This is a genomic window from Limnobaculum allomyrinae, assembly GCF_016649425.1.
Classification (GTDB): Bacteria; Pseudomonadota; Gammaproteobacteria; order Enterobacterales; family Enterobacteriaceae; genus Limnobaculum; species Limnobaculum allomyrinae.
In genome coordinates this window covers 254,246-369,588 of sequence record NZ_JADRCR010000002.1, presented here as the reverse complement: position 1 = coordinate 369,588, position 115,343 = coordinate 254,246, and the positions used below count along the sequence as shown (strand labels likewise).

103 protein-coding genes, 1 tRNA gene, 2 pseudogenes and 1 other annotated feature (2 of these 107 running past the window's edge) are annotated in these 115,343 nt (G+C 46.0%); of the genes and pseudogenes, 50 read left to right on the top strand and 56 right to left on the bottom strand.

All coding sequences use genetic code 11. The features are described 5' to 3' along the window. The 7 genes from carB to ribF form a co-directional block, all read right to left on the bottom strand. Positions 1 to 825, bottom strand: the start of a protein-coding gene (carB, locus tag I2494_RS05895) for a carbamoyl-phosphate synthase large subunit (protein ID WP_218466174.1). Its footprint begins 2,397 nt before the window's first position; the window shows 825 of its 3,222 coding nt (coding positions 1–825); the start codon lies at positions 823 to 825; its stop codon lies beyond the left edge, outside the window. Between the two features lie 17 nt (positions 826 to 842). Then, complete coding sequence (gene carA / locus I2494_RS05890; protein ID WP_218466173.1) at positions 843 to 1,991, bottom strand: glutamine-hydrolyzing carbamoyl-phosphate synthase small subunit; 1,149 nt, start codon at positions 1,989 to 1,991, stop codon at positions 843 to 845. A 484-nt stretch (positions 1,992 to 2,475) separates the two neighbouring features. Beyond that, the gene (gene dapB / locus I2494_RS05885) at positions 2,476 to 3,294 is read right to left on the bottom strand and encodes a 4-hydroxy-tetrahydrodipicolinate reductase (RefSeq protein ID WP_218466172.1); all 819 of its coding nucleotides are present in this window, start codon (positions 3,292 to 3,294) and stop codon (positions 2,476 to 2,478) included. Positions 3,295 to 3,494: 200 nt separating this feature from the next. Beyond that, a complete protein-coding gene (gene ispH, locus I2494_RS05880; protein ID WP_218466171.1) occupies positions 3,495 to 4,439 on the bottom strand; it encodes a 4-hydroxy-3-methylbut-2-enyl diphosphate reductase in 945 nt (314 codons plus the stop codon). An 86-nt stretch (positions 4,440 to 4,525) separates the two neighbouring features. Beyond that, positions 4,526 to 5,014, bottom strand: coding sequence for a signal peptidase II (gene lspA, locus I2494_RS05875; RefSeq protein ID WP_218466170.1), 489 nt, complete (start codon positions 5,012 to 5,014; stop codon positions 4,526 to 4,528). Continuing rightward, on the bottom strand, positions 5,014 to 7,830 hold the full coding sequence (gene ileS, locus I2494_RS05870; protein ID WP_218466169.1) for an isoleucine--tRNA ligase: 2,817 nt from the start codon (positions 7,828 to 7,830) through the stop codon (positions 5,014 to 5,016). The genes lspA and ileS overlap by 1 nt, the downstream gene beginning before the upstream one ends. A 34-nt stretch (positions 7,831 to 7,864) precedes the next feature. Next, entirely contained in the window at positions 7,865 to 8,803 is a 939-nt protein-coding gene (gene ribF, locus I2494_RS05865) for a bifunctional riboflavin kinase/FAD synthetase (RefSeq protein ID WP_218466168.1), read from the bottom strand. Between the two features lie 373 nt (positions 8,804 to 9,176). On the opposite strand from ribF, the gene rpsT reads away from it, so the two are divergent. After that, on the top strand, positions 9,177 to 9,437 hold the full coding sequence (gene rpsT, locus I2494_RS05860) for a 30S ribosomal protein S20 (RefSeq protein WP_130592380.1): 261 nt from the start codon (positions 9,177 to 9,179) through the stop codon (positions 9,435 to 9,437). A gap of 93 nt (positions 9,438 to 9,530) precedes the next feature. Here the strand turns inward: rpsT and csgC are convergent, their stop codons facing one another. From csgC to I2494_RS05845, 3 genes are all read right to left on the bottom strand, one after another. Beyond that, positions 9,531 to 9,857, bottom strand: coding sequence for a curli assembly chaperone CsgC (gene csgC, locus I2494_RS05855; protein ID WP_218466167.1), 327 nt, complete (start codon positions 9,855 to 9,857; stop codon positions 9,531 to 9,533). Between the two features lie 72 nt (positions 9,858 to 9,929). Next, positions 9,930 to 10,385: a curlin gene (locus tag I2494_RS05850; protein ID WP_218466166.1), complete on the bottom strand. Its 456-nt coding sequence runs from the start codon at positions 10,383 to 10,385 to the stop codon at positions 9,930 to 9,932. Positions 10,386 to 10,438: 53 nt separating this feature from the next. Then, positions 10,439 to 10,927: a curlin gene (locus I2494_RS05845; RefSeq protein ID WP_218466165.1), complete on the bottom strand. Its 489-nt coding sequence runs from the start codon at positions 10,925 to 10,927 to the stop codon at positions 10,439 to 10,441. Positions 10,928 to 11,730: 803 nt separating this feature from the next. Between I2494_RS05845 and csgD the strand changes: the two genes are divergently transcribed. The 4 genes from csgD to csgG are packed head-to-tail and all read left to right on the top strand — an operon-like array spanning position 11,731 to position 14,039. Continuing rightward, the gene (gene csgD / locus I2494_RS05840) at positions 11,731 to 12,378 is read left to right on the top strand and encodes a biofilm master transcriptional regulator CsgD (protein WP_218466164.1); all 648 of its coding nucleotides are present in this window, start codon (positions 11,731 to 11,733) and stop codon (positions 12,376 to 12,378) included. Positions 12,379 to 12,381: 3 nt separating this feature from the next. Further along, complete coding sequence (gene csgE, locus I2494_RS05835) at positions 12,382 to 12,771, top strand: curli production assembly/transport protein CsgE (RefSeq protein WP_218466163.1); 390 nt, start codon at positions 12,382 to 12,384, stop codon at positions 12,769 to 12,771. Between the two features lie 10 nt (positions 12,772 to 12,781). Further along, positions 12,782 to 13,192, top strand: coding sequence for a curli production assembly/transport protein CsgF (csgF, locus tag I2494_RS05830; protein ID WP_218466162.1), 411 nt, complete (start codon positions 12,782 to 12,784; stop codon positions 13,190 to 13,192). Between the two features lie 16 nt (positions 13,193 to 13,208). Further along, positions 13,209 to 14,039, top strand: coding sequence for a curli production assembly/transport protein CsgG (gene csgG / locus I2494_RS05825; protein ID WP_218466161.1), 831 nt, complete (start codon positions 13,209 to 13,211; stop codon positions 14,037 to 14,039). 60 nt (positions 14,040 to 14,099) lie between these two features. On the opposite strand, the gene nhaA is transcribed toward csgG, so the two are convergent. The 3 genes from nhaA to dnaK all read right to left on the bottom strand — a co-directional run bounded on the left by nhaA (position 14,100) and on the right by dnaK (position 18,796). Continuing rightward, positions 14,100 to 15,278, bottom strand: coding sequence for a Na+/H+ antiporter NhaA (gene nhaA, locus I2494_RS05820; protein WP_218466160.1), 1,179 nt, complete (start codon positions 15,276 to 15,278; stop codon positions 14,100 to 14,102). 354 nt (positions 15,279 to 15,632) lie between these two features. Continuing rightward, complete coding sequence (gene dnaJ / locus I2494_RS05815; protein ID WP_218466159.1) at positions 15,633 to 16,769, bottom strand: molecular chaperone DnaJ; 1,137 nt, start codon at positions 16,767 to 16,769, stop codon at positions 15,633 to 15,635. A 116-nt stretch (positions 16,770 to 16,885) separates the two neighbouring features. Beyond that, positions 16,886 to 18,796, bottom strand: a complete 1,911-nt coding sequence (gene dnaK / locus I2494_RS05810; RefSeq protein WP_218466158.1) for a molecular chaperone DnaK — start codon at positions 18,794 to 18,796, stop codon at positions 16,886 to 16,888. Positions 18,797 to 19,133: 337 nt separating this feature from the next. Between dnaK and satP the strand changes: the two genes are divergently transcribed. Further along, positions 19,134 to 19,706 carry an acetate uptake transporter gene (gene satP, locus I2494_RS05805; protein WP_218466157.1) on the top strand — a complete coding sequence of 191 codons (573 nt, stop codon included), beginning with the start codon at positions 19,134 to 19,136 and terminating at the stop codon, positions 19,704 to 19,706. A gap of 91 nt (positions 19,707 to 19,797) precedes the next feature. Further along, a complete protein-coding gene (locus I2494_RS05800) occupies positions 19,798 to 20,235 on the top strand; it encodes a GNAT family N-acetyltransferase (protein WP_218466156.1) in 438 nt (145 codons plus the stop codon). 394 nt (positions 20,236 to 20,629) lie between these two features. Here I2494_RS05800 and I2494_RS05795 read toward each other — a convergent pair whose 3' ends face one another. From I2494_RS05795 to tal, 3 genes are all read right to left on the bottom strand, one after another. Continuing rightward, complete coding sequence (locus tag I2494_RS05795) at positions 20,630 to 21,961, bottom strand: MFS transporter (RefSeq protein WP_218466155.1); 1,332 nt, start codon at positions 21,959 to 21,961, stop codon at positions 20,630 to 20,632. Between the two features lie 126 nt (positions 21,962 to 22,087). Next, a complete protein-coding gene (gene mog / locus I2494_RS05790) occupies positions 22,088 to 22,675 on the bottom strand; it encodes a molybdopterin adenylyltransferase (protein WP_218466154.1) in 588 nt (195 codons plus the stop codon). 166 nt (positions 22,676 to 22,841) lie between these two features. Continuing rightward, positions 22,842 to 23,795, bottom strand: a complete 954-nt coding sequence (tal, locus tag I2494_RS05785) for a transaldolase (protein WP_218466153.1) — start codon at positions 23,793 to 23,795, stop codon at positions 22,842 to 22,844. A gap of 279 nt (positions 23,796 to 24,074) precedes the next feature. Here tal and yaaA point away from each other — a divergent pair, with 279 nt between their 5' ends. Next, positions 24,075 to 24,848: a peroxide stress protein YaaA gene (gene yaaA, locus I2494_RS05780; protein ID WP_218466152.1), complete on the top strand. Its 774-nt coding sequence runs from the start codon at positions 24,075 to 24,077 to the stop codon at positions 24,846 to 24,848. A 74-nt stretch (positions 24,849 to 24,922) separates the two neighbouring features. Here yaaA and thrC read toward each other — a convergent pair whose 3' ends face one another. From thrC to thrA, 3 genes are read right to left on the bottom strand one after another with little or no spacing between them, the layout of a single operon-like run. Further along, positions 24,923 to 26,212 (bottom strand): threonine synthase, encoded by a 1,290-nt coding sequence (thrC, locus tag I2494_RS05775; protein WP_218466151.1) that lies wholly within the window; start codon positions 26,210 to 26,212, stop codon positions 24,923 to 24,925. Between the two features lie 17 nt (positions 26,213 to 26,229). Further along, positions 26,230 to 27,159 carry a homoserine kinase gene (gene thrB / locus I2494_RS05770; RefSeq protein ID WP_218466150.1) on the bottom strand — a complete coding sequence of 310 codons (930 nt, stop codon included), beginning with the start codon at positions 27,157 to 27,159 and terminating at the stop codon, positions 26,230 to 26,232. A 1-nt stretch (position 27,160) separates the two neighbouring features. Then, the gene (thrA, locus tag I2494_RS05765; protein ID WP_218466149.1) at positions 27,161 to 29,620 is read right to left on the bottom strand and encodes a bifunctional aspartate kinase/homoserine dehydrogenase I; all 2,460 of its coding nucleotides are present in this window, start codon (positions 29,618 to 29,620) and stop codon (positions 27,161 to 27,163) included. 46 nt (positions 29,621 to 29,666) lie between these two features. Continuing rightward, positions 29,667 to 29,786, bottom strand: a sequence feature (Thr leader region). Between the two features lie 899 nt (positions 29,787 to 30,685). On the opposite strand from thrA, the gene arcA reads away from it, so the two are divergent. Beyond that, positions 30,686 to 31,405, top strand: coding sequence for a two-component system response regulator ArcA (gene arcA, locus I2494_RS05760; protein WP_130592399.1), 720 nt, complete (start codon positions 30,686 to 30,688; stop codon positions 31,403 to 31,405). Between the two features lie 81 nt (positions 31,406 to 31,486). On the opposite strand, the gene creA is transcribed toward arcA, so the two are convergent. Next, positions 31,487 to 31,966: a protein CreA gene (gene creA, locus I2494_RS05755; RefSeq protein ID WP_218466148.1), complete on the bottom strand. Its 480-nt coding sequence runs from the start codon at positions 31,964 to 31,966 to the stop codon at positions 31,487 to 31,489. Between the two features lie 337 nt (positions 31,967 to 32,303). On the opposite strand from creA, the gene robA reads away from it, so the two are divergent. Further along, entirely contained in the window at positions 32,304 to 33,173 is an 870-nt protein-coding gene (gene robA / locus I2494_RS05750) for an MDR efflux pump AcrAB transcriptional activator RobA (protein WP_218466147.1), read from the top strand. Here the strand turns inward: robA and gpmB are convergent. Further along, positions 33,170 to 33,817: a 2,3-diphosphoglycerate-dependent phosphoglycerate mutase GpmB gene (gpmB, locus tag I2494_RS05745; protein WP_218466146.1), complete on the bottom strand. Its 648-nt coding sequence runs from the start codon at positions 33,815 to 33,817 to the stop codon at positions 33,170 to 33,172. The two genes, robA and gpmB, sit on opposite strands and share 4 nt — an antisense overlap. A gap of 55 nt (positions 33,818 to 33,872) precedes the next feature. Between gpmB and yjjX the strand changes: the two genes are divergently transcribed. Next, the gene (gene yjjX, locus I2494_RS05740; RefSeq protein ID WP_218466145.1) at positions 33,873 to 34,400 is read left to right on the top strand and encodes an inosine/xanthosine triphosphatase; all 528 of its coding nucleotides are present in this window, start codon (positions 33,873 to 33,875) and stop codon (positions 34,398 to 34,400) included. An 18-nt stretch (positions 34,401 to 34,418) separates the two neighbouring features. Here the strand turns inward: yjjX and trpR are convergent, their stop codons facing one another. The 3 genes from trpR to I2494_RS05725 form a co-directional block, all read right to left on the bottom strand. Beyond that, the gene (gene trpR, locus I2494_RS05735; RefSeq protein WP_218466144.1) at positions 34,419 to 34,724 is read right to left on the bottom strand and encodes a trp operon repressor; all 306 of its coding nucleotides are present in this window, start codon (positions 34,722 to 34,724) and stop codon (positions 34,419 to 34,421) included. Positions 34,725 to 34,802: 78 nt separating this feature from the next. Continuing rightward, positions 34,803 to 36,719, bottom strand: a complete 1,917-nt coding sequence (gene sltY / locus I2494_RS05730; protein ID WP_228350875.1) for a murein transglycosylase — start codon at positions 36,717 to 36,719, stop codon at positions 34,803 to 34,805. Between the two features lie 375 nt (positions 36,720 to 37,094). Beyond that, the gene (locus I2494_RS05725) at positions 37,095 to 37,907 is read right to left on the bottom strand and encodes an FkbM family methyltransferase (protein ID WP_218466142.1); all 813 of its coding nucleotides are present in this window, start codon (positions 37,905 to 37,907) and stop codon (positions 37,095 to 37,097) included. Between the two features lie 533 nt (positions 37,908 to 38,440). On the opposite strand from I2494_RS05725, the gene ettA reads away from it, so the two are divergent. Next, complete coding sequence (gene ettA, locus I2494_RS05720) at positions 38,441 to 40,108, top strand: energy-dependent translational throttle protein EttA (RefSeq protein WP_218466141.1); 1,668 nt, start codon at positions 38,441 to 38,443, stop codon at positions 40,106 to 40,108. A 155-nt stretch (positions 40,109 to 40,263) separates the two neighbouring features. Further along, positions 40,264 to 40,917: a Rossmann-fold NAD(P)-binding domain-containing protein gene (locus tag I2494_RS05715; protein WP_218466140.1), complete on the top strand. Its 654-nt coding sequence runs from the start codon at positions 40,264 to 40,266 to the stop codon at positions 40,915 to 40,917. Here the strand turns inward: I2494_RS05715 and I2494_RS05710 are convergent. Further along, entirely contained in the window at positions 40,914 to 41,828 is a 915-nt protein-coding gene (locus I2494_RS05710; RefSeq protein ID WP_218466489.1) for a LysR family transcriptional regulator, read from the bottom strand. The two genes, I2494_RS05715 and I2494_RS05710, sit on opposite strands and share 4 nt — an antisense overlap. A 103-nt stretch (positions 41,829 to 41,931) precedes the next feature. On the opposite strand from I2494_RS05710, the gene I2494_RS05705 reads away from it, so the two are divergent. From I2494_RS05705 to I2494_RS05690, 4 genes are all read left to right on the top strand, one after another. Then, positions 41,932 to 42,933, top strand: a complete 1,002-nt coding sequence (locus I2494_RS05705) for a zinc-binding alcohol dehydrogenase family protein (protein WP_218466139.1) — start codon at positions 41,932 to 41,934, stop codon at positions 42,931 to 42,933. A 482-nt stretch (positions 42,934 to 43,415) separates the two neighbouring features. Continuing rightward, the gene (locus I2494_RS05700; RefSeq protein ID WP_218466138.1) at positions 43,416 to 44,702 is read left to right on the top strand and encodes an FAD-dependent oxidoreductase; all 1,287 of its coding nucleotides are present in this window, start codon (positions 43,416 to 43,418) and stop codon (positions 44,700 to 44,702) included. Continuing rightward, on the top strand, positions 44,699 to 44,974 hold the full coding sequence (locus tag I2494_RS05695; RefSeq protein ID WP_407657865.1) for a ferredoxin family protein: 276 nt from the start codon (positions 44,699 to 44,701) through the stop codon (positions 44,972 to 44,974). The genes I2494_RS05700 and I2494_RS05695 overlap by 4 nt, the downstream gene beginning before the upstream one ends. Positions 44,975 to 45,093: 119 nt before the next feature. Continuing rightward, a complete protein-coding gene (locus I2494_RS05690; RefSeq protein ID WP_130592410.1) occupies positions 45,094 to 45,660 on the top strand; it encodes a glycerol-3-phosphate responsive antiterminator in 567 nt (188 codons plus the stop codon). 45 nt (positions 45,661 to 45,705) lie between these two features. Here I2494_RS05690 and I2494_RS05685 read toward each other — a convergent pair whose 3' ends face one another. From I2494_RS05685 to I2494_RS05665, 5 genes are all read right to left on the bottom strand, one after another. Beyond that, positions 45,706 to 46,695, bottom strand: coding sequence for an electron transfer flavoprotein subunit alpha/FixB family protein (locus I2494_RS05685; protein WP_218466137.1), 990 nt, complete (start codon positions 46,693 to 46,695; stop codon positions 45,706 to 45,708). Next, the gene (locus I2494_RS05680; RefSeq protein ID WP_218466136.1) at positions 46,695 to 47,522 is read right to left on the bottom strand and encodes an electron transfer flavoprotein subunit beta/FixA family protein; all 828 of its coding nucleotides are present in this window, start codon (positions 47,520 to 47,522) and stop codon (positions 46,695 to 46,697) included. Before I2494_RS05680 ends, I2494_RS05685 begins: the two co-directional genes overlap by 1 nt. Next, complete coding sequence (locus I2494_RS05675) at positions 47,500 to 48,876, bottom strand: MFS transporter (RefSeq protein ID WP_407657878.1); 1,377 nt, start codon at positions 48,874 to 48,876, stop codon at positions 47,500 to 47,502. The genes I2494_RS05680 and I2494_RS05675 overlap by 23 nt, the downstream gene beginning before the upstream one ends. Before the next feature lie 109 nt (positions 48,877 to 48,985). Beyond that, a complete protein-coding gene (locus I2494_RS05670; RefSeq protein ID WP_218466135.1) occupies positions 48,986 to 50,440 on the bottom strand; it encodes an FAD-binding oxidoreductase in 1,455 nt (484 codons plus the stop codon). Between the two features lie 90 nt (positions 50,441 to 50,530). Beyond that, a complete protein-coding gene (locus I2494_RS05665) occupies positions 50,531 to 51,316 on the bottom strand; it encodes an SDR family oxidoreductase (protein ID WP_218466134.1) in 786 nt (261 codons plus the stop codon). Positions 51,317 to 51,781: 465 nt separating this feature from the next. Between I2494_RS05665 and I2494_RS05660 the strand changes: the two genes are divergently transcribed. Together I2494_RS05660 and I2494_RS05655 are read left to right on the top strand one after the other, a co-directional pair. Beyond that, a complete protein-coding gene (locus tag I2494_RS05660; RefSeq protein ID WP_218466133.1) occupies positions 51,782 to 53,074 on the top strand; it encodes an MFS transporter in 1,293 nt (430 codons plus the stop codon). Between the two features lie 40 nt (positions 53,075 to 53,114). Beyond that, positions 53,115 to 54,569, top strand: a complete 1,455-nt coding sequence (locus I2494_RS05655) for an FGGY-family carbohydrate kinase (RefSeq protein ID WP_218466132.1) — start codon at positions 53,115 to 53,117, stop codon at positions 54,567 to 54,569. A gap of 260 nt (positions 54,570 to 54,829) precedes the next feature. Here the strand turns inward: I2494_RS05655 and radA are convergent, their stop codons facing one another. Together radA and serB are read right to left on the bottom strand one after the other, a co-directional pair. Further along, positions 54,830 to 56,209, bottom strand: coding sequence for a DNA repair protein RadA (gene radA, locus I2494_RS05650; RefSeq protein WP_218466131.1), 1,380 nt, complete (start codon positions 56,207 to 56,209; stop codon positions 54,830 to 54,832). A gap of 409 nt (positions 56,210 to 56,618) precedes the next feature. Beyond that, positions 56,619 to 57,596: a phosphoserine phosphatase gene (serB, locus tag I2494_RS05645; RefSeq protein WP_218466130.1), complete on the bottom strand. Its 978-nt coding sequence runs from the start codon at positions 57,594 to 57,596 to the stop codon at positions 56,619 to 56,621. 129 nt (positions 57,597 to 57,725) lie between these two features. On the opposite strand from serB, the gene I2494_RS05640 reads away from it, so the two are divergent. Next, entirely contained in the window at positions 57,726 to 58,442 is a 717-nt protein-coding gene (locus I2494_RS05640; RefSeq protein ID WP_218466129.1) for a YtjB family periplasmic protein, read from the top strand. On the opposite strand, the gene I2494_RS05635 is transcribed toward I2494_RS05640, so the two are convergent. The 5 genes and pseudogenes from I2494_RS05635 to prfC all read right to left on the bottom strand — a co-directional run bounded on the left by I2494_RS05635 (position 58,439) and on the right by prfC (position 63,282). Further along, positions 58,439 to 59,218 (bottom strand): TatD family hydrolase, encoded by a 780-nt coding sequence (locus tag I2494_RS05635; RefSeq protein ID WP_218466128.1) that lies wholly within the window; start codon positions 59,216 to 59,218, stop codon positions 58,439 to 58,441. The two genes, I2494_RS05640 and I2494_RS05635, sit on opposite strands and share 4 nt — an antisense overlap. Before the next feature lie 86 nt (positions 59,219 to 59,304). Beyond that, positions 59,305 to 60,246: pseudogene (locus I2494_RS05630) on the bottom strand (patatin-like phospholipase family protein); the annotation flags it as partial. 18 nt (positions 60,247 to 60,264) lie between these two features. Then, on the bottom strand, positions 60,265 to 60,456 hold the full coding sequence (locus I2494_RS05625) for a CsbD family protein (RefSeq protein ID WP_407657864.1): 192 nt from the start codon (positions 60,454 to 60,456) through the stop codon (positions 60,265 to 60,267). Positions 60,457 to 60,518: 62 nt separating this feature from the next. Further along, on the bottom strand, positions 60,519 to 61,166 hold the full coding sequence (gene osmY, locus I2494_RS05620) for a molecular chaperone OsmY (protein WP_218466126.1): 648 nt from the start codon (positions 61,164 to 61,166) through the stop codon (positions 60,519 to 60,521). Positions 61,167 to 61,692: 526 nt separating this feature from the next. Beyond that, positions 61,693 to 63,282, bottom strand: coding sequence for a peptide chain release factor 3 (gene prfC, locus I2494_RS05615; protein WP_218466125.1), 1,590 nt, complete (start codon positions 63,280 to 63,282; stop codon positions 61,693 to 61,695). 270 nt (positions 63,283 to 63,552) lie between these two features. Here prfC and I2494_RS05610 point away from each other — a divergent pair, with 270 nt between their 5' ends. Both I2494_RS05610 and I2494_RS05605 read left to right on the top strand, forming a co-directional pair. Further along, a complete protein-coding gene (locus tag I2494_RS05610) occupies positions 63,553 to 64,278 on the top strand; it encodes a DUF7424 family protein (RefSeq protein ID WP_218466124.1) in 726 nt (241 codons plus the stop codon). Between the two features lie 291 nt (positions 64,279 to 64,569). Continuing rightward, positions 64,570 to 64,884 carry a BON domain-containing protein gene (locus I2494_RS05605; protein WP_218466123.1) on the top strand — a complete coding sequence of 105 codons (315 nt, stop codon included), beginning with the start codon at positions 64,570 to 64,572 and terminating at the stop codon, positions 64,882 to 64,884. 79 nt (positions 64,885 to 64,963) lie between these two features. On the opposite strand, the gene rimI is transcribed toward I2494_RS05605, so the two are convergent. Further along, positions 64,964 to 65,404: a ribosomal protein S18-alanine N-acetyltransferase gene (gene rimI / locus I2494_RS05600; protein WP_218466122.1), complete on the bottom strand. Its 441-nt coding sequence runs from the start codon at positions 65,402 to 65,404 to the stop codon at positions 64,964 to 64,966. Next, positions 65,373 to 65,804: a DNA polymerase III subunit psi gene (locus I2494_RS05595; protein ID WP_218466121.1), complete on the bottom strand. Its 432-nt coding sequence runs from the start codon at positions 65,802 to 65,804 to the stop codon at positions 65,373 to 65,375. Before I2494_RS05595 ends, rimI begins: the two co-directional genes overlap by 32 nt. 153 nt (positions 65,805 to 65,957) lie before the next feature. Between I2494_RS05595 and rsmC the strand changes: the two genes are divergently transcribed. Next, complete coding sequence (gene rsmC, locus I2494_RS05590) at positions 65,958 to 67,013, top strand: 16S rRNA (guanine(1207)-N(2))-methyltransferase RsmC (RefSeq protein WP_218466120.1); 1,056 nt, start codon at positions 65,958 to 65,960, stop codon at positions 67,011 to 67,013. A gap of 154 nt (positions 67,014 to 67,167) precedes the next feature. Next, a complete protein-coding gene (locus tag I2494_RS05585; RefSeq protein WP_218466119.1) occupies positions 67,168 to 68,163 on the top strand; it encodes a Gfo/Idh/MocA family protein in 996 nt (331 codons plus the stop codon). Between the two features lie 80 nt (positions 68,164 to 68,243). On the opposite strand, the gene ridA is transcribed toward I2494_RS05585, so the two are convergent. Next, positions 68,244 to 68,633: a 2-iminobutanoate/2-iminopropanoate deaminase gene (gene ridA / locus I2494_RS05580; RefSeq protein ID WP_140919089.1), complete on the bottom strand. Its 390-nt coding sequence runs from the start codon at positions 68,631 to 68,633 to the stop codon at positions 68,244 to 68,246. Positions 68,634 to 68,878: 245 nt separating this feature from the next. Between ridA and I2494_RS05575 the strand changes: the two genes are divergently transcribed. Then, positions 68,879 to 69,343 (top strand): YhcH/YjgK/YiaL family protein, encoded by a 465-nt coding sequence (locus I2494_RS05575; RefSeq protein ID WP_218466118.1) that lies wholly within the window; start codon positions 68,879 to 68,881, stop codon positions 69,341 to 69,343. A 464-nt stretch (positions 69,344 to 69,807) separates the two neighbouring features. Here I2494_RS05575 and argF read toward each other — a convergent pair whose 3' ends face one another. Beyond that, positions 69,808 to 70,818 carry an ornithine carbamoyltransferase gene (gene argF / locus I2494_RS05570; protein WP_218466117.1) on the bottom strand — a complete coding sequence of 337 codons (1,011 nt, stop codon included), beginning with the start codon at positions 70,816 to 70,818 and terminating at the stop codon, positions 69,808 to 69,810. 179 nt (positions 70,819 to 70,997) lie between these two features. On the opposite strand from argF, the gene rraB reads away from it, so the two are divergent. Together rraB and I2494_RS05560 are read left to right on the top strand one after the other, a co-directional pair. Next, on the top strand, positions 70,998 to 71,432 hold the full coding sequence (gene rraB, locus I2494_RS05565) for a ribonuclease E inhibitor RraB (protein ID WP_218466116.1): 435 nt from the start codon (positions 70,998 to 71,000) through the stop codon (positions 71,430 to 71,432). Between the two features lie 25 nt (positions 71,433 to 71,457). Further along, the gene (locus I2494_RS05560) at positions 71,458 to 72,306 is read left to right on the top strand and encodes an aldo/keto reductase (protein WP_218466115.1); all 849 of its coding nucleotides are present in this window, start codon (positions 71,458 to 71,460) and stop codon (positions 72,304 to 72,306) included. A gap of 67 nt (positions 72,307 to 72,373) precedes the next feature. Here the strand turns inward: I2494_RS05560 and I2494_RS05555 are convergent, their stop codons facing one another. Further along, positions 72,374 to 73,414 carry a TerC/Alx family metal homeostasis membrane protein gene (locus I2494_RS05555; RefSeq protein ID WP_218466114.1) on the bottom strand — a complete coding sequence of 347 codons (1,041 nt, stop codon included), beginning with the start codon at positions 73,412 to 73,414 and terminating at the stop codon, positions 72,374 to 72,376. 415 nt (positions 73,415 to 73,829) lie between these two features. Here I2494_RS05555 and I2494_RS05550 point away from each other — a divergent pair, with 415 nt between their 5' ends. Beyond that, on the top strand, positions 73,830 to 74,318 hold the full coding sequence (locus I2494_RS05550) for a phosphatidylglycerophosphatase A family protein (RefSeq protein WP_267081221.1): 489 nt from the start codon (positions 73,830 to 73,832) through the stop codon (positions 74,316 to 74,318). Here the strand turns inward: I2494_RS05550 and pdxR are convergent. After that, entirely contained in the window at positions 74,290 to 75,801 is a 1,512-nt protein-coding gene (gene pdxR, locus I2494_RS05545; RefSeq protein ID WP_218466113.1) for a MocR-like pyridoxine biosynthesis transcription factor PdxR, read from the bottom strand. The genes I2494_RS05550 and pdxR overlap by 29 nt on opposite strands. Positions 75,802 to 75,990: 189 nt before the next feature. Between pdxR and I2494_RS05540 the strand changes: the two genes are divergently transcribed. The 4 genes and pseudogenes from I2494_RS05540 (at position 75,991) to I2494_RS05525 (ending at position 80,995) form a co-directional block, all read left to right on the top strand. Further along, on the top strand, positions 75,991 to 77,112 hold the full coding sequence (locus I2494_RS05540) for a NapC/NirT family cytochrome c (RefSeq protein ID WP_218466112.1): 1,122 nt from the start codon (positions 75,991 to 75,993) through the stop codon (positions 77,110 to 77,112). Between the two features lie 21 nt (positions 77,113 to 77,133). Next, positions 77,134 to 79,625 (top strand): annotated as a pseudogene (gene torA, locus I2494_RS05535) (trimethylamine-N-oxide reductase TorA). Beyond that, the gene (torD, locus tag I2494_RS05530) at positions 79,622 to 80,269 is read left to right on the top strand and encodes a molecular chaperone TorD (protein ID WP_218466111.1); all 648 of its coding nucleotides are present in this window, start codon (positions 79,622 to 79,624) and stop codon (positions 80,267 to 80,269) included. The pseudogene torA and the gene torD overlap by 4 nt, the downstream one beginning before the upstream one ends. 270 nt (positions 80,270 to 80,539) lie before the next feature. Then, the gene (locus I2494_RS05525; protein WP_228350874.1) at positions 80,540 to 80,995 is read left to right on the top strand and encodes a type II secretion system protein N; all 456 of its coding nucleotides are present in this window, start codon (positions 80,540 to 80,542) and stop codon (positions 80,993 to 80,995) included. A gap of 350 nt (positions 80,996 to 81,345) precedes the next feature. Here the strand turns inward: I2494_RS05525 and I2494_RS05520 are convergent, their stop codons facing one another. The 3 genes from I2494_RS05520 to pepA all read right to left on the bottom strand — a co-directional run bounded on the left by I2494_RS05520 (position 81,346) and on the right by pepA (position 86,537). After that, on the bottom strand, positions 81,346 to 84,201 hold the full coding sequence (locus tag I2494_RS05520) for a valine--tRNA ligase (RefSeq protein WP_218466109.1): 2,856 nt from the start codon (positions 84,199 to 84,201) through the stop codon (positions 81,346 to 81,348). A gap of 16 nt (positions 84,202 to 84,217) precedes the next feature. Further along, entirely contained in the window at positions 84,218 to 84,667 is a 450-nt protein-coding gene (locus I2494_RS05515; protein ID WP_218466108.1) for a DNA polymerase III subunit chi, read from the bottom strand. 358 nt (positions 84,668 to 85,025) lie between these two features. Next, positions 85,026 to 86,537, bottom strand: coding sequence for a leucyl aminopeptidase (gene pepA, locus I2494_RS05510; RefSeq protein ID WP_218466107.1), 1,512 nt, complete (start codon positions 86,535 to 86,537; stop codon positions 85,026 to 85,028). Positions 86,538 to 86,774: 237 nt separating this feature from the next. Here pepA and lptF point away from each other — a divergent pair, with 237 nt between their 5' ends. The 4 genes from lptF (at position 86,775) to I2494_RS05490 (ending at position 91,094) form a co-directional block, all read left to right on the top strand. Beyond that, positions 86,775 to 87,869: an LPS export ABC transporter permease LptF gene (gene lptF / locus I2494_RS05505; RefSeq protein ID WP_218466106.1), complete on the top strand. Its 1,095-nt coding sequence runs from the start codon at positions 86,775 to 86,777 to the stop codon at positions 87,867 to 87,869. 3 nt (positions 87,870 to 87,872) lie between these two features. After that, positions 87,873 to 88,949 carry an LPS export ABC transporter permease LptG gene (gene lptG, locus I2494_RS05500; RefSeq protein WP_218466105.1) on the top strand — a complete coding sequence of 359 codons (1,077 nt, stop codon included), beginning with the start codon at positions 87,873 to 87,875 and terminating at the stop codon, positions 88,947 to 88,949. A 156-nt stretch (positions 88,950 to 89,105) separates the two neighbouring features. After that, positions 89,106 to 89,429, top strand: coding sequence for a hypothetical protein (locus I2494_RS05495; RefSeq protein ID WP_218466104.1), 324 nt, complete (start codon positions 89,106 to 89,108; stop codon positions 89,427 to 89,429). Between the two features lie 144 nt (positions 89,430 to 89,573). Then, the gene (locus I2494_RS05490; protein ID WP_228350853.1) at positions 89,574 to 91,094 is read left to right on the top strand and encodes a multicopper oxidase family protein; all 1,521 of its coding nucleotides are present in this window, start codon (positions 89,574 to 89,576) and stop codon (positions 91,092 to 91,094) included. Positions 91,095 to 91,194: 100 nt separating this feature from the next. On the opposite strand, the gene ompL is transcribed toward I2494_RS05490, so the two are convergent. From ompL to yihU, 8 genes are all read right to left on the bottom strand, one after another. Then, complete coding sequence (ompL, locus tag I2494_RS05485) at positions 91,195 to 91,884, bottom strand: porin OmpL (protein WP_218466103.1); 690 nt, start codon at positions 91,882 to 91,884, stop codon at positions 91,195 to 91,197. Positions 91,885 to 91,951: 67 nt separating this feature from the next. Next, positions 91,952 to 93,391: an MFS transporter gene (locus tag I2494_RS05480; RefSeq protein ID WP_218466102.1), complete on the bottom strand. Its 1,440-nt coding sequence runs from the start codon at positions 93,389 to 93,391 to the stop codon at positions 91,952 to 91,954. A gap of 47 nt (positions 93,392 to 93,438) precedes the next feature. Next, the gene (locus tag I2494_RS05475; protein WP_218466101.1) at positions 93,439 to 94,821 is read right to left on the bottom strand and encodes an MFS transporter; all 1,383 of its coding nucleotides are present in this window, start codon (positions 94,819 to 94,821) and stop codon (positions 93,439 to 93,441) included. A gap of 47 nt (positions 94,822 to 94,868) precedes the next feature. Beyond that, positions 94,869 to 96,884 (bottom strand): alpha-glucosidase, encoded by a 2,016-nt coding sequence (locus I2494_RS05470; protein WP_407657877.1) that lies wholly within the window; start codon positions 96,882 to 96,884, stop codon positions 94,869 to 94,871. 59 nt (positions 96,885 to 96,943) lie between these two features. Continuing rightward, positions 96,944 to 97,876, bottom strand: coding sequence for an aldose-1-epimerase (locus tag I2494_RS05465; protein ID WP_218466099.1), 933 nt, complete (start codon positions 97,874 to 97,876; stop codon positions 96,944 to 96,946). A gap of 27 nt (positions 97,877 to 97,903) precedes the next feature. Further along, the gene (yihS, locus tag I2494_RS05460; RefSeq protein ID WP_218466098.1) at positions 97,904 to 99,145 is read right to left on the bottom strand and encodes a sulfoquinovose isomerase; all 1,242 of its coding nucleotides are present in this window, start codon (positions 99,143 to 99,145) and stop codon (positions 97,904 to 97,906) included. A 16-nt stretch (positions 99,146 to 99,161) separates the two neighbouring features. After that, complete coding sequence (gene yihT / locus I2494_RS05455; RefSeq protein WP_218466097.1) at positions 99,162 to 100,040, bottom strand: sulfofructosephosphate aldolase; 879 nt, start codon at positions 100,038 to 100,040, stop codon at positions 99,162 to 99,164. Positions 100,041 to 100,062: 22 nt separating this feature from the next. Then, positions 100,063 to 100,959: a sulfolactaldehyde 3-reductase gene (gene yihU / locus I2494_RS05450; RefSeq protein ID WP_218466096.1), complete on the bottom strand. Its 897-nt coding sequence runs from the start codon at positions 100,957 to 100,959 to the stop codon at positions 100,063 to 100,065. 181 nt (positions 100,960 to 101,140) lie between these two features. On the opposite strand from yihU, the gene I2494_RS05445 reads away from it, so the two are divergent. From I2494_RS05445 to I2494_RS05385, 13 genes are all read left to right on the top strand, one after another. Continuing rightward, positions 101,141 to 102,037 carry a sugar kinase gene (locus I2494_RS05445; RefSeq protein ID WP_218466095.1) on the top strand — a complete coding sequence of 299 codons (897 nt, stop codon included), beginning with the start codon at positions 101,141 to 101,143 and terminating at the stop codon, positions 102,035 to 102,037. 48 nt (positions 102,038 to 102,085) lie between these two features. Further along, entirely contained in the window at positions 102,086 to 102,871 is a 786-nt protein-coding gene (locus tag I2494_RS05440) for a DeoR/GlpR family DNA-binding transcription regulator (RefSeq protein ID WP_218466094.1), read from the top strand. A gap of 317 nt (positions 102,872 to 103,188) precedes the next feature. Then, on the top strand, positions 103,189 to 104,226 hold the full coding sequence (locus I2494_RS05435; RefSeq protein WP_218466093.1) for a TRAP transporter substrate-binding protein: 1,038 nt from the start codon (positions 103,189 to 103,191) through the stop codon (positions 104,224 to 104,226). Positions 104,227 to 104,339: 113 nt separating this feature from the next. After that, positions 104,340 to 106,244 (top strand): TRAP transporter large permease, encoded by a 1,905-nt coding sequence (locus I2494_RS05430; protein ID WP_218466092.1) that lies wholly within the window; start codon positions 104,340 to 104,342, stop codon positions 106,242 to 106,244. 77 nt (positions 106,245 to 106,321) lie between these two features. Next, positions 106,322 to 107,095: an SDR family NAD(P)-dependent oxidoreductase gene (locus tag I2494_RS05425; protein WP_218466091.1), complete on the top strand. Its 774-nt coding sequence runs from the start codon at positions 106,322 to 106,324 to the stop codon at positions 107,093 to 107,095. A gap of 115 nt (positions 107,096 to 107,210) precedes the next feature. Beyond that, complete coding sequence (locus I2494_RS05420) at positions 107,211 to 108,260, top strand: LacI family DNA-binding transcriptional regulator (RefSeq protein WP_218466090.1); 1,050 nt, start codon at positions 107,211 to 107,213, stop codon at positions 108,258 to 108,260. A 114-nt stretch (positions 108,261 to 108,374) separates the two neighbouring features. Next, complete coding sequence (locus I2494_RS05415) at positions 108,375 to 108,791, top strand: HIT family protein (protein ID WP_218466089.1); 417 nt, start codon at positions 108,375 to 108,377, stop codon at positions 108,789 to 108,791. An 83-nt stretch (positions 108,792 to 108,874) separates the two neighbouring features. Next, positions 108,875 to 109,042: a hypothetical protein gene (locus I2494_RS05410; protein WP_218466088.1), complete on the top strand. Its 168-nt coding sequence runs from the start codon at positions 108,875 to 108,877 to the stop codon at positions 109,040 to 109,042. A 76-nt stretch (positions 109,043 to 109,118) separates the two neighbouring features. Next, positions 109,119 to 109,203, top strand: a tRNA-Leu gene (locus tag I2494_RS05405). Between the two features lie 198 nt (positions 109,204 to 109,401). Continuing rightward, complete coding sequence (locus I2494_RS05400; protein WP_218466087.1) at positions 109,402 to 110,652, top strand: tyrosine-type recombinase/integrase; 1,251 nt, start codon at positions 109,402 to 109,404, stop codon at positions 110,650 to 110,652. A 91-nt stretch (positions 110,653 to 110,743) separates the two neighbouring features. Beyond that, a complete protein-coding gene (locus tag I2494_RS05395) occupies positions 110,744 to 111,193 on the top strand; it encodes a DUF2787 family protein (RefSeq protein ID WP_218466086.1) in 450 nt (149 codons plus the stop codon). Positions 111,194 to 111,517: 324 nt separating this feature from the next. After that, on the top strand, positions 111,518 to 112,405 hold the full coding sequence (locus I2494_RS05390; protein ID WP_218466085.1) for a GTPase family protein: 888 nt from the start codon (positions 111,518 to 111,520) through the stop codon (positions 112,403 to 112,405). Between the two features lie 60 nt (positions 112,406 to 112,465). Beyond that, positions 112,466 to 112,924 carry a hypothetical protein gene (locus tag I2494_RS05385; protein ID WP_218466084.1) on the top strand — a complete coding sequence of 153 codons (459 nt, stop codon included), beginning with the start codon at positions 112,466 to 112,468 and terminating at the stop codon, positions 112,922 to 112,924. Here I2494_RS05385 and I2494_RS05380 read toward each other — a convergent pair. Both I2494_RS05380 and I2494_RS05375 read right to left on the bottom strand, forming a co-directional pair. Then, positions 112,849 to 114,504, bottom strand: a complete 1,656-nt coding sequence (locus tag I2494_RS05380) for a carbamoyltransferase C-terminal domain-containing protein (RefSeq protein WP_218466083.1) — start codon at positions 114,502 to 114,504, stop codon at positions 112,849 to 112,851. The genes I2494_RS05385 and I2494_RS05380 overlap by 76 nt on opposite strands. Next, positions 114,501 to 114,749 (bottom strand): hypothetical protein, encoded by a 249-nt coding sequence (locus tag I2494_RS05375; RefSeq protein ID WP_218466082.1) that lies wholly within the window; start codon positions 114,747 to 114,749, stop codon positions 114,501 to 114,503. Before I2494_RS05375 ends, I2494_RS05380 begins: the two co-directional genes overlap by 4 nt. Positions 114,750 to 115,123: 374 nt before the next feature. On the opposite strand from I2494_RS05375, the gene I2494_RS05370 reads away from it, so the two are divergent. Continuing rightward, positions 115,124 to 115,343, top strand: partial view of a hypothetical protein gene (locus I2494_RS05370; RefSeq protein ID WP_218466081.1) — the 5' portion only. It continues 59 nt past the right edge of the window; only the first 220 of its 279 coding nucleotides appear in the window; its start codon is at positions 115,124 to 115,126; the stop codon falls past the right edge of the window.

Here is a 115,343-nt window from a genome sequence, read left to right as displayed (position 1 = left end):
GATTTCACGCAGCACCGCCATCGAGGCATTACGCATGATCTGATACTCTTTATCGGTCAGCGTCTGTGCTGGCGCTACGGTAATCGAGTCACCGGTGTGAATACCCATGGCATCAAAGTTTTCGATAGAACAGACGATAATACAGTTATCGTTTTTGTCCCGAACCACTTCCATCTCATACTCTTTCCAGCCAATCAGCGACTCATCAATCAGCAACTCTTTGGTCGGAGAAAGATCCAGACCGCGTTCGCAAATCTCTTCAAACTCTTCACGGTTATAGGCGATACCACCACCGGTTCCACCCATGGTGAAAGACGGGCGGATAATACAAGGGAAGCCCACATCGGCAGCAACCGCGTATGCTTCTTCCATATTATGAGCGATACCGGAACGCGCGGTATCAAGACCAATCTTTTTCATCGCTTTATCAAAGCGCTGACGATCTTCCGCTTTATCGATGGCATCCGCAGTGGCGCCAATCATGGTTACACCAAATTCAGCCAGAACCCCTTTGCGCTCCAGCTCCAGCGCGCAGTTCAGAGCAGTTTGTCCGCCCATGGTAGGCAGCACCGCATCCGGGCGCTCTTTCTCAATAATTTTGCGTACGACTTCCCACTGAATAGGCTCAATATAGGTTGCATCAGCCATTTCCGGATCGGTCATGATGGTCGCCGGATTGGAGTTCACCAGAATAACCCGGTACCCCTCTTCGCGCAGGGCTTTACAGGCCTGTGCTCCGGAATAGTCAAACTCACAAGCCTGGCCGATAACAATCGGGCCGGCTCCAAGAATCAGGATACTTTTTATGTCAGTACGTTTTGGCATGGTTCAAGGCTCCTGATTTATTTAGCAGTAGAACGATAAGATTCAATCAGTTCGATGAAATGGTCGAACAGTGGTGCAGCATCATGTGGGCCTGGGCTGGCTTCCGGATGCCCCTGAAAACTAAACGCGGCTTTATCGGTACGATGAATACCCTGCAATGTACCATCAAACAACGATTTATGGGTGATGCGCAAATTGGCTGGCAATGAAGACTCATCTACCGCGAAACCATGATTTTGTGCCGTGATCATGACGCTATTGGCATCGAGATCTTTCACTGGGTGGTTACCCCCATGGTGACCAAATTTCATCTTGATAGTTTGCGCTCCGGAAGCCAGAGCCAGTAGTTGATGTCCTAAACAGATACCGAATACCGGGATATCGGTTTCCAGCAGTTGGCAAATAGCCTTTATTGCGTAGTCACAGGGTGCCGGATCTCCCGGCCCGTTTGACAAGAAAATACCATCCGGATTAAGTTTCAAGACCTCTTCTGCGGAAGTTTGTGCCGGAACCACCGTCAGACGGCAGCCGCGATCCACCAGCATTCTCAGGATATTGCGTTTTACACCATAGTCATAAGCGACGACGTGGTAAGGCAGCTCACTGTCATTTTTTATAGCAGGTAAATCATTTTCCAGCGTCCAACTGCCCTGCGCCCAGCGGTAAGACTCTTGAGTCGTTACTTCTTTGGCTAAATCCATCCCTTTCAAACCCGGGAAGGCACGCGCTTTTTCCAAAGCCAACTGAGCATCCGGCTGATCACCAACAATAATGCAGCCGTTTTGTGCCCCTTTTTCTCTGAGCAAACGGGTTAATTTACGAGTATCAATATCAGCGATAGCAACTATATTGTGGCGTTTCAGGTATTCTGACAGCCCCTCCTGATTGCGGTAGTTACTGGCAATCAGCGGCAAATCACGAATAATTAATCCCTGTGCATGAACTGAAGCGGATTCTTCATCTGAAGAGTTCGTGCCGACATTTCCAATATGGGGATAAGTAAGAGTAACAATTTGGCGGGAATAAGATGGGTCAGTAAGGATTTCTTGATAGCCTGTCATTGAGGTATTAAAAACGACTTCCCCAATTGCCATCCCTTTGGCCCCGATGGCCCGACCATGAAATTGGGTTCCGTCTTCGAGAACCAGTAGCGCTGTCTTACTCAAAACACCCTCCTAGAATAAACAGTCACAAAATATGCATATTAATTCACAACTATACCTTTTAAAAAGGCACAAAAAAAGCCTTACTGGCAAATTTTGGGCAAATTGGGCGCATTCTAATGATCGAACCGCCTCTTGTCTACCGAAACACATATTTTTTGTTATATTTTTAGCACTTCAACATAAAAATTGAGATGTAATGGCAATAAACATCAATAAACCATGCTTAGAAAACGATTGCTAAAGTACATGATAGAATAAATTGATATTTGAATACAAAAAAGAAAAATACAGATGAAAAAATGAGACTTAAGGATAAAAAACGAAGGATAAGATAATAAAATGAATAGAATTATCTTAAAATAACCACAATCAGTCATAATATAAACTATTTAACTTAACATTATGATTATAAATAAATTAAAAATAAAATATCGAGATTAACCCAACGAAAAAACCGACTAATCTCGATATAAGCTAAATAAAACTAATCATTAAGCGATAAAACATCACGCATACTATAAAGACCAGTGTCATGTTGACTTAACCAGGCGGCAGCCCTTACGGCACCATTGGCAAAGGTCATACGACTGGAGGCTTTATGAGTAATTTCAACTCTCTCACCAATATCCGCAAACATCGCCGTATGTTCTCCAACAATATCGCCAGCTCTCAGGGTAGCAAATCCGATAGTTTCCCGAGCTCGCTCGCCAGTATGTCCTTCTCGCCCATACACTGCACAGGTTTTTAGATCCCGACCTAGTGTATCGGCAATAACTTCTCCCATTGCCAGCGCAGTACCTGAAGGGGCATCAACTTTATGGCGGTGGTGAGCTTCAATGATTTCAATATCAGTATAATCTCCCATTACCTTTGCCGCCTGCTCCAGCAATTTAAGCACCAGATTAACCCCAACGCTAAAGTTTGCAGCGAATACGATAGGAATTTCTGCTGAAGCCTGCTGAATAGTCGCTTTACCAGCCTCATCAAATCCGGTGGTACCAATAACCATTGCTTTATGATGATGGCGACAAAAAGAGATATGTTCCAGCGTGCCTTCAGGGCGAGTGAAATCAATAAACACATCAAAATCTTTCGCTACTGCTTCCAGATTATCGCTAACCCGAATACCAATCTGACCAATCGCAGCCAGCTCACCGGCATCAACGCCAACCAGTGAAGAGCCACGACGTTCCAGCGCGGCGCCTAACGTTACGTTTTCTGCCTGATGAACAGCCTGTATAAGCTGACGCCCCATTCGCCCGCCGGCACCAGCAATCGCAATCCTAACCTGCTTATTGGTCATAATGTTCCTCTGAATTTTTATTCTGTAACTAACTTAACTACCAGATTAACGTTCACCCTGAACGGTGACAAATAAATTTACTAATTATGCAGAACTAATTAAAAGCTAAGCTTATATTGATGAAATACAAAACGATGGAAATAAAAACGGGCTGAATATATCAGCCCGCAAATATTTTGCTCAAAAATAGCTATTCAGGTTTACTCCACCTGCTTAACTCTCAGCTCTTTTGGCACTTCAAATACAATACTCTCTTCGCGCCCTTCCATTTCTACTGCCGGCTCCCCACCCAGAGAACGCAAGCGAGTGATGACAGCCTGAACCAAAACGTCAGGTGCGGAAGCGCCAGCGGTTACACCAACAGAATTCAGGTTTTTCACCCATTCTTCCTGAATGTCTTCTGCAGTATCAATCAAATAGGCCGGTTTACCGATACGTTGTGCCAGTTCCGCTAAACGATTTGAGTTAGATGAGTTTTTTGAACCAACCACCAATACCATATCCGATTGCAGGGCCAAATTACGCACCGCTTCCTGACGGTTGGTAGTGGCATAGCAGATATCATCTTTACGCGGGCCAATAATATCCGGAAAACGCTCACGCAATGCATCAATGACATCGGAAGTATCGTCAACAGACAGGGTCGTTTGCGTCATAAAACAGAGATTCTTCTCATTTTTGACTTTTAATTGCCATACATCTTCTGGTGACTCCACCAAATACATTCCGCCATCCTGATTGCTGTACTGCCCCATGGTGCCTTCCACTTCAGGATGCCCTGCATGCCCAATCAAAATTGCCTCACGGCCTTTACGGCTGGCGCGAGCCACTTCCATATGAACTTTAGTTACCAATGGGCAAGTGGCATCGAATACTGTCAAATCACGGGCTTTGGCCTCGGCACGAACCGCCTGAGACACACCATGTGCAGAAAATATTAAAATTGCACCATCAGGAACTTCATTAAGCTGTTCAATAAATACCGCACCGCGATCGCGCAGGCTGTCGACGACATAACGGTTATGCACCACTTCATGGCGTACATAAATTGGAGCGCCATAAATTTCCAGCGCACGCTCAACAATACTGATAGCCCGGTCGACTCCTGCACAGAAACCTCGCGGATTGGCTAACAATATCTGCATTTTTACTCTCCAAATATATATACGGTGTAGTCAGCAACCATGCTGGCTACACCGCCAATAAAACCGTTACATTACTGTGACTTGCGTTATGCTGTTTTTTTCTCTTTTTTAGAGAAAATGAAACCTTCCAATACGACCATCACTGCACCGATGCATATTGCACAGTCAGCCACGTTAAACGTTGGGTAGTGCCAGTCACCAATGAAAAAATCAAAAAAATCGACGACAAAACCATGGTACAGGCGATCAAACAGATTGCCCAACGCACCACCGATAATCAGTGCAAAAGCAATGTTACTCCATTTAGCCGTTGCCGCGGTGCGGTACATCATCACCATTAATACGATGGTAATTGTTATCGCTACGGCTGCCAGCGCCCAACGCTGCCCCATAAAGGAACTAAACGCTGCACCATAATTTCTCACATAGTAGAAATTAAAGAACGGCAGCCAATCCACCGATTCGCCCAGGCGGAAATTTTTTACCACCCAAAACTTACTGGCCAGATCGACAATCAGCACGGCAACCGCCAGCCATAGCCAGCGGAGTCCGGTAGAACCAATAGATTTGCTCATCAGGCGAACTTACGCTCTTCACCATTGCCGGCAACGTTAGTTACACAGCGACCACAAAGATCCGGATGTTCAGCATTCTGCCCAACATCCAGCGTATAGTGCCAGCAACGAGGACATTTAGTACCCTGTGCTTTAGCCAGCCCAACTTTCAAACCTTTCATCATTTCGCTTTGCTGTGCATCTGCTGTTGCCTGAGCAATCGGTTCAACTTTCGCACCAGACGTCAGCAGTACAAAACGCAGCTCATTTTTAAGTGCATTTAACTTATCAGCTAAATCAGGCTCGGCGAATAAAGTCACTGATGCTTCCAGAGAGCCACCCAACTGCTTATCGTTACGCGCCTGCTCCAGCACCTTGTTCACTTCACCACGCACTTTCAGCAATTCTTCCCAATAGCTGTCATTCATACTTTCGCCATCAGCCAAACCGAATAGCCCTTGATACCATTCACCGGTAAACACAAACTTCTCACGTTCCCCTGGCAGATAGTTCCAGATTTCATCCGCAGTAAACGACATTACCGGCGCCATCCAGCGTACCAATGCTTCGGCAATATGATACAGCGCAGTCTGGCAGCTACGACGCGCCAGGCTATCGCCTTTTGCGGTGTACTGACGATCTTTGATGATATCCAGATAGAACGAGCCCATTTCAACAGAGCAGAACTGCATCAGGCGTTGAATAACCACATGGAAGTCGTAATTATCATAACTGGCAGCTATTTCATTTTGCGCAGCCAGAGCACGACCCACGGCCCAGCGATCCAGAACCACCATCTCTTCTGGTTTCACCATATCTTTTGCCGGATCAAAACCGTTCAGGTTAGCCAGCAGGAAACGCGCGGTGTTACGAATACGACGATAAGCATCAGCTGAACGTTTTAAGATTTCATCAGATACGGCAATTTCACCGGTGTAATCCGTTGAGGCTACCCATAAGCGCAGGATGTCGCCACCCAGTTTATTCATTACGTCTTGTGGGCTAATGGTGTTACCGATAGATTTTGACATCTTACGGCCCTGACCATCCACGGTGAAACCGTGAGTCAGAACCTGACGATAAGGTGCTTTACCTTTCATCGCGGTTGAAATCATCAGGGAAGACATAAACCAACCGCGATGCTGGTCAGAACCTTCCAGATACATATCCGCGCTGTGTCCGTGGAACTCAGGACGTACATCAACGACGGAGGAGTGAGTCGAACCCGAGTCAAACCAAACGTCCAGCGTATCCGGCACTTTCACATAATTTTCGGCATCTTCACCTAATACATCTTTAGGATCCAGATCCCACCATGCCTGAATACCATGCTGTTCAACGCGCTGAGCTACCTGCTCCATGATTTCTAATGCACGCGGATGCAGTTCATCGGTATCTTTGTGAACGAACAGTGACATAGGCATACCCCAGGTACGCTGACGTGAGATACACCAGTCCGGGCGATTTGCTACCATGTTTTCGATACGTGCCTGACCCCAATCAGGGATCCAGCGAACGCTTTTGATCTCTTCCAGTGACTGCTTACGCAATCCATTTTGATCCATGCTGATAAACCACTGAGGAGTTGCACGGAAGATGATCGGTGACTTATGGCGCCAGCAACATGGATAACTGTGCAGCACTTTTTCAACGTGCAATAAAGCACCCTGCTCACGCAGCATCTCAACAATCACATCATTGGCTTTAAATACGTTTAAGCCATCAAGGCCAGCACCGGTTCCTGGCAGATAGCAACCATCCGGACCAACCGGGTTAGCCACTTCTAACTGATACTTCTGACCAATCACATAGTCATCAGGACCGTGACCAGGAGCAGTATGTACCGCACCCGTCCCCGCATCCAACGTAACGTGTTCACCCAATACAACAGGCACATCAAAATTCAGGAATGGGTGTTTAAAGCGCATCAGCTCTAAGTCAGCGCCTTTTGCACTGCCCATAACTTTCCAGCTATCAATGCCAGCACGTTTCATCACGCTTTCGACCAAATCCGCTGCCAGAATCAGGTTGTCACTTCCGGCCTGAACTAACTGATATTCAAACTCAGGGTGCAAAGAGATCGCGCGGTTTGCCGGTAAAGTCCACGGCGTAGTCGTCCAGATAACGGCATTAACTGAACCATTCAGCTGGTTTACACCAAACTGAGCAGCTACTGCCGCCGGATCAACAGCAGCAAAACGCACATCGATAGAAGGAGAGGTTTTGTCATAATATTCAACTTCTGCTTCCGCCAGAGATGAACGGCAATCAATACACCAGTGCACAGGCTTAGCGCCTTTATGCAGGTGCCCATTACCGATAATTTTTGACAGAGAACGGATGATGTTGGCTTCAGTTTTATATTCCATCGTCAGGTATGGATGATCCCAGTCACCCAGCACACCTAAACGGATAAAATCTTTTTTCTGGCCTTCAACCTGCTCCGCCGCATAGTCACGACAAGCTTTACGGAATTCAGCTGCGCTGATTTTCTCACCTGGTTTACCCACCAGTTGTTCTACTTTCAGCTCAATAGGTAACCCATGACAGTCCCAGCCCGGTACATATGGCGCATCGTATCCGGACATGCTTTTTGACTTGATAATAATGTCTTTGAGAATTTTATTTACCGCATGACCAATATGAAGGCTGCCGTTTGCATAAGGAGGGCCATCGTGAAGAATAAACGTTTTCTTCCCTTTTTTGGCCTGGCGAATCGCACCATAAAGGTCTGATTCATACCAATGTTTTAGCATATCCGGTTCACGCTTGGCTAAATCGCCGCGCATTGGAAAACCGGTTTCCGGCAAATTCAACGTGTTCTTATAGTCAGTCATTCGATTCTCGGTTCCCTATCTCTCGGCTAGATATTTAAGTCCGTACCGCTTGCCCAAAATATTCACGGGCGGTCACGACATCATTTTCAATCTGCTGTTTTAAAGCATCCAGCGAGGCAAAACGCTGCTCGCTACGTAATTTTTCTCTGATTACTACATCAATATGGCGGCCGTACAAGTCCATATCAACATCTAATAAATGTACTTCAAGCTGCTGACGTACGCCGAAAACCGTAGGACGGGTGCCAATATTAGCAACACCAGGCAATGGCTTATCTGCCAGCCCCTGCACTTCTACGGCATACACACCTTTAATTGGAGCCACCAGTCGCTTCATAGGGAGATTTGCCGTGGGAAAACCAATCGTTCTCCCCAGTTCATCACCATGAACTACCCTTCCACACATACTGTATGGTCGACCAAGTAAAGATTCCGCCAGAGCCAGATTATCGTCCCGCAGCGCCTGACGAATGATGGTACTACTGATTCGTGTACCCGACTCGCAAAAACTTTCGCTATCGGCGACAGAAAAACCAAAGGTTTCTCCGGCAGTTTTCAGCAAAGAGAAATCTCCCTGCCGCTTCGCCCCAAAGCGAAAATCATCGCCAACCATTAAAAACTTAACACCCAACAAATCTACCAGCAATTGAGAAATAAATTGTTCTGCGCTGTTGGCTGCAAAAACAGAATCAAACTTCACGCACAGCAAATAATCGATACTGGCCTGCGCCAGATACTTACACTTATCACGCAGGCGTGTCAGCCTTGCGGGTGCCTGCTGCGGGGCAAATAACTCCAACGGCTGGGGTTCAAAAATCATCACCATGGTTGGCAGGCCCAGACGTTCACCTTCTCGCTTTAACTGACGTAATAACGCCTGATGTCCAAGATGAACGCCGTCAAAATTACCAATCGTCAAAACACACCCGTGGTGGCGAGGTCGGATATTGTGTATACCGCGAATCAGCTCCATAATCAGTTTTGGGCTCTGTACAGTTGGAAACCATCGATTATAGCAATAGCCGCGCCTAAGGTTAACCCGCGATTACGCGATAAACGAAAATCTTCTGTGGTTTATGATCTTCAGGCGTTAATCTACCGATAAATATACAGTAATGCTTATATCTTCAACATCTACATAAAGAAAACGCGTTAATTACTGTATTCTGTTGTACAAAGCTGTTAGAATTCTGCGCCATCGATAACCGCGGTGTCGCCCCTTCTTTTTTTAGTAAAAAGAGAAAATGGCGGCGCTAATTTGCACAAATCCGTTGACAAAAGAAGGTCGAAAGGGCATATTCCTTCGCCTTTAGAATGTCCTCAAGAAACTATTTGGGAGTTGGACCTTGGCTAATATCAAATCAGCTAAGAAACGCGCCATCCAATCTGAGAAGCGCCGCAAGCATAACGCTAGCCGTCGCTCCATGATGCGTACTTTCATCAAGAAAGTACAAATGGCGATTACAGCAGGTGACAAAGCTGCTGCTCAGGCAGCATTTAATGACATGCAACCAATTGTTGACCGTCAGGCAGCAAAAGGCTTAATTCATAAGAATAAAGCTGCGCGTCATAAGTCAAACCTGACTGCACAAATCAACGCTATGTAATTAATGTTGAGCGTTTCTTAAAAAAACCGGCGATGCCGGTTTTTTTATGTCTGCAATTTAATCACGTCCAGAAAAACCTCTGCAATCTGAAAATCAAACCTCAGGTGATGAACTCCACTGCTTCTTTATTTCTATATTGCTACCATTGCTTAGCGTAACGGTAATATCCACCCGGTCGCCCTGAGCAACATTGAACTTCATTTGTCCTAATGCATGCTCTTTTTGGGCTTTCAGAGAGATGTGGCTTTGTTGCAGGCTTCGGCTCTCTCCCTGACTGCCTTTACGTTGAACCTCTATTGAAATAGTGCATTCACAGCTACTATCAAGATTTACCATGGGGGTAACCGTGTAGTAATGGGCATCCTGCTGCATACTAAACCAGAGCTGGTTACTGAGGGCGGCAGCGAGTAAAAAAGACATAAGAACTCCTCAGGAAAAACCAAAAAACAAAACAGGGCAAATAGCCCTGTTTTTACATAGAAAGAACTGAAATTAGTGTTGGTTAGAGTATGCGACGTTACCCGCACCATTTTGGTTAACGGTGATTAAGCCACCATCATAGCTCTGAGCAGCGCCAGATACGTTGCCGCTACCACTTTGAGAAACATAGATCGCTGCTTTATTGGCAGTTTGTGCCGCTACGCTAAGGTTATCATTACCAAATTGGTCAACGTTGATTAAACTGTTGTCTCCACTCTGGTTACTGAAAGACTTGTTGCGATCGCCACGTTGCTCAATATCCGTTAAAGATTTATACGCCTGAGTTTGACTGGCATCAGCAAAGTTGCTGGTGCCTGCCTGATAGATACGAATTTCAGCAGATGCTGAAGTGTACTGAGGTACCGCTGGAGGTGTCGTTGTTGGCGGATTAGTATGACCAGGATGACCGGCCATAGCACTGCCAGAAAGAACTAATGATGTTAACGCAATAATTTTCCACAGTTTCATGATACTACCCCGTCGTATATAGGCTTTCTATGATTATCAAAAAACAGTCATTCTTAGTGTTGAATCACTCGAATGGCCATTCCTGACGAATTTTGTATAACACCGGCTGACCGGTTTACACCGTTTTGAATAATTTGCGTTACGTTCCCTTTACCCTTTTGGATAATATAAGCTTCATTATCAAAATCTGATTGCTCAATAGACGCTGAATTCGCCACGCCAGATTGCGCGATATAAGCCACATTGTTAGCGTCGACTTGAATAATTTCAGCGTTATTTGCGATACCTCTCTGGGACATAACGGCCGTGTTATTGCTCCCCGATTGCTTGACCTGTGCCTGGTTGCCTCCCCCTTTTTGTACAACAACAGCCAGGTTAGAAGTGCCATTTTGTTCAATATTCATACGACTCCCTTGCCCTGAAACGGTACCTTTATTCATCTGATAATCTGATGAAACAAATTCAGAACCCGCCATGTCATATTGAGCAATCGATGCGCCAGAAACAGAAAGCAACGCTAATGCACATATCAACTTTTTCATTTTGTCACCCTGATTAAATCTAGTGGGCTGACTTAGTCATAAACATGAAGAATAAAATCAATGATTTTCTTTCAGATAATTACAATCATGATTATTCTCTTCGCTACATAATGACTTGAGTATGCAATCGCTCAAAAATAAAAAACTCACCCGCCTTTCGTATTTTTTAAAAATAGTATTGATACAAAAGTTTTAGAACTAACGCCAAAGTAAACCCTTTCATTAAAATTTAATTTTAAAAAGCAAAATTGATCATTTAGTCCATATAAAAAGTCCATATTAGAAAATAAAACAACCTCATTACCATACTACCCAACCCTTTAACTCTAAAATAAATAAAATTAATTATTCAATTATCAAAAAATTGAAAATTTAACTAACCCATTCATCATTAAGAAATAATTAGTAGCTATTAGATATATCTCAAATGCGCCATATAGCGTGGAAAAAAATTACGTTTCACAATGCAAATTGCTTTATTAAATAGCACCACCGCATGATTTTATTGATTTTTTAAATCATACCCATCATTAGTTAGTTGAATTAATTGACAATGTTATAAACTAAAAGAAACATTTTGCAACAAAAATAGACCTTGCTTTAGAAATCGTTAATACTAGACTGAGTATGTGTAAAAACACACAATTGAAGGAATTAATAAAACCAAAAAACATTAATCTAATTGTCATATATATTTCAGATGACATCTTTTTATGAAAATAAAAAGTCATTAACCAATTATTTTTACTGCAGTATCAAAGATTCTGCGCGGATGGGTTTGTCTATTATTTCGGAGTTTCATTATGAGTAATGAAGCAAACAGAAGCCTGTTGCTGTTAATAACACAACCGTCGTTATTAGCCACAGCACTATTACATCAATTAAATACAGCCTTACCCATTAATGTTAAGTTGCAAAATATTCATAAGCCTTTTGATGAACCACCAACAGAAAAGGTGTTAATTTTATTCGATTTAATGAGTGTGGACAGAAAATTAATTACTTTTTGGCAAGGGGTTCTCAACCAAAATCGCGATCGTATTAAATTACTATTGCTAAATACTCCCGAAGATTATCACTTTGAAGAAATTGAAAAATGGCCACAAATTAGCGCTGTTTTTTACCTCTCTGCCGATCAGGAGAAGTTAATCGAAGGAATCAGTAGTGTCTTGGGCGGCGAGTATTACTTTTCTCAACGATTAGCCAGTCACCTGCTTAATCAGTCACGGTTTTACCATTATCACCATAGTGATAATACAGCCGACCTGACTCATAGAGAGAAAGAGATTCTGCATAAGTTAAGTATGGGTGCTTCTAACTTAGAGATTGCCAGACTGCTGTTCATTAGTGAAAACACGGTTAAAACTCACTTGTATAACCTGTTTAAGAAGATCTCCGTGAAGAATCGCACTCAGGCAGCAACCTGGGCTAATGAACATCTTAGGCGCTGAATCATGAACGGTTATCTGTCGGCTGCTGTCATTTCACTCTTTTTAACGTTTAGCCCGATCGCATCGGCTGTTGAAGTTGAAGTGCCTGGTTTGATTACCGATCACACGGTAACCGCCACCGGACACGATTTTTACCGCGCCTTTAGTGATAAATGGGATAAAGATTTTAAAGGAAATATCACCATCAGCGAAAAGCCCAGCGCACGCTGGGGAAGCTGGATAACCATAAAAATCGATCAGGACGTGTTACATCAGGCGTTTCTGTTTCCAACCAAACGCGACTTTAATCGCAACATAGAATTAGCCATTGACCAAGTGGCAGAAAAGCTGGCCAGAAGGCAGATAGATCAAAGCCTTCTGAATACCGGTGACTTAACCCGAGATGAGTTTTAAGGAGAGTGTTATGCGCATCAAAAACATTGTTCTATCTTTGCTTCTGTTCTCTCCCCTCTCCTGGGGAGGAAACATGGTATTTCAGTTTGTTAATCCTAATTTTGGTGGTAACCCCAATAATGGCTCTTATCTGCTATCTGAAGCCAATGCTCAGAACTCGTATAAAGATCCTGATGGATACGATTTTGAGTCTTCCACGCCTTCGGCGCTGGATAATTTTACCTCAGCCATTCAGTCCCAACTTTTGGGTAGCCTGATGGGCAACATCAATCAGGGAAAACCAGGCCGGCTGGTGACAAAAGACTTTATTGTTGATGTTACTAATACCGACGGCAACCTGACCATGAATATTCTCGATCGTGCCAGTGGTAAAAGCTCGACCATTCAAGTCGATGGCTTGACCAGTATCAGCGCTAACTAAGACAAGGTAACGACCTATGCGCCATCTCTTATTACTTGCCAGCCTGTTTCTACTAAATGGTTGTCTCACCAACCCACCAAGACAAGCCGCTGAACCAACGCTATTACCGCGTAGCCCCAGCTATCAGGACTTAACACAGTTACCGACACCAAAAGGTAAAATTTTTGTCTCGGTATACAATATTCAGGATGAAACCGGACAGTTTAAACCTTATCCGGCCAGTAACTTCTCTACCTCTGTGCCACAAAGTGCGACGGCTATGCTGATATCTGCATTAAAAGATTCAAACTGGTTTATTCCGCTGGAGCGGCAAGGTCTGCAAAATCTGTTAAATGAACGAAAAATTATTCGGGCAGCTCAAGAGAATGGTAAAGCGGCAGTTAATAATATGCAGCCACTTTCCTCACTGGTCGCAGCAAACGTACTGATTGAAGGTTCCATTATCGGTTACGAAAGCAATGTAAAATCAGGGGGAATCGGTGCACGGTATTTTGGTATCGGGGGAAGTACCCAATATCAACTCGATCAGATTGCCGTTAATTTAAGGGTCGTTAATGTTAGCACCGGGGAGATTCTTTCATCGGTGAATACCAGTAAAACCATACTTTCTTATGAAGTACAGGCCGGAGTATTCCGCTTTATCGATTATCAGCGCTTGCTGGAAGGTGAAGTGGGTTATACCTCAAATGAACCCGTCATGATGTGCCTGATGTCCGCCATTGAAACCGGCGTTATTTATCTGATTAATGATGGTATAACGCGTAACTTATGGCAGCTACAGAACCCACAAGAGATTAATACGCCGGTTTTCCAGCGCTATAAAAATCTTAAAGTTCCGGTAGCCTGATATCATTTTTATCAGAATAAAGGTTCTGCCAAATGGCAGAACCTTTATTCTTTTACTGCATCACACTTTGTGTGGCGATAATTTCGATAATGATATTTTTAGTAGGAAATATCCCAATACAGCAGCCACCGTTGAACCAATCAGAATACCTAAACGTGAATAGGTAATGTATTCAGCGGATAAACCCTCAAATGCCAGAGAAGAGATAAAAATAGACATAGTAAAGCCAATACCACAGAGCACAGAAACAGAGAAAATATGTTTTAACTGAATAGATTCCGGCATTTTTACTAAACCAGTTTTTAACGCAACCCAGCAGAAACCGAAGATTCCAAGCGGTTTACCAACAACCAAGCCCAACATAATTCCTAATGGTAAAATACCACCCAGTGAGTTTAGCGTAACGCCTGTCAAAGCAACACCGGCATTGGCAAATGCAAACAGCGGTAAAATAAAGTAGGTGACCCAGGGGTGCAACTGATGAATCAAGCTATCCAGCGGCTTACTGCCTTCTGAGCCATTAAGTGGAATAAAGAAGCCGGTAATGACGCCCGCTAACGTAGCATGTACACCTGACTTAAGCATAAATACCCAGAGTATTGCGCCAACAATGATATAGGCCAGTTTGTTACCTACTCCACGCCAGTTCATCACTGCCATGATAGCAATCGTCACGGCGGCTCCTGCCAAAGCAACCATTGACAACTCTTTGGTATAAAACAGAGCAATAATAATTATCGCCCCCAAGTCATCAATAATCGCTAACGCCATTAAAAAAGCTTTCAGACTGGTTGGTACCCGACTTCCTAACAATGCCATTACCCCAAGCGCAAAAGCAATATCAGTTGCCGCGGGAATCGCCCAACCGGTACGGGTTACCACATCATCCATATTAAATATCAGATAAACTAACGCCGGAAGAACCATTCCCCCTATCGCTGCTACTACCGGGAACATGGCCTTGTCCCTTCCCGCCAGCGATCCTTCTATCAGCTCTTTTTTGACTTCCAGTCCAATGACCAAAAAGAAGATCGCCATCAAACCATCGTTGATCCAGTGAGCCAAGGAATTACTTAAGTCCAGAGCCGCTATCTTGATGATTATCGGTAAATGCAAAAAGCCTTCATAGGCAGTCTGTAAAGGGGAATTCGCCATAACCATGGCAATGAATGCTGCAATAATCAGTAAAATCCCGCCTGACGCTTCTAACTTTAGAAACTGGCGCAAGTAGTGAGTCATGATAAGAACGGCTCCTTTAATACCTTATAACAAGATACCTTAATGTTATTATTCAATTTTGCACTATCGGATAATACTATAAAATTTCACCTATAGCCTTAAAAATAGACTAAGAATCCATAATTTTACAAAAAGTAGTTTTAAATGATACCTATATCCAGAGTTACTTATAGCAGACAAACTAAAATATTATTATTAATCATGATATAACATTGATAATCTTTCAAAATGAAACGCTTAGTTGTTATTAACTATTAAACAAGAAAACTAACCCGTTACGCGTTTTATTTCAGGCAAAAAAAAGTCCCCAAACACATTCGGGGACTTTTATCCTGACAATAAGATGCTAAATGATTAGCCAGCCAAATCATCAAAAAACTTCTTCACGCCGTCAAAGAATGACTTAGAACGTGGGCTATTTTTAGCCCCCTTTTCACCACCTAAGGATTCTTCAAGTTCGCGTAATAGCTCTTTTTGCTTCTCATTAAGCTTAACCGGCGTCTCAACAACAACGCGGCACAGCAGGTCGCCCTGACTTCCACCGCGAACCGATTTCACGCCTTTTCCGCGCATGCGGAACAGCTTACCGGTTTGGGTTTCTGCCGGAACCTTCAGATTTACCCGGCCATCCAGCGTAGGGACTTCAATTTCGCCACCTAAAGCGGCCATTGCAAAGTTAATCGGCACTTCACAATAGAGGTTATTACCATCACGTTCAAAGATTGGATGCTGTTTCACCTGAACCTGAACGTATAGATCGCCTGCCGGTGCTCCGTTCTCTCCGGCTTCACCTTCGCCAGACAGACGAATACGATCTCCGGTATCAACGCCAGCCGGGATCTTAACCGACAGCGTTTTAGTCTTCTCTACCCGACCCTGACCATGACATTTATTGCATGGATCTTTAATGATCTTGCCGCGACCATGACAGGTTGGACAGGTTTGCTGTACCGCAAAGAAGCCCTGACGCATCTGAACCTGACCGGCACCATGGCAGGTTGAGCAGGTGGTTGAACTGGTTCCGGCTTTCGCACCGCTACCGTGGCAAACATCACACTCAGCCAGCGTTGGAATACGGATCTCTTTAGCGACACCACGAACCGCTTCTTCCAGCGTTAATGTCATGGTGTATTGCAGGTCAGAACCCCGGCTTGCGCGTTGACGACGACCACCAAAGATATCGCCAAATACATCACCAAAGATATCGTTAAAGTCACCGCCGCCGCTGAAGCCGCCACCAAAACCACCACCGCCCATGCCGCCTTGTTCAAAAGCGGCATGACCGTACTGATCGTAAGCGGCTTTCTTCTGCGCATCGGTCAGAATTTCATACGCTTCTTTGATCTCTTTAAACTTCTCTTCAGAGTCTTTATCACCCTGGTTTCTGTCTGGGTGATGTTTCATCGCTAAGCGTTTATAAGCCTTCTTTATCTCACGCTCATCAGCGTCACGGCCTACGCCCAGGACTTCGTAATAGTCTTTCTTCGCCATCTGTGGACTTTACCCTATATATGCGTACACGGGCGTAGAGTTACCTCAACGCCCGTGCCAAGTTCCGTTAACGATACCACAATTTAAGCATCATTACCGTGCCCGCTTAAGGGCGATTACTTCTTGTCTTTAACTTCTTCGAATTCAGCGTCAACGGCGTCGTCATCTTTACCTGGCGCGCTTTGTGCGCCTTCTGATGCGGTTTCAGCATGTTGCTGTTGAGCCATTTCCATCAGCTTGCCAGAGACTTCAACCAGCGCCTGGATTTTCGCTTCGATATCTGCTTTATCTTCACCTTTCAGTGAAGTTTCCAGCGCGCTTAACGCAGCTTCAATGGCAGTCTTATCATCCGCTGGTAACTTGTCGCCCGCTTCCGTAATTTGCTTACGAGTACTGTGCAACAGGTGGTCACCCTGGTTACGCGTTTGAACCAGCTCTTCGAATTTACGGTCAGCGTCCGCGTTAGCTTCTGCTTCACGTACCATTTTTTGGATTTCTTCTTCGTTCAAACCAGAAGAAGCCTTAATGGTAATGTTTTGCTCACGACCGCTGTTTTTATCTTTTGCCGATACGTGCAGAATACCATCAGCATCGATATCAAACGTGACTTCGATTTGCGGCATACCGCGTGGTGCTGCCTGAATCCCGTCCAGATTGAACTGACCCAGTGATTTGTTATCTGCCGCACGCTTACGCTCACCCTGGATAACATGGATAGTTACCGCAGACTGGTTGTCTTCAGCCGTTGAGAACACCTGACTATGTTTAGTCGGGATAGTGGTGTTCTTGGTAATCAGTGAAGTCATCACGCCGCCCATGGTTTCAATACCCAGAGACAGAGGCGTCACGTCTAACAGCAATACGTCAGTTACATCACCCGCTAACACACCACCCTGAACCGCAGCACCGATAGCTACTGCTTCGTCCGGGTTAACATCTTTACGCGGCTCTTTACCAAAGAAATCTGATACTTTCTTCTGTACTAATGGCATACGGATTTGACCACCGACCAGAATAACATCGTCGATTTCATTTACTGACAGGCCAGCATCCTTTAATGCTACTTTTAACGGCTCTAAAGAGCGGTTAACTAAGTCTTCAACCAGTGACTCAAGTTTTGCACGAGTCACTTTAATATTCATATGTTTAGGGCCGGTTGCATCTGCAGTAATGTACGGCAGGTTAACATCCGTTTGTTGAGCAGAAGAGAGTTCGATTTTCGCTTTTTCTGCCGCTTCTTTCAGGCGTTGCATCGCCAGTGGGTCATTACGTAAATCAAAGCCTTGCTCTTTTTTGAACTCATCAACCAGATAGTTGATCAGACGGGTATCAAAGTCTTCACCACCTAAGTGAGTATCACCGTTGGTTGCCAATACTTCGAAGGTTTTTTCGCCGTCAACTTCATCAATTTCAATAATAGAGATATCGAATGTACCACCACCTAAGTCATACACGGCGATAGTGCGGTTGCCCATCTCTTTATCCAGACCATAGGCCAGAGCCGCTGCGGTTGGTTCGTTGATGATACGTTTTACATCTAAACCAGCGATACGACCGGCATCTTTAGTTGCCTGACGTTGAGAATCGTTAAAGTAAGCCGGAACGGTAATTACCGCTTCGGTTACTGGCTCACCTAAAAAGTCTTCTGCTGTTTTCTTCATTTTTTTCAAAACTTCAGCAGAAATCTGAGGTGGTGCAATTTTCTGACCTTTTACTTCAACCCATGCATCACCGTTGTCTGCCCCAATGATTTTAAAAGGCATAATGTCACGGTCACGCTGAACTTCTTCGTCACCAAAACGACGACCAATCAGACGCTTAATTGCGAAAAGTGTATTTTGTGGGTTAGTCACCGCCTGACGTTTAGCAGGCTGACCAACCAGAATTTCGCCGTCCTGGGTATACGCGATAATTGACGGAGTTGTACGATCCCCTTCCGCGTTCTCAATTACGCGAACCTGTGTGCCGTCCATTACAGCAACACATGAGTTCGTTGTACCCAGGTCAATACCAATAATTTTACCCATTACATGTTCTCCACTTAAAAACTATATTCGTTCACATACTCACCTATATGGGGGTGTAAAATGACTTTTCAACTACCAATAAAAGTCTTACATCCATAGGCTTGCTTCACCGTTGTTCATAAGATGGGGGCGGCAAATCTCGCATCAAGGGGGGCAAATAAAAAAAATTTCGCATTAATCCTGATCAAAACCATTGTTTCGTGACTCATGCCTCATTATTATGCGCGCTCACGTGTAATACGCGGTGTTATTTACCCGTGGTCGTTGTTAGTTAATTCCGCCTCTATGCGGATAAAAATCCACTTATTAAATCAGCATTCGTGAGTACAGAGGAAATATGCACTCGAATAAATTAGCAAACCCAGGTCCACTAGGATTAATGGGATTTGGGATGACCACTATTTTATTAAATATCCATAACGCCGGTTTCTTTCCGGTAACCACAGCGATTATTGCTATGGGTATTTTTTATGGTGGTATGGCACAGGTTATTGCCGGTATTTTAGAATTCAAAAAAGGTAATACCTTTGGCGTTACCGCATTCACTTCTTATGGTTTTTTCTGGATGACCTTAGTGGGTATCTGGTTGCTCCCGGAAGTCGGACATGCACATGCTACTGATGCTACCTTCCTGGGTATCTATTTAGCGCTATGGGGCATCTTCACTCTGTTTATGTTCTTCGGTACCCTGCGCGCTAACCGTGGCTTACAGTTTGTCTTTGCCAGCCTGACGGTACTGTTCTTTATGTTATCTATCGGTAACATTACCGCTAATACTGGTCTGTTGAACGTCGCCGGTTATGTTGGTATCGTTTGTGGCGCCAGCGCAATTTATCTGGCAATGGCAGAAGTGCTGAACGAACAGTATGGTCGTACTGTTCTGCCAATTGGTGAACGTAAAGCAGGTTAATCCTCGTTTTATTCGTCACTAAAAAACGCCTGCTTAATGCAGGCGTTTTCGTTTGTATTCTTCTCATCACTCAAGAAACAGGAAATAACCGATGCAAATAAGAATCGCACTTCCTGATGACGTAACAGAGATGTTCCGCGTACGACTCAGCGTTAATGACAATAAAATGACGCAGGAAGCGCTGAGCGCCCATGGAATCACTCATCAATCACTTCCTGCTATGTTAATCGATCAGGGACGTGGTTGGGTTGCAGAGAATGAACAGAAAATCGTGGCTTTTGCCATGGCTAATGCTACTGAATCGACTATTTTTGCACTTTTCGTTGAGCCCGATTTTGAAGGCCGGGGAATCGGTCGACAGCTGATGATTGCAGCGGAACAATGGCTGGCAGAGATGGGATGCTCCCAAATATGGCTGGAAACGGATAGTAATCTTGATGTGAGAGCCAATGGATTCTATCACTATTTAGGATGGATTGAGGAAGGCATACAGGCCGATGGGCAAACTAAATTTATTAAATGTCTTTAATATTAAAGCCACTTGTATAACCGATAGTTTCAGAGTGCTGACAAACCTAATAAATCAGCATTTGAGAATATTCCGGTCGTAAAATTCAAAATGCTTATATTGACTTGGTGCTCGACCGGAAGACCATCTGTACTTAGCCGCAGAGTGCGTTGGGCCTGGCTGGGTTAGGGGCGGTTATGAAACACCTTGCGGTGTTTCACCCTTCGGGCCAGCGCAAGCGCTGTTCAAACAGGCTTTGCCTGTTTGTCTGGCAGCTAAAACTGCTACGACCCCAACACCCATCCCTCCCAACGATTGGTTATCTTTAGGGACAAAGTGGAACTATCAGACTTTGTCATCAATCTAAAGCCACCTGCATAACAGATGGCTTTTAACTGAACACCATAAGCTTCGCTTATATCGCCGTTACTGGCGCCTTCTCTAACTCTGAATCACTGTGTTGCGCAATGCTATCCGTCGCTCTCAAATCGTTACGCAGATAAATTCCCAACAATATTCCCATCACCGATAGCGCCAGAACATAATATGCAGGAGCCATTGGTGTGAACTTCATCAAATAAGTGACACATATCGGCGTTAAACCACCAAAAATGGCATAGGACACGTTATAAGAGAAAGAAATACCCGAGAAGCGAACCTCTGCCGGAAATGCTCGTACCATGACATAAGGAACCGCGCCTACCACACCCACACACAACCCGGCGATACTGTAAGTAATAAACAGTAGATCAACATTGGTTGCCGAATGGTAAAACGTCCAACTGGCAACGGCCAGCAGCGAACCACCACCAATAAAGGTTTTGCTGGCACCAAAACGGTCAGCCGCCATACCTGCAATGACACAGCCCACGCACAGTGAAATAATCGCCATGCTGTTAGCTTTCAGCGCAATGACTCGCTCAATACCAAATTGAGTTTGCAGGTAGTTTGGCGTCATCAGAATAACCACCACAATACCGGCAGAAAGTAACCAGGTAAGTAGCATAGAAACCGTTACCGCTCGGGTGTGGTTCACTACCACTGATTTTAATGGCAGTTCTGCTGCTAACGCTTTACGTTGTTGCATCTCGATAAATATTGGCGTTTCTTTTAACCAACGGCGCAAATACATAGCGATCAGACCAAAAATACCGCCCAGGAAGAAAGGTATTCTCCATCCGCCATTATGAATCGTTTCCACACTCATCATAGAGTTGATCATGGTGGCAACAAAAGAACCCAGCAAGATCCCAACCGTCAGACCCGCGGTCAGTACACCACAGGCAATACCGATACGTTTATAAGGTACATGTTCCGCCACAAACACCCAGGCACCCGGAACTTCACCACCAATAGCTGCGCCCTGGAAAATACGCATCAATAACAGTAAAAGTGGAGCCGCAATACCAATAGATTGATAGGTTGGTAGCATCCCCATGGCCAGTGTAGGCAACGCCATCAGCAAAATGCTCAAAGAGAACATACGCTTGCGCCCTACCAAATCACCAAAGTGAGCCATGATGATTCCCCCCAACGGGCGAGCCAGATAGCCTGCGGCAAAAATACCGTAGGTCTGCATCAGCACCAGCCATTGGGGCATATCAGCAGGAAAGAAAAGTTGACCGATAACCACAGCGAAGAATACAAAGATAATAAAGTCGTAAAACTCCAGCGCACCGCCTAATGCTGCCAGAGTCAGCGTTTTATAATCCTGTTTGTTTAACCGGCGATTTTGTTGCTGAATCATAAAATTCCATCTTTTTCTATAGGTTGATAAAAAAATTAACTTTCGGTCTGTAAATTAATTTTTACTATATCGTACTCATTACGATACACCAGTAGATGGAAATCTTATTTTGCAAAAAGTCTTAATTTAACCTTTTATATCGCGGATTGCGCTCTTAGGCCTAAAGGATTCTACCACTTGCGAATCCGTCTCTACATAAGGGCCATCCAGCAGTTGAATACAATAGGGGACACTGGCAAAAATACCGGATACCACGGTTTTTCCATCTTTATCTTTCACCCCTTCCAGCGTCTCTTTAATTGATTTTGGCTGTCCCGGAAGATTGATAATCAGTGCCTGTTTACGGATCACTCCAACCTGACGAGAAAGAATCGCCGTAGGTACATAGTACAAACTGATCTGGCGCATCTGCTCACCAAATCCCGGCATAATACGATCGGCAATGGCGACTGTGGCATCAGGTGTAACATCTCGGCGAGCCGGGCCGGTTCCTCCGGTGGTAAGAACCAGATGGCACCCCCTCTCATCAACCAGTTCACACAGCGCTTCTTCTATCAATGACTGCTCATCAGGAATTAACCGACTTTGAGTTTCAAATTCACTACTCAATGCGGTTTTTAGCCACGATTCCAATGCAGGAATCCCCTGATCCTGATAAACCCCATTGGATGCACGATCGGAAATAGAAACCAAACCAATGCGTAACTTATTCATATCTAATCCTCTGTCACTAAACTGTGCTCTTACCCGCGCGCTATCATACTATTTTTGGCGCTATTTTTGCAGCACGGCACGCACAGTGGATGCCATTATCCGCAGTGAATCACAGATAAAAAAATACCGGCCTGATGACCGGTATTCATATCTTTATCAAAAACAATTACAGCAAATCTGCAATCATCTTTTCCAGTTTTTCCTGGTCGATAGCGAACTTACGGATACCGTCTGCCAGTTTATCAACGGCCATTGGGTCCTGATTATGCTCCCAGTAGAACTGAGCTTCATTCAGCGGTGCCGGACGATCTTTTACTGCGCCGCTATAGGCCAGTTTACGTTCAACTTCACCCTGGCTTTCAGACAGTTCTTTTAATAATGCAGGTGCAATGGTCAGGCGATCGCAACCGGCAAGCTCCAGAATTTCGCCGGCATTACGGAAGCTGGCTCCCATAACTACAGTTTTGTAACCATGCTGTTTGTAGTATTCGTAGATACTGGTTACAGAAACAACGCCTGGATCTTCGTTAGGTGCGAACTCTTTCTTATCTCCATTAGCTTTGTACCAGTCAAGAATACGGCCAACAAACGGAGAAATCAGGAACACGCCTGCTTCAGCACAAGCTCGAGCCTGAGCAAAGGAGAACAGCAGAGTCAGGTTACAGTTAATGCCTTCTTTCTCAAGCTGAGCCGCTGCACAAATACCCTGCCATGTAGAGGCCAGTTTAATCAGAATACGATCGTTGCTGATACCTGCATCGTTATAAAGTTTGATTAAGCGTTTAGCTTTAACAATACTGGCCTGAGTGTCATAAGAGAGACGAGCATCAACTTCAGTAGAAATACGGCCAGGGATCAGTTTTAGAATCTCCAGGCCAATGTTTACCGCCAGCTTATCGGATGCATCCACAATTTGTTGTGCGCGATCGCTGCTTTGGCTTTTTGCCCAGGCAATCGCATCATCAATCAACTTACGATATTCAGGTAACTGAGCAGCATTCAGAATCAGAGAAGGGTTAGTTGTCGCGTCCTGAGGCTTATACAGCTTCATCGCTGCAATATCGCCGGTATCAGCCACAACGGTAGTAATTTTACGTAGAGAGGAAAGTTTATCTGTCATGATAGATCTCTTGTTAAGCTTGTGAGGCATCGAAGTATTATCGGACTAACCTGATAATAACATGACTTAACAAGGGTGCAACGATGGAACGTAGGGGTCATAGATTTTAGTCATCAAATTTATCTTCCCGCTGCTAATAAAAAGACCGTTACCCAATGATAAATAATACAAAAGTCACATTGTGATAAGGAATTCTTAAGCCCCCTATTAAATCCATCGCTTTTTCCATTGCCAGTTTCTGCTAGAGTAGCAAAAAACGATTTATCACAGGATATGATTATGCTGATTACTATATCTCCGGCAAAAACTCTCGATTATACAAGCCCTCTGGTGACTGAACGTTACACACAACCCGAAATGCTGGACCAGTCGAAAATTTTAATTAAAGCGTGTCGTAAATTAACTCCGGCACAAATCGCCAGTTTGATGAGTATCAGTGATAAGTTAGCCGGCCTGAATGCCGCTCGTTTTGCGGAATGGCAACCGGATTTCACACCGGAAAATGCCCGTCAGGCACTGTTAGCATTTAAAGGTGATGTTTACACCGGCCTGCACGTTGATGATTTTAACGAAGGTGATTTCGATTTCGCCCAGCAGCATTTGCGTATGCTATCCGGACTGTATGGTGTTTTACGTCCGCTCGATCTGATGCAGGCCTATCGTCTTGAGATGGGCACCAAGCTGGAAAACCAACGGGGTAAAGATCTGTACGAGTTTTGGGGCAAACGAATTACCGATAAGTTAAATCAGGCACTGAAAGATCAGGGTGACGATATTCTGGTTAATCTGGCTTCAGATGAATACTTCAAATCAGTCCAAACCAAATCATTAGACGGTACCATTATTAAACCGGTATTTTTGGATCAGAAAAGCGGCAAATACAAAATCATCAGCTTCTACGCCAAAAAAGCCCGCGGATTGATGAGTCGTTTTATTATTAAAAACCGACTGACACGCCCGGAACAGCTGGTGGACTTCGATCTGGAAGGCTATCAGTTTGATGAAACCGCATCTCAGGGTAACGAATTGGTATTTAAACGTCCTGAACAATAGCCATCAATAGAACAACAGACAAAAAAATGGCCTCCATGCATGTGCATCAGGAGGCCATTTTTATTCAATAATTATTACGCAGGTAACGCCATCAGGAATGCTCGTAGCGGTGCGAAATCTGCCGGTAAATAGTGAGAAAGTAACGGCAACTCAGCCCTGTCGGCCAAAGCTTTTGGCAACGGCAAGGTGGTACCGAGAATTTGTTCTACACACTCTTTAAATTTAGCCGGATGAGCGGTACCCAGGAATAACCCGAACTCCCCCGCTTTCAGCTCATCACGCAATAAACGATAAGCAATGGCGCCGTGTGGCTCAGAGGTGTATCCCAATGCCGCCAGTTCGCGCAATGTTTTAGCCGTAGTCTCATCGCTAACAGCACCATAACCTAATGAACTGATAGGCCACTCTTTGCGACGAAATAACTCTTCAATGCGCGGCCAATTATTTGGCTGGCTGACATCCATAGCATTAGACAGAGTGGCAACAGTTTTGTGCGGCTGCCACTGACCATTAGCCAAATAACGTGGAACGGTGTCATTGGCATTAGTGGCAGCAATAAAGCGCTTAACAGGCAGACCTAATGACTTCGCCAACAAACCTGCCGTCAGATCGCCAAAGTTACCGCTTGGAACTGAAATCACCAACTGGTTACGCTGTTCCTGAGTCAGTTGTGCTACTGCCTCAAAGTAATAACAAATTTGCGCCAATAGTCGGCTGATATTAATAGAGTTGGCGGAGTTAAGGCCCAACTCTTTCTTCAGCGTTTCATCATCAAATGCCTGCTTAACCAGTGCCTGACAGGCATCAAAATCCCCATCAACTGCCACAGTATGAATATTGCCACCCAGGGTACAGAACAATTTCTCCTGCAATGGACTGATCTTGCCTTCCGGATAAAGGATCACTACCCGCACATTCTTTAAACCATAGAATGCATGGGCAACAGCAGCACCAGTATCACCGGAGGTAGCCGTCAGAATGGTCACCGGCGTGTCACCAGCCACTTCGGCCAGCATTTGCGCCATGATACGACCACCAAAATCTTTAAACGCCAATGTCGGGCCGTGAAATAGCTCTAAGGTCGCAATATCTTTTTCAACGGCCACTACCGGAGCAGGGAACTGAAAAGCATTAGCCACTCGTTTAGCCACGGCATCCGCTGATATTTCATCACCAATATAGGCCGACAAAATACGGGCACTGCGGGTTACGAAATCCAGCGAGAGTAGATTATCGATTTCTGAACTATCAAAAGCAGGCAACTCAGCCGGAAAGAAGAGTCCCTGTTGTTTACCTAATCCCTGACGTACTGCCTGAGCAAAACTAACCTGTTCGTTATGATCTTTTAAATTATACAGTTTCATTGTGTCGCTATTTTCCATTAATCCAATTTACGGGCACCGGCAGTATCAAGACGGCAGACGTGAACAAAGCCTTCATCATTTTGTACATAGTGTTTTGTTAACCAGTCGGCAAGTCGCTGTGCCGTTTCCAGACGATCGCTCACCGCAAACAGTGTTGGGCCCGATCCAGAAATACCGCATGCCAGCGCACCAATATCCTGTGAGGCTTTACGCGCTTCGGCAAATCCCGGCAGCAAACGAGTTCGGTACGGTTCAGCAATCACATCCTGCATTAACTTAGCCGCCAGTTCTGGTTGCTGGGTATGACAGGCATGAATAAACCCGGCCAGATAGCGACCATGGCGAATACAATCCTGACGCAAATACTGTGCCGGTAAAATCGCACGTGCTTCAGCGGTCGAAACCTTAATGCCCGGATAAGCCATCACCCAATACCAGTTATCAAAACCGGGTACCGATTGACTGATAATGCCATTCTCTTCCAGCATCAATTGCATGCCCCCCAAATAGCAAGGAGCTACGTTATCGTAATGCACGCTGCCGGAAATGCGACCTTCCAGCTCACCCATCATGCCAAGCAGTTCAGTCTGATTAAACGGCCGGTCGCAGAATTCATTCAGCGCCATTAAACCCGCAACCACAGAACAGGCACTGGAACCCAGTCCGGAACCAATTGGCATATTCTTTTCTAATACCATTGCCACAGGCAGTTCACGTCCCAGACGCTGACAGAACAGCTCCCAGCACTGATAAACGATGTTTTCTTTAGGCTCTGTCGGTAACTTGCTAACAAAACGCCCTTTATTGCTCAGGCTAAAGCTGTCTGCGGATTGAATACTAACGCAATCCCCCAGCAGTGCTCCATCAATGGGCGATACTGCTGCGCCCAATACGTCAAACCCCACGCTGACGTTGCCTATCGAGGCCGGCGCATAAATTTTTATCATGTTAAACTCCCAGCTTTCCTGACAGAGTACGTAGCATATCGGCAAAAACGCCGGCGGCGGTAACATCGTTACCCGCACCATAACCGCGTAATACCAGTGGTAGTGGCTGATAATATTGGGTGTAGAATGCCAGTGCGTTCTCGCCATTTTTCACTTTGAATAGCGGATCGTTATCATCCACCGCATCAATCTTCACCCGACATTCACCCTCTTCAATCATACCTACATAGCGTAACACTTTGCCCTGGCTGGCCGCCAAGGCTACACGCTCGGCAAACTCAGCATCCAGCTGTGGCAAACGCGCCATAAAGGTTGCTACATCACCACCAGCATCAAAAGATGGCGGTAATACAGATTCAACTTTAATTTGGTCTAACTCCAGCGAGTGACCGGCTTCACGTGCCAAAATCAGTAATTTTCGTGCCACATCCATACCGGATAAATCATCGCGCGGATCCGGCTCGGTGTAGCCTTTTTCTTTTGCCAGGCGGGTCGCTTCTGACAGGCTTAATCCTTCATCCAGCTTGCCAAAAATGAACGACAGCGAGCCCGAAAGAATACCAGAGAAGCGCATCAGTTCATCACCAGCATTCAGCAAGTTCTGTAAGTTCTCAATAACCGGTAATCCGGCACCTACGTTAGTATCATAAAGGAATTTGCGATTACCGTTGCTGGCCGCTTGCCGTAACTGATGATAGTAGTTCATCGTGTCGGTATTGGCTTTCTTGTTTGGCGTCACTACATGGAAGCCGTCGGCAAGGAAGTCCGCATATTGAGAAGCGACTTCCTGACTGGATGTGCAATCCACAATGACCGGGTTGAGCAAGTGATACTCTTTTACCAGACGAATTAATCGTCCCAGATTAAATGGCTCTTCTGCCGCGGCCAGCGCCTCACGCCAGTTAGTTAAGTCGATTCCCAGCGTATTAGTAACCATACCGCGAGAGTTGGCAATGCCACATACCCGTAGTTCGATATTCTTACGTTTCAGCCATGGCTGCTGACGATAGATTTGATCCAGTAATGCGCCGCCGACACCACCAACGCCGATTAAGAACACATCTAACACCTGATTAGTATCAAACAGCACCTGATGGCTGGCACGCACCGCAGTCGTCGCCGAGTCATTACTGACTACCGCAGAAATCGAACGCTCTGAAGAACCTTGAGCTATCGCCACAATATTGATATTTGCACGGGCTAATGCACTGAAGAAACGTGCAGACATACCGCGCAGCGTACGCATATTGTCACCAATCACTGAAATTATCGCCAGTTTGTCGACCACATCCAACGGATCTAACAATCCGTCCTTTAACTCAAGATAGAACTCATCTTCCAGTGCCCGGCTGGCACGAGCCAATTCACTCTGTGGTACACAAAAGCTGATGCTGTATTCAGAAGAAGATTGAGTAATCAGAACCACAGAAATGCCGGCGCGGGACATCACTGAGAAGACTCGGGCCGCCATCCCCACCATTCCTTTCATGCCTGGGCCAGAGACGTTAATCATCGCCATATTGTTCAGGTTGGTTATACCTTTAACCGGATAACGATCGTCCCCACTTTCTCGGCTGATTAGCGTACCCGGGGCTTGTGGGTTGGCAGTATTTTTTATCAGGCAAGGAATTTGGAACTGGGCAATAGGAGCGATAGTGCGAGGATGGAGAACTTTAGCGCCAAAATAGGATAACTCCATCGCCTCCTGATAGGACATCGATTTAAGCAACTTGGCGCCCGGTACTGAACGCGGATCGCAGGTATATACGCCATCAACATCAGTCCATATTTCACAGCTATCGGCGCGCAAGCAGGCTGCTAAAACCGCTGCCGAATAGTCGGAGCCATTACGCCCTAATACCACCAGTTCACCTTTTTCGTTACCAGCAGTAAAACCGGCCATCAGAACAACGTGATTATCAGGAATACCCAGTTCAACTAAACGGCGGGTTGATTCCGTAACATCAACGGTAGATTCCAGGTAATGTCCATGAGCCAACAACATCGCAACTGGATTAATCACGGTTACGCCATATCCCCGAGCCTGAAAAACGGACTCCATAATAGCGATAGAAAGCTTTTCACCACGACTAATAATGGAAGCGTTAACGCTATCGGGGCACTGGCCCAACAGAGAAATACCATGCAAAACATGTTTCAGTTGAGCAAATTCCTGCTCCACAACGCTCTTTAATCGATCATATTCAAACCCAGGCTGATCTTTGGCCAATCCGGAAAGCAATTCAGCAAAGATCTGTTCGGCATCCATCATATTGGTCATGACTTCCTGACCGGCTACCGTTTTTTCAATCATGGCAACCAAATGGTTAGTAATTTTTGCCGGAGCAGACAGTACCGTAGCAACCTGGCCCTGACGCGCATTATTTTCAATGATATCCGCCACGCGCATAAAGCGTTCGGAATTTGCTACTGATGTACCGCCAAATTTCAGAACTCGCATCTCTTGGCCTCTCCTGCCTTAATCCAGTTATGATGTAAATTATCAGCAAAAAAAAACCCGCACTCGATTCTACGGTGCGGGCTTTTTTTCATTTCTTGTAAGCGTCAGCCCGCCCCGCTACTGGTTGTACCGGTGGTGGTAATGATTGTAATCATCAGGCTAACGTTTTGCATGTTTGGTGTTTGTCTCTGGTTTATTTTATTAACGCTATATACTGGTTAAAGCAATTGCCGTTCAGAGTCAATTTATTTTTCATATTTCATCAAAATAATTTTCCTGTACTGACTATATACCGCTATTTTAAATAAGATTTTTTTAAAATAAATTCAATGAGTTAAAACCATTCGTTGTCATGAACCATGAATATCTGATTTTTTATTCATATCAGGCTTATTTTGAGAGTAACCAGAATCAGCGTGACTAAACGCAACAAAAAGCCAGTATTAGATTAAAAGTGGAAAAAAGACTCAATATTGATGATTTTAACTGTAAATTTAGTGTATTACATTTTACTACTCTCTATTTATCCTAAATGAGTTTTTGTACTCGCAAAAGTTGCAATTGAAAAATATTTGTTAAAATATATTTCTTTTTAAGATAAAAAGAAGGAAAATCCCCCCGCTGCCACACACGCCTTGGTTTTGGTGAAAAGTACAACGGCACAAATGTTTCAAGTTAAGGTTTTTATTGAGGTTGAATTGTGAAAAAAAGGTCAAAAACTGGCATGTGATATGCATTGTTTTTGTAGATTTTTCTCACAAATCAGCTAATGTGCTATAACTATTATTGATATATATCAACAAGCCACAAGTTTGTTGATCGGCAAAAGAAAGACTCCTGTTATATTGCTGCTACAATAAAGAGTAATAAGTGATCGGTTTTAACAAATCACAGGTATGTAGGTAGTTTGCCTTGGCCGAACCAGCGATTGTGTTGAAATTTGAAATAGCACGGGGATTCGTCCCTTATACTGCAGTAGTCTGTTTTAGCTATAGATGGTTTTAGAAACAGAACCAGACCACTGTAATATTAAATTTGATTTTGTTGGCAAATTAGGTAACAGACATGCAAACCCCGCATATCCTGATCGTTGAAGACGAACTAGTAACTCGTAACACATTAAAAAGCATTTTCGAGGCGGAAGGATACGTTGTCTTTGAAGCCAATGATGGTGCAGAAATGCATCGGATTTTGTCCGACCATAATATCAATCTGGTCATCATGGATATCAATCTGCCTGGAAAAAATGGACTACTGCTGGCTCGAGAATTACGCGAGCAAGCTGCGGTTGCATTGATGTTCTTAACCGGCAGAGATAACGAAGTAGATAAAATCCTTGGCCTGGAAATTGGTGCTGACGATTACATCACGAAACCGTTTAATCCACGGGAACTGACAATCCGTGCACGTAACCTGCTGTCCCGGACGATGAATCTTGGGGCGGTGAGTGGTGAAGAGCGTAAGCTGGTTGAAAACTACAAGTTCAATGGCTGGACGTTGGATATCAATAGTCGTTCGCTGATTAATCCTAACGGAGAAATGTTCAAATTGCCTCGTAGCGAATTCCGCGCGATGCTGCATTTCTGCGAAAATCCAGGCAAAATTCAGTCTCGTGAAGAGTTACTGAAGAAAATGACAGGACGTGAGTTAAAACCTCACGATCGTACGGTTGATGTGACTATTCGTCGCATCCGTAAGCACTTTGAATCAACACCGGATACACCGGAAATCATTGCTACGATTCATGGTGAAGGTTACCGCTTTTGTGGCGATCTCGAAGAATAATCAGCAATAATGAACAAAAAAAACCAGCATAGATATGCTGGTTTTTTTATCATCTGAATTTAACCATTGCACATATTTAACCTAGTTACTACTGCCCCAGGGAATGATAGGCACGGTACTGATAGCATTTTTAGGCGAACCATCAACAACTTTGTCCGAATAGACCAGATAAACCAGTGTATTGCGCTTATTATCGTAAAAGCGAACCACTTGCATACTCTTAAAAATTATCGAAGTCCGTTTGCGAAATACCTCTTCGCCATCCGCCTTACGATTTTTAATTCGATCGGTCAGCGTAATGGGTCCCACTTGAATACAGGAAAGTGCCCCATCAGCCGTATCTTCGGCTAATCCCAGCCCTCCTTTTATTCCGCCCGTTTTTGCCCGGCTCAGATAACAAGTCACATTTTGAACATCAGGATCGTCAAAAGCCTCAATGACAATTTTATGGTCAGGCCCCAACAGTTTAAATACGGTATCAACAGAACCAATCTCTTCCGATTGAGCGCAGGCAGACCAAAACAGTGTGGCAGAGCAAAGTGCTAAAATGGCCTTCTTCATTACCTATCTCCAGTGAACATCAATTAATTACTATATTAATGCAATTATAGCCCGTCGGTACACAACTAACGCCCGGTTGCAACCCGCTGAACCATAGCTATAAACTTATGTCAAATAGACGTAGAACAGTGCGTTTAAAAATTGCTATGATGCGTGGGGAATGTTGCGATATAGCACAGTAATACCTTGTTTCAAGCTAAGGATTGCGCCAGTATCCTTCACCTGCTAAAAAACATTTTTTGCGATGTAGTGTTTAAAAATAACCATAAAGTGTTATAAGTCAGTATAGCTACGCCAATTCTGTAGATAATGCGCCCAATTAATGAGGAAGTTTTTTATGGATCAAGCCAGTATTATCCACGATCTTCTAGACTGGCTAGAAAATCATTTAGATCAACCATTATCTCTGGATAATGTTGCCGCCAAGTCAGGCTATTCTAAATGGCACCTACAGAGAATGTTCAAAGAAATTACCGGGCAAGCTATTGGTTCTTATATTCGCGCTCGTCGTTTGTCTAAAGCTGCCGTGGCCTTAAGACTAACGGCTCGCCCCATATTGGATGTGGCGTTACAGTACCGTTTTGATTCCCAACAGACTTTTACCCGGGCATTTAAAAAGCAATTTGCTCAAACGCCGGCATTCTATCGTCGCTCAGATTCATGGAGCGCTATTGGTATGTGTCCGCCGATCAAATTATCCGGCAACAATTTAGTACCAGTAGAATATGTGATTCAGGAAGAAAAACAGCTGGTGGGAATGACCCAGAGTTATACCTGTACTCTGGAAGAACTATCTCGTTCCAAAACGGCAATTCGTACCCAGTTCTGGACCCAATATTTGGGTAATGCCCTGACTGAAGTTCCACCAATTCTGTATGGCCTTAACCACACCCGCCCAAGTCAGGAGAAAGACGATGAGCAGGAAGTGTTCTACACCACTGCCATTGAGCCGGAACATGTGCCGCCAGGCGTTGAAGGCCATGAAATTATACTTCAGGGTGGCGAATATGCCCTGTTCCGCTACAACGGGCCGCCGGATGGATTACAGCAATTTGTCATGACGCTTTACGGAACCTGCCTGCCGCTTCTGAAGCTGACACGCCGTAAAGGCTATGATATTGAAATATTCCATCCTAAAGGCGTGAAAGTTGGTGACAGCGCTCCCGCAGTAATTTCCGGTGAATATATGATTCCGATCCAGCGCTAGCGCTGGATCTCATCAAGTGCATCTGCCGTGAGGTGCTGTGTATCTCCGGCAAATTCCACTATCCACCCCGGAGCAAGCCATGGGCTGTTTTGGCTTTCCACTAAAGAAAGGGAACAATTACGCAAGCGTAAACGACGCTCCGCATAAGGGGGAAGCCCCAACACATTCCCCAACAGGCTACCTAAAGCGATACCGTGACTAACCAGAATTGGGCGGCTACCTTCAGGTAACATTTTACAGTCATCTAATGCTGCACGCATACGCGTTGAAAGCTCGGTTAACGACTCCCCTTGAGGAATGCGACCATTTGGCGTACCGTCAAGAATCAACATGCGTTGCTGTTCTTCTTCTGGCGTAAGTGAATCGACACGGCGTTGTTCCAGAATCCCCATATTCAACTCCCGCAGGCGGGAATCAAAAGTCGGTTCAATACGGCAATATTCAGCCAGTAGTTGAGCCGTTTGGCGAGTTCGCCCCAAATCGCTGGCGATAATATGAGTGATGCCCATATTCTTTAAGCGTTTACCCGCCTGGCGGGCCTGTAACTCACCCAAAGAGGTTAATTTACTGTCCGTTTGCCCTTGAATTCTGCGAGCAACATTCCATTCTGTTTCACCATGTCGAATTAAGTATACCTGTGTCATGCCTGTTATCCGTTATACTGTGGAAATTGTTTTCTTACTGCCTTGATTTAATTCTATGTATCACGTAATTGCTGCAACTACTAATCCCGCCAAGATCAACGCCATTAGTCAGGCGTTTACCGAATTGTTTGGCCCTGACAGCTGTCGAATCGAGAGCGTTGAAGTCAACAGCGGAGTTCCTAACCAGCCAATGGGTGATAAAGAAACCCGTACCGGTGCCCGACATCGAGTCATGTCCGCACGTCAGGTCAGACCGGAAGCTGACTTCTGGATCGGTATTGAAGCTGGAATTGATGATGATATGACATTTGCCTGGATTGTCATTGAAAATAATCAGTGTCGTGGTGAAGCTCGTTCAGCCAGTCTGACTTTACCTCCAGTGATCCTGAAAAGCCTGTATGAAGGTAAAGAGCTGGGTGATGAAATGGCTCAACTAACCGGAATCAGCAATATTAAGCAACAGGGTGGAGCAATTGGTCTGTTTACTGAAGGTAGACTTTCCCGAACCAGTGTTTATCAACAAGCACTTTTGCTGGCTTTTGTACCCTTCCATAACGATATTTATCAGGTATATGATAAATAAACCAAATCAAAAATCAGTTTATTTATCGGAATCTTTAAGCAATGTCTCTTCCAGCCAGATTCTGAATTCAGGTCTGGCCATTTTTAAACTGTTTGAACCTCGGGTAATGGTTGCAATACCGGCACCCAGTTCGCTCTTCAGCTCTCTCTGACTCATTTCACCACGCATCAGTTCCTGAATGATCCTTACACGAGTACCTAATGCCTCTCTCTCATCTGGCGTCATTAATAGCTGTAGCAGGTCAAGCTGATATTCATCGGCAAAAGATTTGTGTAACAGAGTGACGAAATCTTGCCACTCCTGCTGTTGATTAGATGCTGACATGGGGCTTTCTCCGGCTAATGAACTATCTGGCTAGTACAATAGCATAAGCCGGAGAAAAATGCAGAGATAAACGTCTTATCAGTAGCTACGTTTCCACTCAGTGTCGGTCATGACTACCGTTGGCTGACTCATAAAGCTGCGGTAGAACAAATCGTAAGCCAATACGTTTTTCACATAACCACGAGTTTCGTTAAATGGAATACTTTCCACAAACGCCACCGCATCCAAACGCCCTGCACTATTATTTAGCCAACTATTAACCCGACTTGGCCCCGCATTGTATGCCGCTGCAGCCAGAATACGGTTTTTACCGAACATCTGATAGGTATGCTCCAGATAGGTGGTTCCCAGCTGGATATTGGTTTCAGGATCGAGCAGTTGGCTGACATTGTTATAGCTAATGGCACTATTACGCTGTGCGGTTTGTTTCGCTGTTGCTGGCATGAGCTGCATTAAGCCACGAGCCCCAACTGGTGACTGAGCCTGTGGATTCCAGGCACTTTCCTGGCGGGCTATCGCCATAGCAAAAGAAACCGTAATATCCTTGTCATTGGTTGAGGTTTTAAACATGGTTGGATAAGCCAGCGGGAAGCGCTCCTCAATATGATCCCATAACTTAGCCACAATGGTTGCCTGAACGCTGAGATCCGCCCAGCCCTGCTCAAAAGCGTATCGAGCTAAAGCTTCCTGCTGCTGTTTTGGCAAACTCTCCACCAGATTACGCCATTCAGAGCGGGCCAGATTATCCTGATTCCAGTACATCAACTCACGCACCCGATTGACTTCAGCACGTTGGATCAACGACTGGGTTGGTTTTACCGCATTTTCAACCCTGACCGGATAATGTACATTCAAACGTTGGGCTGCAACCATCGGATAGAAACCGCGATTGCTCATCAAATCACGCAGAATTGTCTGACCTTCACTCTTCTTACCTTTACTAATCAAACTATCAGCAAGCCAGTAACGCCATTCATCTTTTGCCGCATACTCAGCGGGCAAGCGAGTAATCCACTGTGCCACGCCATTTTGGTCACCATTACTCAATGCCAAACGAATACGGCGTTCAATTAAGTCACCGTCCGTACTACGTGCTACTGCGGCATCACGCCAACTGGCCTGTTCGCTGGTAACATTATTATTCATCAGACGAATAGCAATGCTGCTTTCCAGTGCCTGCTTGTCCTGCTGGCTCATTTTTTGCGCGCTGGCGATTTGAGGTAACATCGCCCGAGCCCTTTCCACATCTTTACGAGCCGCTTTAGCAAAGGCTAAACGCGTCTCTTCGCGGGTAAAATCTGTTGGTGAAAACTCACGAGCAAAAGCATCAACACTTAACGGATCTTTTTGTAACCGGCTTAGGCCATCGCCAATGCTTTTATAACTGGCTGGTAGCTGTGAAATCAGTGCGTTCACTAATGATGTGTTATCTTCTTCACTGGCTAAACGAATACGTTCCAGCGTAACTAATGCCGTTTGATGACCAGCATTACGCCACTCGCCAAACAATTTGTCACAGGAAGAAGGTAATGATTTACCGGTTAGCCAGATAGTTTTCGCCTCATCAAAGGCCTGCTGACGATTACCGGTTGCCCACTGGGCATAATGGAAATTACAGCGAGCGGCCACCGAAGACGGCGCTTCGGCGGTAAAACTAACAATACCGCTCCAGTCCTGACGTCGAGCTAGTTCATTAATAAAGTTATTTTTCAGATTGCGTGAAAGCGGCAATGTAGGATAACGCGTTACAAACTGCCCGGCTTGTTTAACGCTTAAAGCGGTTAAATCCTGAGTCAGTTGGCGATATTCCAGATAAGGATAAAGTGGATAGCTACTTAGCGTAGGCATCAGGCGAGCAACCTCATCCATCTGGTTACTGTCCCACGCCATTTTCACTTGCTGATAGCGCTCACGTTGGGCGCCGAGAGAATCAGCCCATGCACTTTGAGCCGTTACGGCTACCATCAGCCCCGCTATAAATGTACTTTTCTTGATTAAGCTGCGCCAATTTTCCGTCACAAACATCCTCACTTTTCCTGTCATTAAGCTATAAATATTAGCCTGCTTCAGAGACAACTTATTTAGCGTCACTCTCGATATCTACACCACTATCATCACACCAATAATAGTATAGCGTTATCTTAACTAACGCTGAAAAAACCAACGCTCTGAAAAAATTGATAATATTAAAAAACATCATATCAATGATGAACAATGAAACTTTACCATTGCTGGCGATAGCCTCTCTTTTAAATTGCCAGAGAGCGTAATTTTACTCAGACAATAAATTGCCTATTTGATTCCCTAAAAAAGGTCAAATAACAAAAAACCCTCCGAAGAGGGTTTATATTGAGCGGCCGATTAAAGGTCTTATAACCGTTGGATAGTTAATTGGTTTTCACCGATTGTCAGCGCCAAACGTTTATTAGAATGATGCTGGGCAATACACAACTCACCAAACAGATCGACATGGTATCCCAGCCCTTCAACCAGACTCATCAACTCATTTCTTTTAGCGATCATACCCTGCATATAATCCCCCCATACTTCGAACAAAATAGGAGGATAACCCGATTCTGATAGCCAGTTTTTTGCCCCGGAAATAACTTCGAGTTCCAGACCTTCTACATCTATTTTAATTAAATGAGCTTTGGGTAAATTAAGACTATCTAAAGTGGCGATACGTACTTTCTCAGAACGCGTTTCCGGAGAAATAACAAATTGCTGTTCTATCCGAATTTCCGGATTTAAAGACAGTGCTCCCAGATTATGTGAACGATGAGGATCTAACTGAGGAACGTCTATTTCACCGTTATAATCACCAACCGCCATATTATTTGCATAGCAATTATATAAATCATTAATCAGGTAATTAGCACACAGTTGATAAAACACCTGACGCTGCGGCTCAAAAGAATAAATTCGACCACCAACTTTCTTGACATGATGCCCCATTGGTACAGACCATGCACCTAAATTAGCACCAACATCAACCAAAACCGGATTTTGAATTCTTTCAATTAATAGCTGTGCAATATCAAGACAAGCCTGCTCCCATACCTTTCCTTTGCGCAGATGAGCACTAATCATGTCCGGCCCATTGGATAGTAAATAATTTGATTCACCGACTTTATATAATCCGTGAGTTATTTTCTTTTCCTGGGTCAATTTCTTTTTATTCATGGGACATCCTTGTAACGTGACACTGCAAACGTTAGATAATTAATGCACATATAATGCCAACAAGCGAATCTAAGTCAATGTATTATATCTAATCACATCAAATCAAAACCCTTTGATATATTTAAAAACAACCGGTTAGAGTAAAATAATAAAAATGACATTATTTATTATTAAATAACTTAACTAACTCGTTGGAATAACGCGAAAACAAATAATGATGTGTTATAAACACGCCAGAAAACTTCGAAAAATCAGAACAGATATCCTCAATCTATCGCCAGATTTCGGATGAAATCGTGTCAAACCTCACTTTGTTGCAACATTACGCGCAGATAACTGGGATAGCGCGATGAAAAGGGCTAAACTACGCCATCATTAATCTCTGTCTGCTGAAATACTGTTATGCCAGCGGATGGTTATCAACTGGGCTGATCCAACAGATATCGCGGCACCAAGGGATATAGCTCGGTGATTATGTTGTATAGCGTTTACGGATAATCAAAAAACCCAGTAATTAAGAGGCTTATAATACAGTGGCACAATACGTCTACACCATGCATCGGGTTGGGAAAGTTGTTCCCCCGAAAAGGCATATTCTGAAAAATATTTCTCTCAGTTTCTTTCCCGGCGCCAAGATTGGTGTACTGGGTTTAAACGGCGCCGGTAAATCAACTCTATTACGCATTATGGCGGGTATTGATACCGACATTGAGGGTGAAGCACGTCCACAGCCGGGTATCAAGATTGGCTATTTACCGCAGGAACCTAAGCTAAATCCAGAGCAAACCGTGCGCGAAGCGGTAGAAGAAGCGGTTAGCGAAGTGAAGAATGCGTTAACCCGTTTAGATGAAATCTATGCTGCTTATGCTGAACCGGATGCTGATTTTGATAAGCTGGCTAAACAGCAGGGTGAGATGGAAGCAATTATTCAATCTCACGACGGCCATAACCTCGATAATCAGTTGGAACGTGCGGCTGATGCTCTGCGTTTACCGCCCTGGGATGCCAAAGTGGAGCACCTGTCCGGGGGTGAACGTCGCCGTGTAGCACTGTGTCGTCTGCTGCTGGAAAAACCAGATATGCTGCTGCTCGACGAACCAACTAACCACCTTGATGCCGAATCTGTTGCCTGGCTGGAACGCTTCCTCCACGACTATGAAGGTACTGTGGTTGCCATTACCCATGACCGTTACTTCCTTGATAACGTTGCCGGTTGGATCCTTGAACTTGACCGTGGTGAAGGTATTCCATGGGAAGGTAACTACTCTTCATGGCTGGAACAAAAAGATAAGCGACTGGAACAAGAAGCCTCTTCTGAAGCCGCTCGTCGTAAGTCGATTGAAAAAGAGCTGGAGTGGGTTCGTCAGAATCCTAAAGGCCGTCAGGCCAAGAGCAAGGCGCGTCTTGCCCGCTTTGATGAGCTAAACAACGTTGAGTATCAAAAACGTAACGAAACCAGCGAACTGTTTATTCCACCGGGCCCTCGCATCGGTGATAAAGTGCTGGAAGTCAGTAATCTGACCAAATCCTATGGCGACCGTATGCTGATTGACGATTTGTCTTTCTCTATTCCGAAGGGCGCTATCGTCGGTATTATCGGCCCTAACGGTGCCGGTAAATCCACCCTGTTCCGTATGATTTCACAGCAAGAGCAGCCTGACAGCGGCACCATTATCTTAGGTGAAACCGTGAAGCTGGCTTCTGTAGATCAGTTCCGCGATAGTATGGACAACAGCAAAACCGTATGGGAAGAGGTTTCCGGTGGTCTGGATATCATGAAGATTGGTAACTTTGAATTACCAAGCCGCGCTTATGTAGGCCGCTTCAATTTCAAAGGTACCGATCAGGGCAAGCGCGTTGGCGAGCTATCCGGTGGTGAACGTGGTCGTTTGCATCTGGCTAAGCTATTACAGGTTGGCGGTAATATGTTACTGCTCGATGAACCGACCAACGATCTGGATATTGAAACCCTGCGTGCGCTGGAAAACGCCCTGTTGGAATTCCCTGGTTGTGCGATGGTTATTTCCCATGACCGTTGGTTCCTTGACCGTATTGCCACCCACATTCTGGACTACGGCGATGAAGGTAAAGTTGAGTTCTTCGAAGGTAACTTTACGGAGTACGAAGAGTGGAAGAAACGCACGATGGGGGCTGAAGCTCTGGAACCTCACCGTATTAAGTATAAGAAGATTGCCAAGTAGTTCTGGTCTATTCTTATTGTAAGCGTTGTTGATAAAGCCCCGGAATGGGGCTTTATCATTAGAATTTTTGGATATTCCGACCGTAAGAGCAAAATAGCTATATATTGTCATTGTGCTCGACCGGGAAACCATCTGTACCAGAATCCGGAGCCACTATGTCAAAAACCGCCTTAATACTTGGAGCCAGTGGGCTCATCGGTAACCAGTTATTGGGTATGCTGGAGTCCGACTCCCGTATTACCCGCATTTATGCCCCAAGCCGCCGTCCGTTATCGGGTATTAGTTCAACGGTGGTGAATCCGGTAGGTGATGATTTACAGGCACTATTGGATGGGCTGACAGAACCGGTTGATATGGCTTTTTGTTGCCTTGGCAGCACGATAAAAACAGCTGGCAGTCGTGAGGCTTTTCACTTTAGTGATGTAACTTTACCGGTACATGGCGGTAAAACCGCTCTGCGGTTGGGAGCCACTCACTATCTGGTGGTCAGCGCAATAGGCGCCAATGCTAAATCATGGTTCTTCTATAACCGAACCAAAGGTGAAATGGAACAGAGTTTGATGGATCAACACTGGCCTCATTTAACCATTGCCCGTCCCTCAATGCTACTTGGCGATCGACCAACTCCGCGAGCAAATGAGCTGGTTGCAGCCCCAATATTTAAACTATTTCCCGGCAAGTGGAAATCAATTCAGGCAAGGGATGTTGCTAAAGTTCTCTGGATGCGGGCTTTTGCTCCTGCTTCAACAGCTATTGAAATCATTCAATCCGACAAACTACGAGAAAAAGCAGCGAAAAATCAGGTTTAGCGTTTGGTTTTTGGCCCTGCGGCATACTCAATGACCAAAGGGTGAGTCATCACTGCTTCAACAAAGCGTTCCAGCGCAGGCATGTTTAATGTACGGTTAGGATAGACCAGATAAAGCTCGTTTCCTTCCGCACGCCACTCTTCCAGCACCGGTTGTAATAATCCCTGTTTAACCACCTCTGTTGCCAAAAATGATGGCAAAAATGTGATGCCAGCACCCGCTATCGCACACTGACGGGCATACAGTAAATTGTCAGTCACATGATGCGCTGTCTGCAGCCACCGATAGGTTTCATCCCCCTTACGCAATAAACACTCCGACCAGGCGCGGTGAGTAATACAACGATGATGTTGTAACTGGTTTGGATGCGTGACCGGCTCGGTCTGAGATAAATATTGCGGCGAGGCAAGCAAATAACGGGGATAAAGGCCAAGAAAGCGCCCAATGAGTGTAGAGTCCTGCGGCTTTCCGGTGCGGATACCCAAGTCAAATCCCGCTCCCACCAGGTCGGTCACCGTATCTGAAACATAAACTTCTATCGACACCTCAGGATAACGCAACTGAAAATCGGTCACGATAGGTGCTAACAACGTTACCGCCAGCCCTGCTGGTGCAGTGATCCTTATTCTGCCACTGGGTGATGCCCTCAACATTTGCAGCGACTGGCTGGCTCGTTCTGAGGCTTGCATCATCTCCTGACAGTGAACCAGATAGCGCTCTCCGGCAAAAGTCAGACTAAGTTGTCGGGTAGTTCTCATCAGTAAACGCAGTCCCAACGCCTGCTCCAGATGACTGATTCGCTGGCTGACGCTCGATTTAGGCAGGCCTGCTCGCTTAGCCGCAGCGGTAAAACTGCCGGTTTCCACCACCAGAGTAAATAACGCCATATCCTGCAATTGTTTAAACACTATTGTTCACCTTAGATAAACAGTTTGTTTGCTAAAACTCATCTTATCACTTTTTACTTGTACAGCTAGACTGAGTGCTAATTACCATCCTGAAAGGAATTACCCCATGTCCAAATATGCTATCGCTGTCGATCCGGCAAATCCGCAACAATTTATCCAAATCCCTGTGCCTGAAGCGGCTCCCGGTGAGTTTGATCTGCTGGTTGAAGTTAAAGCGATTGCCATGAATCCGGTGGATACCAAAGTTCACGCCGGCCTGAAGAAAAATGGTTTACAGCAACCTCGTATTCTGGGTTGGGATGCTACTGGCGTTGTCGTCGCGGTTGTCCCAAAAGCAACGGGTTTCGCCATTGGTGATGAAGTCTGGTACGCGGGAGATATTACCCGTTCAGGCAGCAACACTACCCATCAACTAATTGATTCCCGTATTGTCGGCCATAAGCCGAAATCTCTGAACTGGGTAGAATCCGCCGCTATTCCACTTACCGCACTGACCGCATGGGAAGGCCTGTTTGAACATCTTAAAATTCAAGATGCTGGCAGTGATAAAACCCTGCTGATTATTGGTGGTGCCGGTGGTGTGGGTTCATTAGCCATTCCATTGGCAGCGTTACGTAGCAAAGTGCGTATCATTGCTACCGCTTCGCGACCGGAATCAGCTAAATGGTGTCTGGAACGTGGTGCCGACCTGACCGTTGATTACCGCAATCTGCAAGAGAACCTGTTAAAGCACGATATTAAGCAGGTTGACTATATTTTCTGTCTGAACGATACCGATGGTCACTGGAAATCCATGAGTGACGTTATCGCGCCGTTCGGTCATATCTGTTCAATCGTAGAAAGTGCCCAGCCGCTGGAGCAGTCACTGATTCGATCTAAAGGTGTTGCCCTGCACTGGGAACTGATGTTTACCCGCAGTATGTACCAAACGCCAGATATGGCGGAACAGGGTCGTATTCTGCAGCAGGTAGCCAATATGATTGATAAAGGCGAACTGAAAGGTACCTTGAACACGACATTACATGGCCTTAGCGTAGAGACTATCACTCAAGCTCATGCGAAGCAGTTAGAAGGTCATATGACGGGTAAGATAGCGATTGAGTTTTAGTCGGGCATATATCCCGCTGAAAATTTGCATCAGTGAATATTCCGGCCGTAATAGCAAAGTGTTCATATTATCTTTGTGCTCGGCCGGAAGACCATCTGTACTTAGCTGAGGAGCGTGTCGGGCCTACCTTTTCCAGGGGCGCTTATGAAACACCTTGCGGGCCAGCACAAGTGCTGTTCAAACAGGTTTTCGCCTGTTTATCGTTGGCTTACGCCAAGTCGATCCCAACGGACAACGCTTGCGTTGCCCCGAAGGGCAGGCGTTAGCCTGTAAAGCTCCCCCGACGATTGACTATTTTTTAATTTTATCAAGACATCCCGAATATATTTTTCTTCGTGTCATTCACACTAATTACTAATTCTATCAATCTATTATCTCCATACATTTTCTGGTTTTCGCTGGAATAATTCCTGCCTGCATCAATAAACCACCATCGTCAGATGGTATAATCAGGTTCTGATTTGGCTTAGCGGGATGCGTTAATGGACGACAAATTCGATGTCATCATTATCGGTGGTGGGATTGCTGGCTGTACCAGTGCGTTATTACTGGCTCGGGCAGGGGTAAATGTCTTGCTGCTGGAGCGCGCAGAACAGGCCGGGGGAAAGAATATCTCCGGTGGCCGCCTTTATAGCTACAGTCTTGAAACTATTCTACCCGGATTTGCTCAATCAGCGCCCGTTGAGCGACAAATCACTCAGGAAAAACTGAGTCTGCTGACCCATGAATCCAGTGTCACTATGGATTATCGTCACCCTGAATTTACTCAGGATGCCACTTCTTATTCCGTGCTGCGAGCCCGTTTTGATCCCTGGTTAATGGAGCAGGCTCAAAATGCAGGGGCTCAATGTTTGACCGGCGTTCAGGTAGATGCCCTGATTCAGGAAAATGGTGCTGTTTGCGGCGTTCAAATTGGTGAAGATCGGCTGGATGCTCGCGTAGTGGTTCTGGCAGAAGGAGCGAACTCCCTGTTGGCAGAGCAACATCAGTTAGTTAAAAAACCGCAACCCCATGCCATGGGGATTGGCGTTAAAGAGGTGCTGGCTCTCCCACAATCTCGTCTTGAAGAGCGTTTTTCACTGGAAAATAATCAGGGCACCGCCTGGCTGTTCGCTGGTGAAGCTATCACAGGAAAAGCCGGCGGCGGTTTTTTATATACCAACCGCGATACCCTTTCCCTCGGATTAGTCTGTAATCTGTCAGTTGTAAGTAACGGAAAAAATACCCTGCCACAGATGCTGGAAAATTTTAAACAACATCCGCTGCTACGCCCATTGCTGAAAGAGACTGAACTGTTGGAATATGGTGCACACCTTATTCCCGAAGGAGGAATCAATGCTCTGAGCCCGCCGTTTGGTGCAGGCTACCTGATTGCCGGTGATGCCGCCGGATTTAGTGTGAACGCGGGTCACACTGTTCGGGGCATGGATCTGGCAGTTATCAGTGCACAGGCCGTGGCAGATACCCTGACAGTAGCGCTACAAAAGGATGACTTCAGCACAACATCGCTGGCGACTTACCAAACCCATCTGGAAAACAGCACCCTATGGGCAGTGTTAAAACAGTATCGCTCGTTACCTGATACTCTGTTACAAAATCCGCGCTATTTTGCCGAATATCCGCAAATGACCAGCGATATTTTACGTGAGCTGTTTGAAATTAATCGCCATCCTGCACCACCGCTGCGCAGCATTTTGTGGAAACATGCCCGCCGGGCTGGGCTGATGACGCTGTTTAAAGATTTAATCAGAGGAGCACGCAGTCTGTGAAAACAGAAGTGAAACTCAGCAAGAATCATTATGTCATTGATGAAAACCAGCCCCATATTATTCCTGCGGATCACCCGGAGCGACAAATATTACAGCAACTGGTTAACGTTTGTCCCGCAGGCCTTTATCAGCTCAATTCGGATGGCAGCCTGAGCTTTGATTATCATGGTTGTCTGGAGTGTGGCAGCTGTCGGTTACTGTGTAATGAAAAGACGTTAGTGCGCTGGCGCTACCCTGCTGCTGGTTACGGAGTAACCTTTCGGTTTGGCTAATACGGGATATGTGAAGTACCGCAGGGAGGCTGGTTCACGGTTATGCTACCCTGCGCCGATACTTTTTGCCGTGCCTGAACGGTAGTAAAAATAATAAAAGCCAAGCGGAGATCTTGCCTGTGTCTATACTGCAGTTATTGAAACAACACCCCGTTATTGCTGCGGTAAAAGATACTGAAAGTCTGAATACTGCTCTGGCGTCCGACTGTAAGATTATCTCTATTCTGTATGGCAATATCTGTAATATTGGCACCATTGTTCAGCGTATTAAAAAAGCAGATAAGTACGCCTTTATTCACGTCGACCTGTTGGACGGAACCTCTAATAAAGAGATCGTGATTAACTTTTTGAAGCTGGTAACCGCCGCTGACGGCATTATCAGTACTAAAGCATCAATGATTAAGGCAGCGAAAGCTCAGGGATTTTACGGTATTCATCGTATATTCCTGCTGGATTCCATCTCATTCCACAATATTGATAAGCAGGTAGCCCAGTCCAATCCTGACTGTATAGAGATTTTGCCAGGCTGTATGCCTAAAGTACTGGGATGGGTAGCGGAACAGATCGATTTACCGATTATTGCCGGCGGGTTAGTTTGCGATCATGAGGATGCCACTAATGCGCTAAATGCCGGTGCCAGCGCGGTTTCCACCACGAATACCGGCGTCTGGCAACTGAAGTTCTAATCTTGTAACGGCTATCAGAGATGAACGCTTATCCGGAATAGCCGTTCAATCTGGTGATGAATCCACAATGCTCCGCATATTTGACTGCTGGACACAAATAACCAGCGTGTCTAATACCGCATTCATATCATCAACAATACCCACATCAGCCTGCGAGAAAATGGCCGCATCCGGATCGGTATTAATTGCCACAATAAATTTACTGTGACGAACTCCCACGGAGAAAGCCGCTGCACCGGATACACCAGCAATAATACAAACCTCTGGCGCTACCAATGCACCGGACATTCCTAACATGGTTGACATACTACTCCAGGCATTCATCGCCACCGGACGACTAACCCCTAGCTGAGCACCTAACGCCTGCGCAATATCACTCAATCTCTGGACGTTTTGGCTATTTCCAGCTCCCTGCCCGATGGCCAGTACCCTTTCGGCCCGATTAAGCAGCGGTTGTTGTTCCGGTATGCTTATCTGATGCTCTGCCAGCCATGTTGGCACTTTAGCCTCGGTCAATATCAGTTGCTGCTCAATACTCTGATAATCCTGGGTTGGCGCTGCTGCAGTGCCCTGACGAGCCACAGCCAGACAATAGGGCGTTGCCTGTAGCGTTAAGGTGGCCAACATATTGTTGCCATACACAGATTTTTCCACCTGACAGCCGTTTTCATTCATCTGTCCACTAATCACCCCCAGACAGGAAGCACCATTCAGACGAAAAGCCAGACGAGTCGCCAGTTCATTTCCTAACGAACAACCAGAAAACAGCAGTAATTCTGCCGGATAAATTTGATGAACCCGTTCCAGCAGCAGCAACACCGAATCCGCCAGTAGCAATTCAGGACTTTTTAACCACTGAATCTGCGTAATCAGACAATCAAACTGTGGTAAATCATCAGGCTGACTGTTTCGGTGAAACAGCCATAATGCTACTTCAGAAGCTGCCAGATGACTCTGCTGTAAGAACCGATTAATCTCCTGAGCCTGTTGTAAAAAGGAAGGAGAGTCTGCATCAAGAATTAACGCTATTTTCATCAGCCTAATCTCCCTTGCAGATAGTCATGGTACAGCCGCCGGGCTTTCTCCTGCGGCGTTCCGCCGGTAATAATCACACCACCTCGTCGATTTTGCTGACGTGTAAGCTTAGTTAGCTGTTTATCATTTTCCTGCTGTAATTCCTGTGGAACCAATCCAAGATCTTCCAGTGAATAACGGTGAATACTATTTTTAGCGCCGGCCAGCTTCTGCTTCAATGTAGGCACCCGCAACGCGCTGGCCTGAGTTGAATTACCTACCGCCAATACCGCTGGTGTATTAATGGTTAGCTTTTGTTGCTCATCTTCCGTTTGTCTAATCACTATTACCTGTTTGCTCTCTCGAATAACCCGAAAGTCACAAACCTGAGTGATGCACGGCCAGTTCAATAGTTCCGCCAACAGCATCGCCGTTTGCATGTTATGGCCTTCGCTGCTCTGCATGCCTAAAACTATCAGGGATTGCTGTTCTCTCTGTTGGTGATAGGCCTGTATAATCTTCGCTATCGCCAGAGGATTAAAACGCAGGTCAATTGATGAAGTTGGATCGATTCTGATTGCGGATTGAAAACCCAATGCATACATCTGCTTCAGATAGTGCTCACTGCGACTATCACCGATAGTCAGGGCACTTAAATTGAGCTCTCCCTCTTGCCAGACAGCACTGTCGCGCACCATCAGCATCAGCTCTGCGGCACTTTCATCAAAGCAGTTCAACATGGTTTGGGTAAAGCTAACATCAATTTGCAGACTATCGTCAGCCTGCCAGTCCTTTTCTGCCATCATGCTTAAATCAGGTGAAGCTTTAAAGCCCAGCAAAATCTTCACAGTCAGCCCTCCTCTCCTGTTGTGGCACTTTTTTCACTGTTGATGCCCCCACCAGCGTCAGATTTTTTGTTTCCGGAGCCCAAAGTACCGACACCCACAACCCTATCAGCAATACCGCCACTAGAATCAACATGGTGTACTGAATTCCCAGTGCCAGTATGGCGATAGGTAGCAGTCCGGTGCTGATAGCTGAACCTAAACGGCTCATTGAGGTGGCAAAACCCACCCCTAATGAACGAATATCCGTTGGAAAACTTTCTGCCGGAAACACCCCCACCAAATTACTCACTGCAGAAATGGTCAGAGTAAAAATAGCGAACAGTAACAGCATCATGCCGGTTTGTGAGGAGGGAACAAATGCCAGCGTCATCAGACTTAGCATCAGGATCACAAATGCCGTAATCAAGAATCCCCGGCGGGAACAGAACTGAGTAAATCCAATGCCCAATAACGCTCCTACGATCAGTAAGCCATTTAGCATCAGATCGGTGGCGAAGCTTTCGGTTAATCCAAGAGCACGCAACATTGAAGGCAGATAGGTATAAATAGCAAAATACGGGATCACCAGGCAGACGAAAAACAGACTGTTAAATGCGGTTCTACGCCAGTAGCGAGGGGAGAACAAGGTACGCAGATGGCGGGCAGTTTCGACCGGAATTTCATCGTTTAACACGACGTTTGGGCCAAAGCAGCGTTTTACGATTTCATGCGCTTCATCGATGCGGCCTTTGCGCATCAGCCAACGCGGAGATTCCGGCGTGCCCCAGCGTAAAATCATAATACACAGCGCCGGTATGGATGCCGATGCCAGTAACCAACGCCAGGCATCCGGCCCGGAATCCACCATCCAGTGCCCCATAAAGCTGGCGGAGACATAGCCCACCGTCCAGATAACGCTGAAGGAACCAAGCAATAAACCGCGATGTTTGCGCGGGGAGAATTCCGCCAGCATGGTATGGCCTACGGAGTAATCCCCCCCCAGGCCAACGCCTACCAGTACCCGTAGCCAAAATAGCTGTTCGGGAGAAGAGGCAAAAAACTGTAAAAATGATGCCAGAGTAATAATCACAAAGCTGAAGGTGAATATCTTCTGGCGTCCAATATGGTCGGAGATCCATCCGAGGATCAGACTACCGAGAAACAGACCAAACAATGCAGAGCTGCCTATCATTCCTTGCCAGAAGGGAGACAGCCCCATTTGAGGACTAATTTGCGTCAGAGCAAAACCAATGACACCCAGCACATAACCATCGGTTAAATGTGCGCCAAAGGTCAGGCCTGCAATTTTAATATGAAAACGGTTTAAGGGAATATCATCCATGCGGACGGGAGAAGGGTTAGGAGGTGTCGCTATTGTTCTGTTGGCTATTAACATAGTTGTTCTCATTCAGCAGTAACGACCATTCGCAGTCCTTATACAAAAACCGGGCCGTCCATAACAGACGGCCCCGGTCAGAGACGCATTAACTTTCAATTGGATAGATGGTACCGATATTCATAATACCGTTCGGGTCATACACCTCTTTCAACGCTTTCAGTATGTAGTAAGCCGAACCGTGTTCATCTTTGGTCCAGTGCACACGATGCTTACCAATACCGTGATGGTGCACCATTGAGCCTCCCAGCTTAATGGTTTCCTCCACAATGATTTTATTCAATGGGTTATGGTATTTATCAATCTCCTCTTGCGGTGAGCAATCCACCACGTTGTAGTCATACACAAAGTACATATTGGTGCCATTGATATAACTGTGAGAAGAGTGACCGCCAAGCATAGTGATATCGTCCGCATGTGGGAATTCATTACGGATGCGGTGAATCACATTTTCATAAATTTTATTGATTGAACGCCAGTCTCCGGAGACTTCTGTAGTGAAGCCCATGTTTTTGGTCTTCATGATCTGTACCCGCTCAGCGGCGACTTTATCCGGCCCCCAGTTAAGGTTATTAAACCAGGTTTCAATCAGTTTACTGTCTACCCGCTGGCAGCCAGAATGGCGGGCTACAATGGCTTCGATCCCGTTACCCGTAGCGCGGGCAATCTCTTTGGCACCTTCCGCCATAAAGATCAGTACACACTTACCGTCGGCAAAATGGGTAAAGTGCTGAGAACCATCTTCCGCATCGTACAAACGAGCAATAGACGGACGATATCCCTCAACCATTACTTCACGCAGAATATCAAAGCCGGTCTTCATATTGTCCAGAATATAGCCATAGAACAGATTGTTTTCCGGCATATATTTGAAGATTTTTACTGTAACTTCAGTGATATAACACAACGCACCTTCGTTACCAATAATCACATGGCGAATGTCCGGCCCGGCGGCACGACGCGGTACGTTTTTAATTCGGGTAACGGTACCGTCAGGGAATACCGCCTCAAGGCCAACCACCATATCTTCAATAGCACCGTACAACGTTGAGAACTGACCGATACTGCGGGTTGCCACTAATCCCCCCATTTGCGCTAATGGTTTAGACTGCGGTGAGTGTCCGGTGGTATATCCTTTGGCTCGCAGTTTATTCTCTAACACTTCCAGCGCAACACCGCACTGGGCAGTAGCCTGCATGTTCTCAATATCAATATTGATAACCTGATTTAGCTCGGAACCATCCAGAACCACGGAGTTCTCTACAACAGTTTCCAGGCCGCCTTCAGTGGCAGAAGAACCGGTACGCGGTACGCAGTTGATATGGTTTTCATTCAGGAATGCCAGCACCTCTGAAACCTGCTGAGTATTGGCTAATTTCACTACCGCAGCCGGTAGCGGTAACGTGAAGATACCGTGGATATCGGCATATTTTCTGAAACGGTCAATACTGTTTTTCTGCAGCACCTTTTCATCGGTAATGACTCGTTCGGAGCCTACGATCTGTTTTAGCTTCTCAACAATAGCTTCTCTTGTCAGCGACATGATTAATCCTTCCTGCTTTCAGTACATTTTTATGGCATGTCTTATGCCATGGCGGTGGAGAACAAATAACTTAAATATCAAAATGTTGAATTAACGCACCAGATAGCCACCATCAACCACCAGCAGATGGCCATTAACATAGTCAGAAGCGCGGCTGGCTAAATAGACCATGGCACCCATCAGATCCTGCGTTTCACCCCAGCGATTTGCCGGAATATGGTCAAGAACGCGTTTGTTAGTTTCAGGGTTTTTACGGGTTTCAGTGGTGATATCGGTGGCGTAATAGCCCGGAGCAATACCGTTAACCTGAATGTTGTACTGGCCTAATTCATCACAATAAGCCTTGGTGAAACCTGCCAGCGCATGTTTGGTTGCGGAATAAGCGGGTGACCACTGCCCACCCAGATAGGAGAACAGCGAACAGATATTGATAATCTTGCCGTGGCGCTGAGGAATCATCACTTTCGCCGCTTCATAGCTGAGTTCAAATGCGGCAGTCAGGTTGATATCTATCATTGGATCCCAGTCCGCACGACCAAAATCCAGCACTTTATTCAACTTACAGATACCGGCGTTATTTACGACGATATCCACTGAGCCAAAGTGCTCCAGACATTGAGCAATCACTTTAGCCGGCGCGCCTTTTTCGGTGATATCCACCTGCATAAACTCAACCTTCACCCCCTGCTTCTCAATCATTTCACGGGTTTCGCCCTTGTCCATGATGAAGCTGGGAATAAACAGATTGGCGCCCGCTTTAGCCAGCGCCATGGCAAACGCCTGACCCAGACCGCTGTTGCCGCCGGTAACGATCGCCGTTTTGCCTTTGAGTGAGAAAAAATCCAGAGAAAATTCATCCAACGCATTCAGTGACATGGTGTAACCCCTTCGATTCCTGATTAAAACGCAAAAAAAAAGAGAAAAGTAAGCTCCCCGCGTTGAGCGGGAAGTTACTTTTCTCATAATCTCTAGTAACTATTTAAAGTAGTAACATATCTGACGACGGGTTTTCCGTGATAATCCTCACAAAATTCAATCTGATAATACTCGATCGCCAGATAACGCCGTATTGCCTGGATCTCTTCGTATAAATTTGTGGTATCGCTCAAACTTAGTAACGCCAGAATTCATTATATCTAAAAATATCAGTAAGATAGATTAATATAATTAGCTCAGAATGGGAATTGTGACAACTCTCACGGAAAGTCTTTAGTGTCACATGCTATTAATTACCGCAGTTACTAGAGACAACGAGAAAAGTAACTTCCCGCTCAACGCGGGGAGCTTACTTTTCTCTTTTTTTTTGCCCTAAAATCAATGTTCCATAACTGAGATAACACCATGCAAAATAATAATTTTCGCCGTTGGTTAACGCTGGCGATTATCAGTATCAGCGGCGGCGTCAGTTTTGATTTGGCTTACCTGAGATATATTTACCAAATCCCAATGGCAAAATTTATGGGATTTACCAATACAGAAATCGGCTTCATCATGAGTACCTTTGGTATTGCCGCCATTATTCTGTACGCCCCCAGTGGAGTTATTGCCGATAAATTCTCCCATAAAAAAATGATGACCTCTGCCATGATAGCTACCGGTTTACTTGGTTTGCTGATGTCGGTTTACCCTCCATTCTGGGTGATGATTCTGATTCAGGTTGCCTTTGCTATCACCACTATCCTGATGTTGTGGTCTGTCTCTATCAAAGCCGCTTCACTGCTTGGTAATCATGAAGAGCAGGGAAAAATCATGGGTTGGATGGAGGGCTTGCGCGGCGTGGGCGTCATGTTGCTGGCGGTATTTACTATGTGGGTATTTTCACTGTTTATGCCGGAAGATCCAAACAGTCTGAAATCAGTGATTCTGATATACAGCGGGGTTTATATTCTGCTCGGAATCCTGTGCTGGTTCTTTGTCAGCGACGGTTATACCTCACGCACAGAAAGTGACAATGAGAAGAAAGATAAACCCGCCTTTAAACTGAGCGACATCCTGTCAGTATTGAAAATCAGCACGACCTGGTATTGCAGTATGATTATCTTTGGCGTGTATACCATCTACGCCATTCTTAGTTATTCCACCAACTATCTGACTGAAATGTATGGTATGACACTGGTGGCCGCCAGCTATATGGGAATTGTGATCAACAAAATTTTCCGTGCCATGTGCGGCCCTTTAGGTGGATTAGTGACCACTTACAGTCGCTTCAAATCCCCGACGAGAGTCATTCAGTTTCTGGCTGTAATCAGCGTTATCACCCTCTGTGCCCTGCTGTTTACCAATCAAAACCCGGGTTCTGTCGTTGTTGGTATTGGTCTGATTCTGCTGCTGGCTTTTGCCTGCTACGCTTCCCGCGGTCTCTACTTTGCCTGTATCGGTGAAGCTCGTACCCCAAAATATATTATGGGAACCACTGTCGGCATCTGCTCGGTAATTGGTTTCTTACCTGACGTTTTTGTCTACCCGATTGTCGGTTACTGGCAAGACTCCCTGCCTCCTGCGGAAGCCTATCGCAACATGTGGTTAATGGGACTCGGGGCTACCTGTCTGGTCATTGTGTTTACTTTTCTGTTGTTTAATAACATGAAGCGCGCCAGCCAACAGGCTGTAATACCAAGCCCGATAACTGAATAACGCCATTTGAACATTATTGTTTTAATCACGAGGTTAAGAAATGAGTGACAAATATTTGATGGGTGTCGACGTTGGAACCCAAAGTGCCAAAGTGGTGATATTCGACCTTCAGGGTAATGTGGTTAGCGAAGGAAAACAGGCGCTGCGCAAAATGGACATTCCCGCACCTTTACTGGCAGAACATCCGGACGATGACCTTTGGGATTCTTTAAAACTGGCCTTTCAACGGGCTATGGCAGAATTCTCCCAGGCAGGCCGAAAAGCAGAAGATATTCTGGCAATGGGCGTATGCATTATTCGCTGTTGTCGGGTGCTGCTAAAAGAGAATGGCGAACTGGCCTATCCGGTCATTAACTGGATGGATAAGCGTTTAAACAAACCTTATGAGTACATTGATGCCTATAAAGGCGTGCGTTATGTCACCACGACCTCTGGTTATATTACCCATCGCCTGACGGGAGAGTTTAAAGATACCTGCGCCAACTATATTGGCTGGTGGCCGATGGATAACGATACGCTGAACTGGAGTACCGACCCCGCAGCCTGGAAGAGCTGTAATCTGACGCGAGAAAACGTACTGGAAGTAGTAAAACCGGGAGAAATTCTGGGTTATGTATCTGAACTGGCGGCAAAACAAATTGGCGTACCTGCCGGTATTCCGGTAGTCGCTACTGCCCATGATAAAGCGGTTGAAGCATTAGGCGCTGGCTCACTGGATGAAGGCGTAGCCCTGATTTCTCTGGGTACTTATATCGGTGCCATGGTTCATGGTCATGCTAATGTGAAAGACGCTCAGAATTTCTGGCCGTTCCAGGCTTCCATTCCCGGACGCTATCTGTATGAGTGCATGGGGGTTCGCCGTGGGATGTGGACTATTAGTTGGTTCCGCGATCAGTTTGGCGAGTCGGCTCTGGCAGATGCCGATAAAACCGGCGTCAGCATTGAAGAACTGCTCAATATGGAAGCCTCAAAAGTCCCTGCTGGTTGCGAAGGTTTGCTCACTATTCACGACTGGGCACCACCATCAGAAGCCGAATTCCGTAAAGGTGTCATGATGGGTTTTGATGGCCGTCATACTCGTGCCCATATGTATCGCTCGGTACTGGAAGGCATTGCTTTCACTATGAAAAATCATATGGATAAGATGGCCAAGGAACTCAACACGCCGTTTAAACGCCTGATCATCTCCGGCGGAGGCGCTAACAGCGATCTGTTTATGCAAATCTTCGCTGATGTATTTGGCATTCCAACCAGCAGAAACGTGATGAAAGGCTCTGCCTCGGTAGGATGCGCCATTAACGCCGGCATAGCCGTAGGCGCCTTTAACAACTACGAACAGGCAACCCAAAAACTGGTACGTATGGGGGACACATTTACGCCCGATATGGAAAATCACCGTTTCTACAATGAACTGAATGGAGAAGTCTACAAGCAGGTAAATCAATACTTCGATCCGCTATTGAAGAAGTTAAGTCCGCTGGTGGATTACGCCTGACCTAATAATAAGAAGGGGCGCTTTGCGCCCCTTGGAACTGCTAATCAGCCTAATAAATCAGCAACTATGCATATTCCGACCGTAAAAACATGGTGCTTATATCGGCACCGATAGCGGTCGGTAAACAATTTATCCTTAACTATGAAGCACACAAAAGCCAAGTATCTAGCCCTCCCGGCCGAGCACACAGCCGATATTAGTGCATAGCTTTTACGGCCGGAATATCCGCTGAAATAAAGAAATAACACCTATCGGCCCCATCAAAGATCCTCCAACACACTCAATGCATCCGACAGCTTCTTCACCCCAAACACCTGCATATTAGGAATACTTTTTTTCGGCACATTTGCATGAGGAACAATAGCGCGTTTAAAACCATGTTTTGATGCCTCAGAAATACGCTCCTGACCGCTGGGAACCGGACGAATTTCACCTGCTAGTCCGACTTCACCAAACACCACTAAATCTTCCGGCAACGGGCGATCTCGCAGGCTGGAAACCAGAGAGAGCAACAGCGCCAGATCCGCACTGGTTTCCGTCACCTTAACTCCCCCCACCACGTTCACAAACACATCCTGATCCGCCATTTGCAAACCGCCGTGGCGGTGAAGTACCGCCAGTAACAGTGCAACCCGGTTCTGCTCAAGGCCAACCGCTACCCGACGAGGATTGGACAGCATAGAGTGATCCACCAGCGCCTGAATTTCCACTAACAGAGGCCGTGACCCTTCCCAAAGCACCATCACCGAGCTGCCGGAGGTAATCTCATCCCCACGGCTAAGAAAAATAGCCGATGGGTTATTAATCTCTTTCAACCCTTGTTCCGTCATGGCAAAAACCCCCAGCTCATTAACCGCACCAAAACGGTTTTTATGGCTGCGCATCGTGCGATAACGGGAATCTGAATCACCATCTAACAGTACCGAGCAATCAATACAGTGCTCCAGTACTTTAGGCCCAGCTAACGAACCATCTTTGGTGACGTGGCCCACCATAATAATGGCGACACCTTTGGTCTTGGCAAAACGGGTTAAATAAGCGGCACTCTCTCTTACCTGAGCCACACTGCCCGGAGAAGACTGTATATCCGCCATATGCATCACCTGAATAGAGTCAATCACCATCAGACGAGGTTGCTCTTGCTCTGCAATCAGGCAAATCTGTTCAATACTGGTTTCCGACAGCATCTGCAAATGTTCCGTTGGCAAACCAAGACGATGGGCACGCATCGCTACCTGCTGTAACGACTCTTCCCCGGTGACGTACAGGGTCTTCATTTGGCTGGCCAGCTTACACATGGTTTGCAGCAACAAAGTACTCTTACCCGCCCCCGGATTACCACCAATCAGGATCGCGCTGCCCGGCACCACACCACCGCCCAACACCCGATCAAACTCTTTAAAACCGGTAGAAAAACGAGGAAGCTCTTCCAGACTAATATCCGACAGCTTCTGAACCTTACTAACCCCACCTTCCCCGGCATAGCCAGAAAAACGGTCAGAACGAGATGAAGAGGCGGCCGCAAGACGAATCTCAGTAATACTGTTCCAGGCATTACAAGCACTACACTGCCCCTGCCAGCGCGGATAATCCGCACCACACTCATTACATACAAACGCTCGTTTCGCTGGCTTCGCCATAATTACCTCAAAATATCCCAAAACAGTTCATACAATAAAAAAACAAAAAACACGTCCGCCATTGACCTTGACCCTTAGTCCTTAGTCCTTAGTCCTTAGTCCTTAGTCCTTAGTCCTTAGTCCTTGACCTTATCAATAAGCACTGGAATTCAGCCGACAACTGAAAGAGGGTAGCACGCCAAACAGGGAGGTTTGGCGAGGCGCAGCGACGTAGGGAGCGGCTCTGCGCCGGTGCGTAAACCCGAATGAAGGCGGAGGGAAGTCGCCGTCAGGCGACCTGAATTCGTGTGCGAAGGCGCGGGGGTGCAGGGGGCGTTCGCCCTAACGCCCCTTGCTCGGCCGCCGCACAATTTCGAACCAAAACATCTCACCTAAAGCGGTCGAAACCTACGCAAGAGAAGATATTATGTTATTTCCCCTCATGATTCTGACTCGCCGACAAAATACACAACACCCCCAGCAAGTTCGCAAACCGAATCCCTACCTTCGCTTTAGAGTACACCTTCGGCTTCGCGTGATAGGCAATCCCCAAACTCGCTACTTTAATCATTTTCAGGTCATTAGCACCGTCACCAATGGCCACCGTTTGCTCCATTGGAATCGACAACTCTTCTGCCAGTTGCTGTAGTTTAAGCGCCTTAAATTTGGCATCTACAATAGGGCCGGTGACTTTACCGGTCAGCTTACCCTGTTTAATACCAAGCTGATTGGCAGAAACCGACACCAGATCCAGCTTCTCTTTTAAATAGTCGGCAAAATAGGTGAATCCACCGGAAACAATTGCCACGTGCCAGCCTGCCTCATGCAACTTTTCCACCAGTGTGGTTAACCCTGGCATCAGCGGTAATCCTTCTCTGACTTGCTCAAGAATAGCGGAATCCGCATCTTTCAGTGTCGCGACTCTTTGGCGTAAACTGGCAGCGAAATCCAGCTCACCACGCATTGCACGTTCAGTAACTTCGGCAACCTGCTCACCAACGCCAGCCAGCTTGGCGATTTCATCAATACACTCAATTTCAATAGCGGTAGAGTCCATATCCATCACCAGTAATCCCGGTGAACGTAATGATGGCAAATTCCCCATTTGGGCGACATCAAACTGATACTCTTCTGCGATCTTCTTCGCTTTAGTGGATAACACGCCAGCCAGACGTATCACCTGATACTCTTCCACCGTCCAGGCGGAAACCACCACCAGCGGTTCACAAAGCCTGCGTTGAAACTGAGATAAACGCTGTTTATCTAATCCTTTACCATACAGTAGCCAGCCAGTATGACCGGCCCAATAGTCAAGCGGCATGACCTCGTCACCACTCAATGACAGTGGCAACCCCGGCCAGCAGTCTATTTCCGCGGGTAAATCGCTATAGGTCAGGCTAATTGGCATGCTACAACTCCTTAAAAACGAGGCTTCTTTGCACAAAAAAATGGTTTCAATGGCAAAACAGCGTTCCAAGCTATCCTAATGAATAGAGTTCTGGCAACATAAAACATCTTCGGCACATAAGGTAGTTGCATGACCAAACGGCTTAAATTCAAATTTCACCTACATCGCATTGTTATTGTTCTGTTCTGTCTGGCGTTATTAGTCGCCCTGATGCAGGGTGTTTCCTATTTCAGCTTAAACAGTCAGGCAGCACAAGCGAAACAATCTCAGGAGCTTGCCCGCACGTTGGCAAAGCAGGTGACATTTACCCTTGCGCCACTGTTAGATGGCCCGGTCGACGGTATCGATGACCAAAAAATCAAGAGTATTCTACAACATCTGACAGAACATAGCCGGATCCTTGATGCTTCCGTATATCAGGTAGATGGTACGCTGATTGCCCAACAGGGTGATGGTACCAGCGTTCGCGACCGCCTTGCCCTTGACGGACAGCGCCCCGGTAGCTATTTCAATCAGCAGATCGTAGAAATGATTAATAGCAAGGAGGGGCCATTGGGGTTTATCCGCCTGACGCTGGATACCCATATACTGGCAACGGAATCGGAGCAGGTGGACAATACCACCAATATGCTACGTCTGATGTTACTGTTAGCTATGGTGATAGGTATTATTCTGGGTCGTACATTATTAATGCAACAACGTAGCGGATGGAAAAAATCACCCTATCTGTTAACTGCCGGAGATTCTGAATCAAAAGAAGCCTCTCACCCGGATTCGGAAACACAAAAACCAGTACACCGGGCGCATAAAAAGAAACGCCCACACAAAAAGAGGCCTTATCGTTAACCGCAGCGAAACAGCGTAACACTATTGATATACAGCTGCTGCGCAATCTCACTGGCGGACTCACTTCGCAGTTGACATAGCTGCTCAAATACCAATTTAACCCGCTCAGGGCGGTTAGGTTGTCCCTGAAATCCTGACAGCGGCATATCCGGTGCATCCGTTTCCAACACCAGTGATGTTAACGGCAGTTGCGCCATGACTTTGCGGGTTTTCTGTGCTCGTTCATAGGTAATAACTCCGCCAACGCCAATAGAATAGCCCTGCCGAATAAAGGCCTGTGCCTGAGACAAACTGCCGGAAAAACCATGTACGACACCAGTACGAGGTAACGGATGCTGCTTTAATACGCTGGCTAACTTATCATGAGTACGACGAGAGTGCAGAATTACCGGCAAATCAAAGCGTTTTGCCAGTTTAAGCTGCTCCGATAACAGCCATAATTGTCGTTCAGACTGCGGCGTTTCCATATAGTCATCCAGCCCTATCTCTCCCACTGCAACAATTTTGCCATCATTTTGCTCCAACAGCTGTGCTAACTGCTGTAGCCCTTCTTCCCGATGTGAGTCGATATACAGGGGATGTAAGCCTAACGCGCCATAAATTGCCGAAAACTGACGGGTAAGTTGAATTATCCCATCAAACATTTCACTGGTGACGGCCGGAACGATAATGCGCTCAACGCCAGACTCTGCGGCTAATGTCAGGCTTTCCTGTTCATGATGAACAAAAGGGGGGAAATCAAAGTGGCAATGGGTATCAATAAATACGGGCGTCACACAACCTCCACAATAGGAAAATCGAATTATTGCGGACTTATCATATCAGTCTGTCGTGGACGAGAAAGAATATTCGTGGTGTTCTTTTGTTTTAGCTCTTCATAACGCAGTAAAGAACGCCCAAGGGTAGCCAGAAAATAGCGGCCACATTGTTTGCCCAAGTGGTAATCCCGATTCAGTGAGGCAATTCGACTGCCTAAGGCTTTGCTGGCCAATGGCTTCGGCGGAAATATCTCTAAAATCTGCACGCCATCAGGTGGGTTCTCAATAAACTGTTGAGTACGGGTATAGCTCACTTCATGCTGATGAAGAATGCGCAACGTTTGAGGCAGACTGGTATCGTCAGGAAACCAGCGCTCCATATGTTTCATCCAGGCAGGAGTATAGTAGACCTGCGATGGAACGGTTCTGATGACCACAATGGTATCCGCTCCCCGTCGATAGGCTTCTTCTACCGGAACAGCATCACTGATGCCGCCATCCATATAGTAGACACCATCAATTTCTATTCCGGCACGATAAAATCCGGGAATAGCGCTGGAAGCCTTCAGTACCTGTAACCAGCTTTGCTGCTCGGCAGGAAAATAGGTTGGTGTAAAATCATCACCGCGGCAGGCGCACATGTAAAACTCCCGCCCTTTTGCCATACGCTCGAGTGCATAAGTCATATTTAGCGGCATTTGTTCAGTGACAGTATCGATCAGCCAATCAATATCAATCATATGTCCGCCACGAGCAAAGCGAATGGGATTAAAAAATAACGGTGAGGTGGAATAGCGAACGATAACCCGGCGAGCATAACCTGCCTGACCACAAATATAGGCCGACAAATTTTGTGCTCCCGCGGAGGTACCAATCATCAAGTCAAAGGGATCGAAGCCTGTTCGTTGAAACTGATCCAGTACTCCGGCTGTAAAAATCCCCCGCTGTCCTCCGCCCTCACAAACCAGTGCAATTTTGCCTGGTCTTTCCGGCTTATGGATCAATGGTTCTTTACATCCCAGAGTGACAGGTATTCTGTTTCCCAAATACTAACCTTCTAATTTTTAATGATGGGTTCTCGACTCAGAGGATACCCTTTCTTGCTCTTTTCCGTAATCTTCTTGCAGAATTCCCGAGAGCCAGTCACTGTTTCCGGCAAAAAATTCATCTTCTATACCGGCCATTTCAGCCCACCAGAGCCGGATAGAGCCTTTCCACTGCTTTAGTCTGCCCAGAATAATATCACTATTCATCATAATAGCTCCTCAGTCAGACTGGCAGTAAAGCGTTAACACGCTTTACTGCACCATCTTAACGGTTAGTGTTTTACAACCAAATCGTTTTTCACGGTTTTAACGCCTTTTACTTGTTTAGCAATACTTTCAGCCTGTTTAGCCTGAGCCGGTTTATCAACATTACCGGTCAGTAATACCACCCCTTCGCTGGTTTCAACTTTGATTTTGCGAGAAGGGACGATTTTATCCGCCAGTAACTTGGCTTTAACTTCGCTGGTAATCGCAGAGTCACTTACATAGCCCTCTACCGTACCGCTTTTATCTTCTTGTACCTGAAGTTTGTTGCTAACAGATTTCACCCCCTCGACCTTTTCTACCACTTCATTGGCCTGGGTCATCTGTTCAGTACTGGTGACAAAACCACTCAGGGTGACGACACCACCGGTAGTCTCAACGGAGATATGTGTACTTTCGATGCTCTTATGATCTAATAACGCGCTTTTTACTTTTGCCGTAATCGTGCTGTCACCCATAAAGTTATCGACTTTCTTCATCGAGTTATCGATAGAGGAACCGACTTTATCAACCGACTTATCAATGGATGTACTGACTTTTTCAACGGCATTTTCGGCCTTAGTTGCCACGGTTTCTTCAGCCCATGCGCTCCCGCTGACAACAACCGTACTGAATACTATGGCGATCAAAGAACGTGCTAAGGGTACATTTTTCATTGATGATTACCTTTAGGTTTAAATACAGGAATAACAGATAAATCAAATCACTGGTTAGTGACTTATCTGGTTATATCGGCTAACTGCACGATACAATTAGCCAATAAACGTGAATAGCGTTGCAATTATTGGGCCACATCAGTTGAAATGATGATAAATCAATAGATTATTGACAACGTGGCATATAACAAAGCATGAAAGTGTTGTTTTTTAGCGACAAATTCAATGTATTAATAACATTTAAATAACAAAAAATTATAACTCATTGAATTAATTGGACGCTAACTGTCACCTATCAGCAACACCTTAATATAATCTGTTAAATATTGGCCTTAAATATGCGATTGGCTACCTGTATAACTATAGAACACCCTCGGTAAACTGTTGTATAGATCACAAAATTTTTGTAATCATGCTTATAATTACAAAGTTAAATACTGGTTAAACAGCATAAAAAAAGCCCGACGTAAAACGTCAGGCCTTCACACTGCACTAAAATAGTGAAATCAGAGACTAACTATCACTATTAATGCTCACGGGTTTTACGGAATACGATATCCGGGTAACGCTCTTGAGTCAGATTCAGGTTAACCATGGTTGGCGCAATATAGCTCAGGTTCTCACCACCATCTAAAGCAACGTTCAACTCATTCTTACGCTTAAACTCTTCCAGCTTTTTCGCATCACTGCATTCAATCCAGCGAGCGGTAGAAACGTTCACTGATTCATAAATCGCTTCTACGTTATATTCACTTTTCAGGCGAGCGACGACCACATCAAACTGAAGTACCCCAACGGCACCAACAATCAGGTCATTATTAGCGATTGGTCGGAAGACCTGAACCGCGCCCTCTTCAGAAAGCTGTACCAGCCCTTTAAGCAACTGCTTCTGCTTCAATGGATCTTTCAGGCGGATACGGCGGAACAGTTCAGGAGCAAAGTTTGGAATACCGGTGAATTTCATATCTTCACCCTGAGTGAAAGTATCACCGATTTGAATGGTACCGTGGTTATGCAGACCGATAATGTCGCCCGGATAAGCCTCTTCCACATGAGAACGGTCACCGGCCATAAACGTCAACACATCAGAAATAACCACATCTTTACCTAAACGAACCTGACGTAGTTTCATTCCTTTCTCGTAAGTACCTGACACCACTCGCATAAAAGCTACACGATCGCGGTGTTTCGGATCCATATTGGCCTGAATCTTAAAGACAAAACCGGAAAACTTCTCTTCCGTGGCGGAGACTTCCCGCACATCGGTTTTACGCGGCATTGGTGCCGGAGCCCAGTCAACCAAACCGTCCAGCATATGGTCTACACCAAAGTTACCCAACGCAGTACCAAAGAATACCGGCGTCAATTCACCCGCCAGGAAAGACTCCAGTTCAAATTCATGGGAAGCGCCTTGTACCAGCTCCAACTCTTCGCGCAGCTGTGCAGCTAAATCTTCACCCACCGCTGCATCCAGTTCAGGATTATTCAGCCCTTTCACAATCCGAACTTCCTGAATGGTATGGCCTTTACCACTTTGATACAGATAGGTTTCATCTTTATATAAGTGGTAAACCCCTTTAAACAACTTACCGCAGCCGATAGGCCAGGTGATCGGTGAACACATAATTTTCAGTTCACTCTCTACCTCATCCAACAGCTCCATAGGATCGCGAATATCCCGATCCAGCTTGTTCATAAAGGTTAAAATTGGCGTATCGCGCAGACGGGTGACTTCCATCAGCTTACGGGTACGATCCTCTACACCTTTTGCCGCATCGATAACCATCAAACAGCAGTCAACGGCCGTCAGAGTACGGTAGGTATCTTCAGAGAAGTCTTCATGCCCTGGGGTATCCAGCAGGTTTACCAGACACTCTTTATACGGGAACTGCATTACCGAGGTAGTAATCGAAATACCACGCTGCTTTTCCATTTCCATCCAGTCGGATTTGGCATGTTGGTTAGAACCACGCCCTTTTACCGTACCGGCAGTCTGAATCGCCTGTCCGAACAACAGAACTTTTTCAGTAATGGTTGTTTTACCCGCATCGGGGTGAGAAATAATCGCAAACGTGCGTCGGCACGCTATTTCTGCGGCTCTTGAAGTATCTTTCATGTATTTAGTTCTCAGATATGTACAACAGTATGTACATGAAATAGTTTTCTGATAGGTGCAATGGGGAGGATTTTACACAGATGGCTATCGGAAGGATACAAAAAACCCAACCATTCTCTTTACAGTAATACTGAATGAAAGGCCATTATATAGTCTTTGCGTTAAGCCACATTTTCGTTCAAGGCTCATATGCTGTTTTTTATTTCTGGGATAGTATCGCCATAAAAATAGTAGTGACATGAGTTAATTATCTATTAATGGGGATTCGAAATGAAAAAAATAGTGCCTGTCGTGGCGGTGGGGTTACTTTTATCAGGATGTAAAGTTGATATGAACACCACAGTAGATCTTAACGATCTTATGTCCAGTACCCACAAAGCGGTTTCAGGAAAGCTAAGTTTTGAAGTGCCTGCATGTTCCAGCCATGAAGATTCACGTAAAGAATCCAAAAGCCTTACCGATCTTAAAGCTCAGGTTCCAACTATTTTCCGCAATGCTCAATTTACCGAGTGCTATACCAAGCAGTTTAGCTCCTATGCCGATTTTGCTATTCCGGTTGATGTAGGCTCAATGGATGAACCGACTAACATGGCAGATACCGATATTTATATTGTGTCATCTAAAAAACATCGAACACTGGCCGGAATCGTATTAAATAAAGATTTAATCGAACGTATTCGTAAGGCGCAAAAAAATGCCATGAATAAAATGGATTTTGATATATCGGTTACTATCAATCGTGGAGATAATACGCTTTCCGGCTATATGGTTGGGGTATATCAGACGTTTCCTGATGGCAAAAAAGTACCGGCTTCTTTTGCACCACTAAACTGGGAAAATGCTAAAACCCTGACATTTACCTTATCTGACGTATCAACTGAACAACTATTTACCGATAGTTCTTACACGTTCCTGCATGACCAAAGTCGATTCACAGTAAATGGCACAAATGATGGTGCCGAAAAGGCTGCTGCACCCGCAAAAACCACTCCTTAAACAGACAAAGGTCTGGTTCTGTTGAGACCAGACCTTTATCCCTTCCGGGGAAGATATAACACTGACAGCAGTCATTCCCTATTCCAATCATTATTACTGATATGATTGATTATCAATTACTCACTGATATAAAAAATTAGCTTTCAATATATTGAGTTATTAAATTTGCTATTATATATAAACAGCATTTTCCGTAATACGTGAACGGTTTAACTGGCGTTAGATTAGCGTATTCGCTTCAGGTAAACGCTTTTGAAAAATATGCCCATCAACCACTAAGGAGTAGAAAGGATGAAGATTGCAAAGTCACTTGCAGCCCTGCTGGGTGCCATTATCATGACCATCGCAGTCGCCGGTTGTTCACCTACGGCGAAAACTGAAGGTACCGGTGGATATATTGATGACTCAGTGATTACCACGAAAGTAAAAGCCGCGCTTTTAGGTGAAAAAACCATTCGTTCCACCCAAATTACCGTCACCACGTTTAAAGGGCAGGTGCAGTTAAGTGGCTTCGTACGCTCTAAAGATGAGTCCAACGCCGCGGAAGATGTCGCTAAAACCGTCGTTGGTGTGCGTTCAGTAGAAAACTCACTATTGGTAAAATAGCTTAGCGTTCAGGCAATAAACAAAAAAGCGCGGGCGGGTAAACCAATCCGCGCTTTCAATTTTTAGCAATGGCTGATAACTACAGCGTTAACGCCATAATTACAGCATCTTCTCGCCCATCCGCTGTCGGGTAATAACCTTTTCGCACCGTCACTTCATTAAAATCAAACGCACGATACAGCTCAATAGCAGCCAGATTGGATGCACGAACCTCCAGCCACAGAGTCATTACGTCCCGTTGAATTAACTCATTGATCAAATATTGCAGCAGTTCTCGCCCCAGTCCTCGACGCTGAAAGTCAGGATGAACTGCAATATTAAATAACGTTGCCTCGTCAAGCACCACCTGGGTGATGGCAAAAGCAGCAATCGTGTTATCAACGCTTAACTTCAGATTCAGGTAGCGATCACCCTGATTACTGTTTAGCGTTTTTTCTGTCCAGGGAAAAGCATGGCTTGCCTGTTCAATCTGCCAGACTTCCGGTAAATCATTCGGCTTGAGAAAGGAAATGGTATTCATTGCGACAAATCTGCTGCCATAAGGTACGTTTTGCTTCAGGATTATCCGCCAGTTCAGGCAGCGTTGGGGTACTTAATACAGGTAACTCAGCCAGAGCAGCGGGTAAATCCGGACATTGCGCCACGCCCATCAGCCAGAATACGCAACGGGTATCTTCCGGCACCATCATGGCCTGTTCAGGTGTCAGGCAATAAATCTGCTCCACCGAAAGTAACATGGCTCGCAAGATATCCTGCATCAAAGGAGAAGAAAGCGCAGGTAACGTCTCTGCTAGCAGAATCACTTTGAGGTTAGCGGGCAAAACCATAGCAACTTCCCCCTGCAACGCAGCCGGACGCCTCAGTTGATACTGCCTGATGCCCATTTGTTCCAGTTGCCAGTCACGCCGTGATGTCGTCATGAATACCCACTACTCGCTATCAATTTCAGAATTAAGCTGCGCTATGCTAGCAAACCCATCGAATAACCGCCAATAAAGCTCTATAATTCGGCGCAAATACCATTTGAGGCATTTCCATAACTGATTTATCCGCCTGCCTCACAGGAGAATACTATGTCCGCTTTTTGCCCGGCCAGTGAAGTGATGCTGCGCCATACCGATGAGTTTACCGAACGCCGCGTACTGTTTGCCGGCGATCTACAAGACGATCTTCCCTGCCAGTTTGAGGCAAAAGAAGTTCGGGTTCACTGTTCCCAATATCACCACTGGCGCCAACTCGCCCGTACTCTGGGTGATAAGGCTCAATTTAGTTTATTGCCACCACCAGAACTGATTGATGGCTGCGATACCCTGGTTTTCTACTGGCCTAAAAGCAAGCAGGAAGCACAATTTCAATTAAATGCCCTGCTCAACCAATTACCGATTGGTACCGATCTGTTTATCGTTGGTGAAAACCGCAGCGGCGTACGCAGCGCCGAAACTCTGCTGGCAGATTTTGGCCCTATCGCCAAAATTGATAGTGCTCGTCGCTGTAGCCTCTATCATTTCCGTTCAGAACGTCAGGCTCAATTCGATGTATCTCAATGGTGGGATGAATATCAGGTTGATGATGTAATAGTAAAAACATTGCCGGGTGTATTCAGCCGTGATGGATTTGATGTAGGCAGTCAGTTACTGCTTTCTGCACTGGAAAATGTAAAGGGCAAAGTGCTGGATGTAGGCTGCGGTGCTGGCGTGCTATCGGCGATACTTGCCCATGAAAATCCGGATATCAATCTGACCTTAAGTGATGTCAACGCAGCTGCACTTGAATCCAGTAAAGCCACTATCAGCGCTAATGGATTACAAGCAAAAGTGATTGCCAGCGATGTATTCTCTGATATTGAAGGCCGTTTTGATTTTATTATCTCCAACCCGCCGTTTCATGATGGATTGCAAACCAATCTGACCGCCGCTGAATCGCTGATCCGTGGGGCGACAAAACATCTACAACTGGGAGGCCGTTTGTGTATCGTCGCGAACGCCTTCCTGCCTTACCCTGATCTTCTGGACGCTACCTTTGGCAGTCATGAAGTGTTAGCTCAAACCGGTCGCTTTAAAGTCTATCAATCCATTATGGGCCGTCCATCCGCAACACCGAAAGATAAAAAAACCGCACATAAACGGTAACCAATCGATCCCTTAAGTAATATACTTAAGGGATCCCTGTCGCATCGTTAATTCGAACCTTCTTCCCCTGAATCTGGCTTTTGTACTCATCGTCAGTCATTGTCGTCGCCAGATTGCGGGATAAAATTAACCCTCAGCTGGAATGGGGCACATTATGATTCGATTTGCTGTTATTGGAACCAACTGGATTACCCAACGTTTTATTGACGCTGCACATGCTACCGGAAAGCTAAAACTTACCGCGGTGTACTCCCGTTCGCTGGAAAGTGCGCGCTGTTTTGCTGAACCTAATCAGGTAACCCTGCTGTTTGACGATCTTCAGGCATTGGCCGAAAGCCCGGAGATAGATGCGGTATATATTGCCAGTCCTAATTCCTTTCACTATTCACAAGCTCTCCTCATGCTACAACATCATAAGCATGTGATATGCGAGAAGCCTCTGGCTTCACACATTCAAGAAGTAGAAACCCTGATAGCTTGTGCTAATAAGCACCAGGTCGTCCTGTTTGAAGGGTTTAAAACTGCCTGGTTGCCTAACTTTATTCTGTTACAGCAAATGCTGCTGCGTATTGGCAAAGTGCGTAAAGTATTTATTAACTATTGCCAGTACTCTTCTCGCTACCAACGTTACCTCGATGGTGAAAACCCTAACACCTTTAATCCTGCTTTTTCTAACGGTTCGATCATGGATATCGGTTACTACTGTCTGGCCAGTGCTATTAGCCTGTTTGGAGAACCGAAAGGATTAGATGCCAACGCAGAATTACTGGAGTCCGGGGTAGATGGTCACGGCACGGTGTGGATGAACTATGGCTATTTTGATGTCGTTCTGTTCCATTCTAAAGTCAGTAATTCTGATATTCCCAGTGAGATTCAGGGTGAAGATGGAACGCTGGTGATAGAGAAAATTTCCGAGTGTCAAAAGATTATCTATACTCCCCGGGGCGGCCAGCCGCAGGATATCTCCCTACCGCAGCATGAAAACACCATGTTCTACGAAGCAACTGTATTTGCCGGCTTGATTGAACGACAGTGTATTGACCATGCCGGTATTCCTGTTTCGCGTAGTACATCGCGGATATTGACAGAGATACGTGCACTGACCGGCGTGAAATTTCCCGCCGACACCTCGTCAGGGCTATCTCATTAAGGAATACTGATAGAGAGACTTGAACCGGTAGGATTCTGATAATAAAAGAATCTTACCGGTGATAGCATTATCGCTGAGTATTAGCGACGAACGGCAATAACTTCGATTTCTACTTTTGCATCTTTTGGTAAACGAGCCACTTCTACACAAGAACGCGCCGGAAATGATGGTGCGTTATTCTCTTTAAAGAAGGCTTCATACGCCGCATTAACCGTGCCGAAGTCATTTAAATCTTTAACGAATACGGTGGTTTTTACAATATCAGCCACTTTCAGACCAGCCGCTTCCACAATTGCTTTCACGTTTTCTAAAGATTGACGAGCCTGAGCCGCGACATCCTCAGGAAATGCGCCTGTTTTAGGATCGATAGGAAGCTGACCTGATGTGATAATCATACTGCCCAAATCTACGCCCTGTACGTACGGACCAATTGCCGCTGGTGCTTTGTCAGTATTAATAATGTGGGACATGGATTCTCCTTAGTTTATAAGTGTCGTTTTTGTCATATTGAGATCAATCACGCCGGTCATTATAAGGCGCTTACAGAAAGATGCACCATAAGCCGCTAAGCAAAGAAAGTAAATCCAATAATTCTTAACTATCCAACACATCATACTAATGTGATAAGCGTCCACTATTGACAATAAAATACTTTGCTTATCCTCCGGACATAATAGAATATGAAACAGCATTTCATTTTTCAAAAGGAATAACCATGATTACCGGAAACATTCACCATTTAGATCTTGTCCCTTACCTGCCAGCCAAGCTGAAACAGGCTATCGAATACATTAAAAGCAATATCACTAACGATACGCCATTAGGTAAGCATGACATTGATGGCAACAATGTATTTGTCCTGATTTCCAACGATAGTACCGATGAGCTACAAAACCGCCGCGCGGAGTATCATGAACGCTATCTGGATATTCAAATCGTATTGAAAGGCGAAGAAGGCATGGTATTCAGTAATCTACCCGCTGGTACGCCTACTGATAACTGGCTGGCAGATAAAGACATCGCCTTTTTGCCTTCTGGCGAACAAGAAAAACAGATGATTATGCAAGAAGGAGACTTTGTCGTTTTCTATCCTGGTGAAGTACACAAACCCCTGTGCGCCGTTGGCAAACCTGCTCACGTTCGTAAGGCAGTGGTTAAAATGTTGGTGAGCGCACTGTAAAGCCATCAATACAGAATCGCCCTGTTTGGTTGCCGATTGGCATAAGATGGGGTGATGGTAATTTTTGGTATCGCTTTTCGCCCTTATCCCTTGATCTATTTGTTGAGCACTGGAATTCAGCCGACAACTGAGTGAGGGAGCACGACCAACATGGATGTTGGTCGAGGCGCTGCTTCGCCGGACAAAATTGCAGGAGCAATTTTGAACAGCACAACGTGCTGGCCCCGTAGGGGTGAGCCTCATGGATGAGGCGAATAAACCGAATCAGCGCCGGTGCGTAAACCCGAACGAAGGCGGAGAGTAGTCGCCACAGGCGACCTGAATTCGGGTGCGAAAGCGCGGGATTGTTAAAGGAGTTCGCCAACCCCCTTAACTCGGCCACTTGCACGATAGGCAATTTAGACTCTGCACTATTAGTGGACGAAACCAGCTCCCAACTAAATTCTTACCTGTCCGACAAAAAATTAATATGAGTGTACCAACGTCGCCACCATCACCGCCTTAATGGTATGCATCCGGTTTTCCGCCTGATCAAACACCACACTGTGCACCGATTCAAATACCTCGTCAGTGACCTCCATACCACCATGCAATCCATACTGTTCCGCCATCTGTTTACCCATGACAGTTTGATCGTCATGAAACGCGGGCAGGCAGTGCAGAAACTTCACCTGTGGATTGTGAGTTAGCTCAATCATGGCCTGATTAACCTGATAAGGCTTGAGTAAAGCAATACGCTCTTTCCATACCTCTTTGGGCTCGCCCATCGACACCCAAACATCGGTATACAGATAATCAACCCCTTCAACACCCTGAGCAACATTTTCTGTCAGAGTGATACGGGCACCGGTCTTTTTCGCTATCGCCTGACAGCTCTCAACCAGTGACTCCTGTGGCCAACAAGCTTTTGGTGCCACCAGTCGTATATCCATTCCCATTAATGCCGCCCCTTCCAACAAAGAGTTCCCCATATTGTTGCGGGCATCCCCTAAATAGGCGAACTTAATCTGAGACAGCGATTTTTGTGGAGAGTGTTCCTGCATAGTCAACAGATCGGCCAAAATCTGGGTAGGATGAAATTCATCCGTCAGGCCGTTCCATACCGGAACGCCAGAATACTCTGCCAAAGTTTCAACAATCTTCTGACCAAAACCACGATACTGAATACCGTCATACATACGCCCTAATACCCGGGCAGTATCTTTAATTGATTCTTTATGACCAATCTGGCTCCCGCTCGGGCCAAGATAAGTTACTCTCGCCCCCTGATCAACAGCCGCCACTTCAAAAGCGCAGCGTGTGCGGGTTGAGTCTTTCTCAAAGATTAATGCAATGTTCTTACCGTTCAGCAGCGGTTGCTCAGTTCCACTTTTCTTATCTTTTTTAAGTTTGGCGGACAAAGCCAACAATGCGGCAATTTCATTTGGGCTAAAATCAAGTAACCGAAGCAGATGACGCTGATAGAACTGAGGCATGGGGCTGTCTCCCTGAGCTTAAATATAAGATATGGTGATAAATTGAATTAATAATCAATTTATATGAATCAATATTCACAATCAACCTGATAATAAAGAAAACTTTCTCTTTCCTGTGGAGCTACCGGTTGCACTATGTGAGAATACCGCTAACTGACCATCCTAATGGGAAAAATATCATGGCTAATGACGAACTAAGTATCCTGCTGGAAGAACAACGTGAAGAAACTCGCTTGATTATTGAAGAGCTGCTGGAAGACGGTAGCGATCCTGATGCGCTGTACGCTATCGAGCATCACCTCTCCGCGGAAGATTTCGACACGCTGGAGAAAGCAGCAGTAGAAGCCTTTAAACTCGGCTATGAAGTGACCGAGCCGGAAGAGTTAGAAGTAGAAGATGGCTTAATCGTTCTTTGTTGTGACGTGATCAGTGAAGTTTCTCTTAACGCTGATATCATTGATAAACAAGTTGAACAGCTTATCAAGCTGGCGGATCGCTACGATATTAATTACGACGGTTGGGGTACCTACTTTGAAGATCCTAACGGTAGCGATGATGAGGACGACGACGGCGAATACCCTATGGATGAGGATGATAACGGAACACGCCATTAATTTTCATTAACTGGAGGTTGATTGCATGACCAGAGAGCATATGCGTTATATCACTTTGCCTAGCGGGGACGATGTCCCGGTATTTGGTCAGGGTACCTGGTTTATGGGGGAGCGCGGCTCCGATATTCAACGCGAAGTTCAAACCCTGCGTCATGGTATTGAACGGGGTTTGTCGCTGATTGATACCGCAGAGATGTATGCTGATGGTGGTGCGGAGCGGGTGGTTGGGGCAGCAATTAAAGGCTGCCGTGACGACGTGTTTCTGGTGAGTAAAGTGCTTCCCGGTAATGCCAGTGCTCAAGGCACGATTGCTGCCTGTGAAGGCAGCTTAAAGCGTTTGGGCACCGAATATATTGACCTCTATTTACTACACTGGCGAGGCCACATTCCACTGGAAGAGACGATTAACGCCTTAGAAGACCTGGTAGAACAAGGAAAAATCGGCCAGTGGGGCGTCAGCAACTTTGATGTTGACGATCTGGAAGAGCTGATGACCATTGTGGACAATGAGCGCGTTGCTACCAATCAGGTCTTGTATAACCTCTCCCGTCGGGGAATTGAATACGATCTGCTGCCATGGTGCCGTAGCAATAGTATGCCGGTTATGGCCTATTCGCCCATTGAACAAGCTCGTTTGCTGGAACATCCTGCTCTGGTGGAAGTGGCAAAACGTCATCACGCCACACCGGCGCAAATTGCCCTGGCGTGGGTATTACGTGATCACAATATTATTACTATCCCTAAAGCCTCTACCGTTGAACATATGATAGAGAATATTGGTAGTTTAAGTATTCATCTGGAACATGAAGATTACGTTACGCTGGATGCGGCTTTCCCTCCGCCGTCGCGGAAAAAACCGTTAGAAATGCTTTAACCATATCAATAAAACAGGGCGAATAATTTCGCCCTGTTTTATGCTGTTCTAATTCTGCAATAATATATTAAGACGTTGCTTCTGAATCGCTTTCAGCTTTTCCCGGCCAAATCAGGCTGGCCAATATACCCAGCGCTAACATCCCCAGCACAATAAACAAACTGGTTGTTGGATCGATCGAATATCCATGACCAAACAAGTGTGCAGAAGCATTTAATGCCAGTTTTGCCGCAATAAAGAATAGCAACGCAATAATCGCTTTTTCTAAATGCACCAAATATTGTTTCATGGCTTCTAAAACAAAATACAGAGTACGAAGGCCTAAAATCGCAAACATCATTGCACTGTATACAATCAGTGGCTCCCGACTAACAGCAATCACCGCCGGTACAGAATCGAAGGCAAACATAACATCACTTAACTCAATCACCACAACACACAAAAACAGTGGCGTTGCATAAAATATACCTTTACCAATCTTACCGACTAAATCTGCGTTTTCTGGTTTAATCAATTCGGCATCCAGCTCTTTTTGATTAAGTAAAAAACGATTACCTGACAGCTTCGGATAAGTAGGGAACAGCTTTTTGGCAAAACGGTAGGCGAAATGTGATGAGTAATCCTCAATCTCATCGTCATCCCCACCACTGCGCAACATCATTACCCCGGTAAAAGCAACGATAACGGCAAACAGTATTTCAACCCAAGGCCCCAGCACCAGCAACCCGGTGCCAATCACGACAAAAATAGCCCTGAAGACAATGGCACCAATGATTCCCCAATATAACAGGCGATGGCGATAAACATCAGGTACAGCAAACCATGAGAAGATAGCCATCATCACAAACAGGTTATCAACCGACAGCGCCTTCTCCAGTACATAGCCAGTAATGTAAAGGCTGGCAACATTTTCACCATGATGAATATACAGATAACCGCCAAAAATCAAGGCAGTAACAATCCAAAAGATCGACCAAAGTACTGCACTTTTTAAACTCAATACCGTATCTTTACGGTGTGCATATAAGTCAATAAAAATTGCAGCCAGTGCAATACCAATAAAGACTAAAACGGTCTCAATAGGGAATCCTAATGATGTTGTTTCCATACAATTAATTACCTTCCAATTTAAGGGTTACAGACCCAATCACTCGGATAAAAATTCATCTGACTGACTATCTGTCTGACTATTTCTAGCTTAAAACCGTTGATATTAATATTGCTAATTAAGCCATATCAATATATTACCTGATTCGAAAAGGCGAACTACCATCACCCTCAATCAATATACTTATGCGGCTGCCGCGCAGTTTAACATGTTTTTATCCTGGTTACTTTGGAGTAAGAAGTCACTAAGTGTGTGCTTAATATATTTGGTCAAATATTCATAAATATAATCAATCGTGATAACACCATTATTAATCAGAAAAAATCCTGTAATCTTCTGGTAGAATTCGCCGTTATTATCACTGATTCGCAGTCCAATAAAGGACGGATCATTTAAACATTTGGACGTTATAGCGTTGAGCATCAAAATTAAACCTGAATTATACAAACTATCGATCGCTAACCCACTGCACTGGATCGCCACGGGTTTTGGTTCCGGTTTGTCCCCTAAAGCACCGGGGACGTTTGGTTCTCTGGCCGCCATCCCATTCTTCTATTTGTTGCAGATGTTACCAATGCCCGCCTATTTGGTCATGCTGGTGCTTACCTTTGCGCTGGGTGTCTGGGCTTGCCAGTCGGCAACCAATGCCATCGGTATGGATGACCATGGTGCCATCGTCTGGGATGAGTTTGTTGGTATGTGGATCACCTGTATTGCTCTGCCTCAGGGTTTTATCTGGATGATCGCCGCGTTTGTTACCTTTCGCTTTTTTGACATTCTAAAACCCTGGCCCATCCGCTGGTTTGATAATCATTGCACCGGTGGCTTTGGCATCATGATTGATGATGTGATTGCCGGGCTGATTGCTTTTGGTGTCATACAGGCAATATATTGGGCGTTGTAACCCTCTCTTCAGCAGTTGCTTCCTGTTCGAGTATGGCCACCTGTTGTTCAATAACGGTCAGTACATGAAGCAATTGCTGCTGATTTAACCCACCAAAACCAAAAAACAGCAGCGGTGACGATACCGTTTTCAGCCAGGCCGTTTCTGAACCGTTGGCCAGCTCGACCAACGTATCAAAACGAATATTCTCTTGCAGGCAACGTTCACGTAGCTGCGCTACCTGCTTCACTGTCAGCGGACATACCAATGTGAGGTGTAGCCCGTTTTCAACACCTAAAATCTTCCCTTGTGGAAAGATACGCTGTAACCCCTCCACCAATAAGCGCTGACGATTGGCATATTCCTGTTCCAATTTACGTAAATAGCTGTAATAACGCTGGTCATGCATAAAGTCAGCCAGAAACTGCTGCTGTAACCAATTACTTCCGCTGTTACTTAACGCTTTCATATTTTGAACGGATGTCAAAATCGCATCAGGACACACCATATATCCCATCCGCATACCCGGCCCCAATGTTTTAGAAAAGGTACCGATATAAATAACCCGATCGTCTTCATCCATGGCTTTCAGCGCGGGTAACGGCGTACTGTTATAAGAAAATACCGAATCGTAATCGTCTTCGATAACATAGGCGCCGCTTTTCTGCGCCCAGATCAGTAAAGCACAGCGACGCTCAAGAGGAAGCGTTCCGCCAACCGGGTATTGGTGTGAAGGTGTTACATAGCAAAGCTGAGCCGGGCCAGAAGGAAGATGCTCAACCTGAATCCCCTGCTCATCAACCGCTACCGCTTCTATTTCAGCCTGATAATAGTCAAATAGATGCCATGCCCCTGAATAACAAGGTGATTCAGTAACAACTTTACAACCTTTGGTATTGAGAATAAAAAGCTGAGTCAGTAAGGCCAGCCCCTCCTGAATACCATTAATAACAATCACATTTTCCGGTTGAGTTTCAATACCTCGGGTCAGGCGTAAAAATCTTACCAGTTCCGTACGTAATGAGAGCAATCCCTGAGGGGAATGATAACGGGTTAGTAAATGATGTTTGGAATTGCTGGCTGAATTATTCCACTTTCTCCAACTTGGCCATGGAAAAGCATGAGGATCGGGAACGCCTAATCGACAATAAAGTTCAGGGGTAGCCGGAGAGTAAACATCTTGCCCCACGCTGGCAGGCATCAGCTTAACCGGCTCTCTGGCATTCTCAATACGCACAGGCTGAGGTGCTTTCTGCAACGCGCTGCTAAAAACCACCTCATAACCAATATCTGGACGACTTTTAACATAGCCATTTTGAATCAGCTTGTCATAAGCCATAACCACGGTAATACGTGCCACATTCAAATTTCGGGATAGCTCTCGAATCGATGGTAGCCGGTAGCCGACAGGTAGTTCTCCCTGCAGTAAAGCCTGATGTATTGTCTGAAATATCTGCTGCTGCAAGGGAGTACCCGATGATGGGTCCAGATGAATATCCAACATGCTAAATTGCCATTTCCATCAAATTAATATCCTATAAAAAACCATAATCGCATCATAAAGGAGATACATCCCACTAAAATTTGATACTACTCATATTGTGTTATCTGTTCCTATCCACAGTATCTCTCTGTCTCTATCTGTTACTGCCCGTTCCCCGTTAACGTGCTTACAAAAAACAGAGAGATAACTATGTGTAAGCTAAACAAAAAAACAATATCACTGATATTCAGCAGTGCGCTACTGACGTTGTTATTGATCTGGGGAAGCTATCAGGGCATTCATTACACCAGCAAAACTGAGTTTTGCCTGTCCTGCCACTCCATGAGCATAGCAGCAAAAGAGTATCAGCAAAGTGTCCATTATAAGAACGCTTCCGGCGTTCGGGCAGAATGTAAAGACTGTCATATCCCGCCCGGAATAGTTCCTACACTAGTCCGCAAAACTCAGGCAGTGAGTGAGATTTATTATCAATGGATCTCCCCTTCTATTGATACGCCAGAGAAATTTGAAGCAAAACGAGCTGAGTTAGCACATAAAGAGTGGTCACGTATGGCAGAAAGCAATTCCGCTGCCTGTAAATCCTGTCATAGCTATCAGGCCATGGATCATGGCAAACAATCTTCCACTGCTGCACAACAAATGACTTCAGCAGCAGGAAAGGATAGTCAGTGTATCGACTGTCATAAAGGCATTGCACACCGTAAACCCGATACCAGCAGCGGTTTTCGTGATGATTTCAAAAAGCTTCAGCAACAGGCTCAGCAATTACCTGACAGTAATCAGCTGTTCACCCTGAGTGATAAAAAGCTCACTGCAATGGCCAATGGTGAAGCGGGTAAAGCCCAATTGATGCCTGCCACCAAAGTCACCGTACTGGCACATCAGGATAATCAAGTTCAGATAGAAATCGTCGGCTGGCGTGAAAGTAATGGTCGGGGAAGAGTGATCACTCAATATCCCGGCAAGCGCGTATTCAGCGCCGTACTGGATGATTCTCTGTTACCCGCAGTAAAAGTCCTTAGCCAGCAAGAAGATCCACTCTCCCACCAACAGTGGGAACAGATTAGCGTGACCGCCTGGACATCTCAGGAAGGGTTCAACGCCAGTCTGCAACCCGTATGGCAATACGCAGAGAGCATGTTGAAATCCACCTGTAGCTCCTGCCACAACGTCCCGCCCACCACTCAATATAACGCCAACGGCTGGATTGCCGGATTAAAAGCCATGTCTACCTACTACCGTTTAACAAAGCAGGAAGAGAGCACGCTATTGAAATACCTGCAAACCCATGCCAGCGATACCAGAGAATAAAAATACAATGAGGATATTTCTATGAGTTTTCAAAATATTAGCTCTTCGAGACGCCGTTTTATTCAAGGAATAATGGCTACCGGAGCCCTGAGCGCAATCAGCACCGGGCCATTAATGAGCCGTGCCTGGGCGGCAGAAAGTAACCCTGAACAGTGGATTCAATCCGGTTGCCACTTCGGCGCTTTTGAAGCCAAAGTGATTAATGGTGAATGGACTGATACGCGTCCATTTAAGCATGACAAATTTCCTTGTGACATGCTTAAGGCAGTAAGAGAGATTGTTTATAACCCTTCTCGCGTTCGCTACCCTATGGTACGCCTTGACTGGTTGCTCAAACGGGAAAAATCTGACCGTTCACAACGGGGAGATAACCGTTTTGTACGTGTTACCTGGGATCAGGCGCTGGATCTGTTCTGGCAAGAGCTGGAGCGAGTACAGAAACAATACGGTTCATCCGGCGTGTTTACCGGTCTTGCCGACTGGCAAATGGTTGGTAAATTACACAAAGCCGGTGGTGCAATAGACAGAGCACTCGGCATGCACGGTAGCTATGTTACTACCGTAGGTGACTACTCCGCCGCTGCTGCACAGGAGGTTCTTCCACATGTGATCGGTTCACTGGAAGTGTATGAGCAGCAAACCTCATTACCGCTGGTGATTGAAAATACGAATACCATCATTCTTTGGGGCTGTGATCCCATCAAAAACCTGCAAATTGAGTATCTGGTTCCAGACCACGAACCTTTCGGCTACTGGCAACAAATCAAAGACAAAGTGACACAGGGGAAAATGCGGGTTATCAGCATCGATCCGGTGCGCAGCAAAACGCAAAATTATTTGGGCTGTGAGCAACTGGCGCTTAATCCACAGACCGATGTCGCACTCATGTTAGGGCTAGCCCATACGTTGTACAGTGAAAAGCTGTACGATGAAGCCTTTGTCAAAGAGTATAGCGTTGGCTTTGAGCAGTTTTTACCTTATCTAACGGGAGAAACCGACAAACAGCCCAAAGATGCCAAATGGGCAGCGGCCATTTGCGGTATCGATGCAGAAAAAATACGTGAATTAGCCCGTCAATTAGTGAAAGGCCGTACTCAGTTTATGGGAGGATGGTGCGTACAGCGTATGCATCATGGTGAGCAGTATCCATGGATGCTGGTGGTTCTGGCGACTATGGTTGGTCAAATTGGCTTACCCGGCGGCGGCGTTGGTTTTGGCTGGCACTATAATGGTGGCGGCACAATAACCTCTAAAGGGCCCGTTTTATCCGGTCTTGGCGGATTAAGTAACCCACCCAAAGCAGTACATGCCGCAGATTTTCGTGGCGCATCGCCGCACATTCCCGTTTCCCGTATGGTGGACTGTTTACTCTCCCCGGGCAAGAAGTTAGCCTTTAATGGCGAAACACTTACCTTTCCGGATATAAAAATGGCTATCTTCACCGCAGCCAATCCATTCCACGCTCAGCAAGATCGTAACCGTATGATAGAGGCCTGGAAAAAGCTGGAACTATCATTGTTCTTGACCATCAATGGACAGCCTCCTGCCGTTTTGCCGATATTGTTTTGCCGGTTACCACCCGCTATGAACGCAATGATATTGAGCAATTTGGCACTCACTCTAATAAAGGGCTGATGGCAATCCGTCAGGTTGTTAAACCACAGTTTGAAGCACGCCATGACTTCGATATTTTTACCGAGCTGTGTAAACGTTTTAATCAGGATGAGACTTACAGCGAAAAACTGACAGAAATGCAATGGATTCAGCGCCTGTATGATGAAGGACGTAAGCAAGGCCAGGAGACTGGAGTAACCATGCCTGATTTTGACACCTTCTGGAATGGCGAAGGCTACATTGAATATCCGGCAGGAACGCCATGGGTACGCCATGGTGAGTTTCGTGAATCACCGGATCTTAACCCGCTGGGAACTCCGTCGGGGCTCATTGAAATATACAGTAAAACCATTGCCGGGTTCAGCTATCAGGACTGTCCGGGCCATCCAGTATGGCTGGAGCCGTTTGAGCGTATTCACAGCGGCAAGCAGGCAGAAACCTATCCACTTCATCTGCAATCCTGCCATCCGGATAAGCGTCTGCACTCTCAAATCTGTTCCAGCGATAGCTATCGCCAGACTTATGCGGTCAATGGACGTGAACCTTTGTATATCAGCCCGGCGGATGCAAAAGCACGTGGACTAAAAGAGGGTGATATCGCCAGAGTATTTAATGCCCGTGGGCAGGTACTAGCCGGCGTTGTCATCAGTGAAGATTATGTTTCAGGGGTTGTTCGTATTCATGAAGGCGCCTGGTATTCACCACTGGAAGGCGGCAAAGTCGGTACTCTTTGTACCTATGGCGATCCTAACGTTCTGAGTGCAGATATAGGCACATCCCAGCTTGCTCAAGGTCCCTCAGCCCATACGGCAGTTGTACAAGTTGAACGTTATCAAGGGGTGATTCCCGCCGTAACCGGTTTTGGTGGGCCACAACAAGTTCAGGGTACCCATGCATGATAAGAACTGACAATCTGGCCCGGGAACGGGCCAATATCTACCGTTGGTTTGCTTACCTGCTATTTCAGGAACTCTCTGTTACCGATATAGCCTCACTAAACTCACCTGAGCTTCAACAGTTGTTACGTGGGCTTAAATCAATTCCTGAGCTACGCCTTCCCGCCGATCTATTTCGACGTAAATTGAAGGCGTTAATCAACCGTCCGGACAATCATCTTGAGCTGGCTGCTGATTATGCTGAATTATTTTTGATGGCACCGCCAAGTGGGGTATCTCCCTATGCCGGACACTATCCTCATAGTTCTCCGGCGGAAGAAAGGATCCGGATGAACCAATGGCTAAGCCACCTGAAACAGCAAACCGGAAATAATGAGGCATCTGATCATTTGGCCGTTCAACTTGCCGTTCTGGCTCTATTGATTGAATCACCTGATAGTCAGTCAACGTCCTTATTTTCACAACATGAATACATCAGAGATCGTCTGCTTAGCTGGTTACCGGGTATGGTGAAACTATGTCTGCAACGAGATAAGTTTGGTTTTTACTCATCGCTACTCAGGTTACTCAAAAGCTATATTCTGCAAGATGAGCAGTATTTAACTGAGTGTATCCAATTATCATCTTCATCTATGCAAACCCTATAACCCACGACTTACTTACCGATAGCCTCATTTAAATAAAAGACTATCGGTGAGTTTAATAAGCGATTACTCAATTTACATAAGTGAATCCACAAAAAAATCAGGCGTAACAACCCGTAAGTATGGCGGTTTTTTTTAGGACTGAAAGTGTGTGGAATTACCCCCTCTCCCTCGGCAAAATACCTTCCAAGCAAGCATGGCTCAACGGCCTCAACGTTTATTAATGAGCTCATGACTTTTCAGTTTTGTCTACAGAGGTACCAAATAGTGCAAATGAATATTATCAATAAATATACCGTTCCTGCCCTGATAGCCGTTGTTTTCGGATTTGGTGCTTTTCAGGCTTATCACACCTATGACAATCATCAAAGCTATGCCTTAAACAGTAGTGCCAAACATCCTCATAAAGCAAAAATGGAGGTCGTAGCAGAGCCGGCAAATCTGACCTTGTTTAATCAGGCAACCTCCGCCCCAACAACCGCCGTTCAGGCACCGCCTGTCGCAGTGGAGGTTAGTGCTATTGTCTACAGCGATGATACCGATTTATCCATGGCAACACTCAAACAAGGCAGTGAAGAAATTAACTACCGCGTTGGTGAAATGCTTAAAGGTTACACAGACGTATTTGTTGATTCTATTGATAAAGATGGCATCCACCTGCGTAATAAAGGCAACATGGAAACTGTAAAATTGAAGCAACCTGATTATATGAAAGGACACGCTGTATAGTCAGGTGGTTAACGATAAGTCTGAATAGCCTCGTTCTCACTCGTCGAATAATAAGGAAGCGTTAAGTTAGCAGATAGGGACTATCTGGAAGAATTCGCTGCGAAATTTGGATGGTAATCGCAGCAATCAGGGAAGATATTACCCCCTGGAATAAAGCCGTAGGGAAGCGGCCGAGTTACAAGCAGGAAGCATTTGAAAGGATGCACCGCACAATCAGGATGAGACAGTAACCGCTAATGTGCCTCGACGTTATCGCTGTTATTGATGTGCATAATAAAACGGCCCCGCCAGTCATGGTGGGGCCGTTTGTTTTTATACTCGGTTAAACGTTAATCCGGTATATCTTCAGATTATAACGCAGCAATAGTCGCCTTCTGCTCTAACAGTTTGGCTTTATCTGCGATAAAGGTCGCTAAACGCTCACGCTCTTTAGCCACTACCGCTTCCGGAGCACGAGAAACAAAGCCTTCGTTTTCCAGCTTGCTCTCAATTTTCCCCATTTCTTCTTCGATGCGTGTCACTTCTTTCGCCAGACGCTCCAACTCAGCGGCTTTATCTACCAGACCCGCCATTGGAATTAACAGCTCGGCGCCTTCCACCAGTTTGGTCACAGAAACCGGGCCTTTATCACCGGCTGGCAGAATGGTGATTGATGACAGACGCGCCAGCGTTTTGATAAAGTTTTCGTTTTCCATCACTCGGCTTTGCGCCATCGGATTGGCTTCACGCAGTAATACATCCAGCAGTTTGCCTGGGGCGATGTTCATTTCGGCGCGAATATTTCGTACCGCAACAATCGCTTGTCTGATCCATTCCAGTGAATCACGGGCTGCTTTATCGTCCAGTGCCGCATCGTATTCCGGCATAGGTTGCAGCATAATGGTGTCTGCAGTGATATTTTTCAGCAGCTTCACACGTTGCCAGATAGTTTCAGTGATAAATGGAATAATTGGATGCGCTAAACGCAACAATGACTCCAGCACGTGAACCAGCGTATGACGTGTACCACGCAGTTCTGTTTCAGAACCTGAGTTCATCACCGGCTTCGCCAGCTCCAGATACCAGTCACAGAACTGGTTCCAGGTGAATTCATACAGAATGTTGGCAGCCATATCGAAACGATAGCTATCCAACGCTTCACGATAGGCTTTCACCGTCTGGTTAAACTCTGCCAGAATCCAGCGATCCGCCAGCGAAAGCACCATCTCACCGCCGTTTTGGCCACAATCCTGATCTTCCGTATTCATCAATACAAAGCGGCTGGCGTTCCACAACTTATTACAGAAGTTACGGTAACCTTCCAGACGTTTCATATCCCAGTTGATATCACGGCCGGTTGAGGCTAACGCCGTCAGAGTAAAGCGCAGCGCATCGGTACCATGAGCTTCGATACCATTCGGGAACTGCTTCTCGGTACGCTTACGGATTTTCTCCGCTAGCTGTGGCTGCATCATATTACCGGTACGTTTTTCTAACAGGCCATCCAGCGAAATACCGTCAATCATATCCAGTGGGTCAATAACGTTGCCCTTGGATTTAGACATTTTCTGTCCTTCGTCATCACGAATCAGGCCGGTAACGTAGACGTTTTTAAACGGTACCTGTGGCTTGCCGTTTTCATCTTTGATGAAATGCATGGTCAGCATGATCATGCGGGCAATCCAGAAGAAGATGATATCGAAGCCACTCACCAGCACATTGGTTGGGTGGAAAGTACGTAAATCTTCAGTATTTTCCGGCCAGCCTAATGTTGAGAACGTCCATAAACCGGATGAGAACCAGGTATCCAGTACGTCTTCGTCCTGAGTCAGGGCTACGTCAGCCGGAATGTTATTTTCTTTACGCACTTCTTCTTCGTTACGGGCAACGTAAACGTTACCTTCTGCGTCATACCATGCAGGAATACGGTGTCCCCACCATAACTGACGGGAAATACACCAATCCTGAATATCACGCATCCAGGAGAAGTACATATTTTCATACTGTTTAGGTACGAACTGAATATCGCCGTTCTCAACCGCTTCAATGGCAACTTTTGCCAGTGGAGCCGTACGAACATACCACTGGTCAGTTAGCATTGGTTCAATAACCACACCACCGCGGTCACCATAAGGTACCGTTAAGTCATGCGGTTTAATCTCTTCCAGTAAGCCAAGACTATCAAAGGCAGCAACCACAGCTTTACGCGCAGCAAAACGCTCTAATCCACGCAGCTCAGACGGTAACTCATCGGAATAGTCTTCACTTGGCTTACCATTAGTATCAAATATTTCTGCGCTATCGCGGATATCACCGTCGAAGGTCAGAATATTGATCATTGACAGGCCGTGGCGGCGTCCAACTTCATAGTCGTTAAAGTCATGAGCTGGTGTGATTTTCACACAGCCGGTGCCCTTTTCCATATCCGCATGTTCATCACCCACAATCGGGATGCGACGGTTAACCAGCGGCAGTACTACATACTTGCCGATAAGGTCTTTATAGCGAGGGTCTTCAGGGTTAACGGCTACGCCGGTGTCACCCAGTAGCGTTTCAGGACGCGTAGTGGCAACCACCAGATAATCTTTACCGTCAGCGGTTTTTACCCCATCTGCCAGCGGGTAGCGCAGGTGCCACATAGAACCTTTAGTTTCACGGTTTTCGACTTCCAGATCGGAAATCGCCGTACGCAGTTTTGGATCCCAGTTAACCAGACGTTTGCCGCGATAAATCAGGTTCTCTTTATGCAGACGAACGAAAACCTCTTTCACCGCATTGGATAAACTTTCATCCATGGTGAAACGTTCACGATCCCAGTCTACCGATGCACCTAAACGGCGCATTTGACCGGTGATGGTGCCACCTGATTCTGCTTTCCACTGCCAGATTTTGTCGATAAAAGCTTCACGACCATAGTCATGGCGCGTCTTGTTCTCTTCAGCGGCAATTTTGCGTTCCACGACCATCTGAGTAGCGATACCGGCGTGGTCAGTCCCAGCCTGCCACAGGGTATTCTTTCCCTGCATGCGCTGATAGCGAATCATGGCATCCATGATGGTCTGCTGGAATGCGTGTCCCATATGCAGGCTACCGGTGACATTCGGTGGAGGAATGACGATGCAGTAGCTCTCTTTGCTGGTGTCGCCATTTGGCTTAAAGTAGCCACTCTCTTCCCAATGTTGATAAAGGGACTGTTCGATCTCTTGCGGGTTATATGTTTTTTCCATGGTATTTTTATATCATTCAGATGGTTGGCGGCGTTGCCGTAGACAGATTAAAACCCACGCTGCGATAAACTTTATAACGTTCGCGCGCTAATTGTTTTAAATCGTCTTCATGTGGAACAAAGTCTATCACTTCATAGAATGCGGTAGCAAAATCCGGAAATTGACTCTGTAGATTAATCAGAAGATCCCGTGGTGCGTTGCTGCGTTTACCGGGCCAGCACAGCTCCACCGGAGCTCCATATTTAGGGCCTTCACCCGCCAGGTTATGTGGGACAAACTGGTTGGTATCCAACTTCCATAGTGCTTCATCCAACTGCTCTGCCTGTTGCTGAGTTTCACAGGCTATCAGGACACGTTTTCCCATGCGCCAACGTTCAGCTGCTACGCAACAGGCCAACGCCTCGCAGGCAGAGAGGCCCTGTGATGAGTTGCTGTGGTCGAGTAGATAAAATGATGCTGTTTTCATAGTTGGTGTTGGAGTTAGCTCTATTTATTGAGATTGCAGATAAATACATTTAAGTCAGCTTCAGAGGATATTCCGGTCGTAAAAGCAGCGTGCTTATATCTGCGTTGTACCCGACCGGAAGACCATCTGTACTTAATATCGGAGAGCGTCGGGCCTAGATTCCCTAGGGGCACTTCGTTGGCTTACGCCAAGTCGACCCCAACGGCAATCTCTCCCTCCGATTGGCTATTTCATCAATCTGAAGGGCACGCCATGCGTGCCCTTAGTGAAATTACATAAGTGACATCATAATACCATGTCACTACGGCAACAGAAATAAACAGCATTACCCTTATGTCTGTTGCCTACACGAATAGCCTTACTCGTCGTAACTTTGGCCTGAACGGTTAAGCAGGAACTGAGTTAGTAGTGCGACCGGACGACCGGTTGCGCCTTTGGCTTTGCCTGAGCGCCATGCGGTGCCGGCGATGTCCAGATGTGCCCAGCTGTATTTACGAGTAAAGCGGGAGAGGAAACAACCCGCAGTAATCGCCCCGGCAGGACGGCCACCTATGTTGGCCATATCAGCAAAGTTAGATTCTAACTGCTCTTGATATTCATCACCTAACGGTAAGCGCCATGCACGGTCACCGGCCTGTTCGGATGCTCCAACCAGCTCTGTTGCCAGTGGGTTGTGGTTCGACATCAGGCCGGTAATTTGATGGCCTAACGCGATGACACAGGCACCGGTCAGGGTTGCGACGTCAATCACTACTTCAGGTTCAAAACGCTCTACGTAAGTTAATACATCGCATAACACTAAGCGACCTTCCGCGTCGGTATTCAGTACTTCAACGGTTTGTCCTGACATGGTGGTCAACACATCCCCCGGACGATAGGCGCGTCCCCCTGGCATGTTTTCACAACCGGCCATCACCCCGATGATATTCAGCGGTAGTTTTAACTCCGCTGCTGCACGCATTACGCCATATACTGACGCTGCGCCGCACATATCATATTTCATCTCATCCATGCCTTCGGCAGGTTTGATAGAGATACCACCCGAGTCAAACGTCAGCCCTTTCCCCACCAGAACAATAGGTTTGGCATCGGCGACCGGATTACCTTTGTATTCAATCACTGACATCAGCGACTCATTCTGGGAACCATGACCTACCGCCAGATAAGCATTCATGCCCAGCTCTTTCATCTGCTGTTCACCGATCACTTTGGTAATGATGTTTTCACTGAAAGCATCGGCCAACTGACGTGCCTGAGAAGCCAGATAAGCAGCGTTACAAATATTTGGCGGCATATTGCCTAAATCTTTTGCCGCTTTAATACCGGCAGAAATCGCCAGACCATGCTGAATAGCTTTTTCACCGCAGGTCAGTTCGCGGCGAGTTGGTACGCTAAGAACCATTTTACGCAGCGGACGACGGGGTTCGACTTTATTGCTTTTCAACTGATCGAAAATATACAGTGCTTCTTTGGTGGTCTCGACGGCCTGACGGACATTCCAGTAAGTGTTGCGCCCTTTTACGTGCAACTCAGTCAGGAAGCAGACTGCTTCCATTGAGCCGGTATCGTTCAGGGTGTTGATGGTTTTTTGCACCACTTGTTTGTACTGGCGCTCATCAAGCTCGCGCTCTTTACCACAACCGATTAATAAAATTCTTTCTGAAAGTATGTTTGGTACATGGTGTAACAATAAAGTTTGACCAACCTTACCTTCCAGTTCACCACGGCGGAGTAACGCACTGATATAGCCATCGCTGATCTTATCCAGCTGCTCGGCTATAGGTGACAGACGACGAGGTTCAAAAACACCGACGACGATACAGGCGCTACGTTGTTTTTCCGGGCTACCACTTTTTACACTGAACTCCATGCACTCTCCTGAATCTTAAAGAGACAAGGCAGGTGAGTTATGGATAGAATAGACAGATCCGTAACGCCCCTGCGGTTTTTATTAACGTGACACAAATAGTGTTAATATTTTATGCCCATTAATACTATTATTAGCAATATAGGCTGCCATTATGGTAGATGTTAGTAAAAATGGCGAATTAACGATGAAAGTATCGGCTTTCCTGTAAAAAAACAAGTTTTCACAGGCGTAATTAACTTGATAATCATTAGATATCTGATCCGGGAGACATTCAAGAGTCAAATCGCAATCCTGTTTATCCTACTTCTGATCTTTTTCTGTCAGAAACTGGTACGGGTTTTGTCGATGGCTGTTGAGGGAGATATCCCGACGAACTTAATTTTTTCTTTGCTTGGCCTCGGTATTCCCGAGATGGCACAACTCATTCTGCCTTTGAGCTTATTCCTGGGCATTTTGATGACCTTCAGTAAGCTGTATTCGGAGAGTGAAATCACCGTAATGCACGCCTGCGGCTTAAGCAAAAATGTATTATTGATTGCCGCACTGGCCCTTTCAATACTCACCGGCGCGGCTGCCGGGATAAACTCGGCCTGGTTAGGGCCATTATCCGCGGTAAGCCAGGAGCGAATTATTGCCGATGCCAAAGCCAACCCAAGTTTAGGTGCTTTGGTGGAGGGTCAATTCCAGCCATCTCAGGATGGCAACGCCGTGCTGTTTGTTGGCAAAGTAGAAGGCAATGAGTTTACCGACGTTTTTCTGGCGCAGTTACGTCCTTCCGGCAACCAGCGACCTTCGGTTGTGGTGGCGGATAAAGGCCATATCGTTGAAGACCTCAACGGCAATCAGCGTATCTTCTTAGATACCGGTACCCGATACGAAGGTACCGCTTTACTGCGGGACTTCCGTATTACCGATTTTACTCATTATCAAGCGGTTATCGGCCATCAGGAAGCGATGTTTGATGACAGCGATGTAGAACAAGCCAGCATGTCTTCACTGATAGCATCTGACAGTCATCAGGCTAAAGCCGAGCTGAACTGGCGTTTAACGCTCATCATCTCTGTGCCGTTGATGGCGCTGTTAGTGGTACCACTAAGTGAAGTGAATCCACGTCAGGGGCGCGTAGTCAGTATGCTACCGGCAATGTTGCTGTATCTGATCTACTTCCTGCTACAGAGTTCATTAAAATCAAACGCCAGCCGGGGAAAGATCGATCCGATGATCTGGGTTTGGGTGGTCAACCTGGGCTATTTAGCCTTGGGTATTTTACTCAATCTGTGGGATAGCATACCTTCCCGCCGCCTGCGTGCCCGGCTGAGAGGAGCGGTTTAATTTATGTTCAGCGTTTTAGACCGTTATATCGGCCGTACGATCTTCAGTACCATCATGAGTACCCTGTTTCTGCTGGTCAGCCTGTCCGGAATTATCAAGTTCGTGGATCAGCTACGTAAAACCGGTAAAGGGGATTATGATGCCTTAGGTGCTGGTCTTTACACGTTATTAAGCGTACCAAAAGATATAGAAACCTTTTTCCCGATGGCGGCACTTTTAGGTGCGCTATTAGGTTTAGGCGCACTGGCAACCCGCAGTGAATTGGTGGTGATGGAAGCCTCTGGTTTTACCCGGATGCAGATCGCCTCCGCGGTAATGAAAACCGCTATTCCTCTGGTATTGCTCACTATGGCTATTGGTGAGTGGGTTGCTCCGCTGGGTGAACAAACTGCCCGTAATACCCGCGCTCAAATGATGTACGGCAGTTCGCTGCTTTCTACTCGCGATGGAATATGGGCAAAAGATAAGAATGACTTTATCTATATCCAAAACGTGGTGAAAGAAGACGAGCTCTCCGGCGTCAGCATTTATCATTTTGATAAACAACGTAAGCTGCTATCGGTGCGCTATGCCAGTACCGCCACTTACGATAAAAACAGCAATACCTGGCAGCTATTCCAGATCGATCAATCCGACCTCAGTCAGCCGGATAAAATTGTTGGTACCCAAACCCTCAATGAAGAGTGGCAAACCAACCTGACACCGGACAAGCTGGGGGTGGTTGCCATGAACCCGGAATCCCTGTCCGCCAGTGGGCTGTATGAATACAGTAAGTATCTGAAGCAAAGCGGACAAGAATCTGCCCGCTATCGGCTGATTTTCTGGAACAAAGTGCTGTCACCAATATCGGTGGCGGTAATGATGCTAATGGCATTATCTTTTATCTTTGGCCCGCTACGCAGCGTGCCGATGGGTATCCGGGTGGTCACCGGTATCAGCTTTGGTTTCATCTTCTATGTGCTTGACCAGATTTTTGGTCCACTCAGCCTGGTGTATGGCGTACCGCCATTTATTGGTGCGTTATTACCAAGCCTGCTGTTTTTGGCTATCAGTATTTTCCTGCTTAAACAAAAACGCTAAATCTCTTCAAATGGCGGTGATAACTGATATCGCCGCCATTTACTTCCCCTGCTAATTATTAAAGAAGATTAAAGAGCATTGAAACACCCGATGCTCACGAGTAACATGCTTGTTATTAACGGTTGATTAACTTACAGGGAAGGCTCCTTTACTATCATGAAGTTATCATTGCTGCCCAAATTGCTTTTGATTCTGGCCGTGCTGTTTAGCGCGCCGGGCTTTGCAATGGCTGCAAATCATGATGCTTGTGCCCCGGTATCCGTTACTCAGGAACACCATACCTCAATGTCACAGCATGATGCCCCAATGGATCACTGCAACGATAATGCACACTGTATGCTCTGTTTTTCCGTTGTTCCTTCCATATCACTTTCTGTTGCCACCTCGGTCGGCCATGAGACCTACCGCTTCTCTGCTGTTAGCTGGCACTCCCGTTCACTACAGCCAGAACCCTATCCTCCCAGAAATCTCAGCGTTTAAATCATCTCGTTTAAACCGGCTAAAGCGGCTTATCGGGCTTTGTCCGTATCTTCGCCTTAGCATTCAGATTTCAATCGCATGATGTGCTTATAGCCACATCATTACTCTGTTCATCATTGATGATGATCAGTTGAGGATAACATTATGAACCGTAGACTATTTTTAACTAAACTGGCGGCAGCCGTTGGTACATTGGCAGCAGCCAAAGTCGTGGCACAGCCACACCATATGGAAAAGATGCCTTCCGGACACAATATGGAAAATATGTCTCATCACAACATGGGCAACATGTCCATGGGGGAAATGCATAACAGCAAGCTGTTACCGGAATCCGCCCTGCCCAAGAACCTTCCGCTACCTGATTTGAAAAAACTGCTTAACACCAGCGATAAGTCGGGTTATTTCAGCGCATCCCTTACGGCAAAACCGGTTCGGGTTCAGCTAACTCCACAGGTCGAAACTGAGTTCTGGGCCTATAACGACCAGATCCCCGGCCCCGCCATCGAAGTATTTGAAGGGGATACGGTAGAGATCTTATTTAAAAATGAATTACCACAGCCCACCACCGTACACTGGCATGGGCTACCTGTTCCACCGGATCAGGATGGCAACCCGCAAGATGAAGTGGCTCCCGGCGCTTCTCGCGTCTATAAATTCACTCTGCCCGAAGGTTGTGCCGGTACCTACTGGTATCATCCTCATGGACATAACACCGTCGCTGAACAGGCATTTCGTGGTCTGGCCGGGGTGTTTATCGTTAAGCCAAAACAGGATCAGCTGGCGCATATTCCGGTGCAGAACTGGCTGATTTCCGATCTCAAACTCAGTGCCGATGGTCAAATTGCACCAAACTCTATGATGGACTGGATGAACGGTCGGGAAGGACAGTTTGTTCTGATCAATGGTGCATCACATCCGGAAATTACACTGAATCAGGCAACCCGTGCTCGTTTGTGGAACGCCTGCTCGGGTCGTTATCTTAATCTGTCCCTGAATGATGCAGATATCTACCTGATAGGTACCGATGGCGGTCTGCTGGAACAGCCTTATAAGCTCACCACCCTGTTGTTAACGCCGGGAGAACGGGCAGAAATTCTGATTGTACCGAAAAAATCTGGCACACAGAGCCTTCAGGCGCTGGCTTACGATCGCGGCAAAATGGGGTGTACCACTGAAGAAGTCACCCGCTCGCTGGCATCCATTAATCTGAAAGCCAGTCAGTTACCTGATTTACCGACAAAACTGGCCAGCCTGCCCAATATCGGTAAAGCCAGTGCGGTAAAAACGCTGGAATACACCGAAACCATGGATATGGGCAAAGGCATGTCCGGTATGAACTTCCTGATTAACGGCAAAAAACACGATCCAAAACGTATCGATCTCACCAGCAAAGTGGGCGAAGTTGAGGAATGGGAAATTTTCAATAACTCCCATATGGACCATAACTTCCACCTGCACGGCACACAGTTTACCGTGGTCAGCTACCAGTTAAACGGTCAGTCACGTCTGCCGGAGTATATCGGCCATAAAGACACCATCAACCTGAAGCCTTATGAACGAGTACGCATTAAGCTGGTTCAGCAGCATAAAGGCTTACGCATGTACCACTGCCATATTCTGGAGCACGAAACGCTGGGCATGATGGGACAGTTGAATGTGATTTAATCACGGCTAACAAAATGTCAGTTATGCAACAAACCGGCCGATAATTCGGCCGGTAATCATTATTCAGACTCAATAAAGTTCGAGCAATACACTACCTCACCTAAAAAGAATACCTTACCCCTAAGCGAATGCGGTACTGCTCACTATTATAATAATTCCAGCGATCTAACCATTGTAACTCGAGATAAGGCATCCAATTTTGGTCAACTTTATAGCTGAATTTGTTGGTAATTTCCCAGTGATGATCTTTGCCATTTTTACTGTTGTAATCATTAATCCGTTGGAAGTAATGGGGTTCAAAGGTATAAGACAGCGTATCCGTTAATTTAAAATTCCAGTAGTTAGCGAATTCATGGGTGTCGTTTTTATTCATATCACCATTAAGATCCATGGTGTCATAGTTACTATGATTGTAGCGATAGCGAAATGTCAGGTTAAATGAAGGTATAAATTTATAGTTAATATCCAGATAGACTGCACCACCTGAACCATCACGATTATCATTAATTAATCCACCCGGTTGAATAGTTAATTTATCGGTAGGTTTAAATAATGGATACCAGCCCTCAATTTCATTATAACTGTGTTTAATTTCATCCCATCGCCCCACATTATAGGCATTAGTAAACATCAACCCAGCCCCCATATCGAAGTTGTAACCTGCACGCAGGATCACTTCATTTAAATCAGATGCAGTATTGTAGGCTTCACGGGTTTCGACATACGCACCAGAAAAAGCAGGCGCAGATATAACGGAAGATAATATTATTGCCACGGTCAGTTTTTTCATGATAAATCCATTTTTTAGACGTAAGGAAGCCGCCACCCTAACAGGCGGTGAATGACGGCTATTATTTTTATATCGCTACTTTGATATCGGTTACTACAGAGGTTTTTTCTTTACCCAACGTATGTTCTGAGACGTTATTTCTTTTACGCTTGTCGATCTCCTCAATAATTAACGCAAAGCGTTCTTCGTTAAGTTTATAAAAGAATCCCATGGTTAAAGCAGCGATAATCGCTAACGCACAAGGCCAGATAAATATAAGCTGACGTAGACCCAGTAGCGTGTCACTACTCTGGATAGCGTTAGGAATATAGCCAATTTGTGTGAGCATTATTCCCGGCAGAAAACCGGCAAGAGCGGCTGAAATCTTTCGTGAAAAGGTATAACCGGTATAAACAGATCCTTCAGTACGAATACCCGTTTTCCACTCGCCATAATCAACGGTATCCGGAACCAGCGCCCAATTCAGACTATTGACAAAAGCGGTACCAAAAAATGCCATACAGGAGAACAATACAAAAGATAACGAACTGTTCCCCCACATGAAATTCAGAATATCACCCACAGCCCACAGCGTTAAACCGCCAAGATAGACCTGTTTTTTGCCAAACCGCTTCACCGCACCGGGGACAAGAAATACGCCAATCAGAATGCACCCCATGCTAAAAAATCCCATCCACGAAAGCAGATGGATATCGTTCAACACATACTGGGTGTAATAGACCTGAATCGCCAACTTGATATTAAATGCGGCCAGAGTGCACAAATTAGCGATACACAGAACCAGCAGTGGGGGATTATGAAATATCGCATAAAACGATTGCAGAATACTGGGTTTATGGTTTTCTGGCGTCACTTCCACATACCGCTCTTTAACCCCGCTATAACACCACCACATGCAGAACAGACCACAAATAGCAAAAATCATGGCGCTGGCGAAATAACCTAAAGAAGAGCCGGTAAACAACCCCTGAATCGGCATAAAAGCGACAGTACACAGCAATAACCCCATTGTTGCCCCACCCTGACGCCAGGCAGCAAGCTGAGCACGTTCATGGGGATTTTTAGTGATGGCTGGTACCATGGCACCATAAGAGCAATTCATCAGGCTATAAAACAACCCAAACATCATAAACAATACTGTTGCCAGCGCTGTTTTCACTGTCAGGCTAAAATCGTTCGATATAAACTGAGCCGTCGCTACCAATGCGACCGGAACTGATGCATAAAGAATAAACGGCCTGAATTTTCCCTTCACCCCAATGTTACGGCGTGAATCAAGTAATACGCCGGTAAACATGTCAGTGAACGCAGTAAAGAACTTCGCCACCAAAAAGATAATACCGCCATAAAATGCAGGCATCCCCAGTTCATCGGTATAGAATTTCAACAGATACAGCGTACCTATACACAGCATCAGGTTAGAGCCAAAATCACCCATTCCATAGGCATATTTCTCACGCAGGCTCAGTTTCAAGGTCAGCGGATCATGGTTGTGTAAATCCTTCATAATCGATCCTCATGGCGCCCATAACAGGCGCCATCATATTGAATGCATTACGCCATACGTTTACGAGAATCTATCTCTGCAATGATGCGAACGTACATTTTTTCGTTGAGGTTATAGAAACACCCCATCGCCACAATGGTGATCGCCGCCAGAACGCAAGGATAAATGAAGATCAATTGGCGTAAACCTTCCTGAGTGCTGGCCGACTGAACCACATTTGGAACATAACCAATTTGTGTCAGCATCCAACCGGGAAAGAAACCTGCCAGGGCCTGTGAAACTTTGCGGAAGAAGGTGAAACCGGTATACACCGTGCCTTCTGAACGCACCCCCGTACGCCACTCCCCATACTCCACCGTATCGGAAACCAGTGCCCAGTTCAGGCTATTCACAAAAGCTGAGCCAAAAAACGCCAGACAGGAGAAACCGATAAAACTCACGGAATCACCACCGAAGAAGTAGTTCATGAGATCGCCGATGATCCAAACAGACAGCCCACCGATATAGACCTTTTTCTTACCGAACCGCCGCACTGCGCCAGGCATTAAAAATACGCCAATGAAAATACACCCCATACTGAAAAAACCCATGTAAGAGAGCAAAATGGGGTCATTCAGTACGTATTGGGTGTAATAAACCTGAATAGCAAGTTTGACGTTAAATGCCCCCAACGTGCACAGGTTGGCAATACACAGGATAAAAAGAGGACGGTTACCGGCTATAGCCCGAAAGGATTGCAACAGTCCTGGTTTTTGCGCGGTATTAGCCGGTTGAGTTTCGACGTAGCGTTCTTTCACACCCGCAAAACACCACCACATAAAGAACAGACCAAACAGAGAAAACAGCGTGGCGGCAAAAATATAGCTAAGCTGCGGATTCCCCTCAATCAGGTTCATTACCGGCACAAACCCCACGGTACATAGAAGCAAGCCGAGCGTGGCACCGCCCTGTCGCCATGCGGCCAGTGAGGCTCGTTCATTCGGATTTTTAGTAATAGCAGGCACCATCGCGCCGTAAGAACAGTTCATCATGCTGAAGAACAATCCATACATCATAAACAGCAGCGTTGCCATGATGGTTTTACCGGTTATCTCAAACGGTGTGCCGACAAAGTTAGCGATGGCCAATAGCGTCACAGGGAATGCGGCATATAACACGAAAGGACGAAACTTACCTTTAGGGCCAATTTTACGCCGGGAGTCCAGCATAATGCCGGTTCCCATATCGGTAAAGGCAGTAAAGAACTTAGCAATCAGGAAGATGATGCCACCATATGTCCCCGGCAACTCAAGAACATCGGTATAGAACTTCAGTAGGTATAACGTACCAATATCTAACAAGATATTGGATCCTAAATCCCCCATACCATAAGCTAATTTTTCTTTGAACGGTAAACGTAGAGTAGCCGGATCTGTCGAAGTTTGACTCATTATAATTCTCCTTCAGCTCATCGGTTCACACCGATGAGCTAGCCTTATCAGATATGACGTAATGAACCAAACAGCGCAGCCCACTCGCTGTTTGCCCGGTAAAACACCGGTGGTTGACCAATAGGTGCATCTATTGTTATTTCACCACCCTGGTGTGTGTCTCCGGTCCAGATATTGATCCAGCTATCCTGTGGAAGATACAGCGACCATGTATCAACATTCTCTTCATACACAGGAGCAACCAGCAGATCGCGACCGAAAAGGTACTGGTATTTCAGCGTGTAGGTATGAGCATCATCTTCGTAATGCAGGAAAAGCGGTCGCATCACTGGTAAACCCGTTTGGGCGTTTTGCGCTACCGCCTGTTTGATATAAGGTTTCAGTGTGGTAAACACCGTCGTCATTCGTGCGAAGTGAGCAATGGTTTCAGCATCGCTGTCAAACTGCCAGTTATCGCCGGGTCGGTTGCCTTCGTGAGTACGCATCATCGGTGTGAAAGCACTAAAATCACACCAACGCAGCAGCAGCTCTTTAGTCCGTTTCATATCAAACAGGGTGGTATAACCGCCAATATCGCTATGATGTAAACCATGTCCGCTCATGGCTAAAGAGAGAGCCGCAGGGATAACAGAAGCCGGCCCATCATCAAGGCTCCAGTCTACGTTCTGGTCACCCGCCCACATCATTACCGAATATTTCTGACTATGGGTGTAACCGGCACGCATAAAGAACAGGATTTCACCGAGCTTACCAGTCTCCTGTAACGCTTCATAGTTACACTTCGCCCACAATGCTGGCCAGGCGTTATGCATAATTTCCGCACTGACGCCGTTATACAGATAAGTGTCGGTTGGCAGGTATTCACCAAAGTCAGCCATCCAACCGCCGCAGCCCAGCTCAATCAAATTCTTTTTAATCCCCCCTTTAAACCAGTCATAGGCTTCAGGGTTAGTGAGATCGACAACCCCGCCATAGAACTCACCAAACTCAACGTGATAATCCCCGCCGTTGGCATCTTTCGTCAGATAACCGCGTTTCGACGCTTCTTCACACAGGTCGCGATCGCTGGCAACGTAAGGGTTAATATAAGCAAGGAACTGCACACCTTGGCTATTCCATTGTTGAATGCGTGCATCCAATTGCGGGTAGAGATCGCTATTCCACTTCCAGTTCCACATGACCCGTTTACCAAACGAAGTCATGCGGATGCCAGACCAGTCCTGAGCCCAGATTCCATTGACCTTCACGCCACCGTTGCGCATAACATCAAGTTTTTGCTGGCAAACTTCAGTGCCCCCCTGAATACCCAGCGTTACGCCGTCATAAACCCAGTCAGGTAGCTCAGGCTGACGACCCAGCAATGCGGTCAGTTTTTCCAGCAGATTAATGTAGCTGTCGGCGCATTCGAAACGCAGGGTCGCGTTATCTTCCCACAGTGCCAGTTCGTGATAATCCGGATGGCTGAAATCGAAGTTCATGTAACAGCTATTATCAACGTGGCAGTAATATTTCTGGGTACTGACAAAGGTTGGTTGCGGGAAGAAAGTCCAGTAATAATCGCCGCCCGCATTCTCTTTGCAATCCGCCAGCCAGGTAACGTAAGTTTGCTTATTGCGCCCTACTCCCTGTTCGCTGGTCCACAATGGGAATGGTTTGCCTCGTAAATCAAAGTATGAGAATTGTTCGCCACATCCGTAAATATGATCCTCTGACTTCGCTGCCAGTCTCAGCCAAATGCGGTTGTGTGTCTTATCATCGTTTTGCAACGTGATTTTCAGGCGCCCCTGTTCATCGGTGGTAATAACAAGCGTCGTACCAAGCGATTCTCCCCGACTAAAGTGCACCGTCCAGCCTTCTGGCTGCCTGGTAATAACGGTATCAGTGAGAGCAATTTTTTCATTCAGACGGTCTTTAATATTAAAATTACCGCGAAACATTTCTATGTCCGCTTCCCCACCGCCAACCCATAAGCAGGGGGCTTGTACCGTATGACGCAAAATAATACGTTGTTGATAAGTTAACAAAAATCCATTATCTAATGGCGTTAGCTCGAGACCAGACAAATTATGTTGTAGTGAATCCACTATAACCTCCATAAAATTGGAATATCTTATTGATATTGTTAGTGCCAGTTATGCTCGCATCCGCTTTTTGGGTTTTGTTTACTGCCGATAGCAAAAAACAGATGATGCGACTCGTCTGGCGCAAGCGAAATTAAGTCAACTCTGGAATTAAACGCATTCGGTGGGCAGCTCATTGGCTCTACTGCCAGCCCTATCCGATTTAATTTGTCGCCCGTGTAAACCTGTAGCCAGGGTTGATCTGAGCGTAAGTAAACCGACATATCCTGCTGCTGGCTGGTTATTACGACCTCCCACTTGGAGGACGACAACTCAGGCATAACGGTTTTAAACGTATGGTCAATCCTGAGTGCGCCTACTGGCTTTGCCGTTAAAAAATTCAAACCCAATTCATCAGTAGTGATTAGGTGTGAAGGATTAAGCGGTTGATCAACTGTCAGCACCTGGCGGGCAGGAATGGTCAGTTGATAGTTATCGACGTTATCCAGATTGCAGGTTAGATAGGGATGGACACCAACGCCATAAGGCGCTGATTTATCATCGATATTTTTTGTTGTGATATAAGCAGCTAAACCAGCTTCTGCATCCAGTTGATAAGTCACTGTTGACATCAGCATAAAGGGATAACCATAGCTCGGTGGCAAATAGGCCGTTAAGGTGACTGAGGTGCCCGTTTGTTCCGTCACTTGCCAGTCACGCCAGGCTAAGAAACCATGAATAGCAGAATTTGAATCGTGATCATTAATGGGAAGCTTAAATACGACACCATCGTGTTGGTAGCAACCATTGGCAACGCGATTAGGCCAGGGAATTAATACTTTTCCCATATGCGCTAATGGCATCTCTTCTGGTTTATGCGGTATCACTAAATGACGTTGGTAATGAGTCAGTTCGGCAATACCAGCCCCAACAGAAACGATTTTTGCCTGATAATGACCCGCAACGAGTACGATTGTTTTTCCACTACTGTGCATCGCTGACATCCTTGAGAAATACCGTATTTACCGGGCGTTTATATCCAATAATCCGGCGGCGACAGCAGGTGCTAAACCTGGTGCAAGCGGCAATCTTGGAATCACTAAACAGTGCAGCAGATGGTAAATGTCCTGCTTGCCATCCCATACTTTGGTAGTGACTTTGTTGTCAGTATCCAACTCTTGCCACCATGAACCATTTTCATAGTCCATTAAGTATTCGATGCAGTAGTCCCACCATTTCTGGTACCAATCTTCATATTCTGTATCTCCGGTAACGGAATAAAGGGCATAAGCCGTACCCATGGCTTCAACAACGGGCCAGCGAACTCTTTCACGTACAATCGGTTTCCCATCCCAGTCAACAGAATAAACAAAGCCATCGGCCCCATCTGGCGCCCAGGCATCCCGGATTGTGGCGTGGAATAAACCTTTCGCATCGTCTAATAACCAATCCGGTGGTGTTTCAAAACGAGCTTCTAACGCTGCACGAAGGTGTAACATCAGACGAGCCCATTCAATCCAATGCCCCGGCGTTCCGCCGTAAGCACGAAAACGATGGGCAGGATTTTCTTTGTTGTAATCCCGAATCGGATTCCATTGCGCATCGAAGTGTTCATTGACGCGATACTCACCACGTCTGGCAACATCATGAATAATCACCGAGGTAATACGCAGTGCGCGATCGAGCCATTTACGATCGTGAGTAACGTCATAAACAATCAAAAAGGCTTCTACGGCATGCATATTGGCATTGCCACCACGATAATCTTCCGTTTGGCTGAATGCCTGGTCCCATGACTCCAGACACATTTGCTCTTGTTCACTCCAGAAGTATTTTTCGATAACCGTAATAGCCTCATCCAGTAATTTTCGAGCCTCAGGATGTCCGGTGGTCACAGCGCTGGCTGCACCCAGTAAAACAAAGAAATGCTGATATCCCTGTTTGGATGCATCGACGATTCCTTCATCGTTAACACAAGCGTACCAACCGCCATATTGCTTATCTGACAGGACACCATTAAGCGCCTTAATACCATGATCAACCAGTTGATATGCGCCAGGGCGCCCCATTGATGCAGCAACGGAATAAACATGCAGCATACGAGCCGTGATCCACAGATGGGTTCCCATTTCCGCTCTGACCTGACCGTTATTACCCAACCAGCCAAATCCAGTAGGCACTGCCGCCTTTTTACCAAAATCAAAGATTCGGTCAGTCTCTTGCTCCAGCCAGCGGTTATGGCTCAACGTATTAAACCATTTCATTATTCAGCCTCCTCAATTAGCGACGGCGAGCCATCATTTCATCAACAATCTCACCTAAACGCTGTAGCTTAGGTACCGAAACATCTCTTAGCATCAATTCTGTGTCCGGTAAGCCAACCACCGATGACCATACGGCACGCCCCGCCAGAAAACCCGAAGCTCCGGCGGTCATAGCAACGCTAACTGCGCGGGGAAACAGTTTTTCATCAACACCGGAAGAGAGGATGACCCAAGGCATATTGATATGCTCATTGAGCTTTTGCGACGCGGTAAGAAGCTCCTGTTGTGAACCTTTACCGGACAACGGCATTTCCACTTTATAAAGATCGGCACCGCTATCACCCAGCTCCTTTGCTGCATCGATAATGGCCTGTTCACGATCAAACTGATCGCCACGACGCGGTGGCCGAACAACGGGTTCAATAATGCTCACTAACCCATTGGCGTGACACAATTGATTAAACTCCTTAACCATACTAAGACGCTGTTGTGGATCCTCATCACTACGCCATAACACCAATAGCTTCAGCGCTTTTCCGCCATCTTTTCTCACCGCTTGAGGATCGACACGTTTATCAATCACCACGCTATCTACAGGAATCCCATTCCCCGGAATAAACTCATCCACAGCAACGATCATTGAACAGCTTTTTGCAATGGCGTTTTGCTCAACCACTTGCCTGTAGCAAAATTGTTGATCCACCAGAATGGCCGAAGCATAAGGCGATAACGTTTTAGCCGCGTTAACTTTGAAATCTGTTAGCATTTGATCGGTAACGGGAGCCTTCACCCCCGCAGCAATAAACATCAAGCGCATGGCTTCCCTTTGGTCAACAGCCAGCATGGCAAAACCGCCGGATGGTCGAGTAATATCTTTGATGGTGTAGTTGTTCATTCATATATCCTTAGTTAATTCATTACTGCTTTATTTTTGGGGTCAGTCCGGCACAGATACGAACCTGCTCTAAAATCGCAGTCCAGTCTTCACGGCCACGGCCTGCTGCGCGAGCCTGATTGTAAACTTCACGGGAAGCGGCACCGAGCGGCATCGGAACATGGAACTGATTGGCAACGTCCAGCGCAATACCCAGATCTTTGTGTGCCAAATCGATCATAAAAGCGGGCGAAAGATCTCCCTTTAACACTTTGTTTGGCCAGGAAGTCGTGAAGTGGCCTTTTCCTGCTGGCGTTCCACTCATAACCTGAAGCGCCACATCGAAAGAAAGGCCTAAAGCCTCACACAGCACTGCCGCTTCCGCTGACAGGGCATTTAAGGCAATACTCATATAGTTATTAATCAGCTTGACGCGGATACCCATTCCTGGCCCACCCGCATTGATAAGCTCAGAGCCCATACACATCAGAACCGGTTTAGCTTTTTCTACCTGCGCCTCCGTTCCTCCGGCTAAAATCAACAACGTACCGGCAATCGCATGGTCAGAAGTGCGCCCTACCGGTGCGTCCATATAGCTGAAACCCTGTTGTGACATTTTTTGACACAAACGATCGCTCTGTAATGGATGAATAGTGGACATATCAATCACCAGTGCCTGTTTTGACAGCGACTCAGTCACCCCGCTCTCGCCAAACAGCACCTGCTCAACCAAATCACCATTCGGCAGCATAGTAATCACGAACTCCGCACCTGAAGCCGCAGCCGATGGGCTATCAGCACCTTTTGCCCCCAGGCCAGTTAACACCTCAACCGCCTGACGGTTAACGTCATACACACTGAGCTGATGCCCTTTTTTAATCAGGTTGGCGGCCATCGGAGCGCCCATCTGTCCCAATCCAATAAATGCTACGAATGCCATCCCCTACCTCCTGATCACTATTGATAGAAATTGTTCGTTTTTGTCATTTTTAAAATTGAATTTGATGTTATTTGTAATTTTAAGTAATTAAAGTGACATGAATCACTCTTTCAGCATTTATTTGAATTAAAATGGACAGCAATACGACAATATCTGACAATAATGAAAAAGGAGCCGGACAATGATAAAGATCGCCTGTATTGGTATTGCGGTTCAGGACCGCCTGTATTACGTGGAAAAGCTGCCCCATGGCGGTGGAAAATATGTCGCACAGGACTATAAAGAGATCGGCGGTGGGCCCGCAGCGACAGCGGCGGTTGCCATTGCACGGCTCGGAGCGCAGGTCGATTTCATCGGCAGGTTAGGTGATGATGCGGCAGGAAAAACCCTGTTGTCAGAGCTGGAATCATCCGGTGTGAATACCTCTCTGACCAAAGTCTTCAGTCAGGCTCGCTCATCGCAATCGGCGGTGCTGGTGGATCAGCAAGGCGAACGCATTATTATTAATCACCCCAGTCCTGACCTTCCTTATGAGCCTGACTGGATGAAGCAAATTGATTTCAGCCAGTACGATCTGGTACTGGCGGATGTTCGCTGGCATCAGGGTGCAGAGTACGCCTTTACTCAGGCCAGAGCGGCCGATGTTCCTACCTTACTGGATGCCGACATTACTCCCCAAAACATTCTGCCATTAATTCAGTTGGCGGATCATGCGGCCTTTTCTGAACCGGGATTAATCAAAGCTACCGGTGAGAACGATGTGACAAAAGCGCTCACGCAGGCAGATCAGATGACACCGGGAACCGTGTATGTGACCAGAGGAAAATCCGGCTGTTTTTGGCTGCAACAGCAAGCACTACAGCATCAGCCAGGTTTTAACGTAAAGGTAGTAGACACCACCGGAGCCGGGGATGTATTCCACGGTGCACTGGCTTTGGCAATAGCAGAAAAACAGCCGATGGCGCAGGCAGTACGCTTTGCCAATGCGGTTGCTGCACTAAAATGTACCCAGCCGGGGGGACGGGCAGGTATTCCGGATCGCCATCAAACTGACGCCTTTTTGTCACTTTGTGTATAGAATAGTCACCATGTAAGCGAAGCGATGTCAATTTATGGGAGACAGAGGATGGAATTGACGGAACTAACGGGTAATCCAAGGCATGACCATCTGATTACCCTGATAGCCGAACACGGTTATATGAATATCGAAGATCTGGCACAGATTTTAGATGTTTCCACTCAGACAGTGCGACGAGATATCCGTAAGTTAAGCGAGTTGGGGCTGATTTCCCGACATCATGGCGGGGCGGGCCGCCCTTCCAGCGTAACGAATACCGCTTTTGAACAGCGTGAAATTTCCTATACCAATGAGAAAATTGCCATTGCCCGCAGCATTGCCGAGTACATTCCGGATGGCTGTACGCTGTTTATGACCATTGGTACCACGGTAGAACACGTCGCCAGAGCGCTGGAGGTGCGTAAAAACTTACGGGTTATCACCAATAGCCTGCGCGCGGCCCATATTCTGTATAAACACACCTCGTTTGAAGTGATGGTTCCCGGTGGAACCATTCGCCCCCATAACGGCGGAATAATTGGCCCCAGCGCGGTATCCTTTGTTGAAGGCTTTCGCGCTGACTATCTGATTACCAGTATGGGTGCTATTGAAAATGACGGCAGCATTCTGGAGTTCGATGTCAATGAGGCGGCGATAGTAAAAGCGATGATCGCCCATTCTCGCCATATGTTACTGGCGGCCGATCACACCAAATATCATGCCTCTGCGGCGGTAGAGATTGGTAATGTAAATCAGGCAACCGCCCTGTTTACCGATGAAATGCCGCCGGTACAGTTGGCTTCCTATTTGAAACAGCAGCAGGTAGAGATCCACATTTCCACGCCGGAAAAATAGTTGATTACTCGGCCATTGCCCCCGGATAGTTTATCCGGGGGCAATCATTTATACCGCTCCAAAGCCTGACCTTTCTCTCCCATTTCCCCCAAAGATTTATCGATTCAAATCACACTTTAGCTATTTAATAGCCAATTTCTCGAATAATGGTTGAATTGTTTTTCCTCTCTCTATATGTTTTCTGTAACGGTTCACTAAAACGTTACAGAAGAAAAAATGAACAATGCTTTAAAGAATAAAGTCTGATGGTATCCGCCCTACCGGAAAGGACTTTATTACTTAAAAATCAATAGCGTGAAGACTATAGGAAAATAATCATGAGCGACAAGATTCAGCATTCTTTACGAAAGACTTTAGTGTGTACCTGTATGGGCTTAACCATGATGGCTGGATTAGCCATTAGCAGCCTGGCGAATGCCGCGCCCACCGTCTCGTTTCGCGTTTATTCCTCATTGCCCGCTGACGAAAACTCAGCTCACTACGTTTGGTTTCAGCGTTTCCAGAGCAATCTGGAAGCCAATGAGAATCTAAAAGGCAAAATCAAACTGAATTACTTCCCTAACGGCATGTTAGGCAAAGAGGCCGACGCGACTCAGCAAGTGCGTATTGGCGCCATCAATATGATGATTTCCGGCAGCTCCATTTGGGCTACGCTGGTGCCTGAAGTCGGCGTACTCGACTTAGGCTATCTGTTTAAAGACTACGAGCACGTTGGCCGAGCGCTGGATGGCAAACCCGGCAAACAGTTGTCCGATATGATGATGCAAAAAGCGAACGTCATGGTACTGGGCTATGGCTATAGTCTGGGGGCTCGCAACATCTACACCAAGAAAGTGGTGGATAGCCCGGACGATCTGAAAAACTTAAAAGTTCGCGTATTACCGGTGCCTAACTTTATTGCCACCCTGAACAGTATGGGAACGGTTGCCATTCCGATGCCCGGTGGTGAAGTCTATTCCGGCCTGCAAATGGGCGTCATTGACGGCGTTGAGCACGATGCTGCTACGGTGTTCGCCAGCAAATATTATGAAATTGCCCAAAATGCCACCCTCACCCAGCACATTTACAACCCGGTGCTGATTGCCATGAATAAAGCCTCATTTGAACGCATTCCGGAAAACCTGCGCGCCGACGTACTGGCAGCAGCTACCGAAGCCACCAACTATGAGCGTCAGCAATCACAATCGATGGAAAAAAATGCCATTGTCGAGCTGGAGAAAAAAGGCGTGGTGTTTAAAGCCACTGACCGGGACTATTTCAAACAACAGGTTCAGCCGGTATGGAATGAATTTATTACCAAATATCCGGATATCAAACCTATCGTTGATGAAATTACCAGCGCTGAAAATAACTAATTAATTAGAAAGGTTATTCCAGAAATAACAGCCGGGCGCAGAGAGACTCCACTCTATCGCTCCGGGATCCCTGCGCCGTTATTTCACGGATTGACCACCGACAGAGGTACATTATGTCAGACTCCTCTCTTATCGAAAATGAGATCGGCACGGCGGAAACTACGCCGGTACCAGGCCCGAGAGATATTATGATTCTCAGCAGCCTGAGTCGATTCCTTACCAAAATTACCGCCGGTGCGGGCGCCTTGGTGCTGTTTATTAACGTGGTGGTGGTATTCGCTTCCGTTATCTGGCGCTATGCCCTGCACTCACCGCTGCACTGGGCTGAAGAGGTCGCCAGAGCGTTAATGATTGCACTGGTATTCTTTGGTGTCGCCACCTCTACCGGTCGCGGAGGCCATATTGGCGTAGACCTGTTTTTACGCTTCCTGCCGCCGCACGTTCGCCCTTATGTGGTACACGCCAGCCGTTGGATACTGTTTATGGTTTCTATCGGTCTGGTGATTTCAAGTTACGATCTGGTTCAGGCCGCCCGACTGCAAACCACAGAAACCGGCCTGCCACAGGTTATCTACGTCATTCCGGTATTTATTGGTTCAGTCGTGATGGTGGTTGCCGCACTGGAACACGCCCTGCGTGAAAGACTAAGAGTAGTGATGCTGAGCGCCGTGGCTATCGCAATATTAGTCGCCATTGGCTATGCCAAACTGTCATTTATGGATGACCCTTCCTCTGCGGCAGCGGTATTAATGCTCTCCTGCTTTGTGTTGGGTATTCTGGCCGGTGTGCCCATTGCCTTTACGCTCGGCATGTCAGCCATGGTGTTCTTTATTTGTGACCCATCGCTACCGTTTGTCTTCTTCTCTCAGCAGGTTGCTGCCGGTGTTGACCACTTTGTGTTGCTGGCAATTCCATTCTTCCTGTTGGCCGGTGCCGCGATGGAAGTCAACGGTATGTCCACCCGACTGGTTGAACTGATTGTACGCGGTATGGGTAAATTCCGCGGTGGTCTGAATATGACCACCGTGCTGGCTATGGCATTCTTCTCCGGTATTTCCGGCTCCAAACTGGCAGACGTTGCCGCCGTGGGCGGGGTATTAATGCCGGCAGTACGTCGAGCCAAGCAGGACAGTGAAGAAGCCGCCGGCGTATTTGCTGCCTCGGCCATGATGGCGGAAACCATCCCACCTTGCGTTAACCTGATTGTATTAGGCTTTGTCGCCAACATCTCCATTGGCGCGCTGTTTATCGCCGGTCTGGTACCTGCGGCCTGTCTGCTGGTGCTGTTACTGATTGCCGCTAACTTCTTTGGCAAACGTATCAGTATCTCCGACGCCTATCCGATCCTACGCCCACGCAAGCAACTGCTGCTGGGCGCGGCGGTTGGCCTGATTATGATTCTGATGATTGGCCGCGGCGTGGTTGCCGGTATTGCTACTTCCACTGAGATCTCCGCTTTCGCCGTGGTATACGCTCTGGTGGTTGGTCGTCTGGCCTTTGGTGAACTGACGTTAAAAGCGACGGTAAAACTGTTTGTGGATATCGCGGCGATGTCCGGTGTGCTGCTGTTTATCGTGGCCTGTGCCACCAGCCTCTCCTATGCCCTGACTATCCAGATGATTCCGCAAATGATTGCTGACGCACTGGTGGCCATCGGCTTTAGCCACGGTGCCTGGCTGTTCCTGATACTGACTATCGTGATTCTGATTATCTTCGGTGCGGTACTGGAAGGTGCTCCGGCGCTGATTATCTTCGCACCGATTCTGGTACCGATTGCGGTTCAACTGGGCTTCGACCCACTGCACTTCGGCATTGTGATGGTGCTGGCGATGGGCTTTGGCCTGTTTTCACCCCCCATCGGGCTCGGACTCTACACCACCTGCGCCATTTGCGGCGTAGAGATGAAAAACGTCATTCGCCCGATGCTGAAATATCTGGCGGTCGTTATGGTCGGGATCATCGTGGTGGCCATGGTGCCAACGATTACAGTTTGGTTGCCAAGACTGATGGGTTATTAACAGTCATTTGCGGCAATACCCGATATTGCCGGACGTATAAACAATAAATTAATCATTAAAAACAACCGAGGTTTATTATGTTAAGAGAATTAAAAGGAAAACGCGTTCTGATCACCGGTTCTACCGCAGGTATCGGACTGGCAACCGCCAAACTGTTTTTACGCTATGGTGCCAAAGTCGGCATTAACGGCCTGAGCCGTATTGACGATGCCAAAACGCTGGCGGAACTGGATGAACTACCGGGTGAGTATTCACTCTTCCCTGCGGATCTGACGAAAAGCGACCATTGCGAAAAACTGGTGAGCGATTTTATCACGCAGTTTGGTGGTATGGACGTGCTGATTAACAACGCCGGTGGTCTGGGTGGTCGCAGTAATCTGGAGAATATTGACGATGCGTTTTACGACCACGTTATGGATCTGAACGTTCGTTCGGTACTGATGGTCACTAAATATTCTATCCCGCATTTACGGGATGCCGCCAAAGAGACCGGCCTGACAACCGCCGTACTCAGCACCGGTTCCATTGCCGGACGCGACGGTGCCGGTATCGGCGCAGGTATTTACGGCAGCGCCAAAGCCTGGGTTCATAATATTCATCGCAACTGGGTGAAAGAATTTACCAAAGACAATATTCGCTTCAACATTGTCTCACCAGGCAGCATTGATACCGCTTTCCATCACGGTAAAAGTGAGGAAGTACTAACTAATATGCGTAACTCTATTGCCATGGGCCGTTTTGGCACTATTGAGGAAGTGGCGCCGACCTATCTGTTTCTGGCGACCCATGCCTTCAGTGGTTATATCACCGGACAGATTGTGGATGTAAACGGCGGCCAGATGGCACCATAAGCCTTGCGATTTGCGATAGCGGGCCCAGTGAACCGTGCTGTCGTAAATAGATATCGCTTACGGATAAAAAACCTTTAGAATCATTGATAAAAATAAACCAGCAGCAGGGAATAACATGGCAAATATTCGTGATGTAGCAAGTCGTGCAGGCGTATCGGTCAGTTCGGTCTCCAATGTTCTTAACGGGCGAACCGATCAGATGCGTCAGGAAACGCTGGTGCGCATCGAAAACGCCATGCTGGAACTGAACTATCACCCGAATCGGGCAGCCCAGCAGTTAAAAACCGGGCATGCCAAAATGATTGGGCTACTGGTTCCTTCTATCGTTAACCCCAGCTTTGCAGCACTGGCGCGGGAAGTGGATCTGGCGGCCAAAAACAATCATGGCTATCGGGTGCTGTTGGGAAATACCTATCGGGAAGAGGACGAAGAACAGGCTTTTCTCACCGATTTAATGTCCCACGGCGTACGTGGCGTTATTGTGGTTTCCAGCTCTATCGAAAAAAGCCACTTTTCCGAAGCGGCAGAAAACGGTCTGGTGATGGTGAACTATGACGGAAGTTCGGTAACCGATGCGGAGTCTAACCAGATTCTGTATGACAGCGTCTCAATGGATAACCGGCAAGCCGGGCGCATTGCCGCTCAGTACCTGATCGATCAGGGTTGCCGTGAAATCGCCTTTGTCACCGAAACCACCCGCACCATCAGCCGTTGCCATAAGATAGAAGGCTTTCTGGCACTGGCTGCCGAAAAGGGAATGAAAACCCACGCCCGGGTCATTGAGGGCAAAGCCACCAAAGCTTACGGTGATACCGAGATGGTTGAGCTGGGAAACCAGCTGGCGGCAACGATCGGTGAATTACCGCTTAAGCCGGATGGTATTGTCGCGATTAACGACGTGCTGGCTATTGGCCTGATTGCCGGCCTGCGTAGTAAGGGAATTCGGGTTCCGGAAGATATCTCTATTGTGGGTATCGATAATATCTCACTGTCGGGATTAATCACGCCGGCTCTGACGTCAGTGGCCCCACCGCTGGCGGATATGGCAACCATTATGGTAGAACGGCTAATCAGCCGGCTGAATTCTCCTCATATCAATGCTGAAGAGTTTTTATTTACACCAACGCTGGTGGTTAGAGATTCCGTAATTAAACGCCCCGGATAAATAACGCAGCGCCTGCGTTTTTCGCGGCACAAAGACCAATAAATACTGTACCAGGCTGATAAGCATGAATTATCTGCCGGGGTAACTATGACCTGAATTTACCATGGAGCCGTTATGAGCAATGCATCTTGTGGCTATTGCCATCCTGAAAATGAGTATGTGCTGTGGCACGATGACCAGTGCCGAGTACTGTTTGTAGAACAGACCGATTTTACCGGCTGGTGCCGGGTCGTGTGGAATGAACATCTGGCTGAATTAAGCGATTTAGACCCGCAGCAGCGCAACCGCATTATGCAGGTAGTGGCTGAAGTGGAGAAAAACATTCGCCAGTTACTCAGCCCAAAAAAAATGAATGTCGCCAGCCTGGGTACCGGCCTGCCGCATCTGCACTGGCATATCATTCCGCGCAATGAAGACGACAGCCACTTTCCTGAACCGGCATGGTGTCAGCCGCTGCGCCAGGGCGTAATACGTCCATTACCCGAAAACTTTGTCGATGAGATGAAAACGCGCCTGAATGCGGCGCTGTAAGCCTCAACGATAGTGATTCAGTCTCTTTATTGTTCCGATGCGATAAAAAGACTGTACGGCACACAGAGGACCAGAAGACCTCTGTGTGCCACCTGGCAGTAAGCAGTACCGATGTAGCAACCAACATGGCTAACGTCTCTTTGTTTGTTACCAGCAATAAAGAACAGCGACGCTATGACGATTGCGAAAGTAGTATCCGGTGGCCGCAAGGCCACCAACTATCACTTATCGGCTATTTTAGAACCAGTTAGATGAAATTTAAGGGATAACGCTTGCGCAGCGTTGTCTGACAGGTATAATGCCGAAGTTTTCCGCATTCTGCTCAGTGCCTGAGTGGCGAAATCGGTAGACGCAGTTGATTCAAAATCAACCGCCTTCGGGTGTGCCGGTTCGAGTCCGGCCTCAGGCACCATTAGAATGTAAATAGACCTCAACTGAGGTCTTTTTTTATGTCTGAAATCCCAGTTCTGCAAGCCTTTCCGTGCCTTTTCACTCAACTTACGTATACTCGATTCAACCCACATCAACTTCTATTTGCGGGTACAAATGCGGGTATATTCCGGTTCGATAAATAATGTACCCGCAAAAACAATAGAAAGGAGCAAGGACTATGGCTCTAACCGATGTAAAAGTACGCACAGCAAAGGCGTCAGAAAAAGCCCATAAGCTTACCGATGGCGGAGGGCTTATTCTTCTCGTCCATCCAAACGGTTCAAAATACTGGCGACTGCGTTATTACTTTGACGGTAAAGAAAAAACGTTGGCTTTCGGTGTCTACCCTGAAATATCATTTTCTGAGGCAAGGCAAAAACGTGATGAAGCAAAAAAATTAATTGCTAATGGCATCGATCCAAATGAACAGAAAAAAGCCGTCAAGATAGAACAATCGAATGCTCATACCTTTGCTGAAATAGCCAGAGCTTGGCATAGCAGCAATAAAAAATGGTCACCTGCTCATGGAGCAAGGATCCTTAGAACCCTTGAGCTAGAGATTTTCCCTTCTATTGGTGATCGTCATATCGCAGATTTAAAAACTTGCGATTTATTAGTCCCTATAAAGCGAGTCGAGCAATCTGGTCGATTAGAGGTCGCCGCACGCTTACAACAGCGTACTACGGCGATCATGCGCTATGCCGTACAGAACGGCATTATCGACTACAACCCAGCGCAGGATTTAACTGGCGCTATAGCTACCGGCAAGAAAGTCCACCGCCCTGCCCTTCCTTTTGAACGAATCCCAGAGCTACTTACCCGGCTGGATAACTACCAGGGAAGATACCTAACCACCCTAGCAGTGAAATTGACCTTACTCATCTTTATCCGTTCCAGTGAACTGCGCTTTGCTCGTTGGTCAGAAATCGATTTTGAACGAGCGCTTTGGACAATACCGGGAGAACGAGAAGAACTGGAAGGTGTTAAACACTCACACAGAGGCTCTAAGATGAGAACAACTCACCTTGTTCCCCTAAGTAGACAGGCCATGGAGATCTTAAAACAGATACACCAAATCAGCGGTGACCATGAGCTTATCTTTATTGGTGATCATAACGCTAATAAACCAATGAGTGAAAATACGGTGAATAAGGCTTTACGCGTAATGGGCTATGACACCAAGACAGAAGTCTGTGGTCATGGCTTCCGTACCATGGCCTGTAGTGCATTAATTGAGTCTGGGCTGTGGTCTAGGGATGGTGTTGAACGACAAATGAGCCATCAGGAGCGTGACGGGGTTCGTGCTGCATATATTCATAAGGCTGAGCACTTAGATGAGCGGAGATTGATGGTGCAGTGGTGGGCAGATTATTTGGATGAGAATCGAAAAAAAGAAACTAGCCCATTCGAATTTGCTAAATTGGCCTGACTAACTAAACACTAAATTTTATCTAAACCAAGAGGTGGCCTGTGCCGCCTCTTTTTTTATCCATGAACAAAAATACGAATGAGAAGTATTTATGAAATTAAAATTAACACGACTAAAGAGAAGAGTTCCACACTTAACGATTACCTGTGATTTACCAATTTTTAAACCTTTCATTAATCTGTTGGCCAACGCCATTGAATGTCACCCTAAGGTCTTCAGCATTACGCTCAATTACAGCAATGCTGACTATACGGCAAAATCAGGCGGTTACCGCCCTGTTGAGATTAGGCTAGAAAGGAAACAGGATAATCGCTGGCATATTTGTTACGTCACTGAATTTACCTATATACCTACACCATTTGGCCACGAATCAACTTATGCCATTGATTTTGACTTTAGCCGGGGCATTGGTTACCAGTTAGGTATGACTTCAGAACCTATTGCTGCCTACGGGCCGCTGTTCAGCCTCTGGCAACGTAACTTCTGTCGTTACCATTCATATGATACCTATCAGTGCAAAATCAGTGTTGAGGAGTCATAAAGTACGTATAAGCGTTATTTATTATATTTAATACTCTGTTCAGCACGTCTCTCACTCTTTCGTTTAACGCCACCTGCCTATTGCAGTCATACACCGTTAGTACAGTCTAGCTGTGTAAATATGGACTGAATCGACCAAGATAAATATTCAATATAGAAGAATATTAAGCATATTCCCCCAGCGAAATAACGTTTAGTTGTTTTTAACCTCATTGATCGCTGGTGACGATCAATGAACCATCATGCGATCGGTACAAACGATCAATCCCTAATCAGTGAGTTGATAGACTGAAGCCTTTAAAAAAACCTTCAAAAGGAAAGCGTTATGGATGATAAATCTGGCATTGAAATTGTTAGGTCTTACTTAGATATTTTGCCTAAGTCACTCAGTGACAAAATCGTAGATAAATTAAAGCACACCATTAACTACGAGCCGGTCATTGGTGTAATGGGAAAAACGGGAGCAGGAAAATCGAGTTTATGTAATGCCATATTTCGCAGCAACATTTGTGATGTCAGCGATGTAGGAGCCTGTACCCGAGAGGTCAAGCGAATGAAGCTAACCTTTGGCAAACGGTCTCTCATTTTGATAGATATTCCGGGCGTCGGTGAAAGTAAGGAACGCGATGAAGAGTATAAGAAATTGTACCGCTCACTATTACCCGATTTAGATATTGTACTTTGGGTATTAAAGGGGGATGACCGTGCTTTCGCATCCGATGAATATTTTTATCACCATGTGATTAAAGCCAGCTTGCAGGGAGATGACAAAATTGTTTTTGTCTTAAATCAGATCGACAAAATTGAGCCCTATCGAGAGTGGGATACCGTGAACAACCGTCCCTCCCCATTACAGCTTCAACATATCAAAGAAAAACAAACCTACGTTGAAAAGTGCTTCCACTACCCAAGAAATCAGATTGTTGCCGTATCCGCAAACGATAAATACAACATTGATCTGTTGGTTGAGGAAATCATTCGATGTCTCCCAAAGCACGCCAAAAGCAATGTTATCGCCCAGGTCGATCCCAAAAACAGAACCGATCAGGCAGTCGAAGAATCAATAGAGGCTTTCGGCGAAGGAGTCAGTGATTTCATTGATAACTTGTTAGACGTTGTACCTCTACCTTCCCCTGTAAAAACGGTATTGAAAGCGACTAAAGGTGTTGTTGTATCCGCAGCTAAGAAGGTGTGGGGATTCTTTTTTGGTTAATAGCTGACCGGATATTAGGTACTCACTCATCATTCAATTATTTAGAGAAAAGGAACAGTCATGTTATTAAATAAAATCATTTCTAATGTAATTTGCATTACCGGGTTATTATTAATTGCCAGCAATAGCTATGCATTACATATAAGCGGAGAACTTCAACCACAGAGATATACTTACTATCTTACTAACGATTTTTCCCAAAAACTTAATCAGTTACGTCAACAAGGTGGTTATGCAACTTATCCGCAATCAAAATTAGGTTTATCTCTATATTTAGGCCAGAAAGGCCTGACTGAAAAACCTCAACCTAAAGCGATGACCTGTATTTCATCGATTTGGTATAACGATTTATATAAGCAACAACAGCTTAATATTGGTTGTATCGATGATACCGGTGTCGAATATAAAGCATACAATGAATGGCCACATAGTAGTATTACCGCTCAACGACTAATTGAGCTGGTGTCGAATGATTCTATAGTGTTGGATGCAAGGGAGAAGATCCTCGTATATGCCTGATAACGTGGAGAATCAATTAAAAGATGTACTTGACCTCCGACCACAAAGCCATCCAGACCATGCTCCTCTACGTATGTACCAAGATCGGTGATGTTGTTGATGAAGCCTTTACCATTAAAATTGAGAGAGGTATTGCATAAGACACCGTAACCGGTACGAGTTTTGAATGCAGTAAGTAGATCATGAAGACTTTTGTTTGTTGCAGATGTAACTGTCTGGATACGTGCAGTACCATTAACATGTGTGACTGCCGCAAGGGCTTCTGTTTTCGCTCGGTGCGTAAAGAGCATATATGGACTCTCGTGATTACATCCGAACCACTTTTCAGCATCTTCCAAAAGACAAACTGGAGCAATTGGGCGGAATTGTTCACGTTGCTTGATTTCGTTCAAACGAACTCTGGTACTCTCTCGGAACGGAGCTGCAAGGATAGACCTGTTACCAAGTGCACGTGGCCCAATTTCGTATCTACCACTCACCCATCCGAGGATGAGATCGTTGGCCAGCATATCGGCAACCTGATCGTTGTCGATACTGTAGATATCATATTTCTCGGAGTTGTATGTCTTATCCATTCTAAAATTAAGGCCACTGTAAACATCCCATGCAATCTTGGGATTACCTGTAAAATGGAATTGAGCATCAATAGCTGTACCTATAGCGACTCCGGAATCGTTAGCAACCGGAGGCACGAAAACTTCCGTAAAAAGGTTTGTTTCTTTCCACTTGCTATTCCAGTCGCAGTTCAAGCCGCACCCTCCTGCAATAATAAGAGGTTGCTTTTTATTTAAGTTTTTCTTTGCGAACTGATAAAAAATATCGAAGATTGAGTTACTATAAATTCCTGTGAAATTGCGAAACTCTTTATCTTCTAATCCAACATTAAAATGTGGGGCTTGTCCAATATTCTCATACTCACTCAATGGTCTGAACGGGCCATTCAATAGAAAACTAAGGAGTTTCTTTTCTTCTGAATGAGGAATACTCCGATTCGAAAACGACGCTAAGGCCATAAGCTTCCCCGCATCTGAGAATCGCGGATAAGCACCGTTCTTAGGAAACGTTGGATCCGCTAAGCCGTAAAGTAATCCATAACGATTCCCTGGTTGATTCAAAACATCAGCAATAAGTGTGATATTCAGATCCGAATCTATTTCGTAGAACGCACCAATTGCCCCCTCCCACACTAACGCATAACATGGAGTGCCTTTTGGAAACTCTGACATCCCGAACGCGCAAAGTATGTGCGCACGTTCATGTGAAGATGAAAAATATTTAACCTGTTTTTGTAAAAACTGCCTTTGACTTATGATAATATCGGTACTTGATATACCGCGGTATCCAACGTTAATTTTTGAGCCGTATAAATATTCATGATGATCTCTAGGCCACCACCCCCCAGCACAAATAACATCAGGTATATCGTCAAGTTCACCAAAAGAATCTAATACATCTGAAATGCCAACTGGAGAATATCGATTATTTGAATCTTTTTCTGCTTCAATAGACATTATTAAGCGACCATCTTCAAGGAATGCTACAGCACCATCGTGGCCTGGGTTATAAGAGAGAATTTTCACTTAGCGACAATCTCCATACTTTGTAATTTTACATTAGCAATGTAGCTGCCAATAACGTCGACAGCCCCTTTAATAGCCTCTAAAAATTGTTTTTTTAGTGACGTTTGGCAGTCATCCAGGCGATGGGATAATTCACCAACCGCTTTTTGGTATGAGTTATATATGTCTTTCGTAGTAAATTTTGTACGCTTTGCCTGATTATTAACATTACTAGCCGTGTAATACACACTACCGAAGTTATTCATAACAGTAGAGCCTTAAGAGTTCATTATTATTAAACTGGCCACATTGCTCTAGCATCAATTAGCTTGCTTTCGATTTTGATAAAGTTAAGAAAATTGAGACGGAACTTTTACGTATAGCACCAGAATAATAAATAGGTGTCTAGCTGGTAGAAATGACAGGTATGAAACTATTGGTTTATAAACGACAATTTAAATCTAATCATTGTCTTAAATCAGAATATTATCTTTAATTAACCTCATTAAATTATCTTTTATGTCAGCCATCGTCATCAGCGATCAATATCCTACATTGTGATCGGTACAAACGATCAATCGAGGAGGTGATATCTGATAGATTAAAACATATTATATTCTTGATTGGATTAAGGTTAAAAATGATAGCGTTCAGTATTCATGTTCCAATTATTCGTAACAACAACGAAGGCCTAACGTCGACGAATCCATTAGCGTTGATGCTGACTCAAGAAGCTGCGTTAGGTTATTTATTAAAGCATGCTCGAATTTGTCATCCTAATGATGCACTAACTTACCGTATTGCACGGTACGATTTATTAGAAGAACTAGCCTGCTTTACCTATATAGGCCAGACTCACT

Excerpts from the sequence above, each read along its gene's own strand:
- dapB (WP_218466172.1), bottom strand. The coding sequence starts at position 3,294 with ATGACCAATAAGCAGGTTAGGATTGCGATTGCTGGTGCCGGCGGGCGA.
- ispH (WP_218466171.1), bottom strand. The coding sequence starts at position 4,439 with ATGCAGATATTGTTAGCCAATCCGCGAGGTTTCTGTGCAGGAGTCGAC.
- lspA (WP_218466170.1), bottom strand. The coding sequence starts at position 5,014 with ATGAGCAAATCTATTGGTTCTACCGGACTCCGCTGGCTATGGCTGGCG.
- ileS (WP_218466169.1), bottom strand. The coding sequence starts at position 7,830 with ATGACTGACTATAAGAACACGTTGAATTTGCCGGAAACCGGTTTTCCA.
- ribF (WP_218466168.1), bottom strand. The coding sequence starts at position 8,803 with ATGGAGCTGATTCGCGGTATACACAATATCCGACCTCGCCACCACGGG.
- csgC (WP_218466167.1), bottom strand. The coding sequence starts at position 9,857 with ATGTCTTTTTTACTCGCTGCCGCCCTCAGTAACCAGCTCTGGTTTAGT.
- I2494_RS05850 (WP_218466166.1), bottom strand. The coding sequence starts at position 10,385 with ATGAAACTGTGGAAAATTATTGCGTTAACATCATTAGTTCTTTCTGGC.
- I2494_RS05845 (WP_218466165.1), bottom strand. The coding sequence starts at position 10,927 with ATGAAAAAGTTGATATGTGCATTAGCGTTGCTTTCTGTTTCTGGCGCA.
- csgD (WP_218466164.1), top strand. The coding sequence starts at position 11,731 with ATGAGTAATGAAGCAAACAGAAGCCTGTTGCTGTTAATAACACAACCG.
- csgE (WP_218466163.1), top strand. The coding sequence starts at position 12,382 with ATGAACGGTTATCTGTCGGCTGCTGTCATTTCACTCTTTTTAACGTTT.
- csgF (WP_218466162.1), top strand. The coding sequence starts at position 12,782 with ATGCGCATCAAAAACATTGTTCTATCTTTGCTTCTGTTCTCTCCCCTC.
- csgG (WP_218466161.1), top strand. The coding sequence starts at position 13,209 with ATGCGCCATCTCTTATTACTTGCCAGCCTGTTTCTACTAAATGGTTGT.
- nhaA (WP_218466160.1), bottom strand. The coding sequence starts at position 15,278 with ATGACTCACTACTTGCGCCAGTTTCTAAAGTTAGAAGCGTCAGGCGGG.
- dnaJ (WP_218466159.1), bottom strand. The coding sequence starts at position 16,769 with ATGGCGAAGAAAGACTATTACGAAGTCCTGGGCGTAGGCCGTGACGCT.
- dnaK (WP_218466158.1), bottom strand. The coding sequence starts at position 18,796 with ATGGGTAAAATTATTGGTATTGACCTGGGTACAACGAACTCATGTGTT.
- satP (WP_218466157.1), top strand. The coding sequence starts at position 19,134 with ATGCACTCGAATAAATTAGCAAACCCAGGTCCACTAGGATTAATGGGA.
- I2494_RS05800 (WP_218466156.1), top strand. The coding sequence starts at position 19,798 with ATGCAAATAAGAATCGCACTTCCTGATGACGTAACAGAGATGTTCCGC.
- I2494_RS05795 (WP_218466155.1), bottom strand. The coding sequence starts at position 21,961 with ATGATTCAGCAACAAAATCGCCGGTTAAACAAACAGGATTATAAAACG.
- mog (WP_218466154.1), bottom strand. The coding sequence starts at position 22,675 with ATGAATAAGTTACGCATTGGTTTGGTTTCTATTTCCGATCGTGCATCC.
- tal (WP_218466153.1), bottom strand. The coding sequence starts at position 23,795 with ATGACAGATAAACTTTCCTCTCTACGTAAAATTACTACCGTTGTGGCT.
- yaaA (WP_218466152.1), top strand. The coding sequence starts at position 24,075 with ATGCTGATTACTATATCTCCGGCAAAAACTCTCGATTATACAAGCCCT.
- thrC (WP_218466151.1), bottom strand. The coding sequence starts at position 26,212 with ATGAAACTGTATAATTTAAAAGATCATAACGAACAGGTTAGTTTTGCT.
- thrB (WP_218466150.1), bottom strand. The coding sequence starts at position 27,159 with ATGATAAAAATTTATGCGCCGGCCTCGATAGGCAACGTCAGCGTGGGG.
- thrA (WP_218466149.1), bottom strand. The coding sequence starts at position 29,620 with ATGCGAGTTCTGAAATTTGGCGGTACATCAGTAGCAAATTCCGAACGC.
- arcA (WP_130592399.1), top strand. The coding sequence starts at position 30,686 with ATGCAAACCCCGCATATCCTGATCGTTGAAGACGAACTAGTAACTCGT.
- creA (WP_218466148.1), bottom strand. The coding sequence starts at position 31,966 with ATGAAGAAGGCCATTTTAGCACTTTGCTCTGCCACACTGTTTTGGTCT.
- robA (WP_218466147.1), top strand. The coding sequence starts at position 32,304 with ATGGATCAAGCCAGTATTATCCACGATCTTCTAGACTGGCTAGAAAAT.
- gpmB (WP_218466146.1), bottom strand. The coding sequence starts at position 33,817 with ATGACACAGGTATACTTAATTCGACATGGTGAAACAGAATGGAATGTT.
- yjjX (WP_218466145.1), top strand. The coding sequence starts at position 33,873 with ATGTATCACGTAATTGCTGCAACTACTAATCCCGCCAAGATCAACGCC.
- trpR (WP_218466144.1), bottom strand. The coding sequence starts at position 34,724 with ATGTCAGCATCTAATCAACAGCAGGAGTGGCAAGATTTCGTCACTCTG.
- I2494_RS05725 (WP_218466142.1), bottom strand. The coding sequence starts at position 37,907 with ATGAATAAAAAGAAATTGACCCAGGAAAAGAAAATAACTCACGGATTA.
- I2494_RS05715 (WP_218466140.1), top strand. The coding sequence starts at position 40,264 with ATGTCAAAAACCGCCTTAATACTTGGAGCCAGTGGGCTCATCGGTAAC.
- I2494_RS05705 (WP_218466139.1), top strand. The coding sequence starts at position 41,932 with ATGTCCAAATATGCTATCGCTGTCGATCCGGCAAATCCGCAACAATTT.
- I2494_RS05700 (WP_218466138.1), top strand. The coding sequence starts at position 43,416 with ATGGACGACAAATTCGATGTCATCATTATCGGTGGTGGGATTGCTGGC.
- I2494_RS05685 (WP_218466137.1), bottom strand. The coding sequence starts at position 46,695 with ATGAAAATAGCGTTAATTCTTGATGCAGACTCTCCTTCCTTTTTACAA.
- I2494_RS05670 (WP_218466135.1), bottom strand. The coding sequence starts at position 50,440 with ATGTCGCTGACAAGAGAAGCTATTGTTGAGAAGCTAAAACAGATCGTA.
- I2494_RS05665 (WP_218466134.1), bottom strand. The coding sequence starts at position 51,316 with ATGTCACTGAATGCGTTGGATGAATTTTCTCTGGATTTTTTCTCACTC.
- I2494_RS05660 (WP_218466133.1), top strand. The coding sequence starts at position 51,782 with ATGCAAAATAATAATTTTCGCCGTTGGTTAACGCTGGCGATTATCAGT.
- I2494_RS05655 (WP_218466132.1), top strand. The coding sequence starts at position 53,115 with ATGAGTGACAAATATTTGATGGGTGTCGACGTTGGAACCCAAAGTGCC.
- radA (WP_218466131.1), bottom strand. The coding sequence starts at position 56,209 with ATGGCGAAGCCAGCGAAACGAGCGTTTGTATGTAATGAGTGTGGTGCG.
- serB (WP_218466130.1), bottom strand. The coding sequence starts at position 57,596 with ATGCCAATTAGCCTGACCTATAGCGATTTACCCGCGGAAATAGACTGC.
- I2494_RS05640 (WP_218466129.1), top strand. The coding sequence starts at position 57,726 with ATGACCAAACGGCTTAAATTCAAATTTCACCTACATCGCATTGTTATT.
- I2494_RS05625 (WP_407657864.1), bottom strand. The coding sequence starts at position 60,456 with ATGATGAATAGTGATATTATTCTGGGCAGACTAAAGCAGTGGAAAGGC.
- osmY (WP_218466126.1), bottom strand. The coding sequence starts at position 61,166 with ATGAAAAATGTACCCTTAGCACGTTCTTTGATCGCCATAGTATTCAGT.
- prfC (WP_218466125.1), bottom strand. The coding sequence starts at position 63,282 with ATGAAAGATACTTCAAGAGCCGCAGAAATAGCGTGCCGACGCACGTTT.
- I2494_RS05610 (WP_218466124.1), top strand. The coding sequence starts at position 63,553 with ATGAAAAAAATAGTGCCTGTCGTGGCGGTGGGGTTACTTTTATCAGGA.
- I2494_RS05605 (WP_218466123.1), top strand. The coding sequence starts at position 64,570 with ATGAAGATTGCAAAGTCACTTGCAGCCCTGCTGGGTGCCATTATCATG.
- rimI (WP_218466122.1), bottom strand. The coding sequence starts at position 65,404 with ATGAATACCATTTCCTTTCTCAAGCCGAATGATTTACCGGAAGTCTGG.
- I2494_RS05595 (WP_218466121.1), bottom strand. The coding sequence starts at position 65,804 with ATGACGACATCACGGCGTGACTGGCAACTGGAACAAATGGGCATCAGG.
- rsmC (WP_218466120.1), top strand. The coding sequence starts at position 65,958 with ATGTCCGCTTTTTGCCCGGCCAGTGAAGTGATGCTGCGCCATACCGAT.
- I2494_RS05585 (WP_218466119.1), top strand. The coding sequence starts at position 67,168 with ATGATTCGATTTGCTGTTATTGGAACCAACTGGATTACCCAACGTTTT.
- ridA (WP_140919089.1), bottom strand. The coding sequence starts at position 68,633 with ATGTCCCACATTATTAATACTGACAAAGCACCAGCGGCAATTGGTCCG.
- I2494_RS05575 (WP_218466118.1), top strand. The coding sequence starts at position 68,879 with ATGATTACCGGAAACATTCACCATTTAGATCTTGTCCCTTACCTGCCA.
- argF (WP_218466117.1), bottom strand. The coding sequence starts at position 70,818 with ATGCCTCAGTTCTATCAGCGTCATCTGCTTCGGTTACTTGATTTTAGC.
- rraB (WP_218466116.1), top strand. The coding sequence starts at position 70,998 with ATGGCTAATGACGAACTAAGTATCCTGCTGGAAGAACAACGTGAAGAA.
- I2494_RS05560 (WP_218466115.1), top strand. The coding sequence starts at position 71,458 with ATGACCAGAGAGCATATGCGTTATATCACTTTGCCTAGCGGGGACGAT.
- I2494_RS05555 (WP_218466114.1), bottom strand. The coding sequence starts at position 73,414 with ATGGAAACAACATCATTAGGATTCCCTATTGAGACCGTTTTAGTCTTT.
- pdxR (WP_218466113.1), bottom strand. The coding sequence starts at position 75,801 with ATGTTGGATATTCATCTGGACCCATCATCGGGTACTCCCTTGCAGCAG.
- I2494_RS05540 (WP_218466112.1), top strand. The coding sequence starts at position 75,991 with ATGTGTAAGCTAAACAAAAAAACAATATCACTGATATTCAGCAGTGCG.
- torD (WP_218466111.1), top strand. The coding sequence starts at position 79,622 with ATGATAAGAACTGACAATCTGGCCCGGGAACGGGCCAATATCTACCGT.
- I2494_RS05525 (WP_228350874.1), top strand. The coding sequence starts at position 80,540 with ATGAATATTATCAATAAATATACCGTTCCTGCCCTGATAGCCGTTGTT.
- I2494_RS05520 (WP_218466109.1), bottom strand. The coding sequence starts at position 84,201 with ATGGAAAAAACATATAACCCGCAAGAGATCGAACAGTCCCTTTATCAA.
- I2494_RS05515 (WP_218466108.1), bottom strand. The coding sequence starts at position 84,667 with ATGAAAACAGCATCATTTTATCTACTCGACCACAGCAACTCATCACAG.
- pepA (WP_218466107.1), bottom strand. The coding sequence starts at position 86,537 with ATGGAGTTCAGTGTAAAAAGTGGTAGCCCGGAAAAACAACGTAGCGCC.
- lptG (WP_218466105.1), top strand. The coding sequence starts at position 87,873 with ATGTTCAGCGTTTTAGACCGTTATATCGGCCGTACGATCTTCAGTACC.
- I2494_RS05495 (WP_218466104.1), top strand. The coding sequence starts at position 89,106 with ATGAAGTTATCATTGCTGCCCAAATTGCTTTTGATTCTGGCCGTGCTG.
- I2494_RS05490 (WP_228350853.1), top strand. The coding sequence starts at position 89,574 with ATGAACCGTAGACTATTTTTAACTAAACTGGCGGCAGCCGTTGGTACA.
- ompL (WP_218466103.1), bottom strand. The coding sequence starts at position 91,884 with ATGAAAAAACTGACCGTGGCAATAATATTATCTTCCGTTATATCTGCG.
- I2494_RS05480 (WP_218466102.1), bottom strand. The coding sequence starts at position 93,391 with ATGAAGGATTTACACAACCATGATCCGCTGACCTTGAAACTGAGCCTG.
- I2494_RS05475 (WP_218466101.1), bottom strand. The coding sequence starts at position 94,821 with ATGAGTCAAACTTCGACAGATCCGGCTACTCTACGTTTACCGTTCAAA.
- I2494_RS05465 (WP_218466099.1), bottom strand. The coding sequence starts at position 97,876 with ATGCACAGTAGTGGAAAAACAATCGTACTCGTTGCGGGTCATTATCAG.
- yihS (WP_218466098.1), bottom strand. The coding sequence starts at position 99,145 with ATGAAATGGTTTAATACGTTGAGCCATAACCGCTGGCTGGAGCAAGAG.
- yihT (WP_218466097.1), bottom strand. The coding sequence starts at position 100,040 with ATGAACAACTACACCATCAAAGATATTACTCGACCATCCGGCGGTTTT.
- yihU (WP_218466096.1), bottom strand. The coding sequence starts at position 100,959 with ATGGCATTCGTAGCATTTATTGGATTGGGACAGATGGGCGCTCCGATG.
- I2494_RS05445 (WP_218466095.1), top strand. The coding sequence starts at position 101,141 with ATGATAAAGATCGCCTGTATTGGTATTGCGGTTCAGGACCGCCTGTAT.
- I2494_RS05440 (WP_218466094.1), top strand. The coding sequence starts at position 102,086 with ATGGAATTGACGGAACTAACGGGTAATCCAAGGCATGACCATCTGATT.
- I2494_RS05435 (WP_218466093.1), top strand. The coding sequence starts at position 103,189 with ATGAGCGACAAGATTCAGCATTCTTTACGAAAGACTTTAGTGTGTACC.
- I2494_RS05430 (WP_218466092.1), top strand. The coding sequence starts at position 104,340 with ATGTCAGACTCCTCTCTTATCGAAAATGAGATCGGCACGGCGGAAACT.
- I2494_RS05425 (WP_218466091.1), top strand. The coding sequence starts at position 106,322 with ATGTTAAGAGAATTAAAAGGAAAACGCGTTCTGATCACCGGTTCTACC.
- I2494_RS05420 (WP_218466090.1), top strand. The coding sequence starts at position 107,211 with ATGGCAAATATTCGTGATGTAGCAAGTCGTGCAGGCGTATCGGTCAGT.
- I2494_RS05415 (WP_218466089.1), top strand. The coding sequence starts at position 108,375 with ATGAGCAATGCATCTTGTGGCTATTGCCATCCTGAAAATGAGTATGTG.
- I2494_RS05400 (WP_218466087.1), top strand. The coding sequence starts at position 109,402 with ATGGCTCTAACCGATGTAAAAGTACGCACAGCAAAGGCGTCAGAAAAA.
- I2494_RS05395 (WP_218466086.1), top strand. The coding sequence starts at position 110,744 with ATGAAATTAAAATTAACACGACTAAAGAGAAGAGTTCCACACTTAACG.
- I2494_RS05390 (WP_218466085.1), top strand. The coding sequence starts at position 111,518 with ATGGATGATAAATCTGGCATTGAAATTGTTAGGTCTTACTTAGATATT.
- I2494_RS05385 (WP_218466084.1), top strand. The coding sequence starts at position 112,466 with ATGTTATTAAATAAAATCATTTCTAATGTAATTTGCATTACCGGGTTA.
- I2494_RS05375 (WP_218466082.1), bottom strand. The coding sequence starts at position 114,749 with ATGAATAACTTCGGTAGTGTGTATTACACGGCTAGTAATGTTAATAAT.